Below are 115343 nucleotides of genomic sequence, written 5' to 3' on the forward strand. Positions count from 1 at the left end.
CGGATAAAGGCAAGCAGCGCTATGAGGGGCACCGTGTCATCAAACTCTGGGAATACGACACACAGAAGGATCAGGTCATTAAAGGGAGTGAGCGTATATTGGTGGATGGCGGCGTGCATCCCGCGGACAATCCCATCTGGATCGAAGGCCCACATATTTACAAAAAAGCAGGAAAGTATTACCTGATGTGTGCAGAAGGAGGGACGGGCAGTGATCACAGCGAAGTCATCTTTTCGAGCGAACAGATTGCAGGGCCTTATACCCCGGCACCCAAAAATCCGATACTCTCACAGCGACATCTCGATAAAACTAGGCTCAATCCGGTGGAATGGGCGGGCCACGCCGACTTAGTTGAAGGTCCGGGTGGATCGTGGTATGGTATATTTCTTGGCGTCAGACCCAATGAAGTCAACCGGGTCAACACGGGACGGGAAACATTTATCCTCCCCGTAGATTGGTCCGGCGAATGGCCTATTTTTCAAGGCGGCATGGAGCCACTTAAACCTAGTGTTCCAATGCCTGCCGGTGTGGACAACAAAGGGAATGCTCCCGGTTATTTTCCCAATGGGAATTTTACGTTCGCCGACCCGCTGACTGCAGTGAAGCTCGACCACCGTTGGGTTGCTCTACGCGGAGCCCGCGAAAAATTTGTACAGCAGTCCGATAAAGGGACAATCCTAAAGCCATATGCCGTCGATATCAGTGAGCAAAAGCCATTATCAGCCCTCTTTTACAGACAACAGCATAAAAACTTTGAGAGCACAGTATTGCTAAACTATGTGCCCTCTACGCCCTCGGATCTCGCAGGCATCACCTGTCTGCAGAGTGAAAAATACTATTATGTGCTGGGCCTGACCAAGCTGGACAAGGAAAACTATATCGTGCTGGCTAGAAATGAGAACGGTAGCACCAAGATCCTCGCGAAGGAGAAGATGAATCTGAAAGGGGCAGTGCAATTAAAGGTCCAAGCGATTGGCGATGCCTATCAATTTGCCTATGCCCTAGCACCTGGCCAGTTTAAGCATATCGGCAATACGGTATCGGGCGACATCCTGTCAACAGACGTTGCTGGCGGTTTTACAGGTGCGCTGATTGGTCTGTACAGTACCTCAGCAAATCAAATCAGGTAGCTGCATTGACCTAAAAAAGAAGTATTCAAATAATGATTATAAACAGAAGTGAAAACAAAATTTTCTTAAATCCCTAAATTATGAGAATGACGAGATTTACTATTTTTGTGCAACGAAAAAGAGCATTACAATGTATTCTGCCCTTGCTCTTTTTGCTGGCAGCCCTGCAGTTGGCTTTTGCACAAGATAAACTGGTAAAGGGCATGGTCTTAGATCCGAAGAGACAGCCCATTGAAGGGGTGACCGTATCTGTTAAGGGCGGCACCAAAAGTACCATTACCGACAGAACTGGTGCATTCGCCATCGAGGCGGGCAGTGGTGCCGCACTGGTCTTTACCAATGTAGGTTACAAAACAACCGAAGTCAAGGTACCTGGCAGCGGAATGGTGCAGGTGACCCTACAGGCTGACGATATTGCCATGGAGGAAGTGGTGGTCATCGGTTATGGTACCCAGCGTAAAGAGGCTGTCACTGGATCGGTGGCTTCGGTAAGTGGCGCCACGATGAACGAAGTGCCTGCAGCCAACATTAGCCGTGCCCTACAAGGGCGTATTGCCGGAGTCAATATGCAGCAGAACTCGTCAAAACCGGGATCGCCAATGCAGATTCGCATCCGGGGTACACGCTCGTTGACCGCAGATAACAATCCACTTATCGTACTCGATGGAATTCCATTTGCAGGCTCCATCTCCGATATTAATCCGGCAGACATTAAAAGTGTCGATGTGCTGAAAGATGCTTCGGCAACAGCCATCTACGGTTCGCGTGGTGCAAATGGTGTCATCCTGGTAACGACCAATAAAGGTCGTATGGGACAGGCGGCACAATTGGCCTATAACGGTTTCACGGGACTGCGCACCGTGTTTTCCAAATATCCGATGATGTCTGGTCCGGAATTTGCCGAAATGCGCCGCTATGTCGGACAATTTCAGAATACCCTCGATGAGTCGGACGATACTAATACCGATTGGCAAGATCTCTTTTACAAAAATGGAATGGTCAATAGCCACGATATCAGTGTCAACGGCGGAGCAGAGAAGGGCAACTACAATTTCGGAGCGGGTTACTTTCGCGACGAAGGCGTGGTACCCTTGCAGAACTATACCCGATACAATTTACGTGCAGCGTTGGACCAGCAGGTAGGTAAAATATTTAAATTTGGTTTCAACCTCAACCAGAGCTATAGTATCACTAACGGCAATAATCTGGGGCTTTTTGGTGTGCTCAGCGCGACACCGATTGCTAATCCTTTTAATGCGGACGGCAGCTTGAAGCCGCGAATCCAACAGCAGATTTCTGGACAACAATGGGTACATACCCGCCAGTCCTATGAAGCACTGGGGGATAGTTACATCAACCAGCAGCGTGTGTTTGGTTCGTACAATAATATGTATGGCGAAATCCAGATTCCTGGCGTAGAAGGACTGACTTACCGCACCAATCTTGGACTTAATTTCCGCCAGAACAATGACGGAAGTTACACAGGGCAGGGAGTCTTTAGCGGTACGCCCGACAATGTGTCCACTGCTTCGGTCGCAAACGGCAGAACCGTACAGTGGGTCATGGAAAACCTCCTGACGTACGACCGCACCTTTGCGCAAAAACATAATCTAAACCTTGTGGCATTGTATTCGGCCGAACAGAATACAGGCAACAGTACGCTCATATCGGCACGCGATATTCCAATCGATGCCTTCCAGTTCTATAACCTTGGCCGTGCTCAGGGGGAGATTATCGTAGATCCCAATCAGCAGGGCTATGCCAAAAGCAGCCTGATGTCTTTAATGGGCCGCGCCATGTATACTTTCGATAACCGCTATATGCTAACGATGACCATGCGCCGCGACGGTTCTTCGCGCTTGGCACCGGGGCACAAATGGCATACTTATCCAGCGATTTCAGCAGGTTGGAACGTTCACAACGAGAAGTTTATGTCGTCAGTATCTTGGGTAAATCAGCTTAAGCTGCGACTAGGCTATGGCGAGACCTCTAACCAGGCTGTCGATCCTTACAAAACGCTTGGGTTGCTGAGCACAAGACCGTATAATTTTGATACGCAATTCCTGACGGGTTATTACATGTCTGAATTACCTAACCCGATCTTGGGATGGGAGTTTTCCAAAACCTATAACTATGGTTTGGATTTCGGACTTTTCAAGAACAGGCTGAGCGGTACTTTCGAGTACTATGTTCAGAATACAGACAATATTCTGTTGCGTGTGGGGCTGCCACCGACCAACGGGGGAGGAAGTTATATGGCCAATATCGGAAAAACACAGAACAAAGGCTTTGAGCTTTCCCTCAATGGGGCGGTGATCGACAACGAAAGTGGCTGGAAATGGGATGTCGGGGTCAACTTGTATGCCAACCGCAATAAACTCGTTGAACTGACCTCTGGAAGTCAGCGCGATGAAGGCAACCAGTGGTTTGTGGGCCATCCAATAGACGTCATCTTTGACTATAAAAAGATTGGACTATGGCAACAGGACGATCCATATCGGGATATTCTTGAGCCAGGCGGCAATGTGGGAATGATTAAAGTGGAATACACCGGTGAGTATGATGATAAGGGTGCGCCAACACGTGCCATCGGTGCAGCAGACCGTCAGATCATTAATATTCAACCCAATTTTCTGGGAGGATTCAACACGCGTCTGGCTTATAAAAATGTCGACCTGAATGTGGTGGGAACTTTCCAGAACGGCGGTACACTAATCAGTTCGCTCTATGGTAGCACCGGTTATCTAAACCAGCTAAATACCCGCTCAGGCAACAATGTGAGTGTCGAATACTGGCGTGAAGACCGTACAGATGCCAAATACCCTAAGCCAGGAGGCATACAGAGTGGTGACAATCCCAAATATGGCAGTACCCTTGGCTATTTTGATGCCTCTTATTTAAAGGTGCGCACAATCAGCATGGGGTACAACTTTAAACAGAAATGGGTAGAACGCATGGGGATCGGCCGTCTGCGGGTATATGCGACGGTGGAAAATCCATTTGTCCTCTTCTCGCCCTACAATAAGGAGTCGGGGGGCGATCCAGAACCCAATTCTTATGGAGACGAAAATGTGGCCGTGGGTGGCCTGAGAAGAATCCTTGTGGTGGGTACCAATACGCCAGCAATGAGAAGTTATATTTTGGGATTAAATCTTTCATTTTAAAACATTCAGGCATGAAAACTTTCAATTCAAAACTTATTATAGGACTATGCGTCGGTTCACTCATGCTCGGCATGAATAGCTGCTCCAAATTTTTGGATGAACAGCCTAGGGGAATCTTTACACCGGGTGATTTTAAGACAGCAAATGGGATCAATAACAGTATCGTGGGACTTTATGCCCACCTGCGCAACATATATGGACAGGCGTATTATTACAATGCCTGTCTAACAGGGACAGATGAAGTGACATATGCCCAAAGCGCCGACGAAAATTTTCAGGTAATGGACTTTTCAGGTCTCAGTACCATGACGGCTGTAAATAGCCGGGCGGATGTGGCGTGGCAGGCTGCCTTGCCCAACATCAACATGGCTTCGGGTATCATCGAAAATGCACCGGCGGTAGGTACTTCGCCGGCGATCATTGCCGAAGCGCATTTTTTTCGCGCATTTGACTATTTCCTGCTCGTGCAGACCTTTGGTGGCGTGCCGCTCGACCTGGGTGGAGGCGAACTCAAATATAGTACGTCTGTAGAGCGCAAATCAACACGCAATACCGTGGCTGAGGTGTATACCCGTGCCATCTTTCCCGATCTGCTGCAGGCGATCGGCGATTTGCCGGAAGCACCGCGCTTAAAAGGTGCTGCCACAAAAACTGTGGCCCGCTTGTATCTCGCAAAGGCCTACCTGACCTATGCCTGGTGGCTGGAAAATCCTAAAAATATACCCACTTATCCCGAAACCGCTCGTACGGATCCTGATGGTAAAACCAGTGCATGGTATTTCCAGCAGGCTTACGACATAGCGGTCGGCGCAATAGAAAATCCAGGACCTTTTGCTTTGCAGCCCACGTTCTATGACGTCAATGTCGGAACCAATGACCGGAACAACGAAATCTTGCTCTTTGCCGACCATACCGAGAGCAGTGAGCTGTACAATGGCGGAAGTCTCAGCTATGGAAGTGGCGGTGCACCGGATAACTTTGCGGGCTGGATGATGACCTGGAACTACCCTTCGTTGACGAGTTCGAAAACAACCGCCTGGGCGACAGCCGACCTCGTCAATTCGGTACAACGCGAGGCAGCACAAGCACTGGGACGTCCTTGGACACGGATGGCACCGACCATCAATGTGGTCACCGAAACCTTTGCTGATAAAACCAACGACTCGCGTTACGACGGCACCTTTACAACAGTATACCGGGGCAACTGGGATAAGGCCAATATTAGCAATCCTTCGTTGTTCAATGCCAATAATTTGCCGGTCAAACCAAAGGAAGCGATCTTGACTTTTTTGAATGAAGAACCGCAGACACCCATCAACTACGACAATAAAACCTATAAAAGTAGTATCGGCGCTGGGGTATTGCCGGGTCGGGCCGATTATGTGATCTCTCCAGAGGGCATCAGCCGCCGCGTTTATCCGGGGCTGTGGAAGTTAGGACCTTACCGCACGGACAACGGTAATGGTTTGGGTCAACCTAACGCAGGGAGTACCCGGCCGTTTAATATTGCCAAATTCTCGGAGTTGTATTTTATCGCTGCCGAAGCAGCGGTAAAAGGAGCTACGACCAAAGCAGGTAAAAGTGCTCGGGATCTGGTTAATGTCATCCGCGGTCGTGCGGGGGTATGGCGTTGGGACAACAATGGAAACATGGCCAAGGAAGCCAACCATCGTGACGACATGATCGCAGCAACACCGGCGCAGATCACACTCAGCTACATCCTGGCAGAACGTTCCCGTGAGTTTTATGGCGAGGGCTATCGCTGGTATGATCTTGTACGTACCCAAACCTGGTCTGATATAGCCAAAACCTACCGCATTGCAGGTTCTAATGTTGGCGACCACACAGCGGCGACCTTTACCCGATCCATACAACCTTTTCATTATCTGCGGCCTATTCCGCAGGGGCAGCTGGATGCTATGGATATGTCGGCAGCTGAAAAAGCAGCTTATCAGAATCCCGGTTATAATTAATGGGCGTGCTGCGCCTGCCATCCGCGTACGATGGCAGGCACAACGCCTCTGTCGCTATACTATTCCATCGCATGAAAATAAAAAAAGGAAGATTTTGTGTGGTTCTGCTATCATTAGCATTACTCTTCTGTGCCGGAGTTTCTTCCGCAGCGATACGGCTTCCCGCACTGATTGCGGATCGCATGGTATTGCAGCGTGATACGGAACTGAAAATTTGGGGATGGGCAGACCCCGGTGAAAAAATAACAGTACGTTTCCGGGATAAAAACTATCTGACGGAGACGGATGCTACAGGCAACTGGGCTGTTAGGCTACCCGCACAAAAGGCGGGTGGTCCTTATATGTTACAGGTTAATGAAATTACAGTCCGGGATATCTTGATTGGTGACGTGTGGCTCTGCTCGGGACAATCCAATATGGAGACGCCAATCGCGCGGCTGGTAGAACGGTTTCCCGAGATTGACGCATCCAACAACCATATGATCCGTTATTTCAAGGTCCCAACACAGCACGCGCTAGAAAGCCGAAGCGAAATTTCCGGTGGTGGGCGATGGTGCTCCGCGGTAGCTTCGGAAGTCATGAATTGGACCGCACTGGCTTATTTCTATGCGCAGCAGAGCTATGCACATAACGGCGTACCCGTCGGTATGCTTGTCTCCAGTCTCGGCGGATCTACCATCGAAAGCTGGATCAGCCAAGCGCAGTTAAAGGAATTTCCGAAGCTGCTGCTCGACCGTACAGCACTGGACAGTATGCGCTTGGCTGAACGTGACCAAGGTATCAACGATTGGGTAAAACCCGAATGGGACGATAGCAATTGGCCCACTTTTACGGTACCGGGCTTGTGGCGCGAGCAGCAAGTGGACAGCAAGGGAGTACTGTATTTCAGAAAGTCGTTTGAGTTGCCCGCCGAACTATCAGGTCGATACGGAATGCTCTATTTAGGCACCATGATCGACAGCGACTCGGTATTTGTGAACGGACGTTTTGTGGGGGCCACAGGCTATATGTATCCACCTCGTAAATATGCTGTGCCAGCGGGTATTTTACGTAAAGGTTCCAATCTGGTTACGATACGCCTTCGGTCAAATAGTGGAAACGGCGGATTTGTAGCGGGCAAGTCGTATAAACTGGTCGTAAATGATAAGGAGATCAATTTGGCAGGGCAATGGAAATACCAGGTCGGTATGGATCTGGCGTTATCCAAAAGTTATCGCACGCGACTTAAAAATAAAAATGAGGTCGGGTCGACGCTCTATCATGGAATGATCTACCCATTGAAGGATGTAAAAGTAATTGGTGTCATCTGGTATCAGGGTGAAGCCAATTCAGATGCGCCCCAAGACTACGAACGGTACCTTAAGCTGCTGATCAAAGACTGGCGACTCGCACTAAATCGGCCCCAGCTGCCCTTTTTGCTCGTACAGTTGCCCAACTACATGCCTCAACAAGAACGTCCGTCTGAATCGGGGTGGGCGCGCATACGGGAGGCACAGTTTAAAGTAGCCCAAGAGGTGCCCTATACGGCGCTGACAGTCAACTACGATATTGGTGAATGGAATGATATTCATCCTTTAAATAAAAAGGACTTAGCTGCACGGTTACTGCTAGCCGCCCGAAAGTTGGTGTATGGTGAAAAATTGATCAGCACAGGACCAACTTATCAGCGCATGGAAATCAAAGGGAACAAAATCGAACTCTTTTTTACCAACGTCGGAAGTGGTTTAGCGATCCGAGATGGCAAGGTGCTCAAGCATTTTGCTCTTGCTGGACAAGACGGCCAATTTAGATGGGCGAAAGCGGTTATTAGCGGTCATACGGTTGTTGTAACCCATCCGGATATAACCCATCCTGTAGCGGTACGTTATGCATGGGCCGATAATCCAGCCGATGCGAACCTCGTAAATAAAGAAGATTTATTAGCTTCCCCATTTAGAACAGATAATTGGTAAGCCATACGCGAGCGAACGGGTAAGTCGGATCTAAGCCTGGATGTCGTCATCCATAAATTAATTTATTACGTAACGCATGGTTCATCAAAAAGAAAGACTGGCCTATATATGGGCCAGTCTTTTTTTTTAATAACTTTTAAATCAAGTTGGATTTAGATGTCGCGCATAATTTTAATGTTTTCATGCGCTTCCCGTTGCTGGCTGAGTTGAATCTGAATCAGATTTTTAGCACCAACAGATAACTTATCCGCTTCCTCGAGCGCTTTGGTATATACCTCGCTAAAAGCAGTCTCGCCGCGCTCGCATTGCTGCAATAAATCCTGTAAATCGCCGCGCGACAATTTTGATTTAATCACCATCCATAGCCTAAAAAGTTCGCCACTCAATTTGGTGCGGTCCGTAGCATATTGACCGGCAAGCTCAACCAGCGGAGTAAGTTCAGCGATAAATTTTTCGGACTGCGCGATACGTTCTTTGAACACAGCCTCATGGGCACCTTCGCCCTGCTCATTGGCTAAGTCAATGGCAAGCTCGTAACCTTCGATGCGGTCATTGTTGATCTTAATAAGGTCATTTAAAATATTGGGGTCGTTCTGATTACCTTTCATTTTTTTCGTTATGCTTTTTGTTTCCTTTATATTGTTTTTCTCGCTATACTGGTTTTATTTCTTTGCTGTCTTCTTTCCTGTGTCGTGTTCCTTCCTATCCTGTCTTGCTTCCTATGCTATTTCTAAAGAGGAACACGAAAGGTTAATCATTAGTTTGTCTTTATTTCTTTGATGATAATAAAAAGAGTGGTACTCCTTGATTTTGAGTGTTTTTAATTCCAATGATAGCTGATTGCTTCGTATGCTGAATTTGTATAAAACGTAGGATATTCAAAATTTTCTCATAAAAACAAACGTTCTGCCTCGTTAAAGAGTTTATTTCTTAAAAACACTAAATACAATGGATATAAACAAGGAAAAGAAAAGCAAGCTACAGACGTATTGGACGATATTAAAAAATACCGTATCCGGATTTACGAATGAAGACTCGATGAAATATAGTGCGTCGCTATCGTACTACACCGTTTTTTCCATCGGCCCAATTTTGGTTTTGATGATATCATTGGCCGGAATATTCTATGGAGCCGAAGCAATTCAGGGAAAAGTCTTTGACGAACTGAACGGATTGGTAGGAAACAATGCTGCTAAACAGATCGAAGAGGTCATCCAAAACCTCCAATTATCGGGTAAGTCAAACATCGCGCTGGTCATCAGTATTGTTACCCTAATTATCGGTGCAACGACCGTTTTTGGCGATATGCAGAATTCAATTAATAAAATATGGCACGTGCGGCCAAAACCTAAGAAAGGATGGTTAAAAATGATTCAGGATCGTTTGCTGTCATCGTCGCTTGTGATCGGTTTGGGCTTTTTATTAGTCGTCACATTAATTGTCAATGGAATAATCTTGGCCTTAACGGGACAGTTGCAACGCTATTTCCCAGATATTACTGTCGTGCTGATGAATGTCATCAATTTTGCCATTTCCTTTATTGTTATTGTAGTGCTATTTAGCGTTATTTTTAAAACCTTGCCGGATGTAAAGATCCAATGGAAGACGGTGCGTGCAGGCGCCTTGTTTACGGCGATTTTATTTGTCATCGGTCGCTACCTGATCGGGATTTATTTGGAACGATCAGCAACGCAGGATACCTATGGCGCGGCTGGTTCATTTGTGCTTATTCTGCTTTGGGTATATTATACGGCCGCAATACTTTATTTCGGGGCGATCTTTACGCGGGAATATGCAACGGAGATGGCTATCCCTATTGAACCTTCTGAATTTGCGGTACATGTAGAGACACAGGAGATCGAGCGGAATGTCGATGAGATTCCACCTGCACCGCTGGATGCAGAGGAAACGACAATCGATACAACGGAGCAATAGCACCGAAAAAGAACAGGAATATTTTTAACATTTGATAACATTTTTTTTAAAACGATTAAAGCTGTAGGCTGTTATATCTATAAAAAACGAAAGGAAAATATTATGAGTGAATTAACATGGAAAGGTCGTTGGAACGAAATTAAAGGTAAGGTAAAACAGCAATATGCAGATCTTACAGATGATGATTTACTATACGCAGAAGGTAAAGAAGATGAATTGGTAGGTAAACTTCAAAAGAAAACAGGAAAAACACAAGATGAGGTGAATAGCTGGTTAAACGGCTTGTAGCATCTTGTTTTTTATGGTAAAGGCGGATAACAGCAATGTTATCCGCCTTTTTTATGGACGCTTTCTGTAAAAAAGATAACTGCTTAAAAGACTTACGTTTATAAGAACAGCAAAACTGTTAGAATAGATAATAGTGCTAAAGTTCTACAATAAGCGTCAGCAGCATCAAGGTCGAAAGATCGCCCACATTCTTTTCCTTCAAAGACTTGATTAGCTGCATTAAGCATAGAAATTACGCTTTATAGTCCTCAGCTGCTTGACATCATTCCTTAGAATGGGTAACCGATCGCCAGGTTAAACATTAAATTGTCTTTACGCCATCTAGAACTTCCAAAATCGATATCCTTTAACACCCAGCGTTCACTCTTCGGTAAATAGGGGACGCGGAGTGGAATGGAAAAATCGGTACGCAGGATCAGGAAGGTAAAGTCGAAACGTAAACCTAGTCCGCCGCCCACAGCGAGCTCCTGGAGAAAATCTTTACTAAATTTCCCTCCAGGTTTGGTTTCATCTTCACGTTGAAGCCATACATTCCCCGCGTCAATAAAGGCCGCCCAATGGATTGGACCAGTAATTTTTGCGCGGTATTCGGTATTGAGCTCCAATTTGATATCACCCGTCTGATCGGCGTAGAAAAGGCCATTACCAAGACGTTCTGGTGCCACGGTACCCGGTCCGATTGCACGCGCACCAAAGGCGCGGATACTATTTGGTCCGCCTACATAATATTGTTTCAAATAGGGGAGGGAACGCGAATTACCATACGAGTAACTCATTCCGATACTTACCCGCGAGGCAAGCTGTGAATTTTCGCTAAGCTTGAAATAATGCCTGCCGTCGACGCTTGCTTTGATATATTGTGAGAAGTACGCGTCGAAGAGTTTAAAGGTTTTGCCCTTATTAAAGTCCGCGCCTTTAATAAGCCCCAAAATATTGCCCGAAAAATCCAGATTCCCCTTAAAATAAAAGGTGTTTTGAAGATGTTTTTTCATGGTATTCTGAAAGGTGAAATTGTAGTTGGGACCAATGGTAAATTGGGGGTCGATCACATGGCGTAGCGCGGGAATGGTATCCATCTGATTTTTGTAGCTTTCTGAAATACCCCGCGGTTGCACATACGTGATTTCCATCAATGCCAGATCATGCTGTTTCTCTTCGTTCTCCTGCCAGGTATACCCATAGTCCAAAGCAATGGAATTAAGGGTATAGGCTTTTCTGCGATTTAAAAATTCGTAACGTGCTTTGATATAGGTATTCGGAATAAATTGCCGCGACGGATTTATGGTGCCAAACGGCGTTAGTATGCGGGGGAAAGTCAAGGTAGCCTCGGTACCGTAGCGGAAATAGCTGGAGTTGAGATCAGCATTGCCACCTGTCTGTAATTCGTAACCGCCGAATACATTGATATTAAGCTTTTCGGCACCTTTAAAGGCGTTGCGCAAGGTCCAGTTCACATTGACTTCGGTCCCGTTGTACACGCTGGCCATTTTGCCGAGTAGTTCTACCCGGATGGACTTCTTGGGCAGCGGTGTAAGGTAGTAGTACACATCCAGTGCATTAGGCACCTCTTTGCTATCCACAAAGTTGTTTTTAACAAATTTCCAGCTATTCAGGTTCACGAGGTGGCTGATGGTCCTGTTGTGGCTATCCCGGTTGTAGAGGTCGCCCTCCTTGAAAAAGATATGATTCGCAATAACCGGTTTGCGAAAGGTATGATTTGGATCGACAAAGTAATAACTGCTGTCGAATAATTCAGCATTTCTGGCCGAACGTTGGTACCCTGTCCCGGTCTCGTTATAGTTGGGATAGATATAAATCTTATTAATCTTGGAAGGGACCCGTGCCTGTTCAGGCGTTTCTTTTTTGACCGTCACATAGAGATTAACCTTGTGGTCGCCGATTGTACTGTCTACCTGCACGAGGATGTAGTCTGGACTAAAGTAATAGTAGCCTTTATTTTTTAATACATTGTCTATGCGGTCTCTTTCATTGAGCACCACGTCAAGACTATAGTTGTTATTGACCCGCAGAAGGCTACCACTTGAAGTCTCCCGAATATCGCGGCCGAGTTGGGTGGTGTTGTCAACGTCGAAAGTAACGGATTTTATGCGGTAAATCAAGTTAGGGGTGGCGGTATAGTCTACCGTAGCTTTTTTATTTTCGACGATGGTATCTGAGGTGACTTCTGCATTGAAAAAACCAATATTCTCCAGTCTATTGCGGAGAAGATTCTCATTGTATTCTCGATTTACATCGCTTAGCAGTACCGGTTCTTCGCCGATCTTTTTTAGAAAGCGTTTGATAAAATTGCTTTGGGCGGTGTCTCCGGCCATGTTATTAAAATAGAGTTTATAGGGCATTCCCAGCACCCGTTTATTGGGCTTGGGCCGAAGCGACTCTGCCAAATAGGTCTCCAGCTTTTCCTTGTTTTTCTTTGAAATGGTATCCGATGCTATCTTGACATTCCCTTTCACATATAGACTCTCGCCTTCAGGTAGGTTTTTAGTCGAGGAACAAGCAGCAATTAGTCCCCCTATTGTCACTAAGGCTATAAGCCACTGTAATTTAATTTGCATGGTAAGCCCTTTCCTCATCTTCATTTTTAATCGCTGTTGTTTTAATCGTATCTAAATGTTTTGGCGCATTATTTTTTTGCGTCCGATTTGTTGTACTGTCCACCTCCTGTCGGCGTTGCTGTTCTTTTTTCTGCTCTTCAATCCGTTTGCGGTATTCTGGGCTATGAAGCATTAGACTGTCGCGTATCACTGTTCTAACGCTGTCGCGATATGCGGAATCTTGCTCCATACGGTCCACATCAAAGCGTTTCCTAAACTTCTTGCTGCCGGTATCGTAGAACTCCTTCAATTTTTTGGAGCGCATAAAGATCTCCTTAAATCTGTTGTAGTCCATGTTGATAATGAACCCGATTCCGGTTTCAACAAATTGCCCCTGTAGGGTAACCTGATACTGATTTTTACGGTAGAAGCGCGCAAAGTAGCGTCCATCTTGGGAGAGTTGATAATCCAGTTGAATATCACCAGCAATGTTATTGGAAGCCTCTCCCGGACGGGAATTCCCTTCTACCTCAAAATTAGATCCGATGCTGACTTTCAGGCGGTCGTTGAGTAACATCTTGGAGACGCCAATGTTGAGGTCGGTACGCGTTTGCGCTGCACCCGTGCTATAATCGTCTTCCGACGTGAGGTTGAAATCAAGCTCCACTCCAGTAATCAGGTCAGAAGCCAGTCGGTTCAGCTGAGAACTTAAAAACGAACTAACGCTATTCCGTACCAGTGCTTCTGTACCACCGCCGCCAGAAAGGCTTTCAAATGGATTGGCTGACATAAACCTACCCAGTACAATCAAAGAAAAGACTTGTTTGTTAAGATCGGACGGGTTCTCGCGCAATGTCGTTAATGCATTGTCCACCTTACTGATGACATCCTGCGATACAATGGCATTATTGGCATTCAGGTCGATGTCGAAATTAAGCTGTGGCTGAAACAACTGATCCGAGATCTTCAACAATACGTCGAATGGAATCTTTTGTTTATATAAGTTGGCATTTTGAGTGCCGAGCTGTGGAGCAACCAATTCTAACGTTGGTGCCTTTAGAGTGTATACGGCCGTTATGTTCAGCTGTGCGTCCAAAGGATCGCCATTCCAGGTTATTGTACTTCCTTTTTGAAAGGTAAAGTCTCTACTGACAGGTCCAAAGCTAAATGAATAACTTCCTTTCTCCACGGTAAATGTCCCTGACATCGTAATTTTACCACTTGCATCCACGCCGGCATTGAGTTCGGCTTCCCCCTGAATGTTGAGGGCATCCTGCGAACCTGCGTCGAGCAAAATCTTAAACTTGGCATCCTTATCGGTCTGTAAATTTAGGTCGACATCTATTCCAGTGAGTTTCGTTACGGTCATCGAATCTAGTCGGGCAAGTGCATTTGCAGTCGCTGTATCGCGTTTGTCGACAAATTCAACCACCCCTTTCCGGTCGGCCATCCCAGGCTCATTGTTGGGCATGACCAGCGTAAAATCAGTGCTATCGAGTACCTTGATGGTTCCATCCACAATCGGTTTGTCGAGATTTCCGCCGATTTGCAGATTGGTGCCAAGATACATTTTTCCATAAAACATATCGTTGTCCGCTTGCGTGGAATTCAGTACTTCAAAGTTGTCCATGTCGATGTTGAGGTCAAAGTCGAAATCGGTGTAGGTCTGCGTACGGATCGAACCACTAACCTGAGCCATATTTCCTTTGCTATCTTCCAGCTCGAAATTTGGAAACGATATGCCGTTTTGGTCGAAACGGATCTGTTCATCTTTTGCTTTAAAAAGTGAATTTAGCATGGCAACATTGAATTCGGCTTCCCGAAAATTAAGATCCCCCCTGATCTGTGGTTTTGAAGGCGACCCCGTTATTTTTAGCTGACCTTCGAGGTTGCCCTTGGCGTCTTTCAGGTTGCCCATACTAAAGGCCTGCACGGTCTTCATGGTTAACGGTGCGACATCCAGCGTAAAGTCAAGCGTAGCATCACCCTGTGCTGGATTGATAAAGTCACCACTCAGAACGAGGTTATTCCCGTTTTCCGTAATGCTCACATTGGCATTGTAGGTATTTTCACGTGCATTGTTGACTTTGATATTGATATTCCCAACGGTATCTTTTCCGAAGTAAAACTTATCTACCACAAGATCGGCAACAAACACAGGACTACTTTCGAGTCGTGATAGTGTGGTTTGGCCGTTGATACCACCGCCCACATCGACACTGTCGCTCATCACCATTTTGGTCAGCGTCTCAATGCGGAAATTGTTGAATGCTACATTTAACGGTGAATTGAATAGGCTATCCTGGGAAGCAATGCGGAGTTCCTGGCCCTTGTTACGCAGTACAAAATTGTTAGCCAATATACCGGCGCTACCAAATTTAAGCGTATTGTCGGGGGCCACATCCCACTTATCGTAATTGAGCATCAAGCCGTCCTGCAGCAGACTAAATTCAAATAGTCCATTTCGTGCCTGCATGTCTGCCCCAACGTGATATTGCTCTTTATCTTGTTTATCTTTGATCCACAGCCCCATGTTAATCATGTTCTGCGCGACCTTTCCGCTGAAAACCGTATTGGTAAGCTCAATACTGCTGACTTTAACCTTGTTGATGAGGGCCGAATAGTAAAGTGCGCTATCTAAACTATTGATATCTAAGGTCACATTGTTTATTTCTGTACCGCCATAAACGATGCGCGGCGCATCTAACTTGGCTGAGAGGTTTTTGGACGCACTGTTAAATAGACCGTCCAAACTGATGGCTTTCATTTCAGTGAGTTCTGGAAGAAAATCCTGAATCAGTCTATTTCGGGTCAGCTGAGCCGAAAATTCGATAAGTTGAGGCGAGTATGGGGGAATCGAAACGGGTTTTTCAGGTTTATAATAAACCTGCAGAAGATCCTGTACGGCACTTTGCAGTTCCAGAATTTTGTATTTACCAACCAGGTGGGCATTCAAAAAGTCAGATTTCAAGATCAGCTGGTTGCGGCTCGTATCGGCCTTGGCCAGTAAGGATACAGAGTCCAGTGCATAACGATCGTTGTTGTATCGGATCAACGAGTTGGTAATATGTGCTTCACCGTTGAGGAAGTTTGGATCAGCAGTGGCAAAATTACCGCTTAGCTTACCCCGGTAGCTGAGAGCATCCTGCATTAAATTTAACTTTTGCAGATTGATGCTGTCCACCACTAGTTCAAACGCCACTTTAGGATACTTAGCCCTCGTATTGGCCGAAGCATTCAGTTTCAGTTTGATATTTGGATCGGGACTCAAAACGGATGCTTTGATAGCGCCTTTATCTGCGGAAAGGTTCATGCCGATATCGTGATAGCGGTAACCCATGGCATCGAGCCGGTTCACTTTACCGTCAAAGTTTGCCATAAGTTTCTTGGGGTCAGTTCCCTTTCCCTTAATTTTTCCTTCAAACGAAACAATGCCCAAGGTACTGTCCATCTGCATGATCTGACCGATGTTGAGGTCACGGACGCTCACTGCTGCATCGTAGCTGGTATCCTGTTTGGTCATATTGACTTTTCCATCGAGTTTGGCTGTCCCTTTTTCAGTGACCAGTGCGAGTTTCGTATTAAAGGCAGTCATTCCGCCTTTGAAAGTACCACTAAGACCAATCGTGTTGGGGAGTTGAATGCCACTCGGCAACATGGACTTAGCAACTAGTTTTTCGATATCCGAACGGCCTGTGGTCAGTTTTTTGAGATTCAGGTCTACTGACAACTTATTCATATCAGGAAGTCCCTTTAGATGGAGGCTGGCAATCAGACGTGTATTTGATAACGTTTGAAAATCGATTGTGGGGATATGAAGGTCATCTACACGGCCGACAATACGAGTATCAATATAAAATTTCTTATCGAGCAACGGCTTCATCACTTGCATGGTATCGAGGAAGGGTGCAAGAAATCGGATATCTCGCATATCGATATGACTCTTGCTGATGTTGGCATTCACCGTGATCAGTTCTGGTTTTTTGGCAATCAGATCTAGGGAAGGGTAACTGATTTTGACATAGTTTCGGATCAGTGTCCGCGGAGTTTCTGCATATAGGTTTTTGATTTCGGCACCGGTATTGGTATAGTTGAAATCGGCTTTCAGCTGCTTGATAACGAAGCCAGAATGGTCTGAAGCTACAAGCTCTTTCAATGACCCGCTGATGGAATCTGCGCTATAATATAAATCAGTGAGCTGCGTTTTAAGACCTGGCATGTGGATGTTAAAATAATCGAAACCCTTCATGCGGGGCTGGTTGTCATCTCTAAAACGAATATTGGTGTTATTAATGCGAATGTTTTTGGCCGAGACGATCCAATTCATTTTTCCAGCCGCACTTGAATCTGTTTGCGCAGCATCGGCTTTTGTCGGATTAGCTTTTCCCCCTTCGGGCAACGCTTTTTGAATTTTTCCCAGCAGAACATTGTTGTCCGACCCGTCTAGATCAAGCTTTTGAATATCCACAAACTCTTTGTTCAGATCAATTTTATTGAGATCCGCATGGAAGCTTTTTATTTTAAATTCGGATTTAAGCGCGCTGGCCTGATCTTCATATCGGACCAGAACATTTTTGAGATCTGCCACTTGGATGCCGACATCGGGGAGGAGGGACGTCGTCTGCGCGGTTTTATCGCTAATCCCAAAGTCTTCAACAGAAGGACCCGAGCCATCCACGGCGGGTTTCCATTGCTTAACGGTCGCATTTAGTCCGTCTATATTAATTTTGGGAAGCTCAAAGGCCATGTTGTTCGTGAGGTCAAACTTCTTTATATTGGTGTTTAAACTGCCCAAATACACGTCGGCGCCGGTACCGATTACTTCGTCGGTATAGACCACATGTATTTTTGAAAATTTAATTTTATCGAGGTTAAACAGCAGGGCAGACGTAGTATCAGCAGTAGGTTGACTTTCTTTTTCAGACGCAAAAGCCTTAACGATATAATCGAAATTAAAGGCGCTGTCGGGTAAAGTACGTTGTATTTTGGCCGTAACACCCTCAACTTCCAAACTTTGGATTTCTACTGTATTTTTCAATAATTTTAGCATATTGATATCCACCGCAATGCTCTTTCCAGCAACTAAAGTGTCCTTACTCTGATCTTCGAGATAGATGTTTTCCAAGACCAGTTTTTTCGGAAAATCAATATTGATATAGCCAATTCTAACGGGGGTGCCAATTTTGCCTTCGACATAATGGGTTACTTTTCCGGCAATATAATTCTGTATCGTGGGAAGACGCAGCAAAAAAATAATTAGAATGAAGAGTCCAATGATTCCGCCAATAATCCACAATAATGTTTTTAAAGCAATTCGGGTAAATCTGTTCAATGTGTTGTCTGATTTAAGTTTACACATAAGACAACATAACCATACAAATGGTTTGGAATTTATAGATAGATATCGCTATAATGTCATTTTCTTACCACAGCATATACGTCAGGATGATTAAAAAGCCTCCCCGGATAAGCAATTCTTGCGCCAGTTCCTCGCGGTCCAACTTATACCAGCTATATTTTTCGTAATATCTACTGATCGTTTTCCTGTTTTTTTCGCTGACAATTTTATAATTTGTTTTCATAACCGATTTATATTGATGTCTTGTAACAGCATGCAATTATGGTGCAATTTTGGCGATTTGTTAGGGAATTTAGGTAGTTGATGTGGTGGTTTAGGTTATAAAATACACTGTCAAGGCGTATTTAAACGCTGCGCCTCATTTTACATCAAAGGGAGTGTTTTATCTATACACTCATTCCGGCTTTGCTAATAGCATATCGAAGCCGGAATGAGTATATGTAAATGAGTATATGTAATAGCGTTTGTTTATCGTTCGTTGTTGCTGCGTGTACCAGGTTCATGCGCTGTACCATGGTCGTATCGAGCAGCCACTCTTCTGGTTCGTTGAGCTTGATCAGAAGGAAGTGTATCCATCTGTTTTCCTTCGCTATAAAAAGTATCTTCGCTAAAGTGATAATGCGTATAGAATGTGGATGGATCATAATTATTGTCGCTTACGACAAATCCAACATCTCCGGTGCCTTCAAAGATGTGCCGGATAGATAATTCCGTTTCCGGATCGACATGATCATGGTAAGCAGGCAGTCGAATGACCTGATCTTCAGTAATAGATAGAACCACCACCTCTCCATCATCAGCAGGGTTGTATAAATAATCCGTTGCAGGTTCTTCTGTCGGCATCTCGTCGACAGTAAAGATCACGGTATGATTAATAGGCTCAACGGGGGGAGTTAGGTAGGCGGTATCATTACTCGCCTGAATCTTCGTGCCATCATAAAGCGAGGCAAGACCTATGGGTACGAGTATTTTCTTATCTTCTTCCACAACAAATTCAGCGTCATTCAGGTCGATGATAAGATAGCGAACCTGTTGGCTCTGGGGATCAAACAGCAGATCTCTTACATGTCCGATCAATTGACCAGCCTCATTTTTCACTTTCCATCCGCGGATATCAGGTTCTCCATCGACTATTTCATAATCGCTTCCTGCGAGTTCAATCAAATGATTATAGTTTTTGTCTTCTAATGCCATGTTTTTAGTTTTTGAGTTATTCAATTTTTTACGAGGGTCTAAAGAGTATCTCTTAGTGGCGCTGTGCTGTTTACACTTGTATCCGGAGTAGCCTCATTTAACCGTGCGCCACTGTTGTAGCGGTTTACAAAATAGAGGACCAATCCCAATGCAAGGAGTGATAGCAGGAGCCATAGCCACCAAGGTGCTCCATTTTTAGGTTTTACTTCTAAATGTGCCATATATACTTTTTTAAAAAGAACAACACTTCACTGGCTTCGTTTGAAAAAAATTTTTATGTATAGGTTTGGCTATTATAGTTTGTTAGCTGTAACGCACGATTGGTATGAACGATATAGCTGGCTGAACACGTATGGCCTTAACTTTGAAGGCTGCGTGTTGTATGGCTTTTAATGGGACACTATTAAAAAAATAAAAATAATTTAAACGATTTGCCGTGGACACTGTTATTTGATCGGAAATGTATTAATTAGTTAAATAAACGCAGGTTAAAGGATTGTTTTTTGTAGAGGCTAGGTTCGTGGTTGACCCAGCCTTTTTTTTTTACAAACAATTCCTAACTTTTTTTCTCTCTTATTTTTTAGGGACAGCAAATGAGAATCAACTAGTAACCAAATTGACCCATTTTGCACTTCTTGTTCAGTGCTCGTTCAGTGCTCGTTCAGTGCTTGTTCAGTGTGGACTGAATAAGCACTGACGAATTACTGTCTAAAAATCAATTAAAAACTGGTGTTAGGGATAGGTTGTTGTTAAGTTGTAGGCATATGAGGTATTCCATAAGAATTAACTAAGTTTGTAGCATAGCGCTTTTGAGTAATGCAATCTTTTTATTTCTGTTGTTTATTTTTTTGTTCCTTAATCAGCACTTCGGTTGTTGGACAATCGCTGGATTATCCGTCTTTCCGAAATATTTCTTTGGGTACGAACGCAAATACCGTACATTCATTTGCGCAAGATAGTTTGGGAATGTTATGGTTGGGAAGTAACAATGGCCTATTTAATTATGATGGCTATGCGCTGCAGCCGCTTACGGGAACTAAATATCCTTTTCAGACCTTTGTATATTGTATTGAAATGGTCGATGATAAGCATTTTGCATTGGGTACCGGACAGGGCGTGCTACTTTATAATTACCAGTTAGACCGTTTCGATTCTTTCCCTTCAGGAGGCCCTTCTGACGTCAGATCACTGCTGGTCGTGGGCAATACATTATGGATCGGCTCCATTGCTGGTTTGTACTGCTATGATATCAAGACGCATAAACTTGTCGACTATACCAAATCATTTCCCACGAATAAAGCCAGACCTGCCGTTTACGCACTGGATAAGATCGACGATAGCATCTTGATAGGCACGTATAATGGACTTTTTGAGTTAGATGTAATCCATAAAAAAATTGTTGCCTTAACACTACCCGACTATAAAAAAGGGAGCAACCAATTTGTAAATTCCATTTTTTCTGTTCCGGAGTTAAGCAAAACGTTTATTGGGACAGAGTACGGGTTATACTTGTACGATGCTAAAAAACATATGCTTCGTAAGACTCCTGTGCTACAGAACCATCCGATCAAGGCGATGGCATCGAAAGATTCTAACAGTTTATTGGTCGGGACCGACGACGGTCTTTTTACTTATCAGCTGAATCAGCAGATCGTAAAGCGGATCAAACATGATTCCCGTAATAGAAACTCGCTGGCCAATAATATTATATGGAGTATCTTTAAAGACCGAGCGGGAAATATTTGGTTAGGTACGGATTTTGGCTTTTCATTATGGTCTAATCGCAAGGTAGAAAAAACACTGCCTATATATCAATTAACAGCAAGTAACGACGGTAACCGTTTTTATAAAATTGCGAAGGACCGTAACGGTTGGTATTGGCTTGGGGGCGACAATGGTTTGATTCGGGTACATGGACTGGGCGATAGAAATGCTGAAAGCAACTGGTATCGGATGGATGCTGGAACCTATCGGCTGACCCATAACCGTATCCGCGATATCTATCAAGATCGTGCAGGATTGGTCTGGATTGCTTCTGACGGTGGAGTTGATGTGTTCGACGCGCGGACCAAGCAGTTTAAAAACCTGACGATTATCGATGCAACCGGCAAACGGAATGCCAAATGGTCCTATAATATGCTGGAAGATGGACAAGGTAATCTGTGGATCGCTTCCTATATGGGGGGCATATTTGTGGTCGACAGAAACAGACTCTTGGAAGCTACCGGTACGGTCGTGGCAAACCGAAATTTCAGCAAAGAGGATGGACTCTTAGAAGATTTTGCCAATCAGATTGTTGACAATGGAAGAGGAGAAATCTTGGCACTTTTCTATAACAAAGGAATTAGCAGCATTGATGTAGCTACCGGGAAGATCAGGGATCTTACGGATAGTGCGGGGCACCCGTTAGATCGCGCGACCTTTATGCTGAAGGATAAACAGCATACGGTGTGGGTCGGGGAACATGGCGAGCTGCGAAGAATTGCAGCGGATGGAAATAATACGTTGATTCGTTTTGATCCTGTTGGCAAGGGTGAAGTGACCGCTATGGCCGAAGTCAATGCCTATATCTGGGTAGCAACGAGTGCAGGCGTCTGGCAGATTAATAAGCAAAGTCTAAAAGCTGAATTATTGCGGTATGGACAGCGTGTATCTTCTATGTATTACGATACGGAGCGGGAGGAGGTCATTCTGGGCGGGGTTGATGAAATAGTTTTGTTACCTGCACAAAAGGAGGAAGCGGATGTAGACCGCGCGAAAAAGATTGTACTCACCGCAATGTATGTCAATAATGAAAGATTTGGTAGTTATGATTATGGTTTGCGCTACCGAAACGAAATCTCGTTAGCGCATGATCAGAACAACCTTCGGCTGGAGTTTTCTGACCTGGACTATGGGAATCATCTCGGCTATCGCCTTGCCTATTCGTTTAAAGGTAAAAATGAAACCTGGATTCCAATGGAACGCGGGGATAATAAGGTGTTACTGTCCAACTTAAATTCCGGAAGCTACGATCTTCAGTTGGCAAGGGTGGATAGTGCTGGACATGTAGTTTCTGAAATCTATACCTATGCGATTACAATACGCTACCCTTGGTATGCGACCTATTGGGCCAAAAGTCTTTACATACTCATTGCTGGTTTCTTGATCTTCTGGATAATCAACTTTTTTAGGGTACGCAGTACGCTGAAATGGGAGAGACGTGAGCGCCGTAAGGTTCAGGAGCTCACAAAGATGAAAATGGATTTTCTAACTGCTGTGTCGCATGAGCTGAAAACACCCTTGAGTCTGATCTTAGCTCCCGTGAGCCAAATGATGCGGCAGACCAAAAATAGCGATAAAAAGAAGCAGTTGGATGGCGTACATCGAAATGCCTTAAAAATCAGTCAGCTTATTCAGGAATTGATGACTTTTGATCAGGTGGAGCAGCAGCAAATGCCTTTACAGGGATTGCTGAATTCTCAAATTGATCTGGTCGATTATTGCACACAGCTTATAGCTGAATGGCAGCAAGTACCTGAATACAACAATATCCATATTGCATTTGCCACAACTGTAGAGAGCTTCTTTATACAGACGGATGTTGCCAAATTAGGATCAATCGTCAATAACCTCATCGCCAATGCCTGTAAGTATAATCGACCAGCGGGTAGTGTGAACATGCGGCTGGAAGTAAATGGTGACGATGTTAAGCTGATCGTTCGTGATACCGGAATTGGCATATCTTCTGAAGATTTCCCTTATATATTCAGTAAATTTTATCGCTCTTCTTTAAAAGAGGTCAATGAAGTACAAGGAACGGGAGTAGGCCTTTACTTAGTCAAAAGTTATTGTGAACAATTAGGCTGGGACATTGCGATAACAAGCGATCAAAAGGGTACAACTGCAACGCTTAACTGGAAGCAGGATCGTATAAACGGTACGAACCCTACCGCTGATACCAACACCTCAAGCAGAAAAAAACTGTTAATCGTCGAAGATAATGCCGAGCTTGCTGATTTTTTAAGAAATATCCTTCAAACAAATTACGATTGCAGTATCGTTGGCGACGGAGGCGAGGCAATACGGTTGATCGATGGGCATAGCTTTGTGCCGGATATTATCATTTCAGATGCCATGATGCCCAATATGGGAGGCATTGAAATGGTCAAAAGACTGCGCCAAAATACATTGACAGCGACAATACCTATCATTTTGTTAACTGCGCAAAGCGATGAGCTCATCAAACGTGAGTGGGTAGCTGTTGGCATAGATGCTTATATGGCTAAGCCTTTCGATCTGGATTTGCTTCAAATGCAGCTACAGCAGCTCCTGGAGAGGAAAAATAAGATTGTCGCTCAAGTGCGTATCGATCAAATCAGTCAACCAGCAGAACCAGTTGCGGTACATTCACCGGATGAAAAATTCCTGGCCAAAGTAACGCAGTTGATTGAAGAAAATATGGATGATTCGGAATTCTCCGTGCAGCGGCTCAGCGAACTCACTGATGTAGCGGCAAGGCAACTCTACCGAAAAATGAAGCAGCTCACGGGATATACTCCTGTGGAATATATTCGCAGTATCCGCATCAAAAAAGCCGCACTCTTGCTACAGCAAAAGAAGTTTACTGTAGCCGAAGTGATGTATATGGTCGGATTCTCCAATTCGTCCTATTTCTCAAAATGCTTTCAGTCGGAATTTGGTATGTCGCCAAAGGTTTATATGGAGTCTTATTCGTAAAGTGTTGTTTATTAGTGCTGTCTGATGGTTTAGAGATGTGGAGATGTCCAATTTGTGTTGTTCTTTGTCCGATATGTGGCCTTAAAAAATAATGCGGTTTGATAGCTTTGTAAGCGTAATAACCAAAAAATTATAAATCGATACAATCCATGCGTGTAATTATTTTATGCTGCCTTGCTCTTTTGGGGTACGCCAATACCTATGCACAGGTTAAGGCCAATAAAAATGTTCCTACAGTCTTTGTTGATCGCGAAGGTGTGATGCGCTGGTCCGACACCAGGGCTGAGGCCTCATTTTATGGGGTCAACTATACCGTTCCTTTTGCCCATGCTTTTCGGGCACTTCAGGCTAGAGGAATCGACCGTAAGCAGGCTATTGATCGGGACGTTTACCACTTTTCCCGTTTGGGGTATAATGCTTATCGTATCCATATCTGGGATGTGGAAATCTCGGATAGAAATGGAAACTTGATAAGCAATGAACACCTCGATCTATTGGACTACCTCTTTTTCAAACTGCAGGAGCGTGGCATCCGGATTTTAATTACCGGCATGACGAACTTTGGAAATGGTTATCCCGAAAAAAATGAAAATACGGATGCCTTTACCTACCACTATGATAAGTGTCAGATCCATGCCAATCCACAGGCAGTCGCAGCACAGGAAAAGTACATCAGCCAGTTGCTTCGCCATGTCAATCCGTATACGGGCTACGCTTATCAGGAAGATCCTTACGTTATTGGATTTGAAATTAATAACGAGCCGTGCCATACAGGTTCAGTTCAAACGACTTCGGACTATATTGCACGGATGGTTAAGGCCATAAAAAAAAGTGGTCATAAAAAGCCGGTTTTCTATAATGTCAGCCATAATATGGATCATGTGCAGGCTTATTTCAATGCTGATATCCAAGGAACCACCTATCAATGGTATCCTGTGGGATTGGTTGCAGGAAGAGAGCGTTTGGGAAATTTTCTGCCTTACATCGATCAATACCGCATTCCCTTTGCAAACTTGAAAGGGTTTGCCAATAAAGCAAAGGCCGTATACGAGTATGATCCTGCAGACAATCTCTACAGCTACCTGCATCCCGCGATGAGCCGTACATTTCGTTCGGCTGGTTTTCAATGGATCACGCAATTTGCTTACGATCCGATGGATATCGCGGCCTACAATACCGAATATCAGACCCATTATCTCAATCTAGCCTACACACCGGCAAAAGCATTGAGTACGTTAATTGCTGCGGAGGTAGCCTATGCAATCCGCAGGAATAAAAAATTCAATCCATACCCGCAGAATATTTCGTTTGGCGATTTTGAGGTGAGCTATGATCAGGATCTCGCCATGATGAATGCACAGGATAAATATTTTTATACGAATAATACAACAGTCAAACCCGTAAAGCCAGAGAAATTGATGCATATTGCCGGCCATGGTTCATCGCCTGTAGTGGAGTACGGCGGATCTGGTGCCTATTTTTTGGATCGTTTGGAAGAAGGTTTATGGCGTCTGGAGGTGATGCCGGATGCAGAAAAAATCGCCGATCCTTTTGCCAAGCCGTCGCCAAGCCGCGAGGTGGTACATATCTTGTACCGGTCTCAGGCGATCGATATTCAAATTCCTGACCTTGGCGAGATGTTCACCGTGCAGCAGCTTTCTCACAAAACTGGTGTGGTGGAAGATTTTATAGTACCTAAAACCAGTTTCAGTGTTGAACCAGGCGTTTACCTGCTGAAGCGAAAGCATGTGCAGCTAAAAAATAGCTGGACAGCCTCTTCATCCTGGAAAAATGGACGACTGGGTGAATTTTATGCGCCAGCAACTGTGCCACTGAAACAAGCTCTGCTAATACACCAGCAGCCCGAGGCACTGGAAAAAGGGCGTAGCGCCAAATTGGAGTTCCGCTACATCTTTGAACAGCAACCCGATTCGATTATTTTACAAACGGATCAGATCTCATTTTGGAACGACCATAATCCTTATATTAAGCTGATCCCGAAAGATAGGTATAGGTATGAAGCGGATATTCCGGCAGCTTTGCTAACGGGCAATGCGTTAAAATATACAGCCACGGTGTTCGTTGGAGGTAAGCAGTTTACTTATCCAGACAATCAGGCCGGAGCTCCGCTCGACTGGGACTATCGCGTTAATACCTATTGGACGGTCGGATTATATGAACAGCATGCGCCGATTTCGCTGTTTGAATCATTGTCCAAGGTCGCTAATTTCGAAACTTTCGCCATTCCAGAAACCGCTTATATGACTGCCGAATGGAAACAGCAAGATTTAGGGAAGCTGCCTTTCTGGACGTATAGCTTTCACGCCAAGGATTCGAGCGCGCAGTATTTTTGGCTCAAAGATATCAAAACAAAAATTCTTGATCGGCCAGTTGGAATCAATCATGTTAAAAAACTTTGTATACTCTTAAAACACACCGGTGGCAATCCGACGCTAAAAGCAGGTTTTGTCACAAACAAAGGGTACACCTACCTCAAAAAAATAGATGCTGTTTCAGCTACTGAAAGGTTGGTTTGCCTCGATTTAGCAGATTTACAGCTGGTACCAACGGCTTTGTTGCCTGCCCCTTATCCCGTTTTTCTTGAACGGTTTTTTAAACCGGTAGTTTCTGATCAATTTGATAAAAGAGCGATCGAAAAGCTCATTATCTCAGGCGAAAATATGGCGGGCGTTGTGCTGTCTGTAGCCGCGGTCTGGCTGGAGTAGTGTATAAAGACAGTAGTTTGGCAAATTGGCCGAATCGAGCGCTGAAGTGAGTGTAGCGAAGGAATTGCAGCAAAGGAAAGAAACAATTATAAACACATAAATAAAAAAAAATGAAAGGTTTTGCATTTAAAACAAGTTTATTGGGCTTGTCATTGCTGTCCTGCCTTGGGGAAACGCAGCTCTATGCGGCAACGAAAGGGGAGAGTAAATGGATCAGGTTGATGCAACAACAGGATGTCCGCGGGGTAGTCCGCAATGAACAGGGGCAACCGATGGCCGGTGTCACGGTGTTGGTGACTGGGACCACCGTGGGAACTTCTACGGCCAACGATGGTACCTATCGTATTTCATTGCCGAAAGGCAAATCGCAACTGTCATTCTCGATAGTGGGGTACACCAGTCAAACCTTGACGGTATCCGGAACATCTTTAGACATTAAGTTGGTATCGGCGGGAAATGTTTTGGAAGAGCTGGTCATCGTAGGTTATGGCAGTAGTACAAAAAAGGATCTAACGGGTGCCGTCAGCACGGTAGGTAGCAAAGATTTTAATACGGGGTTGGTCGGTTCTCCCGAACAGCTGATCAATGGGAAAACGGCTGGCGTCCAGGTGATGTCCAACAGTGGTTCGCCTTCCTCGGGAAGTACCATACGTATTCGTGGTGGCGCTTCTTTGAGTGCCAGCAACGATCCACTGATCGTATTGGATGGGGTACCTTTGGAAACTGGCGGCATCAGCGGCAACAGTGGCAATTTTCTTAGTCTGATCAATCCCAATGATATTGAAAGCATGACCGTACTCAAAGATGCATCTTCCACAGCGATTTATGGATCTCGTGCATCAAATGGGGTATTGTTGATAACGACAAAGAAAGGAAAAGGGGATACACTACGGCTTTCTTTTTCCTCCATTGTGTCCATGCAACAGGCGATGGGTGTGGCTGATATGATGTCGCGCGATGAATTTGCCAACCTGATCAATAGCAAGGGAACTTCTGCGCAAAAAGCGCTATTGGGTAATGCCTCGACAGATTGGCTTGCTGAGGTTTTTCAGGATGCCATAGGAACGGACAATAATTTAAGTTTGCAGGGAAAGATCGGTAAGGCCCTGCCTTTTCGAGCTTCTGCGGGCTATTACAATCAACAGGGAACTTTGCGCACCGACAAGACGGAGCGTATGACGGGAGCGTTTGTGTTAAATCCGACATTTTTTGACAAACACCTCGCGGTAAATCTGAATGTTAAAGGAGCCCGAAATAACAACAGTTTTGCCAATACCGAAGCGATATGGTCTGCTGTGGCGTTCAATCCGACGCAGCCAATTTATTCGGGGGTGGATGCCTACGGTGGCTATTACGAGAGTCTCGATAATGCCGGTCTTCCAGCAACAGGTGCAAATCTCAATCCACTGGGCCTGCTTCGTCAGGAGAAGCACCTTAGTACAGTCAATCGAGCTGTAGGTAATCTTGATCTTGATTATAAGTTTCATATGCTACCCGAATTGAAAGCTCACGTCACGCTCGGATATGACTATGCGAAAGGGAATGGGTCAAATCTAATTCCTGCAAGTGCAGCCAATAATTTTACGATTGGAGGCGCTTTTGACCGGTATGAACAGACTCTTAAAAATAAACTATTCACAGGTTATCTAAATTATAACAAGTTTTTTGCAGACTTAAAAAGCACGGTTGACATTACTGCTGGCCACGACTATCAATATTGGAGTGCAGGGCGCCCACCGATCGTGTACTATAATGAAGCAGGCGATATACGTTCTACCGCTATCGCGTCAGACGAGCGCCATACGCTGATCTCTTGGTATGGTCGGATCAACTACAATTACGACAGCCGTTATTTACTGACAGCAACGGTCCGGAAGGACGGCACATCACGATTCAGTCCAGAAAATCGCTGGGGAACGTTTCCTTCTGTCGCCTTGGCATGGCGCCTTTCACAGGAATCTTTCATGAAAGGCATCTCGTTTTTGGACGATTTGAAGCTCCGTGCAAGTTATGGTATAACAGGACAGCAGGAAGGTATCGGCAATTATGAGTATTTGCCGGTTTATAATTTGGGAACCGCTTATGCCCAATATCGGTTTGGCGATCAGTATCATCTGGTGTATCGTCCATCGGTCTACAACAGGGATTTACGCTGGGAGACAACCAAAGCATTTAACTACGGTCTGGATTTTGGATTATGGAAGAATAGGGTATCTGGTGCAATTGAATATTATACAAGAAAAACACATGATCTACTCGCCAATGTGCCCGTGGCGGCAGGAACAAACTTTGACCAGAACGCAACCATTAACGTCGGCAATGTTGAAAGCAGTGGTTTCGAATTTCAATTGAATACTGTCCCTATTCAAAAAGATAACCTGCGCTGGGAAGTTAATATCAATGCAACCAATCAACACACAAAAGTTACTAATATAGCCCTCGTACAGGATGCGAATGCGGTTGGAACGTACGTCGGTCCTAATGTCAGTGGCCGTGGCATACAGATCCTGACAACGGGATATCAACCTTACATGTTCTATGTGTACAAGCAATTGTACAACGAGGCAGGGAAACCGTTGGAAGGCGTGTACGCTGATCTGAATGGTGATGGTGCGATCAATGAAAAAGACCTGTATCGCTATCAATCCCCGGCCGCAAAATGGCTGTTCGGTTTCAATACACAGTTAACGTACAAAAAATGGACAGCAGCTACTACGCTACGCGCAAATTTGGGAAACTACGTCTTCAATAATACAAAAATGAACCTCAGTGCGTGGGAAACCGTTCAATATGTAGATCCGTCGATCAATAACCTTCATCGGGATTACTTGCATACCGGATTTCAAACTAGACAGTATTATTCAGATTACTATGTTGAAAATGCTTCCTTCCTTCGAATGGAAAATCTTTCCGTGAACTATACTTTCGGCAAAGTGGGCAAGATTTCCAATTTACGCGTGGGTGCAGTAGCGCAGAATGTTTTTATTGTGAGCAAATATAGCGGTATGGACCCTGAGGTTCCGAGTGGATTTGACAGTTCGTTTTACCCACGCTCGAGAACATTCTCCTTGAGCGTCAATATGGATTTTTAATGGCTACCTGAAAAAAGAAAACTTATATAAGGATGAAAAATATAAAAAGATTTTGTTTTGGAGTGTTTAGTATAATTTTATTACTACACTCCTGCACCAAGGACTTAAACCAATATCCAACTGTGGAAACGACATCGGAATCGGTCTATACTTCGGTAGAGGGGTACCGTTCGGTCCTTGCTAAATTGTATGCCTCTTTTGCTGTTGCAGGCAATGGGCGTGGTGATGCCGATCCGGACATGGCGGGTAGCACAGCCTCTTGGGGCTACCTTCGGGTGTATTTTAATCTGCAGGAAGTGCCTACAGATGAAGTGATTTACACCTGGGCGGGCGGCGATAACATGACCGATATTCAGTATATGACCTGGGGAGCGTCCGATACATGGGTCAATGCCATGTATTACCGGATTTATTATACGGTCGCTATCTGCAACGAATTTCTGCGAAATGCCACCACAGAGAAATTGGCAACATTTAGTTCGACCGAGCAGACGCAGATCCTGACATTTGCTGCTGAAGCTCGTTTTCTGCGTGCACCGGCCTATAGTCATGCGATGGACTTGTATGGAAATGTTCCATTTGTGACTGAGAACGATCCTGTAGCTGCGTTTTTTCCACCACGGATGGCGAGGGGTGATCTTTTCAACTTTATTGAAAAGGAACTTTTGGAGGTCGCAGCAATCTTGCCAGAAGCGCGTAAAAATGAATATGGACGGGTGAGCCGTGCTGCCGCATGGTCGTTATTGGCTAAGAATTATCTGAATGCTCAGGTGTATACGGGTACAGCACGGAACGCAGACTGTCTGAACTATGCAAAAAAAGTGATTGATGCCGGATATACCTTAAATGCAAATTATAAGCAGGTGTTTAATGCCGATAACGATAAGCGAACCAATGAAATTATCTTCCCGATAGAAGCAGATGTGGCACACACCACTACCTGGGGTGCGACTACTTATCTGGTTAATGGCCCTATTGTGGGGAGCATGAAATCGTCAGACTATGGCGTACTTTCTGGCTGGAATAGTTTTCGTACACTTCGCGAATTTGTAAGCATTTTCAAAGCGGAAGATAAAAGAGGTGATTTTTGGATAAATGGGCAGTCTTTGGACGTAGAAGATCCAGCCGCATCAAGCCAAGGTTACGGATTGGTGAAGTTTACGAATTTGAAGGATGATGGCACCTATACGACAGACGAAGGTTTGGTGAGTACGGATTTTCCGATAATCCGCCTGGCCGATGTTTATCTGATGTATGCCGAAGCCGTACTGCGCGGTGGCGGCGGTAGTGTACAGGAAGCCCTTACTCTCGTCAACGCCATCAGACAAAGGGGATATGGAAGTTCCGCTGGCACTATCGAGCAGGCGCAGCTCACGCTAGATTTTATCCTTGCGGAGCGCGGACGTGAACTGTTTTGGGAATGTACGCGCCGCACAGACCTCATTCGATTTGGAAAATTTACCGGAAGTGCTTACCTCTGGCAATGGAAAGGAGGGGATATGAATGGACGTTCTGTGGATACAAAGTTCAATCTGTATCCGATTCCAACAACAGATATGAGCGCTAATCCGAATTTAATTCAAAATGCAGGCTATTAGCCTAGTAATGTATTGATAAATCGATGGAATAGTTTTGCGAGCCAGCAGTGGAGCTGCTGCGCATAAACGGCTATTTCCATACGGGTTTTTAAAGATAATGATGACTTATGAAACAATTGACACTTTATATTTTGGTATTGCTTTTCGCTGCCTGTAAAAAGGAGGGCGGGACACCAGCTGTCGGGGGAATAAAACCTGCAGTGTTGCACAGCAGTACATCGGAATTGGTTTTAAAATCTACCGATCGCAAAACTGTGGCACTGCAGCTTGTATGGGACGAGGCGATCTTGACCAGCGAAGAACCGATGGCGCAGTCGGCCTTAAAAAATAAGATAGAAATAGCGGCAGATCCCTCTTTTTCTGTTATTGACAAAAGTATCGAACAGGTGGCCAGCTCAATCAGCTATACGCATGAACAAGTGAATACCCTCGTCACGGGGATGGGATTTGTGCCTGATGAAAAAAAGGTGCTGTATGTCCGAATTGCTTCGCGATTGGGGGCCAATACAGACTGGCTCTACAGTAATGTGATTGCGTTAACTATCACGCCTTACCAACCAGTTGATGAGGCAGCTTACCTTTATCTTTCGAACAAAGAAATGACGCAATTCCCGTGGAAACTCTGTTCAAGAAAAGAAGATGGTTTTTACGATGGTTTTGTACGTCTCGACCAATGGTACAACTTCTATTTAGCCAATGCAGAAAGTGCCAGTGCATCACTTATCTATGGTTCTTATCCATTGGATGGTAGCCAATACATTTTATATAGCGGGGCAGATCGCTGGAACTGCTGGACAAGCAAAGGCGGATATCTGTACCTGACCGCCGATGTTAATAAGTTGGCCTGGAAAGAAACGGCTGTGGAATCGATGACGGTGACGGGCGACTTTAACGGTTGGAGCGCAACAGCCACGCCGATGACCTATGACCAAACGGCGAAAGTTTGGAAGGCAACAATCACGACAACAGCAGCTGAACAGTGGGGCATAAAAGTGTTGATCAATGGCAGTTGGACCTGGTTTTTTGGAGCCGCGGAAGGGGATGGCAACTGTGCACTATATACAGCAGATGGCAGTGGATTTGCTTATGACAAAGTGGGGACACATACGTTGATCCTCGATCTGAGCGATCCTAAACAGTTTAAGTATCATGTGGAGTAAACATCAATAGGATGACTCCTTAAATAATTGAATCGAATGAAAAAATTAACAATAGGAAAGGTATTTGCCGCAGCGATAGGCTTTTGTTTGGTGCTGTCTAGCTGCAGCAAAAAAGATAGCTTCGAGCCCGCTGCAACCGCATCGCATTTGGCAAAAGGGGCTGATGTCAGCTGGATTACGGAAATGGAGGCTTCGGGTGTACAATTTTTCAACGCTGGAGGAAATGCAGTCGATGGACTAAAATTATTGCGTGGATTGGGGATGGATGCTGTACGACTGCGCGTTTGGGTAGATCCCGAACGTGGTTGGTGCAATAAGAACGACGTGTTGGTTAAAGCACGTCGCGCACATCATTTGGGAATGCGGATCATGGTGGATTTTCATTATAGTGACACCTGGGCAGATCCTGGACAGCAGACAAAGCCTGAAGCATGGAAGAGTTTGGCATTTAATGACTTAAAGAAAGCTGTAAGCGAGCATACAAAAGAGGTGCTACAATTACTGAAAGACAACGATATTACACCGGAATGGGTGCAGGTAGGCAATGAAACCGGGAATGGGATGTTGTGGAATGATGGTAAAGCTTCGGAGAGCATGGCTAACTATGCTGTATTGAATAATGCAGGCTATGATGCAGTAAAGATGATTTTTCCGACAGCCAAAGTGATCATCCATCTACACAATGGATTTGATAATAATTTGTTCCGTTGGATGTTCGATGGTCTGAAGGAAAACGGCGGGAAGTGGGATGTGATCGGCATGTCACTTTATCCGACTCCTGAAAATTGGAAGGAACGGAATACAGCCTGTGTCAGTAACATCAAAGATATGATTGCGCGATACAATTCAGAGGTCATGATCTGCGAAGTGGGCATGAGCTGGGATGCCGCCGATACCGCAGAAATCTGGCTCAAAGATCTTTTCGGCTCGATCAATACCGTGCCGGATCACAAGGTGTTGGGAATATTTTATTGGGAACCTTTGGCTTATGGCGGTTGGAATGGCTATACGTTAGGCGCATTTGATAACAACGGACGTCCCACAAAAGCCTTGAATGCTTTTAAATAGACTATATTTATAGCGCTGAATGATGATAATGAAATTCAACTTTAGACCCTAAACCCATAATTTGATGATGAGACTATTGCATATCGCTTTCGTATTATTCATTTTGTTTTTATTCGTGCCGACAGAAATGAATGGACAATCTGTACGTCAGTCTTTCTTGTTGGAGAAAAACTGGCGCTTTTTTCAGGGTGAAGTTGCCGATGGCGAACAGACGACATTGGACGACAAGAATTGGAAAAATGTGACTGTACCGCACGATTGGGCTATTGCCGGACCTTTTGACCGTGCACACGATTTGCAGGATGTCGCTGTGACACAAAATGGAGAGAAAAAAGCGACTGTAAAAACGGGCCGAACCGGAGGCCTACCTTATGTTGGTGTAGGCTGGTATCGTACCAAGTTTGATGCACCTCAGTTTGATCCCAGTAGTAAACGCGTGGTGCTTAAATTTGATGGTGCAATGAGTGAAGCCCGGGTCTATGTCAATGGAAAGGAAGCTTGCTTCTGGCCGTATGGTTATAATGCATTTCATTTTGATGTGACCGAATTGCTGCATAAGGATGGCAGGAACAATACTGTTGCCGTCCGATTGGAAAATAAAGCACAATCTTCACGTTGGTATCCCGGTGCAGGACTCTATCGGAATGTGCATGTAATTGTTACCGAGAAGATTCATATGCCTGTTTGGGGAGCCCATATCACCACGCCGTTTGTCTCAGACAGTCTGGCGTCAGTAAAGTTGGAAACCACTTTGGAGCATGCAGATGGTAAATCGGTGCGCATGGTAACTGCAATTTTGAATGCAGAAGGCCGTGTCGTGGCCCAGAAAGAAAATGAGCAAAAACTAAACTACGGTAAGGCCTTTGTACAAAATTTTGAAGTTCTAAAACCGGCGCTATGGAGCCCCGAACAGCCTAATTTATACCGAGCTTCGACGCAAGTTTATGTTGATGGTAAGTTAATGGATAGTTTCGAGACTCGTTTTGGTATTCGGGAGGTGCGTATCATTGCCGATCGGGGATTTATGTTAAATGGAAAGATTCGAAAGTTTCAAGGTGTCTGTAATCATCATGATCTCGGTCCATTGGGTGCGGCAGTAAATGTGTCGGCTTTACGCTATCAATTGCAATTGCTCAAAGATATGGGGTGCGATGCTGTGCGCACCGCTCACAACATGCCTGCTCCGGAGCTTGTTTCGCTATGCGATGAATTGGGATTGATGATGATGATCGAACCTTTTGACGAATGGGACATTGCTAAATGTAAAAGTGGATACCATCGTTTTTTTGCGGATTGGGCAGAGCGGGATATGGTCAATATGATTCATCATTTTAGAAATAACCCATCCGTGGTGATGTGGAGTATCGGGAATGAGGTGCCGACACAATGCAGTGCCGACGGATATAAAGTAGCTTCGTTTTTACAGGCTATCTGCCATCGGGAAGACCCCACTCGTCCGGTGACCTGTGGTATGGACCAGGTTAGTTGCGTGCTGGAAAATGGTTTTGCTAGCTTACTGGATGTTCCGGGACTGAACTATCGTACGCAACGTTATGAGGAGGCTTATTCGAAATTGCCACAAAATATAGTACTGGGTTCTGAAACGGCATCCACCGTAAGTTCTAGGGGTGTATATAAATTTCCTGTGGTCAAAAAGGATGACATGCTATATCCTGATCATCAGTCGACGTCTTACGATATGGAATATTGTTCATGGTCCAATCTACCAGATGAGGATTTTGCCTTGGCAGAAGACCATCATTGGACGATGGGTCAATTCGTATGGACTGGATTTGATTACCTCGGTGAGCCGTCCCCATACGATACAGATGCATGGCCCAACCACAGTTCGATGTTTGGCATTATTGACCTGGCAAGTATTCCCAAGGACCGTTATTACCTCTACAGAAGTTTGTGGAATAAAAATGAACATACCTTGCACATTCTTCCACATTGGACATGGCCAGATCGGGTGGGCCAGCAGACACCTGTTTTCGTTTATACGGACTATCCAAGTGCAGAACTTTTTATCAACGGCAAGAGTCAGGGGAAACGAAGTAAAAATAAGCATTCTTTGCAGGAGCGTTATCGCCTGATGTGGATGGAAACACGATATGAACCCGGAGAAATCAAGGTTGTTGCTTATGATGAATCGGGAGAGCCGGTAGCTGAAAAGAGCGTACGAACAGCGGGAAGCCCGTTCCGGATTAAAATGGAAACGGTGCATGATTCCATTGCTGCTGATGGGCGTTCGTTGGCTTACATCCGTGTCAAAGCAGTGGATAAACAAGGGAATCTCTGCCCGCATGCCAATGGATTAGTGCGATTTGAAGTTGGGGGAGCTGGTGCGTTTAAAGCCTTGGCTAATGGAGATCCAACGAACTTGGAGTCTTTTGAAAAACCACAGATGCACCTGTTCAATGGTCAGCTTACGCTGATTGTTCAGGCAGGCGAAAAATCGGGAAGTATCCGGATAAAGGCAAAGAGTACAGGACTGAAAGAGGGTTTATTCACCGTTCAGGCATATTGATCTTTTCGTTAGAGGCTTTTGAGAATGCTTTTTTGAACGAGTCACTCTATTTGTACTGATTCAAAGATGCTAGAGTTGATCGATTTCTTTGATCAGCTTTAGCATCTTGATGAATAAAGATTTTAAAGTCGGTGTATTTTATAAATTTGGTCATCAAGTGATCGCAAAATAGGAGATGCTTTGGAAATAACCAATATAAGACGGTTATTGGTTTTAGGAGTATATAAATTTGATGGCACACAACAGCACGAGCAGCGGTTGTTTTGGCATACCCATAATGCCTTTCAGGGCTTCCATGGCGCGATTATTCAGTTTATACAAACTCTTAACAGATATGTTCGTTAGTACACTGATTTCTTCGTAGCTCAGTTCCTCGAAATACCGAAGAAAAATCACCTCTTTTTGTTTAGCTGTTAGTTGTTCTAATGCCTGAATGAGCTTTAATGCTGTCTGTCGTTGTTCTTCCGTTGCAATATAAGCAGACTCGACATCGTAGGTGAGCTGGAAATCATCTTTTTCACCAAATGAAGATAGTTTGCCGTCTCGCAATTGGGTATTCAGTAGGCTATTTTTTAAAGCAACAAGCAAATAATGTTTCGGATTGGAAATACTTCGTAGCTTGCTCCGGTTTTCCCAAAACTTAATAAATACATCCTGAATGGCGTCTCTGACATAATCCTCGTCTTTTACCCGACGCATACCATATTCATATAGACTGGGTAACAACGCACGATAGATCTGCTCGAAAGCTTGTTTGTCGCCATCAATAAAATCATTCCAGTACCGATCTATGGTGTTGTTCATCTTCGAATTTATACCATTAAATGAAATAGATCATTTGCTTCTCCAAAAATAGTAAAGATTTAATAACAATGATAAAACCCTTATTTAAAATCACTATAATGCTGTAGATCCTCTTGTTACCTAAAAAATGGAGCGTTGCGCATTAATTTGGTGACTAAATTATGAATTTGGTAAGTGAAAGAGATGGCTTTTAGAAATTTTAAAAAAAAATAGATTCCATGGGGTAAAATCTAAATGTCATTTGTCTTGAATTTAACAAAAGCGTAATAATGGAGAAATATACGAGTTACCGTACACAAGATTTTTTGGATGACCTGGATTTTGTCCGCTTCGTCAAACAGCCGAAACGGGATGATGTTTTCAATTGGAAGGCATGGCGTGCCGGAAATCCCAAAAATGCTGCTTCCTATGATGACGCGCTTGCTTATCTGCATGCCTTGTATGGCATTACCCGGATTAGACCGGATCAGGAATTTACGGATGACCTTTTTGAGGATATTGAACGAGGTATAGCTGGAAAAAGAAAGAAGAGAAGAAATCAGATTGTTCGTTTGTGGGCAGCAGCTACTGGAGCAGCAGCTGTAGCGCTTTTTATAACTTTATCCTGGTACTACCGCTCGATGGTCGTTGTCGAAACCGGAAGCGGTGAATTTCAGACTGTACTATTGCCCGATAGCAGTACAGTACAACTCAATGCCAATTCTTCTATTGCTTACCGCCGCGCCTGGAACTGGCTGTCCAAGCGTGAAGTATTTACTACTGGAGAGGTACTACTCGAAGTCAAGCATCTTAACAAGGATACGTCAGCTATTCGGGAAGACGAACGGTTTACCGCCTATACCGGCGATGTTGCTGTGGAGGTGCTCGGAACAAAGTTTAACCTAAAAAATAGGGATAACAAAATAACTGTATCACTATTGGAAGGACGTATTGCACTGCGTAATAGCAAACATCTTGGTGAAACCAAGATCCTCGCACCCGGTGATATCGTTGAGGCAGATATCGAAGGCTTTCGTCATTTGAGCGCAGGAAAAAAAGCGGCTCAGCAGGCGGTGGGGTGGACCCAGAAAACGCTGACAGGCGAAAACTTAACAGTCGCTGATCTAACGAATGAATTGCGCTATGTGTATGGAAAAGAAATTATCATAAGCGATCCCGCACTTTTGAATCGAAAAATCGACGGTCGCATATCGCTAGCTTCGCAGGAAAGTATCATTTATTCGATCGCGAATATTTTACAGGCGAATATCCGAATGGAAAAAGACACGATCTACCTCGATCCAAAAGAAGAAAAACAAAAATAAGCTAATACAATAGTAACATCTAACCTAACAAATATGAAAATTACAGAAAGCAGGTGGCAACCACTACGTTGCTTGTTGATGGTTCCGGTCACTTCGCTGCTATTTACCGTTGGGCAGCAGGCCTATGCGCAGCAAAAGTTGCCACTTAGCCAAGCCGTGAAACAGATTGAACAGCGTTTCAACGCGAATTTAAGTTATGAGCACAACCTGTTGAACGGGAAATTTGTCGACCCCGAATCGCTCAAGGGAAATAAACTGGAAGAAGTGCTTAAAAAAGTACTTTATCCCAATCAATTGGTATTTCTTTATGTGGATGACAAATCCTATTCCATTGTACGTCGCGCTGCCGGAGACGGAGAAGCTAGTACCGTAAAAAATAGTACCGACCAACAGGTGATAGATCGGGTCGCAGGCACGGTTGTTTCGGCGAGCGGTAAACCGATACCCCTAGCAAGTATATGGGTAAAAGACACCCGCAAAGGTGCGAAAAGCGACGAGAATGGGCGATTCCTAATTTATGATATCAAACCCACGGATATTATTATGGTCTCGGCCGTCGGTTATGAAAGTAGTGCCTTAACGGCTGGAAATCGTAGTCAGATCAAATTTACGATGGAGGAAAAAAATCATGTGCTGGAGGAGGCCGTGATTTCGACGGGATATCAGAAGATATCCAAAGAAAGAGCAACAGGTTCAGTTTCGCTCATTACGTCCAAAGAGCTGGAAAAAATCCCCTCCGCCAATCTGATTCAGCGCTTGGAAGGACAGGTGCCCGGATTTCAGGTTTCCATTGGAACCGGCGACCGTAGCTTTACTTACAACAATAACCAATTGAGTATTAACTCGAGCACGCGTACCATCGGTCGGAATGACTATGATTTTAACGTAAGAGGAATAGGTTCAATAGACACCGAGACCGAGAAATTACCATTGATTGTTATCGACGGAGCGATTTCCACCATGGATCTTGCGACCCTAAATCCAAACGATGTAGAAAATATCACGGTATTGAAAGATGCAGCTGCAGCCTCAATTTATGGGGTTAGGGCGGCCAACGGTGTTATTGTGGTCACAACCAAAAAAGGTTCGGTTACAGGGGTGCCTCGTATAAGTTTTTCTGCCAATACTGCATTTTCTGGAAAACCTGACTTAGGTTATTTACGTACGATGAATAGTGCGCAAATGATCGATTATCAAGAAGAGTTGGTCGCCAAAAACATTTTGAACGGCAATAATATTGCGACCAGTCTTTATTCCTATGCGACTTACTATCCAGGTGAAGTTGCAGCGGCAGCGATCCGTCTTAAAAATGGACAGCTTACTCAAGCTAATTATGATGCGCTAGTTAATCCACTAAAAGGTATAGACAATAAGGCGCAGATTCAACGCTATCTATTGCGCCCCATGAGTAGCCAGCAATATAACCTATCGATAAGCAATGGGACCGAAAATAATAACTATTTCTATTCGGCCTCTTACGCGAATGAGAATCCATATACTAGGGGTGAAAATGGCAAACGTCTGACCTTAAACTTCAATAATAACTGGAAGCTTTTTAAAATTGCAACGCTATCCACGAGTGTGCGTGGTACATTCTTAAATCAAAAACAGAATGGGATAGGAATTTCGCAGTTTTACGATACCGGAGCGGCTACACTATTGCCTTATCAATTGCTGGCCGATGCCGATGGAAACGGCATAGCATACGACCGGCTGACACCGGAATATGTTATCGGACTGGGGGCAGCTTACAAAGACTGGCGCTACGACTATTTGCAGGAATTAAGGGAAGTGGACCGGGTGCTCAAGAACAATAGTTTTTCGGCAGTGATTAATTTGTCACTACCAATTTATAAGGGGATAAAAGGTACGGTCATGTATGCTAATGAGAGATCATTTGGAAGTAATCGCATGTTCAGTGGAGAAGAATCTTTCGCGAACCGTTCCTTATTGAATAGATTTACGCCGGTCGGCCAATCGAAAAATACCCTGGGTATCAGCAAAGGGGGCATCTATAACATCGGCAATACCGAAGTCAATAATTATACCGTACGTGGACAGCTGAACTACGATGCTTTGCTTGCTCAAAAACATGAAATTTCTGCTATCGCAGGAGCTGAGATCCGGCAGACGGAGACTGGGCAGGGAAGCAGTACCTTATATGGGTATAATATGCAGACTGGATTCAATACAGCTGTAAGTTATCTGCAGTCGGCCTATCTCAGTATCCAGGGATTTAATGAAAGTTTGTCTGGAGCACCTCAGCAGGCCGATCGGAGAAGACGCTTTCTGTCGTATTTTTCAAATGCTGCCTATACCTATGATAGGAAATACACCCTTTCGGGAAGTGTTCGCTATGATGATTACAACAATTTTGGGCTGGACCGAAGTTTTCGGGCGACCCCGTTATGGTCAAGTGGCTTCAAGTGGAATGTGCAAAAAGAATCGTTTATGAACAGCCTGGTTTGGCTAAGTCAATTGGGAGTTAGGGCAACCTATGGGGTGAACGGTAACATCACGCAAGATGTACGTCCGTTTACCTATATATCACTTGATGATGTTGCACGTAATCCTACTGGTGAGCCTTCCGCAAGCATTATTGCAATCGCTAATCCGCAGCTTCGTTGGGAGAAAACATATGTCACAAACTTTGGGCTCGATTTCGGTTTATTAAATAACCGTATGACGGGTACTTTTGATTATTATATCAAAAAGGGTCGTGATCTATTGTATGGTTTTCCAATTGCTGCTCCTTACGTAGGAACAATAAACAATGGAAACTTGAAAAGAAATACGGCAAGTATGAGTGGAAAAGGTGTTGATCTCGGTTTAAATGCGATACTCCTCAACAAGATGGATTGGCATTTAGATATCGGGGCAAACTTTTCTTACAATACCAATAAAATTACCGATAATCGTTTTAAAGCCAGTGATATCGCCAATTTCACTTACTCCTATACACCTGTTGGTATTGGTTATTTAGAAGGATATGCTAGCGATAAGCTACTCGCATTTCGACATGCCGGCTTGGATGAAAATGGATTGACCCAGGTGTACAACAAAGCGGGAGAGATTGTTTCTGTAAAACAGACTTTGAAGGGGGTAGATGACCTTAAATACATGGGGCGCACAACAGCACCTTATTTTGGGAGCTTAAAAACGAACCTGCGGTACGGACAATGGTCATTATTTGCATTGTTCACCTACCAATTTGGAAATGTCTTTATAAAACCTAGTATTGAATCCTACATGACCCCCAGTCGTGGATTAACTTCACCAAAATTTGATCTCAGCGCAGATATTGCCAATCGCTGGCGTCAAGCAGGGGATGAGGCCATAACCAATGTTCCAGCAGTAACAGCAGATATCTATGGGCAATATAGTCTATATCGCTATACTTATTCGGATATTAACGTGCTGAAAGGAGACTATGTTAGGCTGCGTGAAATTTCCTTAAGTTATGCACTTCCAAAGGGGCTACTGAAAAATTTGAAAATCGAACAGGTTAATCTAACTGGATCTGTGCGTAATGTTGGACTGATCTGGACAGCCAATAAAGAAGGTATTGATCCTGATTTTGCCAATTATGTGGGTAACACTACCAACCTGCGTCCTGTTCCTTCATATAACTTTTCTATCAACGTTAACTTCTAATTGCTAAAATGATGAAAATAATTATAAAAGATTACAGCCGTAGAATAACTCTTGCAATCGCGGTTTTGACACTTGGAGGCGGCATCGCTGGCTGTGAAAAATATGTGGATATAAAAACACAGGGGCAATTGACACCTGGGACGATAGAAAACTATCGCTACCTCTTAAACAATACGACTACATTTGAAGCTGCGCCCGCACTGTCGGATATGGCCGCCGATGACCTTGAAATCATTGATGGTTCTGCACAACAAAAATCGCTGTCTGGTAGTGATTCTTATGGCTACTATAGTCGGTCGTACCAATGGGCAGATGATATTTATCCTATCGGTAATCAGAATTTTAAAGATGACAACTGGTCCAGATTATATAATGCGATAGCCTATGCGAATACGGTCATTGCCGAGGTACCGAAGGTTTCTGATGGTACGCCTGCTGAAATTAGTCAATTGGCTGCGGAGGCAAAGATCCACCGCGCTTCGGCTTACTTGATGTTAGCCAATACCTATGCGAAGCCTTATCTGCGGGAAAGTGCCAATACCGAGCTGGGTGTCCCGTTGATCCTGCAGCCGACAACCGAGCAGTCGCTCAATAGAGGTACATTGCAGCAGGTATATGATGCGATTTTAGCCGATATTGAAGCAGCATTGCCTGCGTTGCCTGCAAAGCAGCAGTTTACAACCTTGCCGTCCAAAGCTTCAGCCTATGGTTTGTTGGCTCGTACGTACTTGTATATGAACAGTTATGCGGATGCAGCAAAAGCGGCCGATCAAGCGCTGGCTCTGAATGACAAGCTAGTAGATTTGACAAAAATTACGGATACAACTATGGTCAACTATCCATTACGAATCTATAATCCTGAAATTTTGTTGTCCAAAGTACCAATAAATGGCATTACCGCTTATTCGCCGACAGCATTTCGGTTAAGCAAAGACTTATTGTCTTTATTTGACGGAAGCGACCAGCGCTATAATTTATTTACGGTTCCTGGATCGAAAATATCAGCATGGGAGGTCTATGATGGTCGGTATTATTATTTAGATTTTATAAAAAACGAAGGCCGCAATGTAGGCCCCTCAGTCCCTGAAATGTTGTTAATTAAGGCGGAGGCTGCTGCGCGCGATAATCAGGCTGCTACAGCAATGGCACTGGTCAACCGTTTACGTGCCAGCCGAATAATGCCCGGGTCGACGGTCAATCTGAGCGCAACAGATGCCGAAGATGCATTGGTGAAAGTGATGCAGGAACGTCGTCGCGAGTTTATGTTCCGCATGTTGCGCTGGTGGGATATGCGCCGTCTGAAAAACGATACGCGATTTCAGAAAACGTATACGCGTACATTCGGTGGAAATACTTTCACATTGGCTCCGAATAGCAACCGCTATGTTTTCCGGATCGCGCAATATGAAATTAATTTGAGTCCCGAAATAGTGCAAAATCCATAAAAAACGGATCTAATGGTCAATTATTTTAAAAAGGAAAAATGAGAGATATGAAAAATTGTGTGATAAAAACTACAGCTGTATTGGCATGGACACTTTTGTGTTGCACTGCTGCCTCTGCGCAACAACAGAAACAGCCGCAGGTTTTTAAAGTGATACCCGAATTTCCCAAGGAGCAAGATACGGTAGAGCTCGTATATGATGCACGCACTACTGTGTTGAAGGATGCCAAAAATATTTCTGCCCAGTTGACGGGGTATACTGACTTTAAATGGACCACCACGGATATCAAGTTTGCAAAAAACGATTCGGTTTGGACAGCAAAATATATGCTACCGGCACATTTGGCCTTGATGAATCTTGTTTTTAAATCGGATACATCGGTAGACAATGGTGGAGAGCAAACTTATTCTTATATGCTCGCTGCAGATGATAAACGCCAGATGTCGGGAGCAATGTTAGGCTGGGGCCTGTTGCGGACGCCAAATATTGTTGGGGGGGTACCTTATGTGGTCGACTCGGCAGCGTACAAATCAGATGAGGTTCTATTGATGTGGGTTAAATATGAATTGAAATATCATCCTGAAAACCGATTTCGTGTCCTTTACGCTGCAGCAAGTGCTTTGAAACATATGGATACGGCAGAATCTCTCGCTAAATTAAACAAAGAACTGATTACTTTGACGCAGATACCGGATATCAGCGAACAAGACTTGTTGGAAATCGATCGCGTCTATCGGGAGATTCTGAAGGATACTGCGAAAGCTGAGGCATTTCAGCAAAGGATTGTCGCCCAGTTCCCAAAGGGTCAATATATAAAGGATCAACAGCGTCTGGCGGATTTTAAGCTCATTCAACAAGCGAAGACGGACGATGAACGTTTGAAAGCTGCGATGGATTTTATTGACAAGCATCCTTATCAGGAAGCTGAAGATGCTTTTAACGAAGCGAATCGAATCAGTTATATCAGTGCTTACTGGATTATTTCGGTGTACACCAGCATGAAAAAAGATCTGTTCAACTATAGTAAGTATATGTCCAAGATCGCACCTTACGAGGCGCTTTCGAATGTGATCTACCGTTCCTTGGACGTGCCGTATCTTTCGCAAAAAAGCATAGGACCTGCCGAAATATTGCCTTATGCCCGAGTTATTATGGAACGTCTGAATTACTACAAGGATAACTTTCAGGGGGATAAATATGCAACGTTATATTATTCAAATGCACCTTTATTTGCCAAGATATTGGTGGACAATAAACTTTACGACGAAGCCTTTGCCTATGCCGCCGCCGCGCAGAGCGCAGCAAGCTACAAAAATGCGGACCTGAACGATACCTATGTACGTGCGCTCGAGGGGCAGGGGAAAGCCAAAGAACTGCAAATGGCACTGGAGAAAAGTTATGCCATGAATCAGAGTTCGACCTATATGCTGGAGCTGATGAAAACAATCTATAGTGCAAAAAACAAATCAGACAAAGGCTACGAAGAGTATTTGGCTAGTCTCAAAAATGCCGACAAGGGAAAGGAGCTAAAAGAAAAGGTACAGAAACTTTTAATCAACAAGAATATTCCGGATTTTGAGCTGTTGGATCAACATGGAAAAAAAGTACGTCTCTCTTCCCAGAAAGGAAAAATTGTTGTATTGGATTTTTGGGCTTCTTGGTGTGCCCCTTGCAAGGGCGCATTTCCGGGAATGAAACTGGCGGTAGACCATTTCAAAAATGATCCGAATGTGGTCTTTTACTTTATCAATACACAGGAACGTAAGCCGGACATGAAAGATTATGTGACTAATTACATGAAAGAAAATAGTTATCCATTTACGGTCTTGTTGGATGTGGGTAGCAAAGCTTCGAAGGCTGCCGGTGTGGGGCCGATACCACACAAAATGGTCGTGGGACCAGATGGCAGGCTTCGCTTTTCCGAAGTGGGATATATGGGAAGCACTTCGGAGCTGGCAGATGAAATCATCGAAATGGTCAACGTTTTAAAAGCAGGAAAATAAGGACATGAAAACAATCAAATCACTGTTTCTATCTGTAGCTTCATTGCTTCTTTACGGCATTACTTCAGCACAGTCCATCAATCAAAGGGAGGTAATCTTTAAATCAAAAGCAGATAGTATTACCATTGGCGCCACTATTTCCTCGCCTATCAAGGCTGGGAAATATCCGGCCATTATTATCGCCTCAGGAACCGGCCCACAGGACCGGGATGGTACAATGGCAGGGACAAAGATGTTTGCCCGTATTGCCAATTTCTTGACACCCAAGGGGTATGTGGTCTTACGTATGGACGATCGGGGTGTAGGTAAAACAACAGGCGAATACCGATATGCAACAACAGCAGATTTTGCACTTGACGTTTTAGGTGCGCTTCAATTTTTGAAAACGGAAAAGAATGTTGACTTGAGGCATATCGGTCTATTGGGGCATAGCGAAGGAGGGGCTGTCATTTCGATAGCGGCTTCACAAAGCAAAGATGTCGCTTTTTTGATCAGCTTGTCGGGCTTAGCCTCAAATGGCTTAGAATCTCTTTTGGTGCAGAATGAAAACTTGGTGAACACTTCGCCGATGACCGCAGTGGACAAAAAGAGATCCAATGAAATCAATCGACTAATGTTTGCGACAGCTTTTCAATATGCTAAATCAGACAGTATGGAGAGTAAGCTCAATGCAGTTTATAACTATTGGAAGGAAAAAGATGACCTTTATTTTAAGTCATTAGCTATTGAACACGACCATTTCCGTTTTCCGATTTGGTCCTATGTGCAGCAGGCTATCGGGCCCTGGTATCGCTATTTTATTTCCTATGATCCGCAGATCTTTTTAAGTAAAGTGGACGTACCTATCTTGGCGATCAATGGTAGTAAAGATGTTTTTGTGGATCCCATCAATTTAAACTACTGGAAACAATACAGTCGCAGCGGTCTGTACGGAAAGGTAACTACCATCCTGCTGCCAAATGTAAATCATTTACTACAACCTTGTGAAACATGCACACCTGCGGAATACGCAAAACTTGGTGAAATACACGAGAGTACGTTAGGCTCAATTGTGGAATGGTTGGAGGAAACTGTGAAGTAATCGATGTCCTGTTTTTAATAGAAAAAATACCGAAGCTTAAATCACTTCGGTATTTTTTGTGAGAAGGTCTTCTATTTTGTGAGAAGTCCGTTATCGTTATACCTTAAATTGTTTTGCTGTCGCGCAACATTTTAATAATGTTGTGTGCTTCCAGCTGTTTGCTAAGCTGGGTATTGATCAGACTATGCACATTTTGGGAAAGTTCATCGGATCCATCTGCTAACGCTGTTTGGTAGGTCGATTTAAAGGCATCTTCGCCCTGTTCGCAGGTTTCCAATAAACTTCTTTCGTCGTCGCCTGTGATATTAACTTTGATCCCCATCCAGGCACGGAATAGCTTGCCGCTCAGCATAGTGCTATCGGTAGCCTCCTTGCCTTCAAGCTCAACATACGGAGTTAATTCGGCGATAAATTCTTCTGATTGTCCGATAAATTTTTGAAAGGTTGGGATCAGTTTATCTAAGCCGTGACTTGTTGCCAGGTCAGTTGCTTTTCTATACCCTTCAATACGGTCATTATTGATTTTAATAATGTCGTTGATGATTTCTGGATTGTTGATGTTGTTTTCCATAATATTATTATTTGTTATCATTTTTGTTTATTCGGAAAACAGCATCGACATAGCGTTCGTTTGCAGAATCGTAGATTCAGGTATTTAAATCGCAATCCGTATTTATCGCAGTTTTTATTGCAGCGTAATAAATGCAACTTAAAACTTTATGTAATTTATTGTTGTTCTTATCTCCGAAAACTGCCATTCAGGCAGCGCAATGAAAACTATGCAACAACACATCCATGTAGCCATCATCGGGGGCGGACCCAGTGGCCTGTTTATGTACAAAAGATTGATCGAAAAGAATATGGGTGAGCTCAAAATATCTATTTTTGAGTCGCGAAAACAGCTAGGTGCAGGGATGCCTTACAGTTATGAAGGCGCTTCTCCGGAGCACTTGACAAATGTTTCCGACCATGAAATACCGCCACTGGTGACCACCATTGAAGAGTATGTCAAATCGCTGTCGGCAACAACGCTTCGTACCTACGGAATTGATGTTGACGATTTTAATCGTTACAAAGTTGTGCCGCGGTTATTACTTGGCCGCTATTTATCGGAACAGTTTACACTATTAAAGCGTATGGCAGATGCAAAAGGTATCGAAACCCAGGTTTACCTAGCGAGCCAGGTAAGCGATATCATTGACCTAGAAAGCCAGTCACAGGTAAAAATAATTGTTGGAAGCACAGACACCCATATCGTTGATAAAGCCATTATTTGCACCGGACACAAATGGCCAACTAAACATGAGGGTAATGTCGAACACTATTTCGAATCGCCTTATCCACCCGCTAAACTCGCCTTAAAGACTAATCATGCCGTTGGGATACGTGGCGCTTCGCTTACTGCAATAGATGCTATACGTACACTTGCGCGGCACAATGGCTCTTTTGACGTACTAGAAACAGGCGAGATAAAATATCACATTGATCCAGGAAGCGAGCATTTTAAAATAGTGATGCATACACGTAGTGGGCTTCTGCCTGCAATCCGCTTTCATCAGGAAGACCCGTTCCTAGCCAATAATCTCTTGATTTCAGAAGAGGAACTTATGCTCAATAGGCTCGAAAATGAAGGTTTTGTATCGCTTGATTTTTTATTTGAGCGAAATTTTAAAGCCCAGTTTAAGGAGAAAGATCCTGCCTTCTACGCCATGGTGGAAAGGCTCAGTCTCGAAGACTTTGTGGAAGCCGTACTTGCCATGCGGGAGCAGAAAGATGCCTTCGAAGGTTTTCGTCAGGAACACGCTCAAGCGCTAAAGTCCATCAAAAGGCACGAATCGATTTACTGGAAGGAAGTGCTTTCTGCGCTGAGCTTTACACTGAACTATCCAGCAAAATACATGTCTGCAGAAGATATGCTTCGCTTAAAGAAGGTGTTAATGCCCCTGATTTCTATTGTGATTGCTTTCGTACCGCAGGGCTCTAGCCGCGAGTTGCTTGCATTGCACGATGCCGGTGTTCTTGAGGTGGTAAATGTCGGTACTGAAAGCCGGGTTGAACCTGCAAAAGACTGTGGAGCTAACTACTTTTATACAAATGAGCAAGGCATAGAAAGTAAAACATATTATAAGACCTTTGTCGACTGTGTAGGTCAGCAGCCGTTGAATTTTGAAGACTTCCCGTTTAAAAGTTTAATCGACAATGGTAATATTAGTCCCGCTTATTTGAGGTTCCGCTCTGTGGAGCATGCTAAGGAACAGTTGCTGGCGGGTAATGATCATATGTTTGTAGCACCGGATGGGGCTATCTTTTTGCGGGTGCCGGGGATTAAGATAGACGACAGCTTTCAGCTTGTTGATCACAGCGGGCGATCCAACCAACGTATTTTTATGATGGCTGTACCTTACATTGGTGGCTATAATCCCGACTATTCAGGGCTTGATTTTTGCGCAGCGACTTCGGAAATCATTGCGCAAAGGATTGCTGAGGGGGGATAAATACGTAACTTTTTGTTAAAATACGGTAACATTCTCCGTGTTTGCTTAGGCGATATTCATTTTAGACGCTGTATTGCTATATTTGGCGGCCATCTAGACCATCAGTTGGCATAGTCTTAACTCAATGGATGAAAAAGCATGCCTAAAACTATTTTAAAAAACCTGCAGATAGGTTTTGGAATATCGCTACTATTGCTCTTAGCTAGTTCAACGGCCTCTTATGTTAGTATTCGTAAGCAGATTCATAATAGTGAAATGGTGGACCATAGCCGTCGGGTGATGAGCCGCGTTAATAAAATTCTACAGGATCTGCAGAATGCCGAGACGGGGCAGCGCGGCTTTCTGCTGACTGGGTTGGATAAGTTTTTGAATCCTTACCAAACCGGCCTTGAGTCGCTTCCCCAATCGTTGAGCCGTGCGCACGATTTGACAGCTGACAACCCCGATCAGCAGCGGGTAATCGATACTCTGTCCACGCTGGTAAAGTCTAGGCTTACCAAACTTGAAAATCTCGTTACGATCAAAAGGAGGGGCGGAATGGTGACGGTTTCCCAACTCGAAGAAGGGAAATCCTATATGGATAGCTGTCGAATTTTAATTGGCCAGATCATAGATAAAGAAGAATCCTTATTAAACAAGCGTTCAAATGAACTCGGACGATCTTCTGGCTATACATCTATTTTTGTGTTGCTGGCCGCAGCAGTTTCTTTGCTGATCACTGTCTTTTTTTACTTCCGTTTGCGCGCTGATTTCTTTAAGCGAGAACAGTTACAGCATGATCTGAAACGTAAAGATGAGGAGATCCAGCGGAGGCTCAGCATTACGCAGCGCATTGCCCGTGAAATCGCAGCGGGAAATTATGATATGCAGATACAGGATGCTGAACAGGATGACTTGGGAAGCTTGACGGGATCGCTCAATGAAATGGCTAGGTCACTAAAGGTTTCATTTGACGAGCTCAATAACAATAATTGGCATCAAGCTGGATTAACGCAGCTGAGCAATCTTTTAATGGGCAATAAACTTCAGGAAGAGCTCACGGCTGTCACGTTGCGACATCTAACGACGTATGGTAGTTGTGTCAATGGGGCCATTTATCTTATGGAGCAGGATCAGTTGGTGTTAAGGGGGGCTTATGGTCTTGAAGATCCCAACCATAAACGCTTCGCCGCAGGGGATGGCATGGTAGGGCAGGTATTTAAAGATGGCCAGGAGAAATTATTTGAAAACCTCGAAGATACGCATTATGTCATCAGCTTCGCTGCTGGAAAAGTACAGGTAAACAACCTTTTTATCCTTCCCATTTATGATGGAAGTGAATGTATTGGTGTAATGGAACTTGGCTCATTGCAGCCCTTTTCTTCGATACAGCTGGCGTTTTTTAGAGATGCTGTGCAAAAAGTGGGTGCTACACTCGCTGCATCGCAAGCTCGATTGGTTGTACAGAATTTATTGGAAGAGACGCAGGCGCAGACTGAAGAACTGCAAGCACAGCATACGGAGTTGGAATCACTGAATTCTAGTCTCGAAATGCATACCTATAAACTGCAGGCTTCAGAGGAGGAACTTCGTGTTCAGCAGGAAGAGTTGGTGCAGTCTAACCGTGAACTGGAAGAGCGCTCCAGATTGTTGGAAGATAAAAATCTGGAAATAGCCGAACGTAACCAGGAAATTCAGAAGAAAGCGGCAGAGCTTGCACAAAGCACACGCTATAAGTCTGAATTTTTGGCTAATATGTCGCATGAACTGCGTACGCCGCTCAATTCAATTTTGCTGCTTTCCCGTCTGATGGCCGAAAATACGGACGGTAACCTTAACGAGGAACAGATGGAATCTGCAGCAGTGATCCAGAGTTCGGGAAAGAGTCTGCTGACACTAATAGATGAGATTTTGGATCTTTCTAAAATTGAATCCGGAAAAATGGATTTGGATGTGCAGCCCGTATTGTTTGCGGATGTCTTGCAGGGGCTGTCGGCCATGTTCGGACCAATTGCTGCCGACAAGAAACTTGGATTGGAAATGAGCGTAGCGGAGCAATTGCCCACTCAGATCGAAACAGATAAACAGCGGCTAGAGCAGATTCTACGTAATCTACTCTCTAATGCTATTAAATTTACGGCATCGGGCAAGGTAACGCTGCATATCGACCGTGAACCGTCGCCACGAAACGGGATTATATTTGAAGTGCGCGATACCGGAATTGGAATACCAAAGGATAAGCAGCATCTAATATTTGAGGCTTTTCAACAAGCTGATGGCTCTACACGCCGTAAATTTGGTGGTACGGGGCTGGGGCTTTCCATAAGCCGGGAATTGGCACGCTTACTTGGAGGTGAAATTTTATTGAATAGTGAAGAAGGAGAAGGTAGTGTCTTTCAACTGATTATTCCCGAGCGCATTTCGGGCGAAAGTACATCTATATTCGGCGCTGCGCAAACTTTGTTAACAACAGGCGACGCGGAAATTTTACCTGTGGAGACCACCTCTTTGGAACAAATTCCAGCGGTGTCAGCTTTACCTATAGAAAACACGTTGCAAATACCTATCCCAGCCGAAGTTCCGGACGATCGCGATAGTATCGTTCCTGGCGACCGCTTTATTTTGATCGTCGAGGACGATATTGAGTTTGCAAAGATTCTACTCAAATATACGCGCCAGCAAGACTATAAGGGAATCGTGGTGGTGCGTGGCGACATTGCTGCGGAAGTGGTAGCGCAATACATGCCGCTCGCAGTTTTGCTGGATATTCAGCTCCCGCTTAAAGATGGATGGCAAGTAATGGCTGAGATCAAGGAAAATCCTAAAACACGACATATTCCGGTGCATATTATGTCCTCTCTTCAGGTTAAAAGAGAGAGTCTACTTCAGGGTGCTATAGACTTTATCAATAAACCTATGGCGTTGGAACAAATGGGTGATATGTTTCGCCGGATAGAGGATGCGCTTACTCGGCATCCTAAAAAAGTACTTATCGTTGAAGAAAACCCTAAACACGCAGCTGCTTTGTCTCTCTTTCTCGGAAGTTTTGACATTGTATCCGAAATCAAAAGTAACGTGGAAGATAGCATTTCGGCGCTGAGTTCTGATACTGCAGACTGCGTTATACTTGATATGGGCGTTCCCGACCGGGTTGGATACGAGACATTGGAGGCTGTAAAACGCAACCAGGGGCTAGAAAAATTACCGATCATTGTTTTTACCGGTAAGAACCTATCGCAAGTGGAGGAAATGAAACTAAAACGTTATGCGGATACAATTGTCGTTAAAACCGCCAATTCCTATCAACGTATATTGGATGAAGTAGGTTTATTTTTACATCTTGTAGAAGAAAACAAAGGCACTTCGGCGAAAGTTCCCGCTAGGCTTGGCTTTTTGGAAGATGTGTTGAAGGGCAAAAAGGTGCTTGTAGCAGATGATGACATTCGTAACATTTTCTCGCTCACGAAAGCCCTTGAGAAATATCATATGACCGTCGTACCAGCAACGGATGGAAAGGATGCACTGAAACAGCTCGAAGAAAATGAAGATGTGGCAGTGATCTTGATGGATATGATGATGCCCGAAATGGATGGATACGAAACGATTGCGTCGATTCGAAGTAATCCCCATTATAAAGATATGCCGATCATTGCTGTTACTGCCAAATCAATGATGGGGGATCGGGAAAAATGTATCGCTGCAGGAGCGTCAGATTATATATCCAAACCGGTGGATATCGATCAACTCTTGTCCCTGCTACGGGTATGGATGTATGAATAGTTGTTGGAGTAAAATAAAAGGCAATAGATAAAAGAGCATGGACAAGAACAAAACCGTATTAATCATCGATGATGATCAAAACAATATATTTGCGTTGAAATTGGCCCTAAAATCGAGAGGCTTTCAAGCCTTGGGTTGTCTATCTGCGGAAGAGGGGCTCGCTCAGCTGCGGAATAGTGCTGGCGTCGGCCTGGTGTTGATGGATATGATGATGCCCGAGATTGACGGATATGAAGCTACCCAGCTAATCCGTAAAACTTGGGATTCGCAAGAAATGCCCGTCATAGCCGTCACGGCGCAGGCGATGACCGGCGACCGCGAAAAGTGTCTGGCAGCGGGAGCCAACGGCTATATTTCAAAACCGATCGACATCGAACTTCTGGTGCGGTTAATGGGGGAAATTGTAAAATGATCAGTGGTAAAAAAATTGTTAGCCAAGAGCAGGTGACGATATTGATGGAAGATGTGGAGCGTCTTTATGGCTACGATTTTACCCATTATACCATAGCGTCCTTATCGCGGCGGATCAATCAGCTTTGCCTACTGGATAATTTTGCAAGTTTTGCCGAATTGCGGTACCGTGTGTTACATGAACCCGAGTACATGCAGCGATTTGTCGAAAAGATGACGGTCAACGTTACAGAAATGTTTCGCGATCCAAGCTTTTTTTTGCGTCTGCGCGATGAAATCCTACCCCAATTAGGCACTTCGCCCTTTATCCGTATTTGGATAGCGGGCTGTGCGACAGGGGAGGAAGCCTATTCATTGGCCATTTTGTTGCAGGAGGCCAAACTACTGCACAAATCACTGATTTATGCCACAGATATTAATCCTTCTGTTCTAGAACAGGCTAAGCGGGCAGTTGTACCCATGGCAAATCTAAAATCTTATGTGGAAAATTACCAGCTTTCGGGCGGGAAGGCAGACTTTTCCAGTTATTATACAGCCAATTATAATTGGGTGAAGTTAACATCCAGCTTGCAAGAACGGATTGTCTTTGCTTCACACAATCTGGTGAGTGATGCATCTTTCAATGCCTTTCAGCTGATTCTGTGTCGCAATGTACTCATCTATTTTGATACGCAATTGCAGGCTAAAGTACTATCTTTATTTGATGAGAGTTTGGAAACCCTCGGATACCTTGCGTTGGGCAGTCAGGAGACCCTACGGTTCTCGGTGCTGGCACCAGGGTATCAGCAAGTGGGCAATGAAAAAATATGGCGTAAGGTGAAGTAAAAAGGATTTATTTTTCAATGAACTATTTTTAAAAAATTAACATATTAAAAAAAATAAAGTATCTTAGTGGGATTGGAGGAAAAATGACTAAAATTCTTTTAGTTGATGACCATCGGCTTGTAAGAAACGGGATACGATTGATCATTGATACCCACGACAAGCTTTCTGTGGTAGCGGAAGTAGATAGTGCAGAGGATGCATTAATGTACCTGGAAAAAAATATCTTGCCGGATTTAGTTTTAACAGACCTGAATATGCAGGGCATGGATGGAATAACTTTCATCCGAATGGCCAAGAAGATATATCCAGACGTCAGATTTGCACTGTTGTCGATGGTGGAAGAACCGAACGAAGTGGCCGAAGCTTTTCGTAGTGGTGCAGACGGTTATCTGTCGAAGGGTGGCGATTATGATGAAATCTTATTTGGATTATTACGTTTATCCCAAGGGCATAAATATCTGATGACTAATTTCGGTCTACGGTTTATGGAAAATTTTGATGTGGAGAGTAGTACCGGTGTAGATGTGGCTTCACGTCTTTCGCAATATGAAATCACGGAACGGGAGTTTGCTGTACTTGAGCTCATTGCCCAAGGCTTTACTGCTGTGGAAATTGCAGACAAGATTTTTTTGAGCAAACGGACTGTTGAAGGGCACCGTCAGAATCTTATGGATAAGACCAAAAGTAAAAATACAGCCGACCTGATCCGTTTTGCTTTTCAGCAAAAGTTACTGATTTAGGAGCGTTCTTTTTTCGGATTAAAAAGATGGCCGATGGCTCTAGGGATAACCGTTATGATTGGGTCGATTGAAAGTAAAAGGTGGCTTCCAGCTCATGGAAGCCACCTTTATTGTTATCTTATGCGCGCTCCTGTCGAGCACTTTTACTTCGACTTTTTCAATGTTATCATTTTAGTTGACACGGGTATTGTATAACGGTTGAATGAATCCTTATTTAAACCTTCTACTACGTAATTGCTTTCGGGGTTAACATTAAGCAGAATATTCGCAATGGGTTGCTCACTAGCGCTATTGAAGACGAGGGTGATGCTGCGGTCTTTTTGATCGTAGTGCAGTTCGGCGATCTCGCCGGCATCTGTTGTAAGCCAAAGATTCTCCTTGGAAAGGAACACACGGCCTTTGGATGCTGTCGTCAGTGCCACTTTGACCAGCTGTTTTTCGGTTTTAAGATTACCGCTGAATGCGAGCCACCCAAATTCAGGGTGCTCCACGATATACGTTCCTGAATTGACTGCATAGCCGTAAAAACCGGTTCCGTAATCTCCTGAGATACCGTCATTGGCCAATGTGGATGGATAGGAGTGGAACGCTCCTGGACCGAAGCCGTCGTTAGTGACATTGGCCAGCGCTCCCATCATGCCTGCATGTCCGATACGTAGCAAGTAGAAGTCGTCGGGATGATCCCGATAGGCTGTCAGCACAGGTATGGAATTAAGCGCGGAACCGTAGTGATGGAGCTGACGCTCGATTCGCGAAAGTTTCCCACCATAGACAAAATCCCAGTAACGCCGCGCGCTTCCGTTGTAACCCCAGTGCGGAACGGTAGGCATATAGGCGATAATGGCATTCAAAGTCACCTGTGCTTTCTCATCAAAACCAAAAAAGCGTGACCAAAGAAATACTTCTTCTTGACCCGTGGAATCCCAAGGCATTTCACTTCCGAACGGATAATTAAGGGTTTTCCAATGCTCTGCCCGCTTGCGCATAGCAGCTTCAAGGTTATTGGCCATCGTCGTCAACCCTTCTCGGCGAAGATCTTGTAAGACGATAAGGAAGATACTCCCTTCCATTTGGCCGAACTGGGCGTAGTAGGGTGCTTTTTCGACCATGGCAATACTCGTTTGGTAAGCCCTTTCGAGGTAAGTTTGCCAGCTTTCTTCATTCACCAAATTCGTATAGTTGCGGGCGAGTCTGTACATCACCCAGTGTGCTGCCGCCACATGCGGATAATTGTAGGAACGACCAATATCGTCGGCCTCTTTTTTCGGCCAGGCAGACCAGGTCTTCCAGTTGATGTCCGTACGATAAGTGCCCGCTGGCATGGAGTCGGGTTCATAATAAAATAGGCTTTTGACCACTCCATATTTCTTGTCTCCTTCTTTGTGTTGGATATGGCCATATAAGGTCTCATTGACAAACCGTTTCAATTTGGCTATTTCCTGTTGATCGGGTTGCAATACTTGTTTCATCAGTGCGGCAAGCCAGCTTGCCGCTCCAGCTTCATCACTGAGACCCGCAAACCAGGCACTTTTATTTTGGGTGATGGGCTGCTGCTCCTCATAGTCGTATGATATGACAGCCGGTGAGCGGCCAAAAGGGTCTTTGTCATTTTCATACCATTGTTTGGTGGTCAGAAAATGGCCGAGATCCTGAACCACTTCTTTTTCGGATTTGATTATTTTGTATTGGATAGTCTGCGTTTTACCGTCACTATAGTTGATTGTTAGTCTTGCGCGGCCCCAACGGTTGCCTTTCACTTCATATTTGGTCCATTGCTGCGGTGTGCTTCCTTTTTTTGTCAGGGTTAATGCTCCTTCGGGATAGACACTGATGCTTTTAATAGCTTTATTGTGTTTGATAAAAAGTTCGGCCGGATTGCCCATTGGAACAAGATAGCCAGGCACGCCAATAGCTACAGGCCTGTTGTTCTTCACTAACTCAGACTCTATTTCCCGGATACTTGGGGCAAGGACAAATTTCAAGGCAAAGGTCTTTGATTCATGTGGTTTCAATAGCGTAGAAGTGGGTGTGTTCCATTGTTCTACGCCTTTCCATTCAGTCTCAGCATAGGCCTTGCTATGAATCATCCATTCATGAAACCCCTCAAAAGTGATACTTCGGGGAGTAGGGTCAGTATTAAGCGGATTGTAAGCTTCAAATCCTGCATTTTTATAGGGCAATACCAGCAAACTAGGACCATTGCCATGCAGACGGTTGACTTGCAGATACCCGGCATCCTGACCGATATAGGGATCGAAAAAGACGTTCTGGGCATGTGCCTGATCGAGATTCTTCCAGTCCATATTATTATTGAATGGGAGAGGGATACCCATGGATCCAATCTCGATCGCATAATCGTTGGGGTTTGTCAGTTCAAAACTCAAGATCAGATCCCCATGGTCATCTTGCCAGTGTCGAATCACTTTCAACGGGATATGGTTAAGCGTGGGACTGATATCTGCACTGGCGAGGTTGTTTTTCGCAGGAGGTATTGCGATGACATGCTTACGGTCTGCAGCTGATGAATAGGCCGTCCATGAGCTGTCTCCCTGACGACGCAAACGGATATTGATATCGCCGATATGAAAAAATTGATTGCGATCTCTTTTGTTGAGAAGCTCAACTGGCGTATAGTCAAAACCCTTTTCGCCGCTATTGGGCCGAAACGAAGATAGTGTCTGGGATGCGTTGAGTATAGCCACATTGAGGTTTTTGAGGGTGAAGCTTTTGGCGCCCTCCTCCAAGCCTAAAGTGGCCTGCTGTGCTTTAACTGCTTTCCATACCGGATGTTCATCTTGCTGGCTATACACACGAGTTGACAACTGTGTGCAGACGAGCGCAAATAGGATCCAATAGCTTTTTTTTAGATTCATTTTAGACATTTTAGTAACCATTTTAAGACAGCGAAGGTCATTGCTCTTACAAAGATGGATGATTGTACGTTGTATTTATGGGTGAATTTTAACCTTAAATACCCCATTCTTAACCGATTTGACTTCAAAATTTGGAATACCGCTGTTGATTTATAAATTTAATGTAAAATTGACATTTATCGTAGGTTTTATTCGTGATAAAATCGATTGTTGAGCTGTCTATTTTTAACCGATACACTTTGCGTTATGAGGATGAGTTATTTCTATTTTACGGTTCTGGCAATATTGTGCTGGTCGTTGGGCAACAAGACATTCGCGCAGTCGTTACAACCTTGGCAGCAGCCAAATGTGTTGAATCCGCTGCTGCCCGGATATTTTGCTGATCCGACGATTAAGAAAATTGGTGATACCTATTATATCTTTGCGACGACTGATGGTAATGGCTGGGGTGCTGGGCCGTCCCAAGTGTGGACATCACAAGATTTGAGAAACTGGAAGATTCAACCGATGAACTGGCCCAATACACATTGGTATTGGGCGCCGGATATGACGCAGGGATACGATGGCCGTTATTACCTCTATTATAGTCAGCCTGTTGAAATTTTTGGTGCAGTGGGCGACAGCCCAACGGGCCCCTGGAAACCTTTAGTGACTGACGGTAAATCGATGATCCCAAACTTATATGATTCCCGGCGTGATTACCCTAGACGGGCAAACCTTTCGGGATGACGATGGCCGCATCTATATGTATTGGGGAACCTGGGGGATCTATCCCGATCATGGATGTGCGGTAGGGATACTCAATAACGATATGAAAACTTTCGAAAAGACAGCCTTGATCCCCAATACCGTGGCGAAGGACTTTTTTGAAGCTCCTTATATGTTTAAACATAAGGGTATCTATTATCTGATGTACTCTTCCGGCCATTGTGAAGATGATAGCTACCGCGTGCAATACGTTAAAAGTAAAACAAGCCCTATGGGGCCTTTTGAATACCCCTCAACCAATCCCATTTTGACCACCAATGAGGATGGTAGTATTCATGGGCCAGGACATCATAGTGTGTTGGAGCTAGACAATCGTTATTTTATCGTCTATCACAGACACAATAATCCGCATTCGGGAGGTGGTTTCCACCGTCAGGTGGCGATGGATGAAATTTTTTTTACGCCAGAGGGTGATATCGTGCCGGTGCGGCCTACACATGCTGGCGTGCTGGATGTACTACCTGCTCAGGCAGAGCCCGTCGATTTGGCTTTAGGAAAAGCAGTGAGAGCATCCTCTTTCTACTCGATGGATTTTAGACCCTCTTTCGTGGTAGACAACAATAATGGAACATTATGGCGGGCCAAGAATAACGAAGGACCGGCATGGGTAGAAATTGACTTAGGAAAAGTCGTGGATATACAGACCATAGCCATTCAATTTGAGTATCCGACTTATGCCTATCAGTACCGCTTAGAGACTTCTGTTGATGCAATAAACTGGACGAATTATGTGGATCGCTCGGATAACAATCGTTGGGCAAGTCCTATCGTTGAACATGGTAAAGCTTTGGGACGATATGTTAGACTGCATATACTGCATACGCAATTGAATGGGCTTCCTCGTGGTCTGTGGAATATGAAGGTTTATACACAGCAGCTCGCTCAGGAGACATTATGGTCGCCGCCACAGCCCATGCCTGCTAAAGAAGTAACGCGAGGCGGTCTGATCCATATTGATGCAGCGGATTACAAGGAGGGGCAACTCGTGAAAAATATTAAAAATAAGGGTGTGATAGGGGGAGTGTTTAATGCTGAACAGGCATTGGCCGTTAAAAATTATCAAGGTAAGCGGGCATTTTTCTTTGATGGAACCACTGCGTTGCGATCGAGTTTTGCCGTACCGCAGTCGCTGGAAGGAAATAGCTCGTTTAGCCTTGCACTGTGGGTAAATAATCCTACGGTCGAAAGATTTGAACAACTGCTCGCCTGGTCTTCGGGATCGCAGGACCTCAGTAAGGCGCTATTTGGTTATGGCAGCGATCCAAAACAGGGTGCCATCATTCATGGATCGTGGCCTGATATGGGGTATTCTTCTGTTCCAGGGGCAAATTCCTGGCATCACATTGTATTCTCTTTCGATGGCTATCAAGAGTCTATTTACGTCGATGGAAAACTGCAACGTGCGGAAAACAGAATGCTGTTCGTTCATCCTGGGAAGTTTTTTGTTCTTGGAGCTTCGGACATACTCAATCAAAACTTTTCGGGGTATGTCGCCGATTTAAAACTGTATCATACTGCCTTGGATGAGCAATCGGTAGCCAAGTTGGCAAATGTGGGGCCGAAATGGCAATTTTTTGCGCTGCAAACTGATGATCTGAACTTGGGTAAGCTCACCACCTTAAGAAACCAGGGAACAGCAGCAGACACATTGGTAACGCTTCAAGATGCGGAAGTCGTTGTGAAGGGGAACAGACTGTCAATAAAAGGAAACGCCGTTGAAAGCAAGGTTTTGTCAGCGATATTGCAGGAAAAAAACTATGCTTTGGACTTCGACTGGTACTATGGTACTGCATGGCAACATGCTGTAATTACAGCTGATAATGGGAAAAAGAAATTCTATCGTAACGGTAAATTTGAAAAGCCGGATTATTCCGACAAACTGCTACGGGTCATGAGTAACGGTATTCAATTGACTTATCCATTTCATTTCTTTCGTGCTTATCCACATCGCTTAACATCGGATGCGGTAAATAAAAGATTCAGCCAGTGGAAGGAAGGGGTGGCTAATGATTTGGAAGCGTATATTCCAAAGGTACTTTCGCCACCACACTTTATTAATGGCAATCAGGTGTTTGCGCAGGTGGAAAAACAGCAAGGGCTTTGGTATCTGTTTCGGGGAGAAGGTGAGCTCTCGGGCTGGAAACAAGAGCCCTACCATCTTTTTAAATCGTCCAAACTTGAGAACGCGATCGAAGTGATTGTTAAAGATGTCTTTGGACATGTGAGCAAGCCCACCCGACTGTCTGTTCGGGAGCTAAAGCCTAACCTGATCCAGTTTTCACGACTACAGGGTGATACAATCCGAAATAAAAGAATCCCTTTTTGGGATGGATATGAGGCTATTCGTTGGAGTGATAGTACACAGACTGAGGTTTCTTGGCAGAACAGCAGCTGGAAATTACAGTCGAAGGATACCAAGTGGGGCGACAAATTACATCCCGGCCCTTTTCTTTATAAAGAGCTGGAAGGTGATTTTACTGTGGAAGTCAAGGTTAGCGATGTAGCGGGCTTGGCTCATCGGATACGCACATCAAACGAAGCTGGTATTATGATTCAACCGGTGGACAGAAAGGATGCTTACATCAATCATTGTATTTTAACGGGATGGAACCTCGGCAATCTGTCGCGAAGCATTGGACCGCAAATTTTTCAGGAAGACAATACGGGTACAGGAATCGATTTTTCGCCTTATCTTCAGGTTCAAAAGGTTGGTGATTATTTCTTTTTACGTTCCTCGAAAGATGGTTTGGATTGGAAGGACCTTCCGGGCACGCCATTTTTAAGAAATGATCTGAATGGTAAAAAGTTGCGCGTTGGACTGTATCAAATTGCAGGTAACAATGCGTTGGGCTATGTCGTATTTGATGCATTCCGGATATGGAAATAAACCTATTTCTAATTGTTTTATGCGCATAATATGGTTTTATGCGCATAATGGCCTTTACCCAATAGCTAGAAAAAGTCTATTTCTCCTCAAAGATAGATTTGTACGGATTGGTCTGTTTTCCTCTAATGTTTTTAATCCCCTTACTGTTTAGCCATTCGGTAAACTGATCTGGATTTTCTGGGATAAACTGGATGACTTGACCATTTTTCAGGAGCAAGGAAAATATACCACAATTAGCAATGAATTTTGTGATCTCATCGGAACGGTGTTTCAATGGTGAAAAATAGTCCATAACATTTGGCTCTTTTTTAAGTAGGTTGGATAAAATATCCAAAACATCATTAAATGGTTAATTCAATAGATTGTATAAATCACATCAAAGATGCGAAAAAATATTTTATATTTCTTTAAATGATTAGAAATTGTTGTTCTGTTTTTTTTGTATAGAATTCTTTTCGTTGAGCGATTGAATTTCCCTGTTTTGATACAAACACTTCGTAATCTTTTCTAAAAGAGCGTCATTTGTGCGATATGGCGCGATATTGAACCTCTTTATCGATCGCTTTGATCCTGTGTTTTAAACATTTTTACCCTTCTTTTAAATATTTGTTGCAAAGGAATCTTAATAAAAACAGTAGTTTCGCTTTATAACCAACTAGCAAATGGCTAACTCATTTTACAAGGATGAGCTGATAAAGGGAATAATGATTTTTTAAGCATATACCTTATTGATGAAAGCCAATATTTATGTGGTGATATCCCACATAACGGGTGAGTATAAACAATTTGAATACTAAGTAATAACCAATTCATATCAATAAATAACCAACTACCTGCCTTAATAGGCAGCAAGAAATTTATATCAAGTAAGATTATGAACAAAAATTATGTGTCATCTATCTTTTGTTTTTCCAAAGAGAGGAACAGGAAAGTGAAGTGGTTGTTAATAGCTTCCATGTTAATGTCCATTGGACGACTGTCTGCTCAAGAAAAAGTGATCCATGGGAAGATCATAAGTGATCAGGGAAAACCAATTATCGGGGCATCGATCAGCGTGAAAGATAAAACACTCAGTACTTCCACAAATGAGAAAGGTGAATTTGTGCTCAAGCTCAATCCGGGCGAGACGATTATTGTGTCCAATGTAGGTTATAAACTCGTCGAATATGTCATCGGTAACTCTTCAGAGGTGAGCATTCCACTTGTTGCCACAACCATTGCGGTGGATGAGGTTGTGGTGGTTGGATATGGTAAGCAAAGGAAGGTGGATCTAACATCTTCTATTGCGGTTGTCGATACCAAAGATCTTGTAAAAGTACCTGGAGGAACGATTGCCACGCTTCAGAGTGCTGTGCCCGGCGTACAGGTAACCAATGGAGCTATTCGCATCCGTGGTGTTGGATCCATTAACGGAACCGATCCCCTCTATGTGGTCGATGGTATGATCGGCGGGGCAATGCCCGACGAAAATAATATTGCCAGCATTCAGGTGTTGAAAGATGCTGCTTCCAGTGCTATTTATGGTGCCCGGGGAGCGAATGGCGTTATTTTGGTCACCACAAAACGGGGTAAGGCCGGAGATGTGAAGATTGATTACAATGCTTTCGCGGGCATCAAAAATATCTCCCATAATGTACCGCTATTGAACGGACAGCAGCTGGCGGAATTGATTAATGAGGAAATGTATAATAAAGATCCTTCACGCCAAGACTACCTGGCTGCGCTCGCTAAACCGTCGGCCATTGGGGAAGGGTACAACATGATGGATGAATTGCTGCAAACTGGCAATTACCAACGGCATAATCTTTCCCTTTCGGGAGGTTCTCAAAATGCGAATTTTCGGTTAAGTGGTATTTATGCTACAGATAAATCCATTATTATTCAGGATAAAAATAAGTATTATGGAGCCCAATTTATCTCTGATTTTACCAAAGGTAAACTTAAGATAGGGGAAACACTTTCGTTGGGTTATACCCGCCGGAACTGGAGTGATAAAAATATCTTCGATGCGCAGAAGTGGTCTTCGACATTGCCGCTATATGATGCGAATAGCAGTACTGGGTTTGCAGGAGCAGGCAACGGAACCGACGTCCCAAGTGCATTGGCAAACGCATACCTCAATAAAAACATCAATGATAATTTTTCGGTAAACGGGAATGCCTGGGCTACCTATGAAATTATCAAAGGACTGGTCTATAAATTGAATATGGGAATAGACCTTAGCCGTGTGCGAAATGAGGGTTACATCGGCAACTACTCGGTCGGTCAATATCAAAACCATAGTCCGGATGAACTCAATATATCCAGTAGTCAAAATAACCGATGGTTATTTGAAAATACGCTGAGTTATGAAAATAATTTTGGCAAACATGCCATTTCGGCTTTGGCGGGTATCACGTCGGAAGAATCCCGTTACAATGCGGTCAATGCCGGCGCCCGGGGGTTGCCAAGTCCAGATGTTTTGATTCTCAATTCGGCCTCCTTGGCGAGTTCCCGCCTTGTTGGTTCAGGCGTGGGGCAGTCGGCCATGTATTCCATGCTTGGACGTGTCAACTATAATTATGACAATCGATATCTCCTAACATTTAATATGCGGCGGGATGGATCGGCCAACTTTAGCAACCAATATCGCTATGGAAACTTTCCTTCGGTATCTGCAGGATGGCGTATCAGTCAGGAATCATTTATGAAAGCATTTCCTGCAATCAGCGAATTGAAACTCCGCGGCAGTTATGGACTGCTGGGGAATTCGGATATTGCGCAATATCAATATCAACGGACGGTTAGTTTTGATCATGTGTGGTATTATCTGAACAATGTGATGGTGACAGGTGCTTTACCACAGACTCCTTCTAATCCGAATGTAAAATGGGAAAGCCAGTACTCTACTGATATTGGTATCGATTTGGAACTTTTTGATCATAAATTGGCTTTGACCGTCGACTACTATAATAAACGGACTGAAGACATGCTGATCAATGTGCCTATTTCGTTCACTGCGGGGTATGGTAACAACTTTCCGGTGCTGAATGCCGGTAGCATACGGAACCGGGGCTGGGATGTCTTGGCATCGTATAAAGATCGAGCAGGCAATTTTAGCTATCAAATCGGGGCCAATATATCTTTTGTGAAAAACCGTGTGCTCAGCTTGGGCAACAATAATGAAATTTTGTGGGGAAGTATCTCACCCGGTGGAGAAAATGTGACAAGGACAGCTGTTGGCCGTTCAGTGGGGGAATTTTGGGGTTACACAACCAACGGTTTATATACAAACCAAGCGCAATTGGATGAAGATAAAGCTTTTGCGCCCAATGCAGCACTTGGGGATGTGCGGTTCAACGACCGAAATGGCGACAAGGTCCTAAATGATCAGGATAAGGACTTTTTGGGAAGCCCAATACCCGATTTTAGCTATGGGTTCAATGCTGACGTGAGTTATAGCAGTGCTATAGGGATTTTTGATCTGTCGATGATGTGGCAGGGAAGTCAGGGGAACGATATCTATAACAATAGCCGCTATTGGGGCGAGGGAATGTACCATTACTATAACAATTTTGCTTCAACGCTGGATCGCTACCGTGCAGAAGAACTTATCTTCAAAAATCCAGTATCCGGTGAGACGACAGTGTATCCCAAAAATACAGATACCGATATTCCACGTGCTGTACTTGGTGATCCTAATCAGAATTTAAGGGCTTCGAACAGGTTTGTTGAGGATGGCTCTTATCTGCGTCTCAAAGTCGTCAATATTGGTTACAGTTTTTCTAGCCCAACGCTTGAACGCTGGAAGATCGACCGATTACGGTTTTATGTCGGCGCAAAAAACCTGCTGACCTTTACCAAATATTCTGGATATGATCCTGAAGTGGGGTCGGGCGATACACGCTCCAATTTGAGCCGTGGAATTGATGGGCAAACGCCATGGGGGCTGAGCTTCCCGAATTCAAGAGAGTATTTTATGGGTATTCAATTTACATTCTAACTACGATATCGACATCATGAATAGACACTATATCAAACTTGTTGCTGCTGCTCTGCTGTTACAGTTTTCGAGTTGTAAACCAAATTTGGATCTATCCAATCCTCAGGAATTGTCGACAGATACTTATTATAAGACGGCAGATCAATTGGAAAATTCCGTTATACCCGCATACCAGGCGCTGATTGGGCGTACGCAGGGTGGATATGCTCGTAGTTTGTATTTTGAGCTTTTGGCTCCTGGGGATGATTACAACCACACGTTTAAGTGGGAGCCTATGTATCAGGATAGCTACAATACGCCTGCGAGCGATGGAATGACAGCGCAGACCTGGAGAGATTTTTGGAACGGGGTATTTGCGGCTAATTTAGCTATTGACCGTATTCAGAAATTTGAGGGCGAAATAGAACAAAATAGAAAAAATAGACTGCTGGGGGAAGCGTATTTTCTGCGAGGTTTGAATTATCTGCATCTGGGCATGTTGTTTGGTGAAACCATTCCACTAATGAGTAAACCTGTTGAAACAAATGAAGATTATTATCCAGGCAATGCACCGGCGGGCGCCGTTTATGCGCAGATCGTGGATGATTTCAAGAAAGCATCGGAATTGTTGCCAACACGGGCAGCACTTTATGCCGACAGTAAAATGATCGGTAGGGCGACAAAAGGTGCTGCACAGGCTTATCTCGCCAAAACTTACCTTTATAAACCCATTCTAGCCAAAGGCCAGGCGGCGGATTTTGCAAATGCTGAAATTCAATTAAAAAGTGTTATTGATAGTAAGGAGTACCAGTTGATGTCCTCTTACAGGGACAATTTCTTGGAGACAAAAGAGAATAATCAGGAATCTATTTTTGAAGTCCAGCTTTATAATGGTCCGGGTTGGCTAGGTGACGATATATCGAGTTCGTGGCGATGGCAAGAAATTGGCATGTTTGACGGTACTGGTGGCGCTTGGTGGAATCTCGCCCCCAATAAGATGGCGCATGACCAATTTGAAGACGGTGATCCTAGAAAGTTTATGACTTTATGGTGTGAGAATGGTGCGAATTTTACGCAATTGGACGGTAAGGTCACCACTTATACGGACTGGATGAAGAGTTTGGCGACGAATAAGGATTTATATGGTACAAGAAAATATTGTCCTGATGTTCAAATAGCGGATTATGATAACGGTAATAACGACCGCATTTTTCGGTATAGTGATGTGCTGCTTCTTTATGCGGAGTGCCTCAACGAACGGGGGGATGTAACTGGAGCCAAGCAATACATCAATCGGGTTAGGAAGCGTGCCAATAATATCGTTCCCGATGAACAGCCGCATCTTTGGTATCAAAAATCGAAAGGAACGATTCCTGACGTAGACGGATTGCTTGCGCAAGGTTTAGTAAAAAACGGTGTTTCATTAAATACCGTCAAAAATATTATCGTTCATGAGCGATTTGTCGAATTCCTTGGAGAATATCAACGGTATTTTGATTTATTGCGGTGGGGAATGGCTGATGCTGTTTGGTTGGAACCGTTGAAAAAAGGGGGCTGGTCGCCAAAAGCCATGTATTATCCTTTCCCTCAAGCTGAACTGGATAATAATAAAAATTTAAAAGGTAATGAGATGAACAATTGATCTGAGAAAGTTATTGGTTATTTATTCATAGTTAGTGTTAGGTGGGGGTGCCCTTTTTAGGGTACCTTTTTTATTGCCTAACGGTACAAAAAATGGAGTCTGTGTCGATATTGTATTAGTATTCATCGATTATGTAGTTTCATTGTTGGTTCAATTCAGGTATTTTTGATATTCAAACAGATAACAGATTATAAACCAAATGTCTTTGTCGAGCATCTTTTGGTAAGGCATTTCGCAGATCATGATATAATGGACAGAAGAACAGCAATTAAGTTTCTCGGTGCAACTATTCCGACCCTTTTCCTTAGTAAATTTAGCGCGGCACATGCGTATCTTGGGAAAGTTCCCTTTCACCCCGACTGGCGTTCGCTAGCAAGTTACCAGGTTCCTAATTGGTTTAGGGATGCTAAATTTGGTATATGGGCACATTGGGGGCCACAGTGTGAACCGGAAAGGGGAGATTGGTATGCGCGAGGCATGTATCAGGAAGGGTCAGATCAATATACATACCATGTTCAAAAATATGGGCATCCTTCCATTTTTGGGTTTAAGGATGTTATTCATCAATGGAAAGCTGAAAATTGGAATCCTGAAGAATTGATGGAATTATACAAAAATGCTGGAGCCCAATATTTTATGGCGTTGGCGAATCATCATGATAATCTGGACCTTTACCGGAGCAGCCACCATCAATGGAACAGCGTCAATGTTGGCCCTAAAAAGGATATTGTGGGCGGTTGGGAAAGAGCAGCAAAAAAAAGAGGGCTTAAATTTGGCGTGAGCGTTCACGCAGCACATGCTTGGACCTGGTATGAAACGGCTCAGCGAAGTGATAAAGCAGGAAAGTTTGCCGGAATTCCTTATGATGGTAAATTGACAAAAAAAGATGGTGTAGGAACATGGTGGGCAGGCTACGATCCGCAGGAGCTTTACGCGCAGGAGCATGAACTTAGTTTGGATAGCAAAGATGATCATACCGTTCATCGGCAATGGCATTGGGATGTAGACTCTGGCGTGAGTGTACCTGATAAGGCATACTGTGAAAATTTCAAAGCGCGGACGATGGAATTGATCCATAATTACAACCCTGATATCGTGTATTTTGACGATACGGTGCTACCCCTTTATCCAATAAGTAATGTTGGACTGGAGATTGCGGCCGATTTTTATAATAAGAGCATGCAGGAAAATAATGGGCAAGTTAACGTAGTCATTAATGGGAAGATCCTGAATGAACAGCAACGTAAATGCTTGGTTTGGGATATCGAACGGGGACAAAGCAATACCATTGAACCGCAGCCATGGCAGACCTGTACTTGTATAGGATCTTGGCATTACGACCGTCGTATATATGACAACAATCACTATAAATCGGCTAAAACCGTCGTCCACATGTTGATTGATGTGGTCAGTAAAAATGGTAATTTATTATTAAGTGTACCCTTGCGGGGAGATGGTTCTATTGACGAAAAAGCGAAGGAGGTGGTTCAAGGAATAGGGAACTGGATGGCGGTTCATCAGGAAGCCATCATTGGTACGAGACCATGGGTTATCTTTGGGGAGGGGCCTGCACAGGATGACGCTCCGTCATTGAGCGTTCAGGGTTTCAATGAAGGGAAAGGAAAAGCTTTTACCAGCGATGATGTCCGTTTTACCACGAAGGGAAATGTTTTGTATGCCTTTGTTATGGGGATGCCGACCGAAAAGCAAATCAACATTAAGTCTTTAGGCCGTTCGGCCCCGAATGCGAGAAAAGTAAGGCGGATACAGCTGCTCGGAAGTGATGATCGAATTTCCTATCAGCAACTCGATAATGTTCTTCAGGTCTCCTTACCGGATAGCTTCGCTCAAAACAACATTGCGATGGTATTAAAAATCACGTAAGGTTTTGATTTTTTCTGTTGCTAAAGCATATGTTGAATGCTGGCTAAAAACGCTATAATTGTATCTCGCGGGATAGCAAGGTAGGTGGTATGGCTAAAGCGCATAATGTTGAACCTATGAAGTTATGCTGTTGGTCGACGACCAGTATCTAAAGTGCCTTAGCAATACCTTGCCTGCCATCGGAAAAAATAACGTGATAAAAAATAAGCCTCGGTATTTAGCAGCCGGAGGTATGCCTATCCTGCGCTAAGCTGGGCGGAAAATGTGGTGAGACATAGCGTTTTCCAGATCATAAAGTATAGGAGCATGGCGTTTTTAGAAATGCAGTTTGCTGAAAAATTTATGGCTGAATTACGAAAATTATGAAAAACTCAATTATCTTTATCCACGATAAGATGTACGCTAGCTAAACGAATCTACCCATGAACTATCCGAGCGAAAAAGAACTGCTTGAAGCTTTCCTAAAGGGAGAGGAGCAGGCTTGTGCGCAGGTATATAATCTTTATTTCAGCCGGATCTGTTTATATGCATCGAGCTTTGTGGATGAAAGCAGAGAGGCTCAAGATATTGCCGAAGAGGGTTTTATCCGCTTGTGGGAAAGTGGACGACGCTATGAGAGCTTATCACATCTGAAGGCAGCTCTCTATCAGGCTACTCGGCACGTTGGGATCAATCACCAGACCTCCCGGAGCAGAAGATTGAATCGGGTGGATCGTTATATGGCACAGCAGGAACCCAATCAAAAATCCTATCTGCATGAAATAGTTTATACTGAAGCGATGGCTGAGCTTTATGAAGCTATTCAAAAACTTCCACCCAAAGCGCGCGAAATTATAGAGTTAAGCTATCTCGAAGGAAACAGCAACCAGCAAATTGCAGATCTACTGCAATTAAATATTCAAACGGTAAAAAATCAAAAATTACGTGCCCTCGGCCTTCTACGCCAACATTTGAAGCGCGATTCCTTTAATTATCTACTCTCGTTGATCGTTCTTTTTGGAAAAATATAATTTTTTTTCAATTGTCTTTGGTACTTTTTTTAATCGGTGTGGTATCTATAGATGAAATAGCTCAAAATGGATCCTAAAGAAGAAGAAAAACTTATCTTTATCAGTTCGCTTGTACTCCGTGAAATGCGGGGAACGCTTGGCGGCGAAGACCGTCTTTTTTTGGAGAGCTGGCTGCAAGAATCGATATGGCACCAACAGGTCTATCAACGTTGCCTAGATGAGGCACAACAACGTGAGGGGTATGTCAGTCTGGCGCATTTTGATAAGAAACGTAATTTCGAGTCGCTAAAGACTAAAATTTCGTTCCATTCTTCGAAGAGAAGCGTTGGACTCGTGAAGCGTCTATGGTCTTACGTCGCTGCTGCGAGCGTGCTTTTGGCACTGTCTGTCGTCTGGTATTGGTTTCAAGACAACGGTCACCCGGTTGAAACGCAGCGCACCCTTGCAATTGACCGGCTTCCAGCCTCACATCAGGCTATCATTACACTGTCTGATGGTAGAAGGTTTGCATTGAAAAACAATGAAAAAACAAGTAGTTATCAATGGGAGTGGTATACGCTATGACGACGGTCATGAAGTAGCTTCGATCGATGCGGCGGTATCTGCCAAAATTGAAACTCCGCGTGGCGGTACTTATGAGGTCACTTTACCCGACGGCAGCCGGGTTAAGCTAAATGCCGGAACAATACTTTCTTATCCAACGCAGTTTGCGAAGGACAAACGCGAGGTCAGTCTCCAAGGAGAGGCATTTTTTGAAGTTGCCAAAAGGAAAGATCAGCCTTTTATAGTCCATACGAAAAATCAGCAGGTACAAGTATTGGGAACACAATTTAATATTAATGCGTATCCGACATCAACCCAAATAAAAACAACTTTGCTAGAGGGTCGCGTACAGGTAAAGGAACTGATCAAGGGCCACAAAGTAAACTTGCTACCTGGAAATCAGGCTGTCAACACCGGAACGCAGCTGATCAAGCAGTCCGTAAACGTACAGCAGGAAATCGCCTGGGTATACGGCAAATTTAATTTTGATGGAAAGTCACTTCGACAAGTCATGGATGAACTGTCCCAATGGTATGCGGTTGATGTGGTTTATAAGGGCGATGTGCCTGATGTTTCCTTCTTTGGAGGAACATTTAGAACGAGCAAATTATCAACCATCCTCAAAATATTAAAAGACCAAGATCTGTCGTATCATCTGACAGATGATGGGAAACTCATCATCGAACATAGTAATCCTAAAACACAGAAAGGAGGCCAGTAGAGAACAGAAAATTATACTTGACCACACAATATGAATTAACAAATTGGACAGTTAATCCACTTAGCTAATCAGTGGATTCTGCAATCTAACCTAACTAAACTAACTAAAATTAATGAAATTAAGTTGTTTATCACAAACGACCAGGACCCTTTTATGGCTAGTTTTTGCTGTCTTACTCCAGCTGGGCCAGAAGGTAAATGGGCAAACAGTAACCTATTCCGGGCGCAATGTTCCGCTAATGGATGTGCTGCAGGCGATCAAGATTCAAACAAATTATGAGGTGCTCGGAACCAAAAAGATGCTGGAATCGGCAAAGCCAATTTCGATCAAAGCGGACAAAATGCCGCTTAAATTATTTCTCGATAAAATATTAAATCCGCAGGATATCGGCTATACAATTGAATCGAAGACAATTTTCCTGGAAAGGAAAGCTAGTCCACCGAAAGCTGAACCTATACGCCTTATGCAAGGGGGAAAACCAGTGCAAAAGCAGATCCGGGGACAAATCATGGGGAAAGACCGGGTGCCGCTTTCTGGAGTGACTATTTCACAAATGGGTAATACCATTGCAGTAGCAGATCAAGAGGGGCGTTTTTCCTTTTTCGGCACAACACAACCGCTTACATTAAGTCGGATTGGTTATAAAAACTTCACCCTCGCTTTGATTGAAACTAAAGATGATTATAGCATTGTGATGGAAGAAGAGGCAAATGCATTAGAGCAAGTGGTTGTTACGGGTTATCAGGTGCTAAAAAAAGACTCGTATACGGGAACCGCGATTACCAAAAGCGGTGATGAACTGCGGCAGGTAAATCCGCAAAACGTACTACAAGCGATGCAGGTATTCGATCCATCGTTTAAATTACTCGACAATAATCTTGCGGGCTCCAATCCCAATGCGTTGCCAAATATTAATGTGCGAGGATCTTCGTCACTGCCGACCGGTAGCGGTGAGGTATTAAGAAGAGATAATATTACGACGGCCATCAATATGCCGGCGTTTATTTTAGATGGTTTCGAAGTGAGTGTTCAAAAAGTGCTCGACCTTGATATGACCCGAATAGAGAGTGTTACAATTTTGAAAGATGCGGCGGCGACAGCCATCTATGGCTCTCGAGCGGCCAATGGCGTTATGGTCATCACAACCAAGATGCCTAAGGAGGGTAAATTGCAATTGACTTATACGCATGAAAGCAATATAAATACACCTGATCTCACGGGATACAGTGTATTACATGCAAGCGATAAATTAGCTTATGAGAAATTAGCCGGATTATATGATCCAGTCATACAGCAGCGGTCAAAAGATGAGCTGGATGAAAAGTACTATAACAAATTAGCGAATGTATTGGGGGGAGTAGATACGTATTGGCTATCCCAACCTGTTCGCACTGCGATCGGACAAAAACATGGCCTCTACGTTCAAGGTGGAGCTGAAACGTTCCGTTATGGTGTAGATTTGCGTTATCAGACTCGACCTGGGGTAATGAAGGGTTCAGGCCGGGATCAGTATTCTGGAGGCTTAAATTTTACTTACAATGTGAAAAATAAGCTCCGATTTCAGAATGAACTTGCGGTAACGATAGTGAGAGGTACGGAATCCCCTTATGGCTCATTTTCGGAATACGTGAATATGAACCCATATTATCGAATGACTGACGACAATGGCAATATCTTACAAGAAGTGGATACATGGAACCGGCGGACAAACGAGGGTAATTTTAATCGCGAAGTGGTATTAAATCCCCTTTATAATGCAACATTAAATAGTTTTAATAAACTCAGCTATACCGAATTGCTGAACAACTTCTCGGGGGATTTTGATTTGGGTAATGGTTTGCGCTTACGTGGTCAGGTCAGTTTATTAAAACGCCTTAACGCAAATGACAATTTCCGCTCACCGTCGGCTAATGATTTTTATACCTATGCTACTTCCCGTACAGACGAAAAAGGCAGCTATCAAAGTTATTCAAATAACGAATTGTATTGGGATGCCAATCTACGCTTAAACTGGATGCGTACCCTGGATAAACATAATTTTAATATTGTTGGAGGTACTAATATCCGAACAGAAAACTTCGATGAGCGTTCATTCAAGGCTATAGGATTTCCAAATGACCGATTTACGAGTATAGGATTTGCTAAAGGTTACGAAGAGGGGGGAAGTCCGGCAAGTAGTATCAGTGCTTCACGATTATTTGGAGTGTTTTTAAGTTCAAATTATTCCTATGACAACCGTTTTTTGTTTGACGCTACATTTCGTATGGATGGTTCATCAAAATTCGGAGCGAATAGACGGACGGCTCCATTTTGGTCGACTGGTATTGGATGGAATATGCATAAAGAATCTTGGTTCAGCAATGATATCATCAGTCAATTAAGATTAAGGGCAACGATGGGTCTTACAGGATCGGTACAATTTGATCCCTATATGGCCCGTACTACCTATAGTTATGATAAAAGCAATTGGTATTCATCGGGCTTGGGGAGTTCAGTTAGGAATTACGGAAATGAAAACCTGACTTGGCAAAAAACGCAAAACACGGATCTTGGGATCGACCTCGGGCTTTGGAAGGATCGTTTGACGATATCGCCACGTTATTATTATAAAATCACACGGGATATTTTAGCGGATATTAACCTAGCTCCTTCGACGGGTTTCAGTTCCTATAAGGAAAATTTAGGTGATCTGGAAAACAAAGGTTTTGAAATTAATGCAAATTGGATTCCGATTCGGAATGAGCAGTGGACCCTGAGTTTGATGGCCAACTTGGTCCGAAACAGAAATAAGATTGTTCGGATATCAAATGCCCTAAAAAGCTATAACCAACGGGTCGATGAGGCTCAAGAGGGAGACGATTTAAAAGCTGTACCATTATTGCGCTATAACGAGGGACAATCTTTGGATGCAATTTATGCTGTTCCCTCATTAGGCATTGATCCAGAAAGTGGAAAAGAGGTATTTATGAAAAAGAATGGTCAATTAACGTATGACTGGGATTCACGCGATATTGATGTTGTCGCTGTGGCAACGCCAAAACTGGAAGGATTTTTTGGCGGAACTTTGCGGTATAAACAATTTATGGCGGTGGCCTATTTTCAAGCTAGGTTTGGTGGAAAAACCTACAATCAGACGCTGGTTGACCGCGTCGAAAATGCCGATCCACGCTATAATGTGGATAGTCGTGTGTTAGCAGAAAAATGGAAAAATCCTGGAGATGTAACTTTTTACAAAAGCATTCAAGATCTTGGCCAAACCCGTGTTTCTTCTCGCTTTATTATGCCCGATAAATTGTTGGCCCTTCAATCGTTTAATTTATCATACGATGCCCGTAAAGAGTTTGCTAAGAAATTGGCTTTATCTAGTCTCCGTATAGGTGTCATAGCTAATGATTTATTCCGTTGGTCATCCATTAAAGTGGAAAGAGGAATTACTTATCCTTTTGCACGAAGTGTCACGTTTACCCTTCAGGCTGGTTTATAATCGAAAATATAAGAGTAGACAACATGAGAAATATTCATAAAATTTTAATACTGGTATCCACATTGAGCTTATTTTCCTGCGCTAAATGGTTGGATATCCAACCAGAAAGTGATGTAGACAAAAATGTACTTTTTTCTACTGAGGATGGGTTCAAAGAGGCATTGTTAGGTGTGTATACGCGGGCGTCAAAAAGTGACCTGTACGGATTGGAATTGACCATAGGAACGCCAGAGGTTCTGGCTCAAAATTATGTCATGGCCAGTGGTGATAAATTAAGGTACGAGGAGACTAAAAAATTTAAATATCAAGACGCTAATTTTATTACTAGGAAGGATAACATTTGGAAGGGCCTGTACAACGGGATTGTAAATTCGAATTTAATTTTAGAAGAGATCGATAAGAAGCAGAAATTATTTGTTGGCAATAACTACGCATTGATTAAAGGTGAAGCTTTGGCATTGCGGGCGTATCTTCACTTTGATGCGCTTCGACTCTTTGCTCCGTCTCCGTTGCTTAATAGCATGTCCGATGCCATTCCTTATGTAACAAGCTATTCGAATAAATCGACCAAGCTTTCTACGGTCGCGCAAGTGTTAGACTCTGCAATTCGGGATCTGGAAATAGCGAAAGATCTCCTTAAAGTAGATCCCATTAGGCAGCCTTCTTATCGAATAGGCTATCCAATTATAACGGATACTTTAAAAAATTCAGAGTTAAATAACAGTGAGCTGTTTTTACAAAATAGAAGACACCGATTGAATTATTTCGCTGTTTGTGGTTTGCTAGCTAGAATTTATTTGTATCAGGGCGATCAGGTGAAAGCCTTAGCACATGCCAACGAGGTTATCACTGCGAACAAATTTCCGTGGACCAATAAAACAGATTTTTTGGCTTTAGAACCTGACAAGAAAGATCGCATTTTTTATAAGGAATTGCTTTTTGCTTGGTATATACCAGCCATGAGCGGAACTTATAATAATGACTGGTTTGTGGACGGAACGGTCGGGATGTATTTGGACGAAGATGAAACGCGAACCATCTATAATGTTGCTGGTGATGGGGGCACAGATGTACGATTCACTCAGTGGTTTGAAAGCAGGAGTTTGGGCACGCAACGTGCATCTACACTTCTGAAGTTTAGGAGAAACTCATTTAGTGACAGTTTTAGCGCTAATCTACATTATTTGGTCGCTCCGGCCATCAAATTAAGTGAAATGTATTACATCGCTGCCGAATGTACTTATGACAGTAATCCTGCTAAAGCACTCGCATTAGTGGATGAGGTGAGGGAACACCGCGAGATCGGGAAGAAATTGCAAGTTAGTACAAAGAGTCAATTTATCAGCGAACTAGTCAAAGAATACCGAAAAGAGATGTATGCTGAGGGGCAATTGTTTTATCTCTATAAGCGGTTGAATTTGCCGATCAATGGCCACCATGGTGAGGTTATTTCGGCTAGACAGGAGATTTTTGTCTGGCCGCTTCCCGATGATGAGATTATTTATGGACAACGTTAAAAAAATAATTACATGAAATTTAATCCTATTTTATTTATGTTATTAGGTCTGCTCTTGCTGTTTTCTTGCAAGAAGGCAAGTCTGATAACCTTCGATCAGCCAGCAAACGTTTATTTTGACCTGAATGATGTCGATCGGGATAGTATCATTTACACCTTTGCGTATGATTTGGAAAAATCGAGTGATACCGTGTATGTTCCCGTAAAGGTTATGGGGTATCGCGATGTTAAACCTCGAAAATATGAGGCCTATATTGTTGCTGATTCATCTACGGCGAAGACGGGCATCCATTATGACAAACTGGAAACGGCATATACCCTAAAGGCAGAAGAAGGCCGAGCTCACTTGCCCATTATTGTACATAATGTAAAGGATCTGGAGGATCGTGCCGTGTCATTGATTATCAAATTAAAAGAAAATTCAGATTTCGGTATCCGAAATCCAGATCTTATTCGTGTTAAATTGGTTTTATCCGCAAAATTGGAACGCCCGAGTTGGTGGGACAGTTGGTTGAACAATTATTCTCAAGTGAAACATCAGTTGTTTTACATTTCAACTGAACAGAAGTTTCTAACTACGAATGGTTTAGATGCTCCAAAAAATTTATATTTCGTCAATCTTTTACTAGCTATGTTGAACGATCCATTTAAATGGGTTGACGATCATCCGGAAAAAGGTTATGCACTAACCACAAAAGATAATGGCGAAACATATGATTTTTATCCTATTAATAATCCAGGTAGAAAAATATTAATTAAAAGAAATAATGCCACTGGTAAGTATTTCTTTATTGATGAAAATGGAAAGGAGGTGAGGTAACATGATATTCAACAAACTTAAGCTAACTGGAATAATTAAATATAGTTTTATCCTTTTAATTTGCACCTTTTTTTACGGTTGTTACAAGGATAAGGGGAATTATTCGATACATATTCCCAATGAACCTATTGTTCAGGGATTAGATACAGTCTATGAAGTACGTGTCGGGGATAGTTTGATCATTAAACCGAAAATAACGGGTGTAGAGCTAAGTAATCTATCGTACGATTGGCAAATTAGTGCGCCAGAGGCCATTGATCCAGAGGCAAATCATTACAGCGGGGCGACTTTGCGCTTGGCGTTTGGGCTGGGAGCAAATCGATATAAGGTGAGGTTTACCATTTCAGATCTTAGCAATAATATGAAGTATTTCCATGATTTCTATATTCAAGGAATTACTGAATTTTCCAGAGGTTCACTTGTGCTGTCTAACGACAAGGGCGTAAGCAAACTTACTTTCATAAAACCTGATAACTCGATTTTGCCAAACATTTATGAAATTATTAACAATGAGGTGCTGCCATCAGAACCGCTTCACATTATTTATGCCAATCACTCCATTGCCAATACTCCATTAGCGTATTGGTATATAGGAAAGCATGGAGGGGTTCGCATGACTTTGGAAGAGCTTAAAAAAGAAAAGGTTAAGCCCGGTACACTGAAAGAAAACTTTTTCTTACCACCAGAAAATATCGATGTTGGGGATTTGCAAATGTATGAGCAAGGGGTGCTGCTTGGGGTTATCAATGGTAAATTTTATGGTGGGGCTACCAGCACCTGGAATCAAAGTAATACTTACGGCATGTTTGGAACACCTGCAGATGGAAATTATGTGTTGGCGCCACAGTTTATTATTACGAAGGTACAAAATGACCATTTTATTACAGCCTATGAAAGTAACAAGAGACAATTTGTACGGGTTAATCTGTATGGGGGTGCGATGTATTTTGGTACGCAATACAGTACGGTTGGCAGAGAAGTATTTGATCCGACTAATGTGAAAATGGATCTTATGCAAATGGTACAGATTAATAGTACGGATATTTATGCGTATATGAAGGATGATGCAGGGAAAATATATGAACTTAAATTTAAGACCGATTTTATGCGGGAATTTAAGTTTGAGGCATTACAGAAAAAGTTGTTTTCTCATTCCGAGTGGATACATGCAGATACAAAAATGGTGGCGAGCCGTGTAGGCTATATTTATATTGCTTATCAAGATAAAGTATTTAGATATAACCCATTGAATGAACAAGTGCAAGAATTGCAAATGGCTTTCAAATCAACAGTTACATTACTAAAATTGGATGAAAGTGAGGATACGCTGATTGTTGGCGCCGGAGGATCGCTTTACTACTTAGCTGTACAGGTTGGAAAAAATGGCGAGCTTGTCAAGAAAATTGATGGGATTCCAGGCGATTTGGTGGATATAACTTGGAGAAAGTAACATTAACAAAATATTTAAATAACTCAAATAACTCAAATGACGATGAAAATTTTAAAAATTGTGCTATTCCTGTTCGCTGTTAGCCCTTTTGGGCTGTACGCACAACAAGGCGGCTTTTACATAAAAGGAACTTCACCAAAAGCTTTTAATGGTAAAAAAGTGTATCTAGATTATACAAAAGACGGATTTCCAGTCTCGGATTCATCGGCTATTGTGGATGGAAAGTTTAGTTTCAAAGGAGCTGTTGAGGAGCCAGCTTACTCCAGAATGGTGTTTGATCAGGACGGTAAAGGTAAATTGATCGCACAAAATATCGGGGATCGGTTATACTTTTATTTAGGCAATGAAACATACGATATAGCTATCAAAGATTCGCTGCGTACTGCTGCCATAAAAGGATCGCCGCTGCATGATGCTTATGTTTCTTATTTAAAGGAAATTGGCGGTGGTTTCATGGATATCATTGATGCGGGGAATAAAGCTTTTGGGGCTGTGAAACAAGATGCTCCTGATGCCAATGAGCAGTATAAGGCTATCCATGAGCAGTTTGAAGCACGGTTTGAAGCACGACGGGTTAAAGAGTTGGCTTTTGCTGCCAAAAACCCCAATTCGATCTTTGCGGTGGATGCACTTATTGATGCGGCCAATAAACGTAAGCTCAGTGAGATCGAACCGCTATTTTTAAAGCTGTCCAAAGAGGTGCGTCAAACCACGAATGGGCGACAGCTGGAGGCTCGTTTCTTGGCGGAAAGAAGTGTGAAAATTGGTCATAAAGCACCTGATTTTTCACAGCCCGACACCCAGGGAAAAATGATCAAGGTATCGGACTTTAAAGGCCAATATGTGCTGATCGACTTTTGGGCGAGCTGGTGTAGCCCCTGCCGTGCCGAAAACCCTAACTTATTGAAGGCCTACAACAAATATAAAGGTAAAGGATTGGAGGTCCTTGCAGTGTCGCTAGATGATACCAAAGGAAAAAATGCCTGGTTAAAAGCCATCAAAGATGATGGTTTGCCATGGGTACATGTCGCAGATCTAAAGGGCTGGAGCAATGAGGCAGCGGTATTGTATGGTGTGCGTGCTGTACCGCAAAATTATTTGGTAGATCCTCAAGGAAATATTGTTGCTATCAATATCAAAGGTGAACTGTTACACCAGGAGTTGGCCAAAATTTTTGATAATTAATGGTCAGAGACGCCGTATTGTTATTCCCTTTAATTCTAAAAGGATAATATTTTTGGAAGAAATGGCAATATCGACGAGCATCTGTATCGCTGATTATGTTTTAAGGCTAGGGATTGGATTCCCTAGCTTTTTTATTTCGTTGTTTCTGTTAACAATTTAAGCATGCTTGCCGCATAGTTTTTACCCAGCTTTCGGTATCCAGCGGGGCTGAAATGCAATCCATCGCTTATCCCTTCGCAGCCTGCGGAGGATATAATATGGGCTGTCGGTACAGTGGTGGGCAAAGTTTGGATGATGCTGTTCATACTTGCGCATTTGCCACCGGCTTCGGCCGATAGGAGTTCGCCTGCAAGTAGGGGCACTTCATCTGCTCTCAAGTGCAAATCGCGCAATAGATTTTCATATACTTTTTTCACCTTATTAGGCCATTGGCGATCGCCGGTGTTGGATTCGCCCTGATGAAGTAAGATGCTTTTGATGACACCTTTCTGTTGTGCTATCTTGGCTAATGCTACAAGTCTTTGATACGGATTATTGTCATAAGCTGCAAGCATGGATTTCATCCACTCCGGTGCTTTTGCCACATAGCTGGCCGTGCTGTCTTGATCAAATAACTGTATATGACAACCACCTACCGAAACGTTGACGACACCGATCTGGATATTTTGAGGAAGATTTTCTGTAAGCGTTCTGCCAAAATAATCTGCAGGTGTAAGTCCTGTGTGGCAGCGCGTGAGCGGTGCACGGGCGGGAGCCCACTTGCCATACTGCCTTCCCAATTCGGGACAGTCTACTGCCGCAAGTACATGGAACCGACTATTGGTGATGGTATCCTGTGGTTCGAATTGGCCATGCCCCTCCATATTGGATTGTCCAAAACAAAGGTATATATGAAAGTTTTTGTCTTGGGCGAAAGCTGCTGTTCTTAAAACGTTCCCCAGCAGGAAGATGAACAGCAAGATTTTAAATGGTGTTTGTCGCATCGTGGAATTTTTTATATTTCTAAAATTAACATATTTCGCGGTAAGCACAGCTTACCGCGAAAAGATATTATTTAGTTCATCGCTATAAATTTGAATTTGAACAATTGACAGGACGTACCGTAGTAGTCCCAAAGCTGCAGGTTGGAGTTCCCATCCATTGTACAGCTGGGGATATCCCATCCGCGTGTGGCATCGACTTTTGATACGATTTTGTAATATCCATTTGCTACAGCCGTTACCTTCCATGTCTGAGCATCATTGCTGTAATTCTGCCAGAGGCGGATGGAGGTTCCAAGTGCATTGCTGTTACTGGCTAGATCAATGCAACGATTGCTCGCACTCGCTTTGGATACAAAGCGCCAATATCCGTTACCGGCATCGATCGCTACCCAACGTTGTGCATTTGCACCATTTCTAGTCCAGGGTCTGAGTACAGCACCATCGGCATCCTGACCTGATTTTAAATCAAGGACTTTGTTGGCGTCGGTTTGGAATTCAATCTCGTAAATCCCATTATTGACCAGACTAGTGACATTGCAGTTAGACATCGGATAATTGGAGGCAGCATATTGCTGAAACCATTGTTTGCTTGGTGCTGCACATGCTTCCCAATCGTTGTTGTAGGCTGTGCCACCATTGGGATCTCCTTTGTCGAGCAGATTGTCCGGAGCAAGAAGATTCCAGCTCACATTGCCGGATTGATCCACGATATACTTTAAATTTGCTCCAAAGCCATTGCCACCAGCGGTACCTGTGGAACCTGTACCGAAGGTACCATATCCTTGTGGAGCCCAGTCTGTCTCTGTAATCGCGATCGGCGCAATGTCAGCAATGGGTTTCACATTGGTATTCCAGGCACTTTGAAAGGCTTGATAGGTATTGACACCACCCCAGTACCCCGGATATATATGTACCGCATAGCCGATGTTACCACCAGTAATCTGGTTATTGACATAGCCTTGGTAATGGGACTGCCAACCGGTACCGGGTATCCAGCATACGTTATTGGCACCGTTGTTACGGATAATATTCACCAATGGCTGGAAGAAATTTTTCAGTGCAGCGAAATGCTCGTTGCCAGTCATCCCCCAGGTACCATTTGTTCCCAATATTTCAACGGGCTCGTTGGCCAACTCAAACATCACATTGTCTGCATTCTTCAGTGAAGCGTGCTGCGAAAGAAAAGTCCATACCGTCTTCAGGTACGTATGATACGCATCGTTTACTGCAATACGGTGCGGGCATACCCCCGGCGGACGTAAGATAACATACATACCTCGGCTACGGGCGTGATTGATCAAAGGAATAATAACCTGGTTGGTGTAGGTAACCAAGCGATTATAGTTAAACCTGGAGATGTCGTTTTCAGGAATGGGCGCTCCTGGATCGTTGGTCCAATAAGGGTCGATGTGGAGACGAATGTAATTCAGGTACCAACCATCGGCTGCACTGGTGAGTTTGTCAATGACGGCTTTGTTGTAGTTGAGGGCACCTTGTACATTGTAGTTATCCCAGGTACAGTACCCTGAGTTGGCACCGTACTGACAGCCGTTGAACCATGGGCTTGGAGTAATGGCGACCCCATGAAGGACGATGTTGTTATCGCAGGGATCTTTGAGATACTTTCCTCCTACGTGTAATGTTGGAGTTGGGCGAGGCCAGTTTGTAACGGCTTGCGCAGAAACATTGGATTTAAGACTTCTTTCGGATTCGCTGGTTAGCGTTTTTTCTTCCAGCCGCGAACAGCTGAAAAGGGAGGTCATTAAAAAGACCACCAGTAACCACATGTTGTTTGTTCTCATAATTTAAATATTTAAGGGTGATTAATGATCTTATTCTTTAGCTACCAATGCCTCGGCCACTGCCTGATAGGCTGGCTTTCGGACAAATCCTTCGGTCCATAAACCAACCGGCTCTCCGCGACGCCAGAATGAACTCTCCTGATCGGGGCTATCCAATGGGCTCCATATAGTAATACCGTACTGCTTATCCTTTGGAATGATTTCGAGATATTTCTCAACGACGTATCTGTACAGGTCAGCTTGTTTCTGATACATTTCAGCCGTGGCATTGCTGGTCTTGATGCCATTTCCTAAGCCAATGTCCAGCTCGGATACTTTGATCACCTTACCTGTGGAGGCCAATAGATTGAACATACTGACGATATTGTCTTTGCTGGTATTGATATCGATGTGCATCTGGGTGCCGATCCCATCTACTTTAACACCTTTGCTTTCGATGTAGCTGACATACGCGATTAGCCCCTTACATTTGTTGCCACTGCCTTCTAAGCCATAATCATTGATGAATAGGAGATCGTTGGCATTGCCATATTTGCGGGCAAGCTGGAAGGCTTTTACGGCATAATCTTTCCCTAAGTAATCCTGCCAGTAGAATTCGTCATCCGCCAGATCGGTCTTTCCGATTCCGGTCTTTAAGGCATATTGGTCTGGCCAGTCGGACATCGGTTCGTTGACGACATCCCAAGCTTTGATGTAACCTTTGGTTTTTTCCAGCATACTAGCAATAAATGTCTCCAGCGCTTTGGTCAGTATGGCTTCTTTCTCTGCCGGTGTTTTTTCAATAATGTAGCCTCCAGGACTGCCATAACCCTCACCATCTGCTGACTGTGCCCTAGTGGAGTTGTTTCCCCAGCCGCCCCAGCCATCGATATTGCTTTCAAAATCCCCGTTAGCAATCAGATTAGCTGAACTACCGGTTTTTGTGAGCACAACTTTGTCGATGAATATAGTACCGTCGTATTGGCCGAAATTGATAATAAAATTATTTCGAGCAGCAGTCGCTGTTACTTTAAGCTCGTAGGCTTTATAACTTGTGGTCAATGCCAATGACCCCATATTGTCTGCGGTATATTCGGGGGCGCTCTGCAGATCAATGCTAATATTGCCTATTTTGTTGCCCCGCGCGACGATCTTTAAGACATACTCTTTCCCCACCTCGATGGAATTAATGGCATAGGCTGTCTGTGCTTCCCAAGGGTTGACAACGGAAGGATTAATCATTTTTAAAGCATGACCAGCTAGGGCTGGCCCGTCGGAACCTGGTATCTCCACAGGTGCTATTAATTTATTGAGATAGGCCGCATTCTGTCCCGAGTGCCAGCACAGCGTATGCCCATATAAAGCCATATTGTTTTCCTGTGCGGCCGTGATAAGCTGCTCCACACGGGATAGGTTGAGGCTACCGTCTGCCTGAACAATGGAACCATGCTTCATTTCATAGCCCATGACCATTTCTTCAAAATTTCGGTTGGCTAAGCGGTAAAGCACCCCTTTATTTAAATAGTCGTTTATATTGAGCGCCACACCCAGCTTAAATCCGGGGTTGGCTTGCTTATCCAAATAACTTTTTAATGGGTTGTAAGCATTGATATCTTCCTGCGCCAGTACTTTCTCCGGTTTGTCTACGGCGTATTCCCGGGCATGATATTTGGAACATGAACTCCATACGGCGCCGAGCGAAAGTAGGATGACGATAGTTTTATTGATTTTTTTCATCGCGGTTCATAATTGATTTGATACTACTTTTTAGTGGGTGTAAAAGTTTCCATTTTGACAGATCTGTCCCGCATCACGAGGGTATCCTTGCTTGTGACACTCATTTGTGCCATATCGATCGTATAGGATAGATAAAGTGCATCTCTGTCTGCATTGCCCCAGCTATTTTTTTCGCCCCGTTTGACAAACTTTCCGGTCCCTGACGCGGATACACCCGCGCTGCCCGAGCTAACGCTGCAATTGTTATCATCATCAAAAGTTAAGTTCAGATTGACATTGATATTAACATCATTAGTTCCCTTAAAAGATAGCGGCAAAATCGACTTTTTAAGTGCTGCTGTGCTGACGCTTTTGACTTCATCTTTTTCGACATAAGCCTGGTGCCTGACAACATTTTTAGTTAAGTTGCTGTTAGCACCTTTGCCCACGATCTGGTCGGTGCCCCGGCGGAGATAGTTGCCGTGCCAAGGATTGATATATTTGAGTGCATAAAAGATAAAATCTTTTGGCGCGACATCCCAATCGGATGCGATAGCCCTATTGGCTGTCTGTAAAGAAGTTTTACCGGAGAGGATGGAATCGGCGTTAACCACTTTTGTCATCCTTAATGGGAGGACGTAATAGGTCTCCAAAGATTTAGGATCGGCAAAAAATGCGTCTGTCAGTTGTACCTCTACACCGCCCGTGAGGCTACCATTTGGTATGCTGATCTGGTTGCTGGCAAGTTGGTAGTAACTGGTCGGCAAAGGTGTGATCGGCTGACCATTCGGGTAGTTGAGCCCATTTGTGAGACCGTTGTCGACAACAAAATCGATACGGATGTCTTTTCCATTGTTGTATACTCCTCCAGTGGTTGCCATGACTTTAACCTTATGTTGATTGTCGAGGGTGGTGTCAAAGATGTCTTCGCCCAGCGTTACTGTTCTGACGGGTGTCTGATAGGCGAAGTACACCGATTGAAATTCAAAGTCCGGGAACTCCCAATCATTATTTTTGCAAGACGCCAAGCTAACTAAGGCCATTGCGTAGAGGATATTGATCTTTTTCATCGTGTGCTTGTTAAGTTTAATTCCAACCTATATTTTGTATAAGATTACTGTATTTAAGTACTTCACTGTACGGGATCGGACCGTAGTACATAAAGTTTTCATAAAGCCTATTCTCTACCGGAATCTCGGTATAGCTGTTGTTGCTTATACTGATTCCTTTTGCAGCAACGTTGATATTCAACTTCCAGCGACGCAGGTCCCAAAACCGAAACCCTTCAAAACAAAGTTCTAGTCTCCGCTCATTGCGGATCAGCTGCCGCATTTGATCTTTATTGTTTTTTACTTGCTCCAGATATGGATCGCCATTATTGGTGCCTACACCTGCACGCCTGCGGATAGCTTTGATGATATCATAGGCCGAGAAGGTAAAAGTACCCATGCCGGTAGGTCCCCAAGCTTCATTAGCTGCTTCTGCATAGGCTAGATACATTTCTGTCATGCGTATACGAGCGTTGAAATGCATTTGCTGTGTTGAAGATGAAGGGTTGAGGTTTACATCTTGGCGCAGCAGCTTTTTCAGGTAATAGCCCGTCCGAGTAGATGTCTCGACCTTATTTAACCCATCGTTTGTTGGACTATTGGCAGTGGTATTGATAGCCGTGTTGCTTACGCCTGCCGTGGCACCATTGACAATAATGTAAGTCTTCAATCGGGGATCCCGCTTGTCGTACGGATTGGTTTTATTGTAAGCCGAATTGGCATCGTCAATGGGATAGCCATTTTCCATGGGAAAGGCATCGACCAGATTTTGTGTTGGATTGAGACGTCCTCTGCCAAACAATGTTGGCGGAAAATGGTCCTGTTCCATGCTGTTGCTATTTCCTTTGTCGGTGCGCCAAAGTATTTCGGCCGGATTGGATCCGGAGGTTAAGCCATCGACCACATCTTTATTGTACCAAGTGAATCCTTTCGGATCGATACCACTTGGTCCGCCTTTGGCCTGGATGACCTGCCCCGCATAGGTGGCGGCTTGCTCCCAGGTTGTTTTGCTGCCCTCGCTGTATGCCGGACTTGCCGCCATTAACGCTGCTCGGGCACGAATTGCCTGCGCGATGCGCTTGGTCATGCGGAGTTTGAAATAGGCTCCAAATACACGGTTGTAGTCGTCTTTATTGATTGTGCCTGCGTATTTTACCGGAACTTGACTGTCTGCACCGATGTCTCCATAATCCATAGGCAACAGGTCTTCCGCTTTTTTGATGTCATCGTAAAGTTGCAGCATGCAGGCTTCGAACGGTGCACGACTGTGGTTAAAATCCGAATTGACATCTTCGGGAGTCAGCAGGATAGGCACACCAAGTATCTCACCGGTACTCGACTTTCCGGCATGGGATTGCAACAGGTGAAACATAAATAGTGCCCGGAGACCATAAGCTTCACCTTTCATGCGATCGTTAAACATCGTACTGACCTTAGGATCCAAGGCCCATTCCACTTTATCACTTAGGGATAAAAAATTGTTGAGATACTGTATGGCTGCATAGCTATTGCGCCATTGGTCGAAAGGATTGTTGATGCTTGTCCATTGTCCGGTTGCTGTTTTAAGGTAAGTATTGCTTTTATCGTTGCTCACAGCATTGTCTGTGGCGACATCATCAAAGCTATAGCTATTAGCCGGAATCCGGTTGTATCCATTTAAAAGTAGCCCTTGTGCGTAAAGGGGGCGACTGTTGGCTGTTTCAATTTCAAGATTATTTTCAAGAGCCGGCTCAAACATATCTTCACAGGAGGAAAATAGTAAGCTGCTTAGGATGGCTATGGTTAGTATTCTTTTCATCATTCTCGTCTTAGATAGTAAAGATTAAAATAGTGCTTTCAGTCCGATGTTAAAAAAACGCATTTGTGGTAGTTGTCCAATATTCAATTGCATCGTTTTCTTTTCTTTGGCGATGGTTAGTAGGTTGGATCCCGTGGCATAAATCCCCAGTTCGTGTATAAACTTAGCATTGAATAGACGCTTTGGGAAATCGTAAGACAGCTGCACTTTGGATAGGTTCATGCGATCGGTCTTGTAAAGCCAAAAGTCTGAGCTTCGAAAGTTGTTGTCACTGTTAAAGGTCGTAAGGCGCGGATAAGTTGCGGTCTCCTTGGTCGACTCTGTCCAGCGGTCACGTACGACCACTGAATATTTATCTTCCGCATCTACCCAAAAGTACGAACTGTTTTTCATCGCTTTGGCTCCGAACTGTCCGGTTGCTGCGGCAAATAATGTGAAATTATTCCATTTGACTGTCAGGTTGCAACCTAATGTCAGTGGGGCACCGGCCCATCCGCCTTTGCCCAAATATACTTCGTCGCGGGTATCGATGGTACCATCACCATTCTGATCTCTATACTTGATATCTCCAGGCTTGACTTCTCCAAATGTTGAAAAGGCAGCTTGGTCAATTTCACTTTGACTGTTATAAAAACCATCATGCTGTAAGCCCCAGATGGCATCCAGTGGTTTTCCCGCTCTGTTTTGGTAAGCAAATTCATAGAGTTCGTCCCTTTTTACCGCCTTGGTCGTATAGTAGATCCCGTTGAAACCCAGTGATACGAAGGTTTTGTTGATCTGTTTGTTCAGATTGATGCCAAAGTCGACACCCCGGCGTTCGTCGTCGTTAAAATTGACATAGGGAAGGTCAGAATAAACCGGCCAGTAAGTCATAAAATACATTGGGTACTGTGTTGCCGCCTGCACCAACCCGCCGCTCATCCGATTAACAAAGTAGGACGTATTAAAGGTGATCAGGTTGTTGTAGAGCCCACCTTCGAGGTTGATATTAAATTCCTTGCGTTTCGGGAATTTCATGTTGGGGTTGTCACCCCTTCGTCTGTCAAAGGTATGGACGAGGTCACCGTCGCGCCAGCTATACCATGCTGCGTCGTTATAGGTATAATAGCCCTGATAGAGGTAATAATCGCTAATATCCAGATCCGTGTTTAATATACCTGCCGAGGCGGATAATCTTAACTCATTGACGACTTTGCTGTCGACCAAAAAATTTTCTTTAGATAGACGCCAGGCGAGCGCTAAAGTAGGAGATAGGGCTCTTCTATTCCCTTGTGGTAATTTGGCGGAATGACTGTAAGCACTGCTAAAGTCAATATAATATTTGCTTGAATAATTGTAGCCCAACTGCAGCCCTAGGTTGGCATTGCTGGTTTTGTGGTAGCTGCCGGAGGCAGCGATCTGGAACGCATTGGCCAATAGGATTGCCGATACATGGTGGTCATTGCCGTAGGTACGGTTAAAGTTTAGGGACCCATTGAGACCTATGGTCTGCCGATAGGTACTGCCACTGATATTTTGAATGCCTGAAATACGGTCGTCACCATATTTTGTGAGGCTACTGATAAGGTCTTTTCCGTCATAGTTATTCCACGATGCCTGATAAACAGCATAATTGTTGTTATAGGATTGGTTGTAATTTGACTGATAATCCACAGCCAGATTGGTTTTGAAAACCAGACCTTCCAAGATGTTTTTTAGATCAAAATTTAAACCCGTATTAAATTGAAACTGCCGATTTAGATTGCGGTTTGTGCCGCCGGCATAAACGTTTGCAAAGGCATTGGTTTGATCCAGCTGACTTCCCCCAAGGAGATATTTGCCATCGATGAGAAAATTGCTGTTGTTGACATACACCATCGAGTTGACGTCACCTTCTTCGATCATATCAATAGGAATGAGTGGAGAGAAGCGATGTGGTCGCACGGTTGCTGCTGCACCCCAGTAGTCCGCATTTACCCCTTTGGAAATATAAAAACTGGCTGCTGCATCGACGTTCAGCGAGATCAGATCATTAACTTTTACATCGATGTTACCGCGCATATTGAATCTATTGGCGCCACCATTCTTTTTCGCCTGTCCAAAATTGAGGAGGGACCCTTCAGACCAAAATCCAAAGTTGGTATAATATTGTGCACGTTGATTGCCTCCTGAGATTTCAGCGGTAGCATCGTAGCGATTATAGTGATCTTTGATATAGTCCGATGAATAGTAATCCACGTTGGGATAACGATAAGGATTTTTTCCGGCTGCATGTTGGTAGATTGTTTCGGCACTATAGAGTGGTGATAATCCATCATTTTGTCGAGCTTCATTATACAATGTCATATATTCTGCGGAGCCAAGATATTGCGGATAACTCATAGCCGCATTGATACCGCTATTGGTTCTAATTTTTATCTGTTGACCTCCGGATTTTCCGCGTTTTGTCGTGATGCTAATAACGCCTTTGGCTGCTCGGCTGCCATAAAGAGCGATAGCGTTGGCGCCTTTCAATACACTGATCTGCTCAATCTCTGTGGGCATCACATTGTTGGCATCGCGCGGAAATCCATCCACTAACAACAAATACCCTCCCATACCCCAAATATTACCGTTGTATCCCGGAATAAAGGCATCTAGATTTTCCAGACTGTAGGTGGTGTAACTCTTGTCGAGCAATTGTGGAACATTGATGGATTGTATGTTACCCATGAGGTCCTTTTTCTGAACTTTTCGGAAAGCGACCTGTACAAGTGTCGTACTATCGGTGCCAATACTGTCCGGACCAACAAATGTCGAGCGCTCAGGAAAAATATTTTTATGTTGTCTAATGGTTGGATTAGGTGATTCTTTCGCCATTCCTTCAGCGGTAGCTATCCAACTTAATCCAAGACATAGTGCTATTCTTAATTTTTTGTACTTCATTTTTTGAATGATTAAATGAAAAACTTGTTACCAGCCTGGGTTCTGATAGAACTCGGGATACATGTTGACATCTCTGACCTTTAGGGGCAACCAGTAATGCCTGCTTGTAAACTTCCGTTCCAAAAGCACATTTTCTTTAATGTTGACGACGCGGTTTTGGGATGGATCTACGGTGTTGAAGGTTCCTGACCGATCAAAAACAACGGATTTTTTTAAGGTGTAAGGTGATTCGGTCAACAGCAACCAGCGTCGAAGATCATTAAAACGATGTCCTTCGAAAGCGAGCTCCACAGCTCGTTCCCGCCGTAATTCAGGTAACAATGCGTTAGCCGAACCTAGAAATTTGGCATCTACATGACCCACCCCAGCCCGATCCCGAACGATATTGATCGCATCAACTGCTGTTTTACCGTAATTGTCCGCTTTGCCTGTAGCTGAGTTGGAAGCCATCATGGCGGATTCGGCGTACATCAGATAGACATCAGATAAGCGCATATAGGGCACGTAAATATGAAGATTGGATCCATAATTATAGGCTTGATCATATTTGTTGGCTGTTATAGGGACAAATTTACGTAACACGTAGCCTGTTTGGCTGCCAGACTGGATATCTCGATAGCTTCCATTACTGTAAAGGTTAGCGTATCGATTTTTTTCGTCCTGTGTATTTCCTTGGACGACTTTTGTTCCATCGAAAATGATGTCCTTATAAAAGCGTGGGTCGCGATCTTTCCAAGGGTATTCGGCATTGTAACCTGATTCTGCGTCAGACTGGGTAATGTCTTTGATCGGTAAACCATTTTTCATACCATAGTAGTCGACATAATTGGCTGTTGGGATAAACTTCAATGGATCTCCGTCGGAGACGACCAGTGGAATGTATTGTTTACTGGTACCATAATTCGATACCCATGCGTCGATGTAGGGCCCTCTAAATATAGCTTCTGTACTGCCGGGCATGGCCCAATTTTGGCCTGTTGTGTAAAAATTCAAGTGAATATTGGCCATAGGAACAAGGGCGTAATTTGTCTGTCCGCTTTCGACAAGTGAAAGTAGTTCGCCAAAGGCCTGAGCTGCTTTTTTACAATAGTCAGTATGATAGGTTTTATTCCCGGTAGACTGAAAATTCATCAAAGGGCTTCCCGCCCAAAGATAATTTTTGCCAAGATAAGCAAGGGCCATGATTTTGTTGATGCGCAATTGATTTTTACCCAGGGTACGTTTTCCAGCAGTGGTATTGTCCCAGTCGATCGGCAATAGATTGGCCGCTTCTCTAAAATCGGCCGCAGCAAGATCCGCACAGGCATGGTAGCTCAATCTTGGCAACCGCAGCTTTTCGTCACTAAGTACATAATTGATGTACGGCATCCCGCCAAAATATTCCATCAGTCGGTGGTGAAACCAACCTCGGAAAAATAACAATTGCCCCTTGATCAGGTTCTTTTCTTCGGAGGTGGCTTCGGTTAATTGGTCGATATTTTCTAGCCCGAGGCTTACTTTTCGCAGACCAAACCAGGCCGCGCTCCATAAATCGCGGAACGCGCGGTTAGCAAATACATCCCCATTGATCGTGGTAAAATCACCCTGATCCATCCAGCCGGCGCCCCAGCCGTCGGATTCTCTTTGCCAGCCCCAAAAATTACCGTTGTCGATTTTGTGAACGAAATGATAATTGCCAGCCGTTGAGGTCATTTCATCTTCACCCCAGTTCCACGAGTTGGTCCAGTAGTTGTTGCTGAAGTTGACAACACAGCTGTATAACTCTTCTGTATAGCCCTGAAAGTTAATAAAGTTTTTAAATGCTTCTTTGGAGGACACATTGGACTGTTCTTCTTTATCCAGGTATTTTTTACACGACAGTAGGGATGTTGAAGACCAGATCACAGTAGATATAAAGATTACCTTGAAATACTTTTTCATAGTGGTAGGATTAAAATGTAATGTTTGCACCTAGATTAAACCGCTTTACAGTAGGGTAGGCACCCTGTGATGCCCAGCCCGTACCAGCATAATTGGATTCACGGTCGTCTGGCATTTTGGACCAGAAAACTAAGTTATTGCCATTTAGAAAAACGCGAAGGTTTTGAAGCCCAAGGCGTTTGATTACGCTAGATTCCCGATTAAAATTGTAGGCAATTTCGGCTGTTTTCAATCGAATGTAGGAACCATCAAACATATACCGGTTACCGGGTGTATAAGTACTCGACTGTGATAACCAGCGTGGTAGTGGTACGTCTGCATTGACATTGTCCTTTGACCAATAGGAACCTTCGTCATAAGCGAGGTTAAGCTGGCCTGAGAAGCTGTTGAAAACAACTTGTCGCGTGACATTATTGACAGCATACCACTGGGTCATGACACTGAAATTCTTCCAATCAAATCCAATGGTATAATTATAAGTGTTCTGTGGAACCGAAGGAAAGGCGTAGGGAATATTATCCTTAGCATCGATAATACCATCCCCGTTATAATCCAGTATATGATAATTGCCGGGTAGTTTCGCTAGGTCATTGCTTTCGTGCGCGGTACTCGAATAAAGTTCGTCCCAAGTATTGTAGTATCCGGAGCTAACATAAGAATAGGTTTGACTCACTTGTTTGTTATCCGGTTTCTGATATTCGGGCAGCAACTCGGGTGCATCGGCATTGATGACTTTATCCTTGGCATGGGTAAAATTGATATCAGCCCATATTCTCCAGTCGGTATTGAGCTGTCTGTTAAATTTCAGTTCTACTTCAAACCCTTTATTCTGTACCTTACCTAGGTTGGCTGTAGGTGCCTCCATCCCAAAGTAGGAAGGAATGGCTCGGTTGGCGCCGCTAATCAGGACATCTGTCCTACGGTCTCTAAAAAAGTCGACTTTACCGGTTATCTGGCTATTGAACAGACCGAAGTCGAGGCCGACATTGAATTTGTTAACTTTTTCCCAGCGGATATTTGGATTGCCAAGCGCACTTTCCTTATACCAGATATAAGGACTGGTATTGCCGTCGGAGTAGGAGTAGCGGCCTTCAACCCCCATGCCAGCGGTGCCCCCATATGCCCATTGGGTTAGGTACAGAAATTGACGGCCGCCACTATCGTCACCGATGTCACCATAGGACGCACGTAACTTGAGCATATTCAATAACGAGATAGGCCTCATAAACTCTTCTTCAGTAACTAGCCAGCCTATCCCACCGGAATTGAAAAAGGCAAATCTATTGTCAGGACCGAATTTTTCGGATCCCGTATAGGCTCCATTGTACTCAAGCATATATTTATTTTTGTAGTTGTAGGTGGTGCGGAATACCCAGTCTTCGCGATAGGATGGAATCATACTCCCTATTCCGGTCTGATTGCGGTTGAATAAACCCATGGCAGTGATGTTGTGATTCTTAGCGATGGTCGTTGCGTAATTTAATTGCAATTGATAAAATAATCTTCGATAGGTAGACCCGTCTCTGACCTGTCCGGCACCGGTTGTCCAGTTTATGCCCTCGACGAAGTCAAATCTATTTGTACCATCGAAAGCGATCTGATAGGTTGGCAATCCCGTATTGGGATCGATCCATTTACTTTGTGTACTGTTGTTGGCATCATTGATACCGCGGCCGCCCTCGACAAACGTGTTGTCCAGTGAGATTGTCCCACGAACGTTAAGCCCCTTCGTTAAAAACTTAAGATCTTGTTCGAGCGTAAAATCTGTTGTAATACGACTTGTGGTGATGTATTCGGTTCCGCTGAGTGCCAGCACACGGGCAGAGTTTATCCCGGCTTGTGAGTTTAAGGCATAGTAACCCCAGGTACCGTCTGAATAGCGTGGATAAATAACATCTGGAGCTACCGTGTAGGCAGCGATCCAATAGGAATAATCGTTGCCGCCTCCCCATGGACTTTTTTTGACACCGCGAGACCCTGCTAGGTTGGTTGAAAATTTGGTTGTGGGAGTAAGCTGGAAGTCTAAATTGGACCGTACATTTAGACGGTTAAAACCGTAGCCTGCTTTATAACCACGAGCATTTTCGAACTGGCGGAACATATCGCCTTCGTAAAGAAAGTCCGCATTCGCAAAATATTTGACAAAGGGTGTACCACCAGCAATATTGACGCTGCTATTCTGTGAAAAAGCGTGGCTTTTAAATAATTCCTTTGCCCAGTCGGTATTCACATAACGTTCGCGTTCCGTCAGGTCAGCGGGAAAACGGTATTTATTGATGACGTCTTGTGGAAGATAGTTGGCCCAACTGGAAGGAGAAATCCCTAACTCATATTCGATAACCTTGTTGCGTAGCATCAAAGCATCGTACGAATCCATTTTTCCCGGAAGTTGGGAAACCGTTTTTACAATGTTGTTGACGGTACCGCGTATCAGCATTTGTCCTTCTTTACCCCGCTTAGTGGTAATTAAAATAACGCCATTTGCCCCTCTAACACCATAGACAGCAGTTGCCGAGGCATCTTTTAGTACAGAGATTGTTTCAATAGAACTGATATCTACGGCGGATAACGGCCTTTCCACACCATCGACCATCACTAAAGGGTCGGTATTATTCCACGTGCTACGGCCGCGGATCACGATACGGGGATCCTCTTCACCGGGCATACCTGTACTTGCAGTAGTAATCACTCCGGGGACGTTACCAGTCAATGCGGCGCCTACACTGGAAACACCACCTGCGCGCTCGAGGATTTTACCCGAAGTTTGCGCAATGGCGCCAACGACAGTTTCTTTTTTTTGACGTCCATAGCCGACAACAATGGTTTCTTCTATTTCGATTGACTGATCGGTCAACTGTACTTCAATAGTGTTTTTATTGTGGATATCGATTTCTATTTTGCCATATCCCAGCTTAGAAACAGTCAACAAAGTATTATCTGCCGGGACCTGGATTGTAAAAGCTCCATTATCATCAGTAGCCGTGGCCAGCGATGTGCCTTTTACCCGAACGGATGCACCGATCACTTTTTTATGGTTACTATCGACGACAATGCCCTTTATCTGTCTTTTGGCCTGTGCAAAGAGTGTTGCTTGCCCCACGTAAAGTAGGAAAAGCAGTAAAGTGAATGGCTTAGCTATACCCCATAGCTTTTTCCAACGCCTTACTCGTGTGATTTTATATGTAATCATCATCGCATTTTTGGATTGATAAATAGGTTGAAGAATTATTGGTTAAATTTTCTTTAATTGGCGTGATACTTTTGTATCCCTATCCCCTTAACTCATATTGATAGAAATGAGGGGACAGTCAAGGATCATCTGGTACTGTCATAAATTGTATACTATAATTGGTTAAATGCTCTATTATAACTGTTTCGCAACCGATTGCATGGTTGAGATGCAATTTCCCAATACTAGGAGATGCCTTTCAAATCAGTTTATAATTGTAAATCAAAGCTAGCCAATGTTAAATTTTTTGGATAGCAAGAATGTTTAAATGAAGGGAAATAATGTTAAAAATTGCCATCTATACAGTATAAATAATCGTTTTGACTAGTTTAGTAGGTATTAATTTGATAATTTAGTTGACAGTTGAGCATCGATTTTCTGTGCTGCAGATTACACACCTAAATATATGATACGGACATTACTGTTATTTACTTGGCTGTTGTTGACGTTTTTTTCTTATGGGCAAAACCAACCCGTAACCTTTCAACGCTATTATTCGAAGGATGGCCTTTCTTCCAATACAATCTATAGTATTTATCGCGACAGTTATGGTTTTCTTTGGTTGGGAACAGAGGATGGACTTAATCGCTTCGACGGCCGTCATTACACTGTCTACCGGTATGACGCCAATAAAGAGAATAGTTTAATGGCTAACCATATTTCGGCGTTAAAGGAAGACAGAAAGGGCAGGATATGGATTGGTACAAATGGTGGTGGATTGAGTTATTATGATCGGGAAGCCGACCGAATTCGCTCCTATAATCTTACGCCTGATGGTCAATGGCTGAGTACTGCAATCAATTCGATTGACCAGGACGCGAACGGAAATATTTGGATTGCGTCTTATGGTGCTTTATATGTTTTGGATGTAAATGATCTACAAAAGAAGATGGATCCCACCTATAAATACATTTTGGAAACGTTTGCCGGTAAAGTAACGGGCTGCGTATTCCGGGATAGACATAACAATATGTGGGTATCGTCGGAGAACGCAATATTCCGTATATCAGCAAACTTAAAGACCATAAAGCGTTTTGAGGTTCTTTCGGAACAGGATGGTTACGGAAATGGTATTGATATTACTTCCATTGTGGAAGACGATAACGGCAGGATTTGGATGGGATCTATGCTAGGACTTAAATATTTGACGCCTGGAGATACCGAATTCAAGAAATTTAAATCGGAGGTCGGAAAAGGAGCGTTGAGCAGCCCCCGGGTTTATAACTTGTGCTATAATCAAAAACAGGAATTATGGATCGGAACGGATAATGGTCTCGATGTATTGAATACCAATAATTTTAGCGTTCGTACCTTCAAGCCGGACCCAAGCAATGTCCATAGCCTTTCTCATAAATCGATACGGTCGATTTGTATGGATAGCAGCGGGATCTATTGGATTGGTACTTTTCAGGGCGGTTTAAATAAGTTTGATACCAATTTAAGCCAGTTTAGTTTAAAAAGCCTTGACTTTTTGGAAGGAAGGAATGGTGATCCGGCCATCGTAACCTCATTTGCTGCCTATCAAAATAAGATTTTTTTGGGAGTTGATGGTGGGGGCATTTGGAAATATGATCGAACAGCTGATCGATTGTCACCTTTTGCACTTTCTGCTAGCCTGCCTAAAGATCTTACGGTGCTAGCCTTGGAAAGAAAGCTTGATCAACTTTGGATCGGCACTTATCAGCAAGGGGTGATTTGTTATGATTTCCCTTCTGGAAATGTCAGACGGTATACCGTTGGCAATAGGGCAGATAAATTAAATAATAACGATATCTTTTGTTTAAAAGTTGACTTCCAGGGAAACACCTGGGTGGGCACAAACGGAGGTGGGGTAAACATCATTCAAAAGGGAAGCGGCATTGTCAAAAAATACAAGCGAGAGGAGCCGTCAGATGATGGGATGGAGTTGCCAGGGAATTTTATACGTGCGCTGTCAGAAGATCAAGAACATAAGATGTGGATAGGTACGTATGGCTCGGGTCTAGTGATGTACGACCCCATTAAACAACATACGATCACTTATGATAAAGCAAAAAGTAAGCTTCCAAGCAATTATATATTAGCTGTACACACCGATAAAAAAGGGAATTTGTGGGTTGGAACAAATGGAAATGGGGTGGGGTTGCTACGAAAAGGCAAGACATTGTTTGAGACTCTTTCCGAGAAAGATGGTTTAGTGAATGGTGCGATCCAAAGTATTATTGAAGACGATATGGGGCGCATTTGGTTTTCGACAAATAAAGGATTGAGTTGTTACTCTCCGGCAAATAATAAGTTTAAAAACTATTCAAATGCCGTAGGATTACAAGAAGGGGCTTTTATGCTTGGAGCATCGTTGAAAACAGATGATGGTGAAATTTACTTTGGCGGTCAGAAGGGCTTTAATCATTTTTATCCTGCTCATTTAAAAACGAATAGTAATCCTGCCAGGGTCGCGCTAACGGATCTAAAAATTGACAATGTGATTATTCAACCTTCAGACAAAGGTCCAATACAACAGTCGCTCTTGACTGCGGATCGTATCAACCTGAAGTATAAGCAGAATTTTTCCATTTCTTTTGCTGCACTGAACCTCACCGTGCCCGAAGATAACCAATATGAGTACCGCCTTGTCGGTTTTGACAAAAACTGGATTCGAAACGGAAAGGAAAACAGCGCCTATTACACGAATTTAGATCCTGGAGATTATGTCTTTGAGGTACGTGCAAGTAACAATGATGGCATTTGGAACAGGGAAATTAAATCGATAGCTATTCACGTTGCACCACCTTTTTGGCGTACAATTTATGCTTATTTATTGTATGTGTTTGCCTTTGCTGGGGTACTTTTGTCTATCAGGCATCGAGGAATTCAAAAGTTAAAGCAAAAATTTGCGCTGGAACAGGAACGTATTCAGGCGAGGCAGCTTATTGAACAGCAAAAAAGAGATGCTGAGACCAAACATCAGTTGGACGCGATGAAGATCAGGTTTTTAACCAATTTGAGTCATGAATTTCGCACGCCAATCTCTTTAATCATGGGACCCATCGATGCGTTATTAACCAAAAGTAAAGATAACAAACTGGGCGATCAGCTTAATTTGATCAGCCGCAACGCCCGCCGGCTATTGAATTTGGTCAATCAGTTACTCGATTTTCGTAAAATGGAATACCATGAGCTAAAATTGCAGGACGAGGATGGTGAATTGGTGTCGTTTGTACAGGAAGTATACCGCTCCTTTCAGGACATGGCTTTACAAAAAGGTATAGATTATTCCTTTGTTCCCTGTCAGGAAAAATTGTATTGCCGTTTTGACCGCAATAAGATTGAACGTATTTTATTTAATTTAATCTATAATGCCTTTAAATTTACAAAAAAGGGTGGGGATATCGCCGTAAGTATAACAATGGCAAATATGGTCGACAAAAAGCTTCATGTCAATCTTGAAGTTCGTGACACAGGTATCGGTGTTCCGGAGGAGCTTCAAAAGTCCATATTTGAAAGCTTTTTCCAATACGATAATGAGGGTAAAGTGGCAAGTCAAGGTTCTGGAATTGGGCTATCGATTGCCCAGTCATTTGTTCAGATGTACCTTGGGGAGATTTCTGTAGACAGCCAACCGGGCAGCGGCAGTGTCTTTAAATTTGATCTGTGGTTGGATCAGGCTGAACCGCAATATGAAGAGGTGCCCGATTGTGAAGCGATAACGGCGGTACAGCCAGCTGAACTTAGGCAGAGCCCACTCGTACTGATTATTGAAGACGATGAAGATTTTAGGTATTATCTCTACGAGTCCTTAAAAGAGCATTATCAGATCATTGAAGCTACGAACGGGAAGGACGGCTGGCAAAAGGCGCTTTTTCATCATCCCGATCTCGTGGTGAGCGATGTTCAGATGCCTTATATGAATGGTATGGAATTTTCTCAGAAGCTTGCCCAGGATAAACGGACAAAACATATCCCGGTCGTTTTACTGACTGCCTCACATGTCGATAATGGACTTGTCTGTGGCCTTGAGTCGGGAGCAGTCGGTTACCTGACTAAGCCGTTTGATATGGATGTACTCGTCGCTAAGGTTAACAGCTTGTTGCAGCTAAATCAGGCGTTCAAGGAAGTCTATAGTAAACAGGTATCTATTTTGGCTCCCGAAGTCACCATAGAATCTGAAAAGGATAAATTTTTACAAAAAGTACTCAAGTATGTCCACGATAATGTTGACAATCCACAATTATCTGTGGAAGCACTAAGTGCCCATACGTTGATGAGCAGAGCCTCCCTGTATAACAAATTATTGGAACTTACGGGTATGTCACCTGTAGATTTTATCCGTTCAGTAAAATTAGAAAAGGCTGCGAGCCTATTAGAAAAAAGTGATAAGTCTATTTCTGAAATTGCCTATGAAACGGGATTTGCCAATCCAAATTATTTTACAAAAGTCTTCAAAGCGAAGTATCAGATGACACCGAGTGAATATATTCAATCGCAGAAAAGCGAGTCTGTGTGAGCGGTATATAATAGTTGTTTAAAAGGTCGTATTAGGTCATTTTTTTAGAAGGGTATGCTGTTTTAAACATTTTTACCCTTCTTTTTTTTATTTGTTGCAATCCTATCTAGCTGAAAACTATAGTTTTGTTTTATAACCAATCGCTAGAGAGTTAGCGAATACAAAAACTAATCAACTAAAAAAAATGAAATTTTTTATCGATACAGCAAGTCTCAGCGAGATTCGCTTGGCTCAGAATTTAGGTGTCCTAGATGGTGTAACGACCAATCCTTCGCTGATGGCAAAAGAGGGAATTGCAGGAACGGTTCATGTTCACGCACATTACAAAGCAATCTGTGATATTGTAGACGGTGATGTAAGTGCTGAAGTGATCTCAACTGATTACAGTTCGATGATTGAAGAGGGTATGCTCCTGGCGGCGCTAGACAATAAGATTGTGGTTAAGGTTCCGATGACCGAAGATGGTATTAAAGCGATCAAATATTTTAGTGCCAAGGGAATTAAGACTAACTGTACCTTGGTATTTTCAGCTGGTCAGGCGCTCTTAGCCGCTAAAGCCGGAGCAAGCTATGTATCGCCTTTTGTGGGCAGGCTGGATGATATATCTGTCGATGGGCTGGCACTGATCCGCGAGATAAGGACGATATTTGACAATTACGCTTTCCAAACCCAGATTCTTGCAGCTTCGGTACGCCACAGTGCACATATCCTAGGCTGTGCCAAAATAGGCGCAGATGTAATGACAGGGCCCTTGCAGGCGATCTTTGCATTATTAAAACACCCGTTAACGGATAGTGGACTAGCGCAATTTTTAGCTGATCATAAACGCGTTGCTGCGCAAAGTAACAATTGAGATGGTCATGACAAAACATAGTATACATAATTTAGAAGCTATTGTCAAGCAAGCACGGAGAGATATAATCCGGATGGTGCATGGATGCCAGTCAGGACATCCTGGAGGATCGTTGGGTTGTACCGAATTGTTGGTGTGCTTATACTTTGAGTTGATGCAGCGAAACGACCATTTTGACTTGGACGGCATAGGAGAGGATCTATTTTTCCTTTCCAATGGACATGTATCTCCGGTGTTTTACAGTGTTCTTGCACGGGCAGATTATTTTCCGGTCGATGAACTTTCCACCTTCAGAAAACTCAATTCACGCCTTCAGGGACATCCCACGACGCATGAAGGACTTCCTGGTATTCGTGTTGCTTCAGGGTCTTTAGGACAGGGGCTTTCTGTCGCTATTGGTGCTGCACAGGCTAAAAAGCTAAACCATGACAATCATCTAGTGTATGTATTGATGGGGGATGGCGAATTACAGGAAGGCCAAGTATGGGAAGCGGCTATGTATGCCGCCCACAACAAAATGGACAATTTGATTGCCATTGTAGATTACAATGGCGCTCAGATTGATGGCGCTACCAATGATGTGCTCTCGCTGGGCGATCTACCGCGAAAATGGATGGCATTTGGTTGGAACGTTATTGAAATTATGCGAGGAAATGATATTGAATCGGTGATTTCGGGACTTCGAAAAGCTCAAGCTTCAACTGGCGTAGGCATGCCAGTAATGGTGTTGCTACATACGGAAATGGGGAATGGCGTCGACTTTATGATGGGTTCACATAAATGGCATGGCATTGCTCCCAGCGATGAGCAACTAAATTTGGCCTTAAATCAGAATGCAGAAACATTGGGGGATTATATCGCCTAATACGCAAAGATTTTGAAATAGATTAACATGAAAAAATATACATATACAGAGTCAAAAGACACGCGTTCGGGATTTGGAGCCGGTTTGCTTGAAGCAGGAAAGCAGGACGAAAATGTGGTCGCACTATGTGCCGACCTGATCGGTTCGCTAAAAATGAACGATTTTATCAAAGCCTTTCCTGAACGCTTTTTTCAGATAGGGATTGCAGAGGCAAATATGATGGGAATTGCGGCTGGAATTACCATCGGTGGAAAAATACCTTTCACAGGAACGTTTGCTAATTTTTCAACAGGCCGAGTATACGACCAAATTCGGCAATCAATTGCTTATTCGGATAAAAATGTAAAAATAGCAGCTTCGCATGCTGGTCTGACGTTGGGTGAAGATGGAGCTACCCATCAGATATTGGAAGATATCGGATTGATGAAAATGCTTCCTGGAATGACTGTTATCAATCCTTGCGATTACAACCAGACGAAGGCCGCGACATTAGCTGCAGCTAAACATAAGGGGCCAGTTTACCTGCGATTTGGTCGTCCCGTGGTGCCGGTTTTTACGCCCGAAGATCAGGAATTTGTGATTGGTGAAGCCGTGATGCTGAATCCAGGCACCGCAGTGACTATATTGGCGACAGGGCATCTGGTGTGGGAAGCCATCCGTGCGGGCGAAGAGTTGGAAGCTTTGGGTATTGATGCCGAGATTATTAATATCCATACCATCAAACCTTTGGATGAACATGCCATACTAAATTCTATTGCTAAAACCGGCTGTGTCGTTACCGCTGAAGAACATAACCGTATCGGTGGACTTGGCGATAGTGTCGCACAATTGCTGACGAAGAAAATGCCAAGGCCGCAGGAATATGTCGCTGTGAACGATAGCTTCGGTGAATCGGGGCCACCGAGTGCATTGATGGACAAATATGGCCTGAATGCAGACGCGATAGTAGCAGCGGCGTTACGGGTACTTAAAAGGAAAGAGGTTTAAACCAATTATATTATGAAAAAGATAATCTGCACATTATGGTGCGTTTTCTCCATCAGCTTAATCACTAAAGCGCAGCAGGCTGCTCCACAAGGATTTGATCTTGAGCGACCATTGGCCTCAACTGGAAAAATAGATTCCCTAATTTATCCTTCAAAAACTGTTGGGGTAAAGAGAAAAGCTTTAATTTATACGCCGCCTGGATATCATGCTACTAAAAAATATCCTGTATTGTACTTGCTGCATGGAATAGGTGGGGATGAAAGGGAATGGTTCAGACATGGAAACCCGCAGGTTATTTTTGATAACCTATATGCCGAGGGAAAGATGGAACCGATGCTGGTGATTATGCCGAATGGTCGCGCTATGCAGGATGACCGTGCTGGTGGTAATGTGATGGCACCTGATCGGGTTGCAGCGTTTTCGACTTTTGAACAAGATCTTCTCAATGACCTTATTCCCTACGTTGAAAATCAGTTTCCCGTTATCAAAGATCGCGAACACCGTGCGATTTTTGGGTTATCGATGGGGGGCGGTCAGGCGCTGAATTTTGGACTGGCTCATCTCGACACGTTCGCCTGGGTAGGGGGTTTTTCTTCTGCGCCCAATACGAAGATGCCGCAAGAGTTGCTCCCTAATCCGCAAGATGCGAAGGACAAGCTAAAACTACTTTGGATATCCTGTGGCGACCAGGATGGTTTGCTTCATATTAGTAAACGTACGCATGATTACCTTTCGCAACATGGGGTGCCTCATATTTATTATCTGGAGCCTGGAGGACATGATTTCAATGTGTGGAAAAATGACCTTTATAATGTTTCGCAATTGGTATTTAAGGATAAAAAATAAACACTTTTTAATTAGCAATAAACTAGTACATATTTTGCCGGGCTGGGTTTAACGTGGATAAATCGGTTGTTTAGGTCGGAAACGGTAAAAATAGGATGGAGAGAAATGATTAAAAACCTTATTTGGAAGCATATTATCACATTCATTGGAATCATAACATTGCATACTACACTTTTGTTTGCGCAAAAGCGGTCGGCTTTAACCCTATGGTATGATCGGCCGGCGGATGAGCGGATATGGGAGCAGGCCTTACCGCTAGGAAATGGTCGGTTGGGTACGATGTTTTATGGAATCCCATCGTGTGAACGCATGCAGCTCAATGAGGAAACTATCTGGGCTGGTAGTCCTTATCGGAACGATAACCCCAAAGGCGGTGGGGCATTAAAAACTATTCAGGATTATATATTTGACGGGAAGTCAGCTGAAGCTGAAAAGCTTGCAAATCAAACTTTCTTTACAAAGACCCATGGCATGCCTTATCAAACTGCCGGTAATATTCTGCTGCGATTTCCGGGTCATGATAACTATCAGGACTATTATCGTGAATTGGATATCGAGCACGCTGTAGCGCGTTCTCATTATACAGTAGATGGAGTAAAATATACGAGGGAGGTTTTCACTTCCTTTGCTGATGATGTGATCGTAATGCAGATCCGATCGAGCAAGAAAGGGAAGCTCAACTGCACCTTGGCGTATGAGAATGAGTCGAAGCATACTATTTTTAAGAGCGGTGATCGACTTATTTTAGAAGGGCGAGGTACTGATCATGAGGGGGTTAAAGGGGAGGTTGTTTATCAGATCCATACCGGAGTAAACCTTAGGGATGGAGAGCTAGTTGTGGATGACGAATCGATTACTATAAAGGATGCGACTTCCATCCGTCTTTATATTTCAATGGCGAGTAATTTCAAAAATTATAAACAGTTGGGATCGGATCCCTCCAAGGAGGCCACGGAAAGGTTGCAAAAAGCAATGCGTAAGGATTATGAGCTTGCTTTTCAGCAGCATAAAACCGCTTACAATAAGCAGTTTAACCTTTTTCAACTGCATTTGGGCAGCGTCAACGACGAACAGCAACAGCCTATTTCAACACGAATTGCTAATTTTGCCCATACGCAGGATCCAGCGCTAGTTACCCTATTGGCTCAATTCGGCCGATATTTACTTATCTGTTCTTCGCAGCCAGGTGGTCAACCTGCTAACTTACAAGGCATCTGGAACCGCTCCATGCAGCCCGCTTGGGACAGTAAATACACGATCAATATCAATACGCAGATGAACTATTGGCCTGCGAATGTAACTAACCTTTCAGGAACGCTTCAGCCATTATTTTCCATGATTAAAGAACTCAGCGAAAGTGGAAAAGAAACGGCAAAAACGTTGTATAATGCATCTGGTTGGGTAGCTCATCATAATACAGATATTTGGCGTGTGACGAGTCCTATTGATTTTGCGGCAGCTGGAATGTGGCCCAGTGGGGGGCTGTGGTTGTCGCAACATGTATGGGAGCATTACCTTTTTACGGGAGATCGTTTTTTTTTAAAGCAATATTATCCCACTATGAAGGGCGCTTGTGATTTTCTTTTGTCTACACTTATAGTACATCGTGGATATCCAGATCAGCAATGGCTTGTTTTGAGTCCTTCAATTTCGCCCGAACAAGGTCCACTCGCTGCCGGAGTGACGATGGATAACCAGCTGTGTTATGACATGCTCACGCGTACTGCTTTGGCTGCAGACGTGCTGGGTATCGATTCTAGCTACAGGGATACTTTGCTAAGTACGGCTCGCCGTATTCCACCGATGCATATCGGTCGATATAACCAGCTACAAGAATGGATGGAAGATGTGGATGATCCGCAAAATCAACATCGGCATATTTCACACCTATATGGATTATTTCCAGGGAGCCAAATTTCACCTTTTGGCACACCTGAATTGTTTGAAGCAGCCCGTAATTCATTGATTTATCGCGGGGATTTCGCAACAGGATGGTCGATCGGCTGGAAAATAAACTTATGGGCCCGCCTTTTGGATGGAAACCATGCGTACGAAATTATAAAAAATATGCTAACGCTTTCTGATGAAAAGCATCTAGAGGGACGTACCTATCCTAATCTTTTTACAGCACATCCTCCATTTCAGATAGATGGTAATTTTGGGCTAACAGCAGGTGTGGCAGAAATGCTGGTCCAAAGTCACGATGGTGCTGTGCATCTCCTGCCAGCGATTCCCGATCGATGGAGCGACGGGTGGGTAAAAGGCATAAAGGCACGTGGAGGATTTGAAATTGAAATGCAGTGGAAAAAAGGAAAGATAAAGGAAGTCAGGGTATTTTCTGCTTTAGGTGGCATGTTGCGGCTTCGTACAGCTTCGGCATTGGAAGGGTCTGGAATTCAACTCGCAAAAGATTATCTGAACAATGCTCTTCTCACTTCAATACGAACACCAAAACCTATTCAGTCAGCTGAATCACATCTGAAAGGAATTAAATTACCACACTATTACGAATACGACGTGCTGACCGTACCCGGGAAATACTACACTTTAACGGCTTATTGAATTAACGTGAACATTTAATCATTTATTATGTTAAGAAAGAAAATTAGTGCTTTTGTCTGCTGCTTTATGATCCTGTTTTTGGATTCATTAGCGCAGCAAGCCCGTAATCCAATCATCTTTGCCGATGTACCCGATATGTCCATGATACGCGTTGGTGATACCTATTACATGAGCAGTACCACCATGCACATGAGCCCCGGGGTTCCGATAATGAAATCCAAAGATCTCGTCAATTGGACTTTGGTTAATTATGTATATGATCGCCTTGCAGATCAAGATGAGCTCAATTTGTCGAATCAGAAGAATGCGTATGGGCACGGTTCCTGGGCAAGCAGTTTACGCTTTCATGATGGACAATACTATGTAAGTACATTTTCTTCCAATACAGGTAAAACACATGTCTATCGCACGGCAGATATTGAGGAAGGAAATTGGGTTTCTACCGAGTTTAGTCCAATGATGCATGATCATAGTTTATTCTTTGATCAAGGAAAAAATTATATGATCTGGGGTAGCGGACGGATCCATATTGCCGAATTGTCGCCCGACTTTTCAGGCATTAAAGCTGGGACAGAACGCGTGTTAATAGATGACGCTTCTTTACCTGCTAAGCCAAAAGGAGGTAAAGTGGGGCTGCCTGCTGAAGGGTCCCAAATGTTTAAGATCAATGGCTTTTATTACCTTTTTAATATTTCATGGCCCGCTGGAGGAATGCGCACGGTGATTGTCCATCGGGCAAGTCAACTGGAAGGTCCTTATGAAGGGAAAGTGGTTTTGCAGGATCAAGGTGTGGCCCAAGGGGGGCTGATTGATATGCCCGACGGCAAATGGTATGCATATTTGTTTCAGGATTATGGCGCTGTAGGACGTATTCCATTTTTGGTTCCTGTCACATGGGAAGATGGATGGCCCGCGCTCGGTATCGGCGGAAAAGTGCCGGCTACCTTAAATCTTCCTGCAAATAAAAGTTTAATTCCCGGAATCGTTAACTCCGATGATTTTGACCGGAAAACTGGAGATGAGGCTCTTCCTCCGGTGTGGCAGTGGAACCATAATCCAAACAATAATCTATGGTCTGTAACAGCGCGAGTAGGCTTTTTGAGAATGCATACTTGCGATCTTACCGATGATTTTCTCTCGGCCAAAAACACCCTTACCCAGCGTACCATCGGGCCGACTTGCAGTGCCGCTATTGCTATAGAGGTTGCTAACATGAAAGATGGTGATTTTGCAGGCCTATCGCTTTTGCAAAAAAATTATGGGTTAGTTGGTGTCCGTATGGAAGGAAATACAAAATCATTGGTGATGATCAATGCTACGACAGGTGTACCGCAAGAGGTGGCCAAGGTTGGCCTTAAACAGCAGCGCATCTATCTTAAAGCAAGCTGTGACTTTACAAACAAAAGAGATCTCGCTCAATTTTTTTATAGTACCGATGGGCGCAATTGGAACAGGATAGGTAATGAGTTAAAAATGAGTTATACCATTCCTCATTTTATGGGCTATCGGTTCGGACTATTCAACTATGCAGCTAAAGCCGCTGGTGGTTATGTAGATTTTGATTATTTCCATTTGACAAATTAAGATGATATGATGAAACGTTTTTTTATACAATCCCAATTCGGATTTTTGCTCCTATTCTTCGTTATGGTGGGTAAATTAAGGGCACAAAACCCCATTGTGCAGACTGCTTATACTGCGGATCCAGCCCCTTTGGTGTATAACAACCGACTCTATCTGTATACTACACAGGATGAAGAAGAATCCACCTGGTTTAACATGAACAATTGGCGTGTGTATTCAACCGATGATATGGTGAATTGGACCGATCACGGTGCGATTCTTTCTTATACAGATTTTGAATGGGCAAAAGGTGATGCTTGGGCGGCTCAATGTGTTGAAAAAAATGGTAAATTTTATCTTTATGTACCTGTTATTTCCAAAGTGAACAATCGAGGTGCGATCGGCGTCGCTGTCGGAGATAGCCCATTGGGACCATTTTATGATCCTTTGGGAAAACCATTATTGCAAACTGAATGGGGAGATATCGATCCTACTGTGTTTATTGATGATGACGGCCAAGCTCATATGTATTGGGGTAACCCCCAGCTGAAATATGTTAAGCTAAATGAAGATATGATCTCCTATAAAGGTGATATTGTTGAGGTTCCGATGACTGCAGCATCGTTCGGAAAGAGGGAGGGAGATCCGAAGCGACCTACGACCTATGAGGAAGGGCCTTGGTTATATAAAAGAAATAGTTTGTATTATCTTTTTTGGCCGGGAGGTCCTTTGCCAGAATTTATTGGTTATTCCACAAGCGATAAAGCCGAGGGACCTTGGAAGTACGGGGGTATAATCATGCCTGCGGAAGGAAAAGCATTCACAAATCATCCTGGCATTGTCGATTTTAAAGGAAAAACCTATTTCTTTTACCATAATGGGGCCTTACCTGGAGGGGGGGGCTTTACGCGATCTGTCGCTGTTCAAGAACTGAATTTTAATCCAGACGGCAGTATCGATCCAATGAAAATGACGACTGGAATTACTCATGCGACCGGCAAAGTGAATCCCTATGAACTTCATCAGGCTGAAACGATCGCTTGGTCCGAACACGTTAAATCCTACCAAAATAAAAAGGTGGGTGTTTTTATAAAGGCAAAAAAAGATGGAGCTTTCACCTGTGTGAAGAATGTTGACTTTGGCGCGGAGGGAGCGCGTAATTTTTTTGCACGGGTAGGAACTACTCATAATGGAGGTATCCGTATGGAAGTACGCTCGGGAGCGCTTGATGGAGCGTTGTTAGCTACGATACAGGTGCCCATGACGGGGGGAGATGACAGATGGACTACAGTTGAGACTGCACTGTCGGATAAAGTATCGGGACTACACGATCTATATTTTGTTTTTAAAGGTAAGGCACCATCAAATATCCTGTTTTTCGATTGCTGGAAATTTGGGAGGTAAGATAGTAACTTGACGCAAAGTAATTTGAGCCAATAGAAAAAATGCAACAGCATATAAGATAACTCAGCAATTTAAGAAAAATTAATTTACTCAATTTATGAAGGGACTAAATATTGTCTTAAAAAAACGGACAATGGTATTTTTATTATCCGTTACAGGAATTTTATCAGCAGCAACAGCACTTGGGCAGCAGCAAAACCACCTCAACGATCCTAGTAAGGGGTTTGTGCACCAGTCTATAGGAAATCCTTATCTACCGCTATGGGAGCATCTCCCGGATGGCGAACCCCGTGTTTTCGAAGATCCTGACCAGCCTGGGAAATATCGTGCTTACATCATTGGTTCCCATGACTTACGTTTTAGCAGTTATTGTGGGCCTGACATTAGAATGTGGTCAGCTCCTATTGAGAATTTGAGCAGCTGGCGGGACGAGGGAGCTATTTTTACATACGCGATCGATGGTAAATGGGATGTGATGTACGCGCCAGATCTTGTAGAGGTTAAGCGAAAAGATGGAAAAAAGGATTATTACTTGTTTCCCCATAGCAGGGGTGAGGGCCGTGAAGCAATGGTTGTTAAAGGCGATAGGCCTAATGGCCCCTTTAAACCTATCAATCTGACTGAAGACGGCAAGCGTACTCTGCCTGGAAGTATCTTAGGATTTGATCCTGCCATTTATATCGAATACGTTACGGACCCTCAAGATCCTGATTTTGAGATTGGATTCCGAGCATATGGTTTTTGGGGATTCCAACGATCGATGGCTGCACAATTGGATCAGAAAACAATGTATTCGTTGAGGCCTGGCACGAAGGTGATTAATTATTTATTGCCAGCAAGTGCGCGATATGGCGAATTACGCGATCCAAAAGGAACATCCTATCCTAATATTTTCGAAGGTGAGGATTTGGGAACCTTTAATTTTTTTGAAGCATCATCCATTCGTAAAGTGGGAAACAAGTATGTTTCGGTATATAGTGGTTACTCCGGCCCGGAATATGGTGTAGGAAGTTCAAATTCAACTTTGCGTTATGCGGTAGCAGACTCACCATTAGGACCATGGAAGAGTGGTGGCGTTTTAGTCGATTCACGTGCTCCAGTGTTAAACAAGGATGGATCTGCTATTGAAACGAGTAATGCAGGTCATAACACACATGGTAGTATCGAACTGATCAATGGACAATGGTATGTATTTTACCATAGACCACCACGCGGATTTGGCTTTGCACGTCAGGCGGTGGTTGAACCTATCAAAGTCTCTTGGGATGAGAAAAGTGTCAAAGATGGCGGAATGGTGTCCTTAAGAGCGTTCGACCCTTTTCAAGAAAATTTGACTATTAAAGATAAACAGGGCAAAGAGTATAAAGGTGCAGAGGTGACATCGGAAGGATTTCATTTTTATGGATTAAATCCCTATCAGTATTATTCGGCGGGATATGCTTGCTACCTTTCTGATATCAGTTTGCAACAGGATTCATGGGATGTATGGGATAATCATATGCCGGTGACAAATATGAAAAACGGAAATATTGCAGGTTTTAAATATTTCGGATTTGGAGGTTTAGATCAGGATAAGTTTGGATTGAAAGCTTTTGAGGGAACCAAAATTGGAAATCAAACTGCTTTCAATGTGTTTATTACACCAAAAACAAAAGCTGCATTTAAGGTCAACGTATGGTTAGATGGCCCTTGGGATAACGAAACCTGGAAAGGTAAACGAATTGCCCAAATTTCTGTTCCGGCGAATTCTGCTGCTGAAGTCAAGCAATTCACGGTCGACGTCTCCAAATTTGTAGATCAATTGGACGGTAAACACGCGTTATTTTTGGTTGCTGAGGGTGAGGAAGGAAAGCCGCTTTTCGATTTTATAGGCCTCGGATTTAGTTCAAAAGATAAAAAAATTGAACGTCCAATACCACCTTCGGTCACCATTACAGTAAATGGGACCAAACTAGCTTTGCCATCCATTCCTGTACGATCTACGGATCAGAACGGTATTATCGGTTATCATGTTTATGAAGTTTCCTTTCCCATGGAAGCAAAGAGTAAAAACAAGCCTCTGGTAAAAGCGACTGCTGATAATCCTGAAGTTAAGATTATAGTAAATCAAGCTACTTCGCCGACAGGTTACGCTCAAGTTGATTGCCTTTATAGGGGGCAAACAAAAAGCTATGTGGTAAAATATACTAAAGAATTAAACGATAAAAACTAAGTAGCTTAATAGCAGGTAGAAATAGGCTGTCCAAAAAAAAGTTTGGACAGCCTATATTTTTCAGCTATCTAATACATTACATTATCATTTCTGCTATCTCTATACCGACAGTTAGATTTGTTTTTAAGTAAGTTTTTTAGAGGAACGACTCAGTGATTACTGATGAAGATTTTTTACGATTTATCCTTTATTAAGGGGGTTTTTAAACATTTTTATTGGAATATAAAACATTTGTAATGGGTAATGAAAAAAAGCTACTTGTAGTTTTACCATTGTAATATAACTAATCGAATAACCAATTATATGGACCAAAATAGGACAGAAGTGAAGCCTTTCAAAGGTTTTTACAAGCTTTCAACGAAGCAGCGCGTAGGGTTTGGTGCTGGCGATCTCGCACAGAATCTCATTTACCAGACTGTTTCGATGTATCTACTGATTTTTTATACCAATGTTTATGGGATCTCTGCAGCTTCTGCAGGAGTGATGTTTCTCATTGTTCGAATTGTCGATGTACTATGGGACCCCATCGTGGGCGCATTTGTTGATAAAAGAAATCCCCGCATGGGAAAGTATAGGTCTTATTTGGTGCTAGGGGGGATTCCGTTGACCGGATTTGCAATTTTGTGTTTTTGGAATGGTTTTTCGGGATCTTTAACCTATGCTTATATCACCTATGTTGGTTTATCGATGTTGTACACGTTGGTGAATGTTCCGTATGGTGCTTTAAATGCCTCCTTGACCAGAGATACGGATGAGATTACAAAACTGACATCTACACGTATGTTTATGGCGAACGTGGGGGGACTGGCCGTTGGATATGGTGTACCGCTCGTCGTAAAGTATTTCTCTCCAGATGGAAAGATAAACTCGAAAGATTCTGCCGAAGCCTGGTTTGCAACGATGCTGATCTATGCTTTAGTTGGATTAGTGCTTTTAATCTTTTGCTTTTCACAAACAAAAGAACGTGTCATTATGGATGAGAAGGATACGGATAATGTTCACGTTTCCGACCTGTGGCGAGAATTTAAGCATAATCGCCCTTTGCGTATTTTGGCATTTTTTTTCATTACTGCATTTGCTATGATGGCAATCGGTAACTCGGCAGGATCATACTACATGATTTATAATGTACATGCTCCGGATATGCTACCATATTTTATGGCATTAGGATCTTTGCCTGCTTTTATTTTTATGCCTTTAGTGCCAGCCATCAAACGCGCAATTGGTAAAAAGCAGATGTTCTATGTTTTCTTGACTATTGCAATCCTCGGAATGCTGATGCTATATGTCATTTCATCCAATGAAAACCTCAAGGGGAATATTGTTTTGGTATTGACTGCTCAGTTTATCAAGTCAACCGGAGTAATTGTCGCAACGGGATATATGTGGGCGCTCGTTCCTGAAGTCATTTCCTATGGCGAATATAAAACTGGGAAGCGTATTTCAGGTATTGTCAATGCGCTTACCGGTATTTTTTACAAAGCCGGGATGGCCCTTGGAGGTGTGGTGCCGGGACTGGTGTTGGCATATGTTAACTTTGACAAAGATAATGCAACAGCCCAGTCAGCACGTGCTGAAATGGGAATTCTATGGTTGGTAGCCATTATTCCGGCAATACTCTTGGTAGTGGCTATGTATGTTATTTCCAAATACGAACTGGACGATAAGACTATTGATGCAATCAATCAGGACATAGAGTCTAGACATACTTATTAATTAAAAATAATCATGAAGATGTTAAAAACTATTGTTGTGGCCGTAGCAGCCTTGCTATCAAATCTATCTGCTTCAGCTACCTCGCAAAAACTGAAGGTGGCAACTGATACGTTGACTTTAAAGGATGCATTTGAAGGTAAGTTTTTTATAGGAACGGCTTTAAACCTTGATCAAATCTGGGAGCGGGATGCCGCCGCAGTAGCGGTCGTCAAAAAGCATTTCAATTCCATTGTAGCGGAAAATTGTATGAAAAGTATGTTCCTGCAGCCACAGGAAGGCGTGTTCGATTTTAAAGATGCGGATCGTTTCGTATTGTTTGGCGAAAAGAATAAAATGCAGATTATTGGGCATACGCTCATCTGGCATTCCCAGACACCAGATTGGTTTTTTGTAGATAAAAATGGAAAAGAGGTGTCTCGAGACGTACTTATAGCACGCATGCGGAAGCATATTCATACTGTAGTATCCCGCTATAAAGGACGGGTGCACGGATGGGATGTGGTGAATGAGGCCATATTGGATAATGGAGAATGGCGCAAAAGTAAATTTTACGATATTATTGGTCCTCAGTTTATTGAATTGGCATTTAAATTTGCACATGAGGCAGATCCAAATGCGGAGTTATATTATAACGATTATTCAACCGCCGTTCCAGAAAAAAGAAAAGGCATTATTAAAATGATTCGTCAAGTAAAAGCAGCGGGTGGTCGCGTCAGCGGAATTGGTATGCAAGAGCACAATGCACTGGATAATCCACCTATTGATGAGGTCGAAAAAACTATACTTGGATTTGCGGGACTTGATGCGAAAGTAATGGTTACTGAAATGGATATTACGGTTTTGCCGCATGCTCGACCTAATATGGGCGCCGAAATTGGAGAGCAATATGCTTATACCAAGGAGATGAATCCATACGAAAAAGGGCTGCCTACAGCGAAAATGGATGAGTTGGGAAGGCGATACGTAGCGTTTTTTAAATTATACCTCAAACATCAGGATAAAATATCGCGTGTGACGTTGTGGGGTGTTGGTGACGGAGATTCATGGAAGAATGGTTGGCCTATACCGGGACGTACAGACTATCCATTATTATTTGACCGGAATTATCAGCCTAAGCCCTTTTTAAAAGATATCACTTCATTAACACAAAAAAAAAAGAAATAGTAAGCATGAATAAGAGCAAGTATTTGTATCCCAAAGATTATATGGCTGATCCATCAGCACATGTTTTTGAAGATAAAATTTACATTTATCCCTCTCATGATCGAGAAAGTGGAATACCGGAAAATGACAATGGAGACCATTTCGACATGCAGGATTACCACGTATTTTCTCTTGAGGATGTTCAGGGGGATGTGGTTGATCATGGTAAGGTGTTAGATGTAAAAGACATTCCTTGGGCTGGTCGTCAGCTTTGGGATTCAGATGTGACGGAGAAAAATGGAAAATACTATATGTATTTTTCCATGAAGGATAAAAATGATGTTTTCAGACTAGGTGTCGCTGTTGCAAGTCAGCCCTATGGGCCATTTGTTCCCCAGGAGCATCCAATTAAGGGTAGTTACAGTATTGATCCTTGTGCATTTAAAGATGCTACCGGAGACTATTATCTATATTTTGGTGGTATTTGGGGGGGGCAGCTCCAATTCTATCGAAATAATAAGATTATATCACCCAACGAATTGCCTCAAGATCACGAAGATGCTTTGTCTCCAAAAGTTGTCAAGCTGTCTGCTGATATGCTGGAATTTTCGGAAGAGCCAAAGGATCTTGTTATTTTGGATAAAAATGGTAACCCATTGAAACATGGCGATACGCAAAAGCGATTTTTTGAAGCTTCTTGGATGCACAAATATCAAGGGAGATACTATTTTTCCTATTCTACAGGAGATAGTCATTTAATCTGTTATGCCATTGGAGACAATCCATATGGTCCATTTACTTATGAGGGGGTAATTCTATCACCAGTGGTTGGTTGGACCACGCATCATAGTATCTTGGAATTCAAAGATAAATGGTATCTATTTTATCATGATTCAGTACCCTCAGGAGGAAAGACCTGGTTGAGAAGCATGAAAGTTATCGAGTTAACATATGATGAGAACGGTCACATTATGCCAATCGATGGATTGTCGTCGTAGATAACGTGAAGCACGATCTATCTACTTATTCGGCGTTTATAACTCATTGGTGTTTCACCTGTGAATTTTTTAAATAGTCGATTGAAGTAAGAGATATTTTCAAAACCTAATTTAAAGCACAATTGTTGGATATTATCTTCATCGATTAACATCATCAATTGTGCTTTTTCTATTTTCTTTTGATTGATGTAATGTACAGGTGTGGCATTCATATGTTTTTTGAAGAGTCGGATAAGGTGATCTTTGGATATAAAAATCAGATTGGCAAGATGTTCTATAGCGATCGGATGATGGATATTTTCGTCGATGTAATCAAGTACACGCAGGAGCCGCTTTTCCACCTGTGGTATTTTGTTCGTTGCTTCGGCCAGAAATCGGCTCATTAATAAATGAATGATCGCTTGGTTTTCGGCTGCTCTGGCGATCGGTGACGCCGTTTGCAGCGCCATGTTTTTCATTAATTCTGTTGAATTATCATAACCTTTCGGATCATACATTTTTAACTCACGACCTGGATTTAAATCGTAGAGATGCTGAATGACTGTAGCTAACAGCTGATCTGATTTGATTTCCTTCGGGAAAGAGTAGCGGTCGAAAATACTCGATCTTAGCGCTGGATTTTC

General features: G+C 43.6%; 67 protein-coding genes (2 of these 67 cut by a window edge). 48 read left to right on the top strand and 19 right to left on the bottom strand.

From position 1 onward, the window contains the following. The 4 genes from QE382_RS08440 to QE382_RS08455 all read left to right on the top strand — a co-directional run. Positions 1-1130, top strand: the 3' portion of a protein-coding gene (locus tag QE382_RS08440) for a glycoside hydrolase family 43 protein (RefSeq protein ID WP_307185497.1). The gene continues 610 nt to the left of window position 1, outside the view; 1130 of the gene's 1740 nt are visible here — the last part of the coding sequence; its start codon lies off the left edge, out of view; it ends in the stop codon at positions 1128-1130. A gap of 80 nt (positions 1131-1210) precedes the next feature. Beyond that, on the top strand, positions 1211-4294 hold the full coding sequence (locus QE382_RS08445; RefSeq protein ID WP_307185498.1) for a SusC/RagA family TonB-linked outer membrane protein: 3084 nt from the start codon (positions 1211-1213) through the stop codon (positions 4292-4294). Positions 4295-4305: 11 nt separating this feature from the next. After that, positions 4306-6267, top strand: a complete 1962-nt coding sequence (locus QE382_RS08450; RefSeq protein ID WP_307185499.1) for a RagB/SusD family nutrient uptake outer membrane protein — start codon at positions 4306-4308, stop codon at positions 6265-6267. 71 nt (positions 6268-6338) lie between these two features. Then, positions 6339-8219, top strand: a complete 1881-nt coding sequence (locus tag QE382_RS08455) for a sialate O-acetylesterase (protein WP_307185500.1) — start codon at positions 6339-6341, stop codon at positions 8217-8219. A 152-nt stretch (positions 8220-8371) separates the two neighbouring features. Here the strand turns inward: QE382_RS08455 and QE382_RS08460 are convergent, their stop codons facing one another. Further along, on the bottom strand, positions 8372-8827 hold the full coding sequence (locus QE382_RS08460) for a PA2169 family four-helix-bundle protein (RefSeq protein WP_307185501.1): 456 nt from the start codon (positions 8825-8827) through the stop codon (positions 8372-8374). 340 nt (positions 8828-9167) lie between these two features. Here QE382_RS08460 and QE382_RS08465 point away from each other — a divergent pair, with 340 nt between their 5' ends. Beyond that, complete coding sequence (locus QE382_RS08465) at positions 9168-10154, top strand: YihY/virulence factor BrkB family protein (RefSeq protein ID WP_307185502.1); 987 nt, start codon at positions 9168-9170, stop codon at positions 10152-10154. 102 nt (positions 10155-10256) lie between these two features. Then, entirely contained in the window at positions 10257-10442 is a 186-nt protein-coding gene (locus QE382_RS08470; protein WP_046675215.1) for a CsbD family protein, read from the top strand. Between the two features lie 269 nt (positions 10443-10711). Here the strand turns inward: QE382_RS08470 and tamL are convergent, their stop codons facing one another. The 5 genes from tamL to QE382_RS08495 all read right to left on the bottom strand — a co-directional run bounded on the left by tamL (position 10712) and on the right by QE382_RS08495 (position 19771). After that, positions 10712-13042 (bottom strand): translocation and assembly module lipoprotein TamL, encoded by a 2331-nt coding sequence (gene tamL, locus QE382_RS08475; RefSeq protein WP_307185503.1) that lies wholly within the window; start codon positions 13040-13042, stop codon positions 10712-10714. Further along, complete coding sequence (locus tag QE382_RS08480) at positions 13008-18329, bottom strand: translocation/assembly module TamB domain-containing protein (protein ID WP_307185504.1); 5322 nt, start codon at positions 18327-18329, stop codon at positions 13008-13010. The genes tamL and QE382_RS08480 overlap by 35 nt, the downstream gene beginning before the upstream one ends. Before the next feature lie 91 nt (positions 18330-18420). Further along, positions 18421-18579 carry a hypothetical protein gene (locus QE382_RS08485; protein WP_293954328.1) on the bottom strand — a complete coding sequence of 53 codons (159 nt, stop codon included), beginning with the start codon at positions 18577-18579 and terminating at the stop codon, positions 18421-18423. Between the two features lie 245 nt (positions 18580-18824). Beyond that, positions 18825-19550 (bottom strand): PRC-barrel domain-containing protein, encoded by a 726-nt coding sequence (locus tag QE382_RS08490; RefSeq protein ID WP_307185505.1) that lies wholly within the window; start codon positions 19548-19550, stop codon positions 18825-18827. Positions 19551-19588: 38 nt separating this feature from the next. After that, positions 19589-19771 carry a hypothetical protein gene (locus tag QE382_RS08495; protein WP_307185506.1) on the bottom strand — a complete coding sequence of 61 codons (183 nt, stop codon included), beginning with the start codon at positions 19769-19771 and terminating at the stop codon, positions 19589-19591. 595 nt (positions 19772-20366) lie between these two features. Between QE382_RS08495 and QE382_RS08500 the strand changes: the two genes are divergently transcribed. The 7 genes from QE382_RS08500 to QE382_RS08530 all read left to right on the top strand — a co-directional run bounded on the left by QE382_RS08500 (position 20367) and on the right by QE382_RS08530 (position 36443). Next, positions 20367-24269 (top strand): ATP-binding protein, encoded by a 3903-nt coding sequence (locus QE382_RS08500; RefSeq protein ID WP_307185507.1) that lies wholly within the window; start codon positions 20367-20369, stop codon positions 24267-24269. A 149-nt stretch (positions 24270-24418) separates the two neighbouring features. Continuing rightward, on the top strand, positions 24419-26995 hold the full coding sequence (locus QE382_RS08505; RefSeq protein ID WP_307185508.1) for a glycoside hydrolase family 5 protein: 2577 nt from the start codon (positions 24419-24421) through the stop codon (positions 26993-26995). 110 nt (positions 26996-27105) lie between these two features. After that, entirely contained in the window at positions 27106-30087 is a 2982-nt protein-coding gene (locus QE382_RS08510) for a SusC/RagA family TonB-linked outer membrane protein (RefSeq protein ID WP_307185509.1), read from the top strand. Positions 30088-30119: 32 nt separating this feature from the next. Beyond that, positions 30120-31685, top strand: coding sequence for a RagB/SusD family nutrient uptake outer membrane protein (locus tag QE382_RS08515; protein ID WP_307185510.1), 1566 nt, complete (start codon positions 30120-30122; stop codon positions 31683-31685). A gap of 107 nt (positions 31686-31792) precedes the next feature. Further along, the gene (locus tag QE382_RS08520; protein WP_307185511.1) at positions 31793-32845 is read left to right on the top strand and encodes a DUF5111 domain-containing protein; all 1053 of its coding nucleotides are present in this window, start codon (positions 31793-31795) and stop codon (positions 32843-32845) included. Between the two features lie 36 nt (positions 32846-32881). Next, positions 32882-33913 (top strand): glycoside hydrolase family 53 protein, encoded by a 1032-nt coding sequence (locus QE382_RS08525; RefSeq protein WP_307185512.1) that lies wholly within the window; start codon positions 32882-32884, stop codon positions 33911-33913. A 64-nt stretch (positions 33914-33977) separates the two neighbouring features. Continuing rightward, on the top strand, positions 33978-36443 hold the full coding sequence (locus QE382_RS08530) for a glycoside hydrolase family 2 TIM barrel-domain containing protein (RefSeq protein ID WP_307185513.1): 2466 nt from the start codon (positions 33978-33980) through the stop codon (positions 36441-36443). Between the two features lie 213 nt (positions 36444-36656). Here QE382_RS08530 and QE382_RS08535 read toward each other — a convergent pair whose 3' ends face one another. Beyond that, a complete protein-coding gene (locus tag QE382_RS08535; protein WP_307185514.1) occupies positions 36657-37247 on the bottom strand; it encodes an RNA polymerase sigma factor in 591 nt (196 codons plus the stop codon). A gap of 269 nt (positions 37248-37516) precedes the next feature. Between QE382_RS08535 and QE382_RS08540 the strand changes: the two genes are divergently transcribed. Genes QE382_RS08540 through QE382_RS08560 form a run of 5 tightly spaced genes read left to right on the top strand, consistent with a single transcriptional unit; the run spans position 37517 to position 46734 of the window. After that, complete coding sequence (locus QE382_RS08540; protein ID WP_307185515.1) at positions 37517-38551, top strand: FecR family protein; 1035 nt, start codon at positions 37517-37519, stop codon at positions 38549-38551. Between the two features lie 33 nt (positions 38552-38584). Then, entirely contained in the window at positions 38585-42205 is a 3621-nt protein-coding gene (locus tag QE382_RS08545; protein WP_307185516.1) for a SusC/RagA family TonB-linked outer membrane protein, read from the top strand. An 8-nt stretch (positions 42206-42213) separates the two neighbouring features. Continuing rightward, positions 42214-43650, top strand: a complete 1437-nt coding sequence (locus QE382_RS08550) for a RagB/SusD family nutrient uptake outer membrane protein (RefSeq protein ID WP_307185517.1) — start codon at positions 42214-42216, stop codon at positions 43648-43650. 47 nt (positions 43651-43697) lie between these two features. Further along, a complete protein-coding gene (locus QE382_RS08555; protein WP_307185518.1) occupies positions 43698-45653 on the top strand; it encodes a peroxiredoxin family protein in 1956 nt (651 codons plus the stop codon). A 4-nt stretch (positions 45654-45657) separates the two neighbouring features. Further along, positions 45658-46734, top strand: coding sequence for an alpha/beta hydrolase family protein (locus tag QE382_RS08560; RefSeq protein WP_307185519.1), 1077 nt, complete (start codon positions 45658-45660; stop codon positions 46732-46734). A gap of 103 nt (positions 46735-46837) precedes the next feature. Here QE382_RS08560 and QE382_RS08565 read toward each other — a convergent pair whose 3' ends face one another. Further along, positions 46838-47305, bottom strand: coding sequence for a PA2169 family four-helix-bundle protein (locus tag QE382_RS08565; RefSeq protein ID WP_307185520.1), 468 nt, complete (start codon positions 47303-47305; stop codon positions 46838-46840). Between the two features lie 208 nt (positions 47306-47513). Between QE382_RS08565 and QE382_RS08570 the strand changes: the two genes are divergently transcribed. From QE382_RS08570 to QE382_RS08590, 5 genes are all read left to right on the top strand, one after another. Beyond that, positions 47514-49229 carry an FAD/NAD(P)-binding protein gene (locus QE382_RS08570; RefSeq protein WP_307185521.1) on the top strand — a complete coding sequence of 572 codons (1716 nt, stop codon included), beginning with the start codon at positions 47514-47516 and terminating at the stop codon, positions 49227-49229. Between the two features lie 138 nt (positions 49230-49367). Further along, the gene (locus QE382_RS08575) at positions 49368-52988 is read left to right on the top strand and encodes a response regulator (RefSeq protein WP_307185522.1); all 3621 of its coding nucleotides are present in this window, start codon (positions 49368-49370) and stop codon (positions 52986-52988) included. Positions 52989-53025: 37 nt separating this feature from the next. Beyond that, a complete protein-coding gene (locus QE382_RS08580) occupies positions 53026-53400 on the top strand; it encodes a response regulator (protein WP_294182947.1) in 375 nt (124 codons plus the stop codon). Next, positions 53397-54224, top strand: coding sequence for a CheR family methyltransferase (locus tag QE382_RS08585; RefSeq protein WP_307185523.1), 828 nt, complete (start codon positions 53397-53399; stop codon positions 54222-54224). The genes QE382_RS08580 and QE382_RS08585 overlap by 4 nt, the downstream gene beginning before the upstream one ends. 83 nt (positions 54225-54307) lie before the next feature. Next, a complete protein-coding gene (locus tag QE382_RS08590) occupies positions 54308-54964 on the top strand; it encodes a response regulator transcription factor (protein WP_307185524.1) in 657 nt (218 codons plus the stop codon). A 143-nt stretch (positions 54965-55107) separates the two neighbouring features. On the opposite strand, the gene QE382_RS08595 is transcribed toward QE382_RS08590, so the two are convergent. Next, a complete protein-coding gene (locus QE382_RS08595) occupies positions 55108-57837 on the bottom strand; it encodes a DUF5695 domain-containing protein (protein WP_307185525.1) in 2730 nt (909 codons plus the stop codon). A 246-nt stretch (positions 57838-58083) separates the two neighbouring features. On the opposite strand from QE382_RS08595, the gene QE382_RS08600 reads away from it, so the two are divergent. After that, positions 58084-58566 (top strand): family 43 glycosylhydrolase, encoded by a 483-nt coding sequence (locus QE382_RS08600; protein WP_307185526.1) that lies wholly within the window; start codon positions 58084-58086, stop codon positions 58564-58566. Further along, on the top strand, positions 58520-61492 hold the full coding sequence (locus tag QE382_RS08605; RefSeq protein WP_307185527.1) for a family 43 glycosylhydrolase: 2973 nt from the start codon (positions 58520-58522) through the stop codon (positions 61490-61492). The genes QE382_RS08600 and QE382_RS08605 overlap by 47 nt, the downstream gene beginning before the upstream one ends. Before the next feature lie 76 nt (positions 61493-61568). Here QE382_RS08605 and QE382_RS08610 read toward each other — a convergent pair whose 3' ends face one another. Next, entirely contained in the window at positions 61569-61784 is a 216-nt protein-coding gene (locus QE382_RS08610) for a hypothetical protein (RefSeq protein ID WP_293886274.1), read from the bottom strand. 582 nt (positions 61785-62366) lie between these two features. Between QE382_RS08610 and QE382_RS08615 the strand changes: the two genes are divergently transcribed. From QE382_RS08615 to QE382_RS08665, 11 genes are all read left to right on the top strand, one after another. Then, positions 62367-65474 (top strand): SusC/RagA family TonB-linked outer membrane protein, encoded by a 3108-nt coding sequence (locus tag QE382_RS08615; RefSeq protein ID WP_307185528.1) that lies wholly within the window; start codon positions 62367-62369, stop codon positions 65472-65474. Between the two features lie 16 nt (positions 65475-65490). Then, complete coding sequence (locus QE382_RS08620) at positions 65491-67095, top strand: RagB/SusD family nutrient uptake outer membrane protein (protein WP_307185529.1); 1605 nt, start codon at positions 65491-65493, stop codon at positions 67093-67095. Between the two features lie 249 nt (positions 67096-67344). Further along, entirely contained in the window at positions 67345-68979 is a 1635-nt protein-coding gene (locus tag QE382_RS08625) for an alpha-L-fucosidase (RefSeq protein ID WP_307185530.1), read from the top strand. A 422-nt stretch (positions 68980-69401) separates the two neighbouring features. Continuing rightward, positions 69402-69989 carry an RNA polymerase sigma factor gene (locus tag QE382_RS08630; protein WP_307185531.1) on the top strand — a complete coding sequence of 196 codons (588 nt, stop codon included), beginning with the start codon at positions 69402-69404 and terminating at the stop codon, positions 69987-69989. 66 nt (positions 69990-70055) lie between these two features. Continuing rightward, positions 70056-70553: a hypothetical protein gene (locus tag QE382_RS08635; protein ID WP_307185532.1), complete on the top strand. Its 498-nt coding sequence runs from the start codon at positions 70056-70058 to the stop codon at positions 70551-70553. After that, positions 70510-71253, top strand: coding sequence for a FecR family protein (locus tag QE382_RS08640; protein ID WP_307185533.1), 744 nt, complete (start codon positions 70510-70512; stop codon positions 71251-71253). Before QE382_RS08635 ends, QE382_RS08640 begins: the two co-directional genes overlap by 44 nt. 112 nt (positions 71254-71365) lie before the next feature. Beyond that, the gene (locus QE382_RS08645) at positions 71366-74737 is read left to right on the top strand and encodes a SusC/RagA family TonB-linked outer membrane protein (protein WP_307185534.1); all 3372 of its coding nucleotides are present in this window, start codon (positions 71366-71368) and stop codon (positions 74735-74737) included. 23 nt (positions 74738-74760) lie between these two features. Beyond that, entirely contained in the window at positions 74761-76254 is a 1494-nt protein-coding gene (locus QE382_RS08650) for a RagB/SusD family nutrient uptake outer membrane protein (protein ID WP_307185535.1), read from the top strand. A gap of 12 nt (positions 76255-76266) precedes the next feature. After that, positions 76267-77073, top strand: coding sequence for a DUF4843 domain-containing protein (locus QE382_RS08655; RefSeq protein ID WP_307185536.1), 807 nt, complete (start codon positions 76267-76269; stop codon positions 77071-77073). Between the two features lies 1 nt (position 77074). Further along, positions 77075-78523, top strand: coding sequence for a PKD-like family lipoprotein (locus QE382_RS08660; protein WP_307185537.1), 1449 nt, complete (start codon positions 77075-77077; stop codon positions 78521-78523). A 42-nt stretch (positions 78524-78565) separates the two neighbouring features. Further along, entirely contained in the window at positions 78566-79708 is a 1143-nt protein-coding gene (locus QE382_RS08665) for a TlpA disulfide reductase family protein (protein ID WP_307185538.1), read from the top strand. A 131-nt stretch (positions 79709-79839) separates the two neighbouring features. On the opposite strand, the gene QE382_RS08670 is transcribed toward QE382_RS08665, so the two are convergent. The 8 genes from QE382_RS08670 to QE382_RS08705 form a co-directional block, all read right to left on the bottom strand. Continuing rightward, positions 79840-80691 (bottom strand): sialate O-acetylesterase, encoded by an 852-nt coding sequence (locus tag QE382_RS08670; RefSeq protein ID WP_307185539.1) that lies wholly within the window; start codon positions 80689-80691, stop codon positions 79840-79842. Positions 80692-80762: 71 nt separating this feature from the next. Then, on the bottom strand, positions 80763-82493 hold the full coding sequence (locus QE382_RS08675) for an RICIN domain-containing protein (protein WP_307185540.1): 1731 nt from the start codon (positions 82491-82493) through the stop codon (positions 80763-80765). Positions 82494-82523: 30 nt separating this feature from the next. Then, complete coding sequence (locus QE382_RS08680; protein ID WP_307185541.1) at positions 82524-84209, bottom strand: endo-1,4-beta-xylanase; 1686 nt, start codon at positions 84207-84209, stop codon at positions 82524-82526. A 23-nt stretch (positions 84210-84232) separates the two neighbouring features. Continuing rightward, a complete protein-coding gene (locus QE382_RS08685) occupies positions 84233-85258 on the bottom strand; it encodes a DUF5627 domain-containing protein (protein ID WP_307185542.1) in 1026 nt (341 codons plus the stop codon). 16 nt (positions 85259-85274) lie between these two features. Continuing rightward, complete coding sequence (locus QE382_RS08690; RefSeq protein WP_307185543.1) at positions 85275-87038, bottom strand: RagB/SusD family nutrient uptake outer membrane protein; 1764 nt, start codon at positions 87036-87038, stop codon at positions 85275-85277. A gap of 21 nt (positions 87039-87059) precedes the next feature. After that, positions 87060-89939 (bottom strand): SusC/RagA family TonB-linked outer membrane protein, encoded by a 2880-nt coding sequence (locus tag QE382_RS08695; protein WP_307185544.1) that lies wholly within the window; start codon positions 89937-89939, stop codon positions 87060-87062. Positions 89940-89966: 27 nt separating this feature from the next. Next, a complete protein-coding gene (locus QE382_RS08700) occupies positions 89967-91859 on the bottom strand; it encodes a RagB/SusD family nutrient uptake outer membrane protein (protein ID WP_307185545.1) in 1893 nt (630 codons plus the stop codon). 10 nt (positions 91860-91869) lie between these two features. Then, positions 91870-95052: a SusC/RagA family TonB-linked outer membrane protein gene (locus QE382_RS08705; RefSeq protein WP_307185546.1), complete on the bottom strand. Its 3183-nt coding sequence runs from the start codon at positions 95050-95052 to the stop codon at positions 91870-91872. 442 nt (positions 95053-95494) lie between these two features. Here QE382_RS08705 and QE382_RS08710 point away from each other — a divergent pair, with 442 nt between their 5' ends. The 12 genes from QE382_RS08710 (at position 95495) to QE382_RS08765 (ending at position 114720) form a co-directional block, all read left to right on the top strand. After that, the gene (locus QE382_RS08710) at positions 95495-99571 is read left to right on the top strand and encodes a two-component regulator propeller domain-containing protein (RefSeq protein WP_307185547.1); all 4077 of its coding nucleotides are present in this window, start codon (positions 95495-95497) and stop codon (positions 99569-99571) included. 184 nt (positions 99572-99755) lie between these two features. Then, the gene (gene fsa / locus QE382_RS08715) at positions 99756-100424 is read left to right on the top strand and encodes a fructose-6-phosphate aldolase (protein ID WP_307185548.1); all 669 of its coding nucleotides are present in this window, start codon (positions 99756-99758) and stop codon (positions 100422-100424) included. 7 nt (positions 100425-100431) lie between these two features. Continuing rightward, the gene (locus QE382_RS08720) at positions 100432-101289 is read left to right on the top strand and encodes a transketolase (protein WP_307185549.1); all 858 of its coding nucleotides are present in this window, start codon (positions 100432-100434) and stop codon (positions 101287-101289) included. Between the two features lie 27 nt (positions 101290-101316). Next, on the top strand, positions 101317-102276 hold the full coding sequence (locus QE382_RS08725) for a transketolase family protein (protein ID WP_307185550.1): 960 nt from the start codon (positions 101317-101319) through the stop codon (positions 102274-102276). Positions 102277-102288: 12 nt separating this feature from the next. After that, positions 102289-103122, top strand: a complete 834-nt coding sequence (locus QE382_RS08730) for an alpha/beta hydrolase (protein ID WP_307185551.1) — start codon at positions 102289-102291, stop codon at positions 103120-103122. A gap of 105 nt (positions 103123-103227) precedes the next feature. Next, a complete protein-coding gene (locus QE382_RS08735) occupies positions 103228-105684 on the top strand; it encodes a glycoside hydrolase family 95 protein (RefSeq protein WP_307185552.1) in 2457 nt (818 codons plus the stop codon). 27 nt (positions 105685-105711) lie between these two features. Next, a complete protein-coding gene (locus tag QE382_RS08740; RefSeq protein WP_307185553.1) occupies positions 105712-107268 on the top strand; it encodes a glycoside hydrolase family 43 protein in 1557 nt (518 codons plus the stop codon). A gap of 6 nt (positions 107269-107274) precedes the next feature. Further along, entirely contained in the window at positions 107275-108651 is a 1377-nt protein-coding gene (locus QE382_RS08745) for a glycoside hydrolase family 43 protein (protein ID WP_307185554.1), read from the top strand. A gap of 133 nt (positions 108652-108784) precedes the next feature. Further along, a complete protein-coding gene (locus tag QE382_RS08750; RefSeq protein ID WP_307185555.1) occupies positions 108785-110863 on the top strand; it encodes a hypothetical protein in 2079 nt (692 codons plus the stop codon). A gap of 303 nt (positions 110864-111166) precedes the next feature. Continuing rightward, positions 111167-112579 (top strand): MFS transporter, encoded by a 1413-nt coding sequence (locus QE382_RS08755; RefSeq protein ID WP_307185556.1) that lies wholly within the window; start codon positions 111167-111169, stop codon positions 112577-112579. Positions 112580-112591: 12 nt separating this feature from the next. Next, entirely contained in the window at positions 112592-113743 is a 1152-nt protein-coding gene (locus QE382_RS08760; protein ID WP_307185557.1) for an endo-1,4-beta-xylanase, read from the top strand. A 5-nt stretch (positions 113744-113748) separates the two neighbouring features. Beyond that, positions 113749-114720, top strand: coding sequence for a glycoside hydrolase family 43 protein (locus QE382_RS08765; RefSeq protein WP_307185558.1), 972 nt, complete (start codon positions 113749-113751; stop codon positions 114718-114720). Between the two features lie 17 nt (positions 114721-114737). On the opposite strand, the gene QE382_RS08770 is transcribed toward QE382_RS08765, so the two are convergent. After that, positions 114738-115343: the 3' portion of an AraC family transcriptional regulator gene (locus QE382_RS08770; protein WP_307185559.1), read on the bottom strand. Its footprint extends 258 nt past the window's final position; only the last 606 of its 864 coding nucleotides appear in the window; its start codon lies off the right edge, out of view; the stop codon is at positions 114738-114740.

This window comes from Sphingobacterium zeae, assembly GCF_030818895.1.
Taxonomy (GTDB): domain Bacteria; phylum Bacteroidota; class Bacteroidia; order Sphingobacteriales; family Sphingobacteriaceae; genus Sphingobacterium; species Sphingobacterium zeae.

Coding starts and splice junctions, on each gene's coding strand:
- QE382_RS08445 (WP_307185498.1), top strand. CDS start 1,211: ATGAGAATGACGAGATTTACTATTTTTGTGCAACGAAAAAGAGCATTA.
- QE382_RS08450 (WP_307185499.1), top strand. CDS start 4,306: ATGAAAACTTTCAATTCAAAACTTATTATAGGACTATGCGTCGGTTCA.
- QE382_RS08455 (WP_307185500.1), top strand. CDS start 6,339: ATGAAAATAAAAAAAGGAAGATTTTGTGTGGTTCTGCTATCATTAGCA.
- QE382_RS08460 (WP_307185501.1), bottom strand. CDS start 8,827: ATGAAAGGTAATCAGAACGACCCCAATATTTTAAATGACCTTATTAAG.
- QE382_RS08465 (WP_307185502.1), top strand. CDS start 9,168: ATGGATATAAACAAGGAAAAGAAAAGCAAGCTACAGACGTATTGGACG.
- QE382_RS08470 (WP_046675215.1), top strand. CDS start 10,257: ATGAGTGAATTAACATGGAAAGGTCGTTGGAACGAAATTAAAGGTAAG.
- tamL (WP_307185503.1), bottom strand. CDS start 13,042: ATGAAGATGAGGAAAGGGCTTACCATGCAAATTAAATTACAGTGGCTT.
- QE382_RS08485 (WP_293954328.1), bottom strand. CDS start 18,579: ATGAAAACAAATTATAAAATTGTCAGCGAAAAAAACAGGAAAACGATC.
- QE382_RS08490 (WP_307185505.1), bottom strand. CDS start 19,550: ATGGCATTAGAAGACAAAAACTATAATCATTTGATTGAACTCGCAGGA.
- QE382_RS08495 (WP_307185506.1), bottom strand. CDS start 19,771: ATGGCACATTTAGAAGTAAAACCTAAAAATGGAGCACCTTGGTGGCTA.
- QE382_RS08500 (WP_307185507.1), top strand. CDS start 20,367: ATGCAATCTTTTTATTTCTGTTGTTTATTTTTTTGTTCCTTAATCAGC.
- QE382_RS08505 (WP_307185508.1), top strand. CDS start 24,419: ATGCGTGTAATTATTTTATGCTGCCTTGCTCTTTTGGGGTACGCCAAT.
- QE382_RS08510 (WP_307185509.1), top strand. CDS start 27,106: ATGAAAGGTTTTGCATTTAAAACAAGTTTATTGGGCTTGTCATTGCTG.
- QE382_RS08515 (WP_307185510.1), top strand. CDS start 30,120: ATGAAAAATATAAAAAGATTTTGTTTTGGAGTGTTTAGTATAATTTTA.
- QE382_RS08520 (WP_307185511.1), top strand. CDS start 31,793: ATGAAACAATTGACACTTTATATTTTGGTATTGCTTTTCGCTGCCTGT.
- QE382_RS08525 (WP_307185512.1), top strand. CDS start 32,882: ATGAAAAAATTAACAATAGGAAAGGTATTTGCCGCAGCGATAGGCTTT.
- QE382_RS08530 (WP_307185513.1), top strand. CDS start 33,978: ATGATGAGACTATTGCATATCGCTTTCGTATTATTCATTTTGTTTTTA.
- QE382_RS08535 (WP_307185514.1), bottom strand. CDS start 37,247: ATGAACAACACCATAGATCGGTACTGGAATGATTTTATTGATGGCGAC.
- QE382_RS08540 (WP_307185515.1), top strand. CDS start 37,517: ATGGAGAAATATACGAGTTACCGTACACAAGATTTTTTGGATGACCTG.
- QE382_RS08545 (WP_307185516.1), top strand. CDS start 38,585: ATGAAAATTACAGAAAGCAGGTGGCAACCACTACGTTGCTTGTTGATG.
- QE382_RS08550 (WP_307185517.1), top strand. CDS start 42,214: ATGATGAAAATAATTATAAAAGATTACAGCCGTAGAATAACTCTTGCA.
- QE382_RS08555 (WP_307185518.1), top strand. CDS start 43,698: ATGAAAAATTGTGTGATAAAAACTACAGCTGTATTGGCATGGACACTT.
- QE382_RS08560 (WP_307185519.1), top strand. CDS start 45,658: ATGAAAACAATCAAATCACTGTTTCTATCTGTAGCTTCATTGCTTCTT.
- QE382_RS08565 (WP_307185520.1), bottom strand. CDS start 47,305: ATGGAAAACAACATCAACAATCCAGAAATCATCAACGACATTATTAAA.
- QE382_RS08570 (WP_307185521.1), top strand. CDS start 47,514: ATGCAACAACACATCCATGTAGCCATCATCGGGGGCGGACCCAGTGGC.
- QE382_RS08575 (WP_307185522.1), top strand. CDS start 49,368: ATGCCTAAAACTATTTTAAAAAACCTGCAGATAGGTTTTGGAATATCG.
- QE382_RS08580 (WP_294182947.1), top strand. CDS start 53,026: ATGGACAAGAACAAAACCGTATTAATCATCGATGATGATCAAAACAAT.
- QE382_RS08585 (WP_307185523.1), top strand. CDS start 53,397: ATGATCAGTGGTAAAAAAATTGTTAGCCAAGAGCAGGTGACGATATTG.
- QE382_RS08590 (WP_307185524.1), top strand. CDS start 54,308: ATGACTAAAATTCTTTTAGTTGATGACCATCGGCTTGTAAGAAACGGG.
- QE382_RS08595 (WP_307185525.1), bottom strand. CDS start 57,837: ATGAATCTAAAAAAAAGCTATTGGATCCTATTTGCGCTCGTCTGCACA.
- QE382_RS08600 (WP_307185526.1), top strand. CDS start 58,084: ATGAGGATGAGTTATTTCTATTTTACGGTTCTGGCAATATTGTGCTGG.
- QE382_RS08605 (WP_307185527.1), top strand. CDS start 58,520: ATGATTCCCGGCGTGATTACCCTAGACGGGCAAACCTTTCGGGATGAC.
- QE382_RS08610 (WP_293886274.1), bottom strand. CDS start 61,784: ATGGACTATTTTTCACCATTGAAACACCGTTCCGATGAGATCACAAAA.
- QE382_RS08615 (WP_307185528.1), top strand. CDS start 62,367: ATGAACAAAAATTATGTGTCATCTATCTTTTGTTTTTCCAAAGAGAGG.
- QE382_RS08620 (WP_307185529.1), top strand. CDS start 65,491: ATGAATAGACACTATATCAAACTTGTTGCTGCTGCTCTGCTGTTACAG.
- QE382_RS08625 (WP_307185530.1), top strand. CDS start 67,345: ATGGACAGAAGAACAGCAATTAAGTTTCTCGGTGCAACTATTCCGACC.
- QE382_RS08630 (WP_307185531.1), top strand. CDS start 69,402: ATGAACTATCCGAGCGAAAAAGAACTGCTTGAAGCTTTCCTAAAGGGA.
- QE382_RS08635 (WP_307185532.1), top strand. CDS start 70,056: ATGGATCCTAAAGAAGAAGAAAAACTTATCTTTATCAGTTCGCTTGTA.
- QE382_RS08640 (WP_307185533.1), top strand. CDS start 70,510: ATGAAAAAACAAGTAGTTATCAATGGGAGTGGTATACGCTATGACGAC.
- QE382_RS08645 (WP_307185534.1), top strand. CDS start 71,366: ATGAAATTAAGTTGTTTATCACAAACGACCAGGACCCTTTTATGGCTA.
- QE382_RS08650 (WP_307185535.1), top strand. CDS start 74,761: ATGAGAAATATTCATAAAATTTTAATACTGGTATCCACATTGAGCTTA.
- QE382_RS08655 (WP_307185536.1), top strand. CDS start 76,267: ATGAAATTTAATCCTATTTTATTTATGTTATTAGGTCTGCTCTTGCTG.
- QE382_RS08660 (WP_307185537.1), top strand. CDS start 77,075: ATGATATTCAACAAACTTAAGCTAACTGGAATAATTAAATATAGTTTT.
- QE382_RS08665 (WP_307185538.1), top strand. CDS start 78,566: ATGAAAATTTTAAAAATTGTGCTATTCCTGTTCGCTGTTAGCCCTTTT.
- QE382_RS08670 (WP_307185539.1), bottom strand. CDS start 80,691: ATGCGACAAACACCATTTAAAATCTTGCTGTTCATCTTCCTGCTGGGG.
- QE382_RS08675 (WP_307185540.1), bottom strand. CDS start 82,493: ATGAGAACAAACAACATGTGGTTACTGGTGGTCTTTTTAATGACCTCC.
- QE382_RS08680 (WP_307185541.1), bottom strand. CDS start 84,209: ATGAAAAAAATCAATAAAACTATCGTCATCCTACTTTCGCTCGGCGCC.
- QE382_RS08685 (WP_307185542.1), bottom strand. CDS start 85,258: ATGAAAAAGATCAATATCCTCTACGCAATGGCCTTAGTTAGCTTGGCG.
- QE382_RS08690 (WP_307185543.1), bottom strand. CDS start 87,038: ATGATGAAAAGAATACTAACCATAGCCATCCTAAGCAGCTTACTATTT.
- QE382_RS08695 (WP_307185544.1), bottom strand. CDS start 89,939: ATGAAGTACAAAAAATTAAGAATAGCACTATGTCTTGGATTAAGTTGG.
- QE382_RS08700 (WP_307185545.1), bottom strand. CDS start 91,859: ATGAAAAAGTATTTCAAGGTAATCTTTATATCTACTGTGATCTGGTCT.
- QE382_RS08705 (WP_307185546.1), bottom strand. CDS start 95,052: ATGATGATTACATATAAAATCACACGAGTAAGGCGTTGGAAAAAGCTA.
- QE382_RS08710 (WP_307185547.1), top strand. CDS start 95,495: ATGATACGGACATTACTGTTATTTACTTGGCTGTTGTTGACGTTTTTT.
- fsa (WP_307185548.1), top strand. CDS start 99,756: ATGAAATTTTTTATCGATACAGCAAGTCTCAGCGAGATTCGCTTGGCT.
- QE382_RS08720 (WP_307185549.1), top strand. CDS start 100,432: ATGACAAAACATAGTATACATAATTTAGAAGCTATTGTCAAGCAAGCA.
- QE382_RS08725 (WP_307185550.1), top strand. CDS start 101,317: ATGAAAAAATATACATATACAGAGTCAAAAGACACGCGTTCGGGATTT.
- QE382_RS08730 (WP_307185551.1), top strand. CDS start 102,289: ATGAAAAAGATAATCTGCACATTATGGTGCGTTTTCTCCATCAGCTTA.
- QE382_RS08735 (WP_307185552.1), top strand. CDS start 103,228: ATGATTAAAAACCTTATTTGGAAGCATATTATCACATTCATTGGAATC.
- QE382_RS08740 (WP_307185553.1), top strand. CDS start 105,712: ATGTTAAGAAAGAAAATTAGTGCTTTTGTCTGCTGCTTTATGATCCTG.
- QE382_RS08745 (WP_307185554.1), top strand. CDS start 107,275: ATGATGAAACGTTTTTTTATACAATCCCAATTCGGATTTTTGCTCCTA.
- QE382_RS08750 (WP_307185555.1), top strand. CDS start 108,785: ATGGTATTTTTATTATCCGTTACAGGAATTTTATCAGCAGCAACAGCA.
- QE382_RS08755 (WP_307185556.1), top strand. CDS start 111,167: ATGGACCAAAATAGGACAGAAGTGAAGCCTTTCAAAGGTTTTTACAAG.
- QE382_RS08760 (WP_307185557.1), top strand. CDS start 112,592: ATGAAGATGTTAAAAACTATTGTTGTGGCCGTAGCAGCCTTGCTATCA.
- QE382_RS08765 (WP_307185558.1), top strand. CDS start 113,749: ATGAATAAGAGCAAGTATTTGTATCCCAAAGATTATATGGCTGATCCA.